This is a genomic window from Pseudogemmobacter humi (assembly GCF_900609055.1).
Classification (GTDB): domain Bacteria; phylum Pseudomonadota; class Alphaproteobacteria; order Rhodobacterales; family Rhodobacteraceae; genus Pseudogemmobacter; species Pseudogemmobacter humi.
In genome coordinates this window covers 1-111,774 of sequence record NZ_UXAW01000134.1, presented here as the reverse complement: position 1 = coordinate 111,774, position 111,774 = coordinate 1, and the positions used below count along the sequence as shown (strand labels likewise).

Annotated in this window: 111 protein-coding genes and 4 pseudogenes (1 of these 115 only partly in view); 51 read left to right on the top strand and 64 right to left on the bottom strand. The window is 61.9% G+C overall.

The window, feature by feature from the left end; genetic code table 11:
* From XINFAN_RS20840 to XINFAN_RS20830, 3 genes are all read right to left on the bottom strand, one after another.
* Positions 1-950: the beginning of a strawberry notch family protein gene (locus tag XINFAN_RS20840; protein ID WP_124088765.1), read on the bottom strand. The gene continues 3,385 nt to the left of window position 1, outside the view; the window shows 950 of its 4,335 coding nt (coding positions 1-950); its start codon is at positions 948-950; the stop codon falls past the left edge of the window.
* Between the two features lie 541 nt (positions 951-1,491).
* A complete protein-coding gene (locus XINFAN_RS20835; protein ID WP_233352451.1) occupies positions 1,492-1,896 on the bottom strand; it encodes a diacylglycerol kinase in 405 nt (134 codons plus the stop codon).
* Entirely contained in the window at positions 1,893-3,530 is a 1,638-nt protein-coding gene (locus XINFAN_RS20830; protein ID WP_124088764.1) for a phosphoethanolamine transferase, read from the bottom strand. Before XINFAN_RS20830 ends, XINFAN_RS20835 begins: the two co-directional genes overlap by 4 nt.
* Positions 3,531-3,665: 135 nt before the next feature.
* Between XINFAN_RS20830 and XINFAN_RS20825 the strand changes: the two genes are divergently transcribed.
* Both XINFAN_RS20825 and XINFAN_RS20820 read left to right on the top strand, forming a co-directional pair.
* Entirely contained in the window at positions 3,666-4,319 is a 654-nt protein-coding gene (locus XINFAN_RS20825; RefSeq protein ID WP_124088763.1) for a response regulator transcription factor, read from the top strand.
* Entirely contained in the window at positions 4,316-5,566 is a 1,251-nt protein-coding gene (locus tag XINFAN_RS20820; protein ID WP_124088762.1) for a sensor histidine kinase, read from the top strand. Before XINFAN_RS20825 ends, XINFAN_RS20820 begins: the two co-directional genes overlap by 4 nt.
* 120 nt (positions 5,567-5,686) lie before the next feature.
* Here the strand turns inward: XINFAN_RS20820 and XINFAN_RS20815 are convergent, their stop codons facing one another.
* Together XINFAN_RS20815 and XINFAN_RS20810 are read right to left on the bottom strand one after the other, a co-directional pair.
* Positions 5,687-6,010, bottom strand: a complete 324-nt coding sequence (locus tag XINFAN_RS20815) for a DUF736 domain-containing protein (protein WP_124088761.1) — start codon at positions 6,008-6,010, stop codon at positions 5,687-5,689.
* Positions 6,011-6,803: 793 nt separating this feature from the next.
* Positions 6,804-7,214: an antirestriction protein gene (locus XINFAN_RS20810; RefSeq protein WP_124088760.1), complete on the bottom strand. Its 411-nt coding sequence runs from the start codon at positions 7,212-7,214 to the stop codon at positions 6,804-6,806.
* Positions 7,215-7,378: 164 nt separating this feature from the next.
* Between XINFAN_RS20810 and XINFAN_RS20805 the strand changes: the two genes are divergently transcribed.
* Positions 7,379-7,669, top strand: coding sequence for a hypothetical protein (locus XINFAN_RS20805; protein WP_124088759.1), 291 nt, complete (start codon positions 7,379-7,381; stop codon positions 7,667-7,669).
* A 33-nt stretch (positions 7,670-7,702) separates the two neighbouring features.
* Here the strand turns inward: XINFAN_RS20805 and XINFAN_RS20800 are convergent, their stop codons facing one another.
* The 7 genes and pseudogenes from XINFAN_RS20800 to XINFAN_RS22070 all read right to left on the bottom strand — a co-directional run bounded on the left by XINFAN_RS20800 (position 7,703) and on the right by XINFAN_RS22070 (position 11,851).
* Positions 7,703-8,344: a DUF8835 domain-containing pootine gene (locus XINFAN_RS20800; protein WP_124088758.1), complete on the bottom strand. Its 642-nt coding sequence runs from the start codon at positions 8,342-8,344 to the stop codon at positions 7,703-7,705.
* Positions 8,344-8,907, bottom strand: coding sequence for a hypothetical protein (locus XINFAN_RS20795; protein WP_124088757.1), 564 nt, complete (start codon positions 8,905-8,907; stop codon positions 8,344-8,346). Before XINFAN_RS20795 ends, XINFAN_RS20800 begins: the two co-directional genes overlap by 1 nt.
* Positions 8,908-9,035: 128 nt before the next feature.
* Positions 9,036-9,893, bottom strand: a complete 858-nt coding sequence (locus XINFAN_RS20790) for a DUF7007 domain-containing protein (protein ID WP_124088756.1) — start codon at positions 9,891-9,893, stop codon at positions 9,036-9,038.
* Positions 9,890-10,327, bottom strand: a complete 438-nt coding sequence (locus XINFAN_RS20785; RefSeq protein ID WP_124088755.1) for a hypothetical protein — start codon at positions 10,325-10,327, stop codon at positions 9,890-9,892. Before XINFAN_RS20785 ends, XINFAN_RS20790 begins: the two co-directional genes overlap by 4 nt.
* Before the next feature lie 283 nt (positions 10,328-10,610).
* Positions 10,611-10,970: pseudogene (locus XINFAN_RS20780) on the bottom strand (DUF6915 family protein); the annotation flags it as partial.
* Between the two features lie 11 nt (positions 10,971-10,981).
* Positions 10,982-11,467: a DUF6878 family protein gene (locus XINFAN_RS20775; RefSeq protein WP_124088754.1), complete on the bottom strand. Its 486-nt coding sequence runs from the start codon at positions 11,465-11,467 to the stop codon at positions 10,982-10,984.
* A 219-nt stretch (positions 11,468-11,686) separates the two neighbouring features.
* Positions 11,687-11,851, bottom strand: a complete 165-nt coding sequence (locus XINFAN_RS22070) for a hypothetical protein (RefSeq protein ID WP_169742256.1) — start codon at positions 11,849-11,851, stop codon at positions 11,687-11,689.
* A 709-nt stretch (positions 11,852-12,560) separates the two neighbouring features.
* Here XINFAN_RS22070 and XINFAN_RS20770 point away from each other — a divergent pair.
* Complete coding sequence (locus tag XINFAN_RS20770; RefSeq protein ID WP_199286494.1) at positions 12,561-13,322, top strand: spermidine synthase family protein; 762 nt, start codon at positions 12,561-12,563, stop codon at positions 13,320-13,322.
* Positions 13,323-13,470: 148 nt separating this feature from the next.
* Here the strand turns inward: XINFAN_RS20770 and XINFAN_RS20765 are convergent, their stop codons facing one another.
* Complete coding sequence (locus tag XINFAN_RS20765; protein ID WP_124088753.1) at positions 13,471-13,794, bottom strand: DUF736 domain-containing protein; 324 nt, start codon at positions 13,792-13,794, stop codon at positions 13,471-13,473.
* Between the two features lie 834 nt (positions 13,795-14,628).
* On the opposite strand from XINFAN_RS20765, the gene XINFAN_RS20760 reads away from it, so the two are divergent.
* The 4 genes from XINFAN_RS20760 (at position 14,629) to XINFAN_RS20745 (ending at position 18,985) form a co-directional block, all read left to right on the top strand.
* A complete protein-coding gene (locus XINFAN_RS20760) occupies positions 14,629-15,594 on the top strand; it encodes a helix-turn-helix transcriptional regulator (RefSeq protein WP_160144687.1) in 966 nt (321 codons plus the stop codon).
* A gap of 102 nt (positions 15,595-15,696) precedes the next feature.
* Positions 15,697-17,688: a VWA domain-containing protein gene (locus XINFAN_RS20755; protein ID WP_124088751.1), complete on the top strand. Its 1,992-nt coding sequence runs from the start codon at positions 15,697-15,699 to the stop codon at positions 17,686-17,688.
* Positions 17,685-18,395 carry a hypothetical protein gene (locus XINFAN_RS20750; protein ID WP_124088750.1) on the top strand — a complete coding sequence of 237 codons (711 nt, stop codon included), beginning with the start codon at positions 17,685-17,687 and terminating at the stop codon, positions 18,393-18,395. Before XINFAN_RS20755 ends, XINFAN_RS20750 begins: the two co-directional genes overlap by 4 nt.
* 26 nt (positions 18,396-18,421) lie before the next feature.
* Positions 18,422-18,985, top strand: coding sequence for a hypothetical protein (locus XINFAN_RS20745; RefSeq protein ID WP_124088749.1), 564 nt, complete (start codon positions 18,422-18,424; stop codon positions 18,983-18,985).
* A gap of 91 nt (positions 18,986-19,076) precedes the next feature.
* Here XINFAN_RS20745 and XINFAN_RS20740 read toward each other — a convergent pair whose 3' ends face one another.
* Genes XINFAN_RS20740 through XINFAN_RS20730 form a run of 3 tightly spaced genes read right to left on the bottom strand, consistent with a single transcriptional unit; the run spans position 19,077 to position 22,178 of the window.
* Positions 19,077-19,337 carry a hypothetical protein gene (locus XINFAN_RS20740; RefSeq protein WP_124088748.1) on the bottom strand — a complete coding sequence of 87 codons (261 nt, stop codon included), beginning with the start codon at positions 19,335-19,337 and terminating at the stop codon, positions 19,077-19,079.
* Positions 19,338-19,347: 10 nt separating this feature from the next.
* Positions 19,348-20,046 (bottom strand): LuxR C-terminal-related transcriptional regulator, encoded by a 699-nt coding sequence (locus XINFAN_RS20735; protein ID WP_124088747.1) that lies wholly within the window; start codon positions 20,044-20,046, stop codon positions 19,348-19,350.
* Positions 20,043-22,178, bottom strand: a complete 2,136-nt coding sequence (locus XINFAN_RS20730; protein ID WP_199286493.1) for a sensor histidine kinase — start codon at positions 22,176-22,178, stop codon at positions 20,043-20,045. Before XINFAN_RS20730 ends, XINFAN_RS20735 begins: the two co-directional genes overlap by 4 nt.
* A gap of 131 nt (positions 22,179-22,309) precedes the next feature.
* On the opposite strand from XINFAN_RS20730, the gene XINFAN_RS20725 reads away from it, so the two are divergent.
* The gene (locus XINFAN_RS20725) at positions 22,310-24,622 is read left to right on the top strand and encodes an autotransporter domain-containing protein (RefSeq protein WP_124088746.1); all 2,313 of its coding nucleotides are present in this window, start codon (positions 22,310-22,312) and stop codon (positions 24,620-24,622) included.
* A 327-nt stretch (positions 24,623-24,949) separates the two neighbouring features.
* Here XINFAN_RS20725 and XINFAN_RS20720 read toward each other — a convergent pair whose 3' ends face one another.
* Positions 24,950-26,263, bottom strand: a complete 1,314-nt coding sequence (locus XINFAN_RS20720; RefSeq protein ID WP_199286492.1) for a DUF2254 domain-containing protein — start codon at positions 26,261-26,263, stop codon at positions 24,950-24,952.
* A gap of 180 nt (positions 26,264-26,443) precedes the next feature.
* Between XINFAN_RS20720 and XINFAN_RS20715 the strand changes: the two genes are divergently transcribed.
* Positions 26,444-26,875: a hypothetical protein gene (locus tag XINFAN_RS20715; RefSeq protein ID WP_124088744.1), complete on the top strand. Its 432-nt coding sequence runs from the start codon at positions 26,444-26,446 to the stop codon at positions 26,873-26,875.
* A gap of 224 nt (positions 26,876-27,099) precedes the next feature.
* On the opposite strand, the gene XINFAN_RS20710 is transcribed toward XINFAN_RS20715, so the two are convergent.
* The 4 genes from XINFAN_RS20710 to XINFAN_RS20695 all read right to left on the bottom strand — a co-directional run bounded on the left by XINFAN_RS20710 (position 27,100) and on the right by XINFAN_RS20695 (position 31,628).
* Positions 27,100-29,253 (bottom strand): ParB/RepB/Spo0J family partition protein, encoded by a 2,154-nt coding sequence (locus XINFAN_RS20710; RefSeq protein WP_124088743.1) that lies wholly within the window; start codon positions 29,251-29,253, stop codon positions 27,100-27,102.
* A 401-nt stretch (positions 29,254-29,654) separates the two neighbouring features.
* Positions 29,655-30,095: a JAB domain-containing protein gene (locus XINFAN_RS20705; protein WP_124088742.1), complete on the bottom strand. Its 441-nt coding sequence runs from the start codon at positions 30,093-30,095 to the stop codon at positions 29,655-29,657.
* Positions 30,088-30,288 carry a hypothetical protein gene (locus XINFAN_RS20700; RefSeq protein ID WP_124088741.1) on the bottom strand — a complete coding sequence of 67 codons (201 nt, stop codon included), beginning with the start codon at positions 30,286-30,288 and terminating at the stop codon, positions 30,088-30,090. Before XINFAN_RS20700 ends, XINFAN_RS20705 begins: the two co-directional genes overlap by 8 nt.
* Positions 30,289-30,431: 143 nt before the next feature.
* Complete coding sequence (locus XINFAN_RS20695) at positions 30,432-31,628, bottom strand: DUF932 domain-containing protein (RefSeq protein WP_124088740.1); 1,197 nt, start codon at positions 31,626-31,628, stop codon at positions 30,432-30,434.
* 194 nt (positions 31,629-31,822) lie between these two features.
* Here XINFAN_RS20695 and XINFAN_RS20690 point away from each other — a divergent pair, with 194 nt between their 5' ends.
* The 3 genes from XINFAN_RS20690 (at position 31,823) to XINFAN_RS20680 (ending at position 33,375) form a co-directional block, all read left to right on the top strand.
* Positions 31,823-32,497 (top strand): NYN domain-containing protein, encoded by a 675-nt coding sequence (locus XINFAN_RS20690; protein WP_124088739.1) that lies wholly within the window; start codon positions 31,823-31,825, stop codon positions 32,495-32,497.
* An 87-nt stretch (positions 32,498-32,584) separates the two neighbouring features.
* Positions 32,585-32,902 (top strand): H-NS histone family protein, encoded by a 318-nt coding sequence (locus tag XINFAN_RS20685; protein ID WP_124088738.1) that lies wholly within the window; start codon positions 32,585-32,587, stop codon positions 32,900-32,902.
* Positions 32,903-32,955: 53 nt separating this feature from the next.
* On the top strand, positions 32,956-33,375 hold the full coding sequence (locus tag XINFAN_RS20680) for a hypothetical protein (protein ID WP_124088737.1): 420 nt from the start codon (positions 32,956-32,958) through the stop codon (positions 33,373-33,375).
* Positions 33,376-33,579: 204 nt separating this feature from the next.
* Here XINFAN_RS20680 and XINFAN_RS20675 read toward each other — a convergent pair.
* Positions 33,580-34,361 (bottom strand): IS5-like element ISPaes1 family transposase gene (locus tag XINFAN_RS20675; protein ID WP_124088736.1). Its coding sequence is split into 2 segments (ribosomal slippage): positions 33,580-34,019 and positions 34,019-34,361, totalling 783 coding nucleotides; the frame shifts between segments, so codons are not numbered across the junction.
* 182 nt (positions 34,362-34,543) lie between these two features.
* On the opposite strand from XINFAN_RS20675, the gene XINFAN_RS20670 reads away from it, so the two are divergent.
* Positions 34,544-35,002, top strand: a complete 459-nt coding sequence (locus tag XINFAN_RS20670; RefSeq protein WP_160144686.1) for a helix-turn-helix domain-containing protein — start codon at positions 34,544-34,546, stop codon at positions 35,000-35,002.
* A gap of 103 nt (positions 35,003-35,105) precedes the next feature.
* Here the strand turns inward: XINFAN_RS20670 and XINFAN_RS20665 are convergent, their stop codons facing one another.
* Positions 35,106-35,807, bottom strand: a complete 702-nt coding sequence (locus XINFAN_RS20665; protein ID WP_020952702.1) for a VIT1/CCC1 transporter family protein — start codon at positions 35,805-35,807, stop codon at positions 35,106-35,108.
* Positions 35,808-36,100: 293 nt separating this feature from the next.
* On the opposite strand from XINFAN_RS20665, the gene XINFAN_RS20660 reads away from it, so the two are divergent.
* The 10 genes and pseudogenes from XINFAN_RS20660 to XINFAN_RS20615 all read left to right on the top strand — a co-directional run bounded on the left by XINFAN_RS20660 (position 36,101) and on the right by XINFAN_RS20615 (position 45,904).
* Positions 36,101-38,017: a heavy metal translocating P-type ATPase gene (locus XINFAN_RS20660; RefSeq protein WP_233352449.1), complete on the top strand. Its 1,917-nt coding sequence runs from the start codon at positions 36,101-36,103 to the stop codon at positions 38,015-38,017.
* Complete coding sequence (locus XINFAN_RS20655) at positions 38,010-38,462, top strand: universal stress protein (RefSeq protein ID WP_124088733.1); 453 nt, start codon at positions 38,010-38,012, stop codon at positions 38,460-38,462. The genes XINFAN_RS20660 and XINFAN_RS20655 overlap by 8 nt, the downstream gene beginning before the upstream one ends.
* A gap of 401 nt (positions 38,463-38,863) precedes the next feature.
* Positions 38,864-40,066 (top strand): annotated as a pseudogene (locus XINFAN_RS20650) (IS701 family transposase).
* A 151-nt stretch (positions 40,067-40,217) separates the two neighbouring features.
* Positions 40,218-41,048 carry an aldo/keto reductase gene (locus tag XINFAN_RS20645; protein ID WP_233352448.1) on the top strand — a complete coding sequence of 277 codons (831 nt, stop codon included), beginning with the start codon at positions 40,218-40,220 and terminating at the stop codon, positions 41,046-41,048.
* 116 nt (positions 41,049-41,164) lie between these two features.
* A complete protein-coding gene (locus XINFAN_RS20640) occupies positions 41,165-41,722 on the top strand; it encodes a DJ-1/PfpI family protein (RefSeq protein ID WP_124088732.1) in 558 nt (185 codons plus the stop codon).
* A 25-nt stretch (positions 41,723-41,747) separates the two neighbouring features.
* Positions 41,748-42,110 carry a ribbon-helix-helix domain-containing protein gene (locus XINFAN_RS20635; RefSeq protein ID WP_088239072.1) on the top strand — a complete coding sequence of 121 codons (363 nt, stop codon included), beginning with the start codon at positions 41,748-41,750 and terminating at the stop codon, positions 42,108-42,110.
* Between the two features lie 156 nt (positions 42,111-42,266).
* Positions 42,267-43,382: a protein adenylyltransferase Fic gene (gene fic / locus XINFAN_RS20630; RefSeq protein WP_198947701.1), complete on the top strand. Its 1,116-nt coding sequence runs from the start codon at positions 42,267-42,269 to the stop codon at positions 43,380-43,382.
* Positions 43,383-43,549: 167 nt separating this feature from the next.
* Complete coding sequence (locus XINFAN_RS20625; RefSeq protein WP_143413023.1) at positions 43,550-44,221, top strand: hypothetical protein; 672 nt, start codon at positions 43,550-43,552, stop codon at positions 44,219-44,221.
* A gap of 10 nt (positions 44,222-44,231) precedes the next feature.
* Positions 44,232-44,672, top strand: a complete 441-nt coding sequence (locus XINFAN_RS20620; protein ID WP_124088731.1) for a hypothetical protein — start codon at positions 44,232-44,234, stop codon at positions 44,670-44,672.
* Positions 44,673-44,857: 185 nt separating this feature from the next.
* Positions 44,858-45,904, top strand: coding sequence for a hypothetical protein (locus tag XINFAN_RS20615; protein WP_124088730.1), 1,047 nt, complete (start codon positions 44,858-44,860; stop codon positions 45,902-45,904).
* 66 nt (positions 45,905-45,970) lie between these two features.
* On the opposite strand, the gene XINFAN_RS22550 is transcribed toward XINFAN_RS20615, so the two are convergent.
* The 3 genes from XINFAN_RS22550 to XINFAN_RS20600 form a co-directional block, all read right to left on the bottom strand.
* Positions 45,971-46,513 (bottom strand): hypothetical protein, encoded by a 543-nt coding sequence (locus XINFAN_RS22550; protein WP_124088729.1) that lies wholly within the window; start codon positions 46,511-46,513, stop codon positions 45,971-45,973.
* A gap of 244 nt (positions 46,514-46,757) precedes the next feature.
* Entirely contained in the window at positions 46,758-47,054 is a 297-nt protein-coding gene (locus XINFAN_RS22545; protein WP_088239077.1) for a TehB family protein, read from the bottom strand.
* Complete coding sequence (locus XINFAN_RS20600; RefSeq protein WP_124088728.1) at positions 47,030-47,476, bottom strand: Rrf2 family transcriptional regulator; 447 nt, start codon at positions 47,474-47,476, stop codon at positions 47,030-47,032. The genes XINFAN_RS22545 and XINFAN_RS20600 overlap by 25 nt, the downstream gene beginning before the upstream one ends.
* A 92-nt stretch (positions 47,477-47,568) precedes the next feature.
* Between XINFAN_RS20600 and XINFAN_RS20595 the strand changes: the two genes are divergently transcribed.
* Positions 47,569-48,033 (top strand): group III truncated hemoglobin, encoded by a 465-nt coding sequence (locus tag XINFAN_RS20595; RefSeq protein WP_233141327.1) that lies wholly within the window; start codon positions 47,569-47,571, stop codon positions 48,031-48,033.
* Between the two features lie 41 nt (positions 48,034-48,074).
* Here XINFAN_RS20595 and XINFAN_RS20590 read toward each other — a convergent pair whose 3' ends face one another.
* The 7 genes from XINFAN_RS20590 to XINFAN_RS20560 form a co-directional block, all read right to left on the bottom strand.
* Entirely contained in the window at positions 48,075-48,389 is a 315-nt protein-coding gene (locus tag XINFAN_RS20590; protein ID WP_088239078.1) for a hypothetical protein, read from the bottom strand.
* Positions 48,390-48,491: 102 nt separating this feature from the next.
* A complete protein-coding gene (locus XINFAN_RS20585) occupies positions 48,492-50,651 on the bottom strand; it encodes a ParB N-terminal domain-containing protein (RefSeq protein ID WP_124088727.1) in 2,160 nt (719 codons plus the stop codon).
* A 110-nt stretch (positions 50,652-50,761) separates the two neighbouring features.
* Positions 50,762-51,436, bottom strand: a complete 675-nt coding sequence (locus XINFAN_RS20580) for a hypothetical protein (RefSeq protein WP_124088726.1) — start codon at positions 51,434-51,436, stop codon at positions 50,762-50,764.
* 119 nt (positions 51,437-51,555) lie between these two features.
* A complete protein-coding gene (locus tag XINFAN_RS20575; protein WP_124088725.1) occupies positions 51,556-51,996 on the bottom strand; it encodes a JAB domain-containing protein in 441 nt (146 codons plus the stop codon).
* Positions 51,989-52,198 (bottom strand): hypothetical protein, encoded by a 210-nt coding sequence (locus XINFAN_RS20570; protein ID WP_124088724.1) that lies wholly within the window; start codon positions 52,196-52,198, stop codon positions 51,989-51,991. Before XINFAN_RS20570 ends, XINFAN_RS20575 begins: the two co-directional genes overlap by 8 nt.
* A gap of 156 nt (positions 52,199-52,354) precedes the next feature.
* Positions 52,355-53,551: a DUF932 domain-containing protein gene (locus XINFAN_RS20565; protein ID WP_124088723.1), complete on the bottom strand. Its 1,197-nt coding sequence runs from the start codon at positions 53,549-53,551 to the stop codon at positions 52,355-52,357.
* A gap of 101 nt (positions 53,552-53,652) precedes the next feature.
* Positions 53,653-54,009: a thermonuclease family protein gene (locus tag XINFAN_RS20560; protein ID WP_124088722.1), complete on the bottom strand. Its 357-nt coding sequence runs from the start codon at positions 54,007-54,009 to the stop codon at positions 53,653-53,655.
* Between the two features lie 226 nt (positions 54,010-54,235).
* Here XINFAN_RS20560 and XINFAN_RS20555 point away from each other — a divergent pair, with 226 nt between their 5' ends.
* Positions 54,236-54,553, top strand: coding sequence for an H-NS histone family protein (locus XINFAN_RS20555; protein WP_124088721.1), 318 nt, complete (start codon positions 54,236-54,238; stop codon positions 54,551-54,553).
* Positions 54,554-54,600: 47 nt separating this feature from the next.
* Positions 54,601-55,020, top strand: coding sequence for a hypothetical protein (locus tag XINFAN_RS20550; protein ID WP_124088720.1), 420 nt, complete (start codon positions 54,601-54,603; stop codon positions 55,018-55,020).
* A 248-nt stretch (positions 55,021-55,268) separates the two neighbouring features.
* Here XINFAN_RS20550 and XINFAN_RS20545 read toward each other — a convergent pair whose 3' ends face one another.
* The 13 genes from XINFAN_RS20545 to XINFAN_RS20485 all read right to left on the bottom strand — a co-directional run bounded on the left by XINFAN_RS20545 (position 55,269) and on the right by XINFAN_RS20485 (position 71,539).
* A complete protein-coding gene (locus XINFAN_RS20545) occupies positions 55,269-56,600 on the bottom strand; it encodes a hypothetical protein (RefSeq protein WP_124088719.1) in 1,332 nt (443 codons plus the stop codon).
* 81 nt (positions 56,601-56,681) lie between these two features.
* Positions 56,682-56,963 carry a hypothetical protein gene (locus XINFAN_RS20540; RefSeq protein ID WP_124088718.1) on the bottom strand — a complete coding sequence of 94 codons (282 nt, stop codon included), beginning with the start codon at positions 56,961-56,963 and terminating at the stop codon, positions 56,682-56,684.
* 57 nt (positions 56,964-57,020) lie between these two features.
* Complete coding sequence (locus tag XINFAN_RS20535) at positions 57,021-58,109, bottom strand: dsDNA nuclease domain-containing protein (protein WP_160144685.1); 1,089 nt, start codon at positions 58,107-58,109, stop codon at positions 57,021-57,023.
* A gap of 372 nt (positions 58,110-58,481) precedes the next feature.
* Positions 58,482-59,552: a hypothetical protein gene (locus tag XINFAN_RS20530; RefSeq protein WP_124088716.1), complete on the bottom strand. Its 1,071-nt coding sequence runs from the start codon at positions 59,550-59,552 to the stop codon at positions 58,482-58,484.
* A gap of 352 nt (positions 59,553-59,904) precedes the next feature.
* Entirely contained in the window at positions 59,905-60,165 is a 261-nt protein-coding gene (locus tag XINFAN_RS20525; protein ID WP_124088715.1) for a WGR domain-containing protein, read from the bottom strand.
* Between the two features lie 93 nt (positions 60,166-60,258).
* Positions 60,259-63,486: an error-prone DNA polymerase gene (locus tag XINFAN_RS20520; protein WP_124088714.1), complete on the bottom strand. Its 3,228-nt coding sequence runs from the start codon at positions 63,484-63,486 to the stop codon at positions 60,259-60,261.
* A complete protein-coding gene (locus tag XINFAN_RS20515) occupies positions 63,483-64,865 on the bottom strand; it encodes a Y-family DNA polymerase (protein ID WP_435530882.1) in 1,383 nt (460 codons plus the stop codon). Before XINFAN_RS20515 ends, XINFAN_RS20520 begins: the two co-directional genes overlap by 4 nt.
* Before the next feature lie 13 nt (positions 64,866-64,878).
* On the bottom strand, positions 64,879-65,478 hold the full coding sequence (locus XINFAN_RS20510) for an ImuA family protein (RefSeq protein ID WP_233352432.1): 600 nt from the start codon (positions 65,476-65,478) through the stop codon (positions 64,879-64,881).
* The gene (locus XINFAN_RS20505; RefSeq protein WP_124088712.1) at positions 65,462-66,142 is read right to left on the bottom strand and encodes an SOS response-associated peptidase; all 681 of its coding nucleotides are present in this window, start codon (positions 66,140-66,142) and stop codon (positions 65,462-65,464) included. The genes XINFAN_RS20510 and XINFAN_RS20505 overlap by 17 nt, the downstream gene beginning before the upstream one ends.
* A gap of 103 nt (positions 66,143-66,245) precedes the next feature.
* Positions 66,246-67,454 (bottom strand): helix-turn-helix domain-containing protein, encoded by a 1,209-nt coding sequence (locus XINFAN_RS20500; protein WP_124088711.1) that lies wholly within the window; start codon positions 67,452-67,454, stop codon positions 66,246-66,248.
* Positions 67,455-67,637: 183 nt separating this feature from the next.
* Complete coding sequence (repB, locus tag XINFAN_RS20495) at positions 67,638-68,603, bottom strand: plasmid partitioning protein RepB (protein ID WP_124088710.1); 966 nt, start codon at positions 68,601-68,603, stop codon at positions 67,638-67,640.
* Positions 68,603-69,787: a plasmid partitioning protein RepA gene (gene repA / locus XINFAN_RS20490; RefSeq protein ID WP_124088709.1), complete on the bottom strand. Its 1,185-nt coding sequence runs from the start codon at positions 69,785-69,787 to the stop codon at positions 68,603-68,605. The genes repB and repA overlap by 1 nt, the downstream gene beginning before the upstream one ends.
* 693 nt (positions 69,788-70,480) lie before the next feature.
* On the bottom strand, positions 70,481-71,539 hold the full coding sequence (locus tag XINFAN_RS20485) for a site-specific integrase (protein ID WP_199286491.1): 1,059 nt from the start codon (positions 71,537-71,539) through the stop codon (positions 70,481-70,483).
* A 383-nt stretch (positions 71,540-71,922) separates the two neighbouring features.
* On the opposite strand from XINFAN_RS20485, the gene XINFAN_RS20480 reads away from it, so the two are divergent.
* Both XINFAN_RS20480 and scpB read left to right on the top strand, forming a co-directional pair.
* Entirely contained in the window at positions 71,923-72,741 is an 819-nt protein-coding gene (locus tag XINFAN_RS20480; protein WP_233352430.1) for a DUF1403 family protein, read from the top strand.
* A gap of 2 nt (positions 72,742-72,743) precedes the next feature.
* A complete protein-coding gene (gene scpB, locus XINFAN_RS20475; RefSeq protein ID WP_124088706.1) occupies positions 72,744-73,379 on the top strand; it encodes an SMC-Scp complex subunit ScpB in 636 nt (211 codons plus the stop codon).
* Between the two features lie 127 nt (positions 73,380-73,506).
* On the opposite strand, the gene tnpC is transcribed toward scpB, so the two are convergent.
* From tnpC to XINFAN_RS20450, 5 genes are all read right to left on the bottom strand, one after another.
* Positions 73,507-75,072, bottom strand: coding sequence for an IS66 family transposase (tnpC, locus tag XINFAN_RS20470; RefSeq protein ID WP_124088705.1), 1,566 nt, complete (start codon positions 75,070-75,072; stop codon positions 73,507-73,509).
* 69 nt (positions 75,073-75,141) lie between these two features.
* Positions 75,142-75,474, bottom strand: coding sequence for an IS66 family insertion sequence element accessory protein TnpB (gene tnpB / locus XINFAN_RS20465; RefSeq protein WP_199286490.1), 333 nt, complete (start codon positions 75,472-75,474; stop codon positions 75,142-75,144).
* Between the two features lie 20 nt (positions 75,475-75,494).
* Positions 75,495-75,914: an IS66-like element accessory protein TnpA gene (tnpA, locus tag XINFAN_RS20460; protein ID WP_199286489.1), complete on the bottom strand. Its 420-nt coding sequence runs from the start codon at positions 75,912-75,914 to the stop codon at positions 75,495-75,497.
* Positions 75,915-76,176: 262 nt separating this feature from the next.
* Positions 76,177-77,538 carry a hypothetical protein gene (locus XINFAN_RS20455; protein ID WP_124088702.1) on the bottom strand — a complete coding sequence of 454 codons (1,362 nt, stop codon included), beginning with the start codon at positions 77,536-77,538 and terminating at the stop codon, positions 76,177-76,179.
* Between the two features lie 281 nt (positions 77,539-77,819).
* A complete protein-coding gene (locus XINFAN_RS20450) occupies positions 77,820-78,887 on the bottom strand; it encodes a DUF8606 domain-containing protein (protein ID WP_124088701.1) in 1,068 nt (355 codons plus the stop codon).
* A 224-nt stretch (positions 78,888-79,111) separates the two neighbouring features.
* Between XINFAN_RS20450 and XINFAN_RS20445 the strand changes: the two genes are divergently transcribed.
* The gene (locus XINFAN_RS20445) at positions 79,112-79,360 is read left to right on the top strand and encodes a hypothetical protein (protein WP_124088700.1); all 249 of its coding nucleotides are present in this window, start codon (positions 79,112-79,114) and stop codon (positions 79,358-79,360) included.
* Positions 79,361-79,502: 142 nt separating this feature from the next.
* Here XINFAN_RS20445 and XINFAN_RS20440 read toward each other — a convergent pair whose 3' ends face one another.
* Positions 79,503-80,285, bottom strand: coding sequence for a hypothetical protein (locus XINFAN_RS20440; RefSeq protein ID WP_124088699.1), 783 nt, complete (start codon positions 80,283-80,285; stop codon positions 79,503-79,505).
* Between the two features lie 504 nt (positions 80,286-80,789).
* Between XINFAN_RS20440 and XINFAN_RS20435 the strand changes: the two genes are divergently transcribed.
* The 7 genes and pseudogenes from XINFAN_RS20435 to XINFAN_RS20405 all read left to right on the top strand — a co-directional run bounded on the left by XINFAN_RS20435 (position 80,790) and on the right by XINFAN_RS20405 (position 86,095).
* A complete protein-coding gene (locus tag XINFAN_RS20435; protein WP_124088698.1) occupies positions 80,790-81,323 on the top strand; it encodes a helix-turn-helix domain-containing protein in 534 nt (177 codons plus the stop codon).
* Positions 81,324-81,334: 11 nt separating this feature from the next.
* Positions 81,335-81,754, top strand: coding sequence for a hypothetical protein (locus XINFAN_RS20430; protein ID WP_124088697.1), 420 nt, complete (start codon positions 81,335-81,337; stop codon positions 81,752-81,754).
* 616 nt (positions 81,755-82,370) lie between these two features.
* Positions 82,371-82,925, top strand: a pseudogene (locus XINFAN_RS20425) (integrase core domain-containing protein); the annotation flags it as partial.
* 403 nt (positions 82,926-83,328) lie between these two features.
* Entirely contained in the window at positions 83,329-83,688 is a 360-nt protein-coding gene (locus tag XINFAN_RS20420) for a DUF488 domain-containing protein (protein ID WP_124088696.1), read from the top strand.
* Positions 83,689-83,852: 164 nt separating this feature from the next.
* Complete coding sequence (locus XINFAN_RS20415) at positions 83,853-84,086, top strand: hypothetical protein (RefSeq protein WP_124088695.1); 234 nt, start codon at positions 83,853-83,855, stop codon at positions 84,084-84,086.
* A gap of 193 nt (positions 84,087-84,279) precedes the next feature.
* Positions 84,280-85,296: a Dyp-type peroxidase gene (locus XINFAN_RS20410; RefSeq protein ID WP_124088694.1), complete on the top strand. Its 1,017-nt coding sequence runs from the start codon at positions 84,280-84,282 to the stop codon at positions 85,294-85,296.
* Position 85,297: 1 nt separating this feature from the next.
* Positions 85,298-86,095 carry a family 1 encapsulin nanocompartment shell protein gene (locus XINFAN_RS20405; protein WP_124088693.1) on the top strand — a complete coding sequence of 266 codons (798 nt, stop codon included), beginning with the start codon at positions 85,298-85,300 and terminating at the stop codon, positions 86,093-86,095.
* 13 nt (positions 86,096-86,108) lie between these two features.
* On the opposite strand, the gene XINFAN_RS20400 is transcribed toward XINFAN_RS20405, so the two are convergent.
* The 5 genes from XINFAN_RS20400 to XINFAN_RS20380 are packed head-to-tail and all read right to left on the bottom strand — an operon-like array spanning position 86,109 to position 90,061.
* Entirely contained in the window at positions 86,109-87,059 is a 951-nt protein-coding gene (locus XINFAN_RS20400; protein WP_124088692.1) for a DMT family transporter, read from the bottom strand.
* A gap of 52 nt (positions 87,060-87,111) precedes the next feature.
* Positions 87,112-87,891 (bottom strand): acetoin reductase, encoded by a 780-nt coding sequence (locus XINFAN_RS20395; protein ID WP_124088691.1) that lies wholly within the window; start codon positions 87,889-87,891, stop codon positions 87,112-87,114.
* A 14-nt stretch (positions 87,892-87,905) separates the two neighbouring features.
* A complete protein-coding gene (locus XINFAN_RS20390) occupies positions 87,906-88,961 on the bottom strand; it encodes an FUSC family protein (protein ID WP_160144683.1) in 1,056 nt (351 codons plus the stop codon).
* Positions 88,962-88,968: 7 nt separating this feature from the next.
* Positions 88,969-89,661, bottom strand: a complete 693-nt coding sequence (locus XINFAN_RS22355; RefSeq protein WP_124088689.1) for an LrgB family protein — start codon at positions 89,659-89,661, stop codon at positions 88,969-88,971.
* Positions 89,654-90,061: a CidA/LrgA family protein gene (locus XINFAN_RS20380; protein ID WP_124088688.1), complete on the bottom strand. Its 408-nt coding sequence runs from the start codon at positions 90,059-90,061 to the stop codon at positions 89,654-89,656. Before XINFAN_RS20380 ends, XINFAN_RS22355 begins: the two co-directional genes overlap by 8 nt.
* A gap of 89 nt (positions 90,062-90,150) precedes the next feature.
* Between XINFAN_RS20380 and XINFAN_RS20375 the strand changes: the two genes are divergently transcribed.
* Both XINFAN_RS20375 and XINFAN_RS20370 read left to right on the top strand, forming a co-directional pair.
* On the top strand, positions 90,151-91,056 hold the full coding sequence (locus XINFAN_RS20375) for a LysR family transcriptional regulator (protein WP_124088687.1): 906 nt from the start codon (positions 90,151-90,153) through the stop codon (positions 91,054-91,056).
* A 172-nt stretch (positions 91,057-91,228) separates the two neighbouring features.
* A pseudogene (locus XINFAN_RS20370) lies at positions 91,229-91,357 on the top strand (transposase); the annotation flags it as partial.
* A 131-nt stretch (positions 91,358-91,488) separates the two neighbouring features.
* On the opposite strand, the gene bioB reads toward XINFAN_RS20370, so the two are convergent.
* The 3 genes from bioB to XINFAN_RS20355 all read right to left on the bottom strand — a co-directional run bounded on the left by bioB (position 91,489) and on the right by XINFAN_RS20355 (position 93,794).
* Positions 91,489-92,487: a biotin synthase BioB gene (gene bioB, locus XINFAN_RS20365; protein ID WP_199286495.1), complete on the bottom strand. Its 999-nt coding sequence runs from the start codon at positions 92,485-92,487 to the stop codon at positions 91,489-91,491.
* 2 nt (positions 92,488-92,489) lie between these two features.
* Positions 92,490-93,038: a biotin transporter BioY gene (locus XINFAN_RS20360; RefSeq protein ID WP_124088685.1), complete on the bottom strand. Its 549-nt coding sequence runs from the start codon at positions 93,036-93,038 to the stop codon at positions 92,490-92,492.
* 75 nt (positions 93,039-93,113) lie between these two features.
* Entirely contained in the window at positions 93,114-93,794 is a 681-nt protein-coding gene (locus XINFAN_RS20355) for a GntR family transcriptional regulator (RefSeq protein ID WP_124088774.1), read from the bottom strand.
* A 332-nt stretch (positions 93,795-94,126) separates the two neighbouring features.
* Between XINFAN_RS20355 and XINFAN_RS20350 the strand changes: the two genes are divergently transcribed.
* The 4 genes from XINFAN_RS20350 to XINFAN_RS20335 all read left to right on the top strand — a co-directional run bounded on the left by XINFAN_RS20350 (position 94,127) and on the right by XINFAN_RS20335 (position 98,904).
* On the top strand, positions 94,127-94,636 hold the full coding sequence (locus tag XINFAN_RS20350; RefSeq protein WP_124088684.1) for a VIT1/CCC1 transporter family protein: 510 nt from the start codon (positions 94,127-94,129) through the stop codon (positions 94,634-94,636).
* A gap of 36 nt (positions 94,637-94,672) precedes the next feature.
* Entirely contained in the window at positions 94,673-95,509 is an 837-nt protein-coding gene (locus tag XINFAN_RS20345; RefSeq protein ID WP_124088683.1) for an aldo/keto reductase, read from the top strand.
* Between the two features lie 18 nt (positions 95,510-95,527).
* Positions 95,528-96,085 (top strand): NADPH-dependent FMN reductase, encoded by a 558-nt coding sequence (locus XINFAN_RS20340; protein ID WP_124088682.1) that lies wholly within the window; start codon positions 95,528-95,530, stop codon positions 96,083-96,085.
* 74 nt (positions 96,086-96,159) lie between these two features.
* Positions 96,160-98,904, top strand: a complete 2,745-nt coding sequence (locus XINFAN_RS20335) for an ATP-dependent Clp protease ATP-binding subunit (RefSeq protein WP_124088681.1) — start codon at positions 96,160-96,162, stop codon at positions 98,902-98,904.
* Positions 98,905-99,004: 100 nt separating this feature from the next.
* Here XINFAN_RS20335 and XINFAN_RS20330 read toward each other — a convergent pair whose 3' ends face one another.
* On the bottom strand, positions 99,005-99,937 hold the full coding sequence (locus XINFAN_RS20330; protein WP_124088680.1) for an IS5 family transposase: 933 nt from the start codon (positions 99,935-99,937) through the stop codon (positions 99,005-99,007).
* 302 nt (positions 99,938-100,239) lie between these two features.
* Positions 100,240-100,431, bottom strand: a complete 192-nt coding sequence (locus tag XINFAN_RS20325) for a hypothetical protein (protein ID WP_124088679.1) — start codon at positions 100,429-100,431, stop codon at positions 100,240-100,242.
* A gap of 22 nt (positions 100,432-100,453) precedes the next feature.
* Here XINFAN_RS20325 and XINFAN_RS20320 point away from each other — a divergent pair, with 22 nt between their 5' ends.
* From XINFAN_RS20320 to XINFAN_RS20290, 7 genes are all read left to right on the top strand, one after another.
* On the top strand, positions 100,454-102,244 hold the full coding sequence (locus XINFAN_RS20320; protein ID WP_124088678.1) for a sigma-54-dependent Fis family transcriptional regulator: 1,791 nt from the start codon (positions 100,454-100,456) through the stop codon (positions 102,242-102,244).
* A gap of 140 nt (positions 102,245-102,384) precedes the next feature.
* Entirely contained in the window at positions 102,385-104,538 is a 2,154-nt protein-coding gene (locus XINFAN_RS20315; RefSeq protein ID WP_233352428.1) for a hydantoinase/oxoprolinase family protein, read from the top strand.
* Between the two features lie 23 nt (positions 104,539-104,561).
* The gene (locus tag XINFAN_RS20310) at positions 104,562-106,877 is read left to right on the top strand and encodes a hydantoinase B/oxoprolinase family protein (RefSeq protein WP_124088676.1); all 2,316 of its coding nucleotides are present in this window, start codon (positions 104,562-104,564) and stop codon (positions 106,875-106,877) included.
* Positions 106,878-106,952: 75 nt separating this feature from the next.
* Positions 106,953-107,453, top strand: coding sequence for an acetone carboxylase subunit gamma (locus tag XINFAN_RS20305; protein WP_124088675.1), 501 nt, complete (start codon positions 106,953-106,955; stop codon positions 107,451-107,453).
* A 146-nt stretch (positions 107,454-107,599) separates the two neighbouring features.
* A complete protein-coding gene (locus tag XINFAN_RS20300) occupies positions 107,600-108,928 on the top strand; it encodes a zinc-dependent alcohol dehydrogenase family protein (RefSeq protein ID WP_233352426.1) in 1,329 nt (442 codons plus the stop codon).
* 112 nt (positions 108,929-109,040) lie between these two features.
* Entirely contained in the window at positions 109,041-109,760 is a 720-nt protein-coding gene (locus XINFAN_RS20295; protein WP_124088674.1) for a nucleotide-binding protein, read from the top strand.
* 7 nt (positions 109,761-109,767) lie between these two features.
* A complete protein-coding gene (locus XINFAN_RS20290) occupies positions 109,768-110,325 on the top strand; it encodes a hypothetical protein (RefSeq protein ID WP_124088673.1) in 558 nt (185 codons plus the stop codon).
* 16 nt (positions 110,326-110,341) lie between these two features.
* On the opposite strand, the gene XINFAN_RS20285 is transcribed toward XINFAN_RS20290, so the two are convergent.
* Positions 110,342-111,070 (bottom strand): helix-turn-helix transcriptional regulator, encoded by a 729-nt coding sequence (locus tag XINFAN_RS20285; RefSeq protein WP_124088672.1) that lies wholly within the window; start codon positions 111,068-111,070, stop codon positions 110,342-110,344.
* A 124-nt stretch (positions 111,071-111,194) separates the two neighbouring features.
* Between XINFAN_RS20285 and XINFAN_RS20280 the strand changes: the two genes are divergently transcribed.
* Positions 111,195-111,389, top strand: coding sequence for a hypothetical protein (locus XINFAN_RS20280; protein WP_124088671.1), 195 nt, complete (start codon positions 111,195-111,197; stop codon positions 111,387-111,389).
* 64 nt (positions 111,390-111,453) lie between these two features.
* On the opposite strand, the gene XINFAN_RS20275 is transcribed toward XINFAN_RS20280, so the two are convergent.
* On the bottom strand, positions 111,454-111,774 hold a 321-nt coding region (locus XINFAN_RS20275; protein ID WP_148087163.1), incomplete at its 5' end, for a DUF736 domain-containing protein.

Here is a 111,774-nt window from a genome sequence, read left to right as displayed (position 1 = left end):
CCAGAAGAGGCCGGGAAGGAGGAAGGATCTTCGGCCGGGATCTTGTCGATCACCATCAGCCGCGTGTCGAACGTGGTGCCATGCTTCGCATAGACCGCGCCATCCACGGCGGCGGTGAAGGCCACGCGGCCATGCTCCTGCAGCCGGATGAAGGCATCGCGCCAGGCCGGTGCTTCGGGGCCGAACCCAGCACCGGTGATGGTCACCAGCCGCCCGCCAGGGGCGAGTCGCGCCAGAGCGGAAGCGATATGGCGGAAAGCGGCATCTGCCACGCGCGTGGTGACATTGGCCAGCGCAGAGAAGGGCGGGTTCATCAAGACAACGGACGGCACGACTCCTGCATCGAGGTGGTCGTGGATCTGGGCGGCATCGAACCGGGTGACAGGCAAGGCCGGGAAGAGAGAGGAGAGAAGATCCGCGCGGGTCTCGGCCAGTTCGTTCAGCGCGAGGCTGCGGCAAGCAATACCGGCAAGGATTGCCATCAGGCCGGTGCCGGCTGAGGGCTCCAGCACCAGATCCGCGGGCGTGATCGACGCGGCGGTGACAGCTGCGAGCCCGAGCGGAAGGGGCGTGCTGAACTGCTGCAGCGCCTGGCTTTCCTCGGAACGCCTTGTATGGCTCGGCAGCAGGGCGGCGATCTTCGTCAGCGCCGCGAGACGCGCCTCGGGCGCAGCCGCTTTGCGGAGCAATGCGCTGCCGAATTTGCGCAAGAACAGAACCGTGGCGACTTCACAGGCCTCATAGGCATTTTTCCAATCCCAGAGGCCGGAAGCGTCAGATGCGCCGAATGCGGACTCCATGGCGCTGCGCAGCACCGTGCTGTCGATGCGCCGGCCGCGTTCGAAATGCGGAAGAAGCGCCTCGGCCGCAGCGAGAATGCAGCGGGCGGCCGGAACAGGAGTGGGCGCGACCGGCGCTTGCGCCGCGGCCGCGGGGGACAGATCGTTCATCGGGGAGATCCTCGGGAGAGCAGAGCACTGGACAGGCCCGGACAGCGCTCTCTCTCAACCGTCCGGAACCTGCCCGTTCCGGCCCCCTCTCGACCTCTCACGCTGAACCGGACAGACCCGTAACCTCCGCGCAGTGGCCGCGGCTCACCCCTCGGCGCCCCCCACCTCAGTCGGGCCCTGCGTCAGGGATCTATGCCCGAAAGGGGGAAGACGGCGACGCTGGCTTCCGTCCGCCAGGACCTGAGCCCGGTCCCGGCTATGCCGGGAGACGTCAAATTCAAGACCCCGATCAAGAGGAGGAACTCACTGCCCCCTCGTCGTAAAGAGCCCATCACCGACATTCATACAGGTCGCAGCATGTAGTAGCCCTTGCAGGGGCAGCGAAGCAGGCAGCCTGGACTGCCGTTCGGTCAGCGTTCGATGCAGCAAAGCAGCATTCCGCGAAACCGTTCCTGAACGTATACTGTGACAGAATCCGTGCCAGTGAGGCATTTTCCGCAGGAGACCGGGGACGTCTGCCAGTGCCTGAGTGTATCCTGGATCACAAGCCGAAAGAGGCCTTGGCCACCCAGCCACATGTTGCCATGAGCGTCAGAGCTACCGCTGCAGAACCAAGGTCCTTGGCCTGCTTTGCTTCGATGGACCATTCGGGAGAGATACGGTCAGTAAGCACCTCCAGCGCGGTGTTTAGCGCCTCGACCACCAGAACGGCGACAGAAAGACCAGCAAAGACAATCCAGTCGGTCATATCGGCGCCGCAGATACCAAACAGAAGGCATCCAAGCGCGATGCCCGCAAGCTCCAGCCGGGCGGCGGCTTCCTGCAGCAGGCGCCGCAGACCGGCCATGGAATAACCTGCAGCATCGAGGATATGGAGGAGGCCGCCGCGCGCGAGGGGCTTTTGCCTGCCCGTCGCATCGGCCAGATTTGCGCTGTCACAGCTCACATCATCTCTCCTTTGCGGCAGGTCGCGGTCAGATCCAGCGCGGGGTCGCGCACGCTGGTCTGCACATCCATCAGACCAAGCAGCGTCGGGAACAGATTGTCATGGCTGGAGGGCGCGCCTGCGATCTTCCGCAGGCAATCTGAATCTAAGCCCATGGTCTCGGAAAAGCGGTGATCAAGCCAGATCACGAAGGGCACCCGGGTTTGCTCGGCAGGGGCCATGAAGGAAGGGGCCGCGTGCAGGTAGAGACCGTTTTCGCCAAGGGATTCGCCGTGATCAGAGAGATAGACCATCGCAGGGATCACCCGATCCGAGGCGGCCAGAAGATCAATCGCCTGCGCCAGGACATGGTCCGTTTCGCGGATCGTATTGTCATAGGCATTGACGATTTCTTCCGTGCTGCAATCTGAGAATTGTGAGCTGCGGCAATCGGGCTGAAAGACGGCGCGCGTCTTCGGATAGCGCAGGTAATAGGCGGGCCCGTGGCTGCCGATCATATGCAGCACCAGCACGGTGTTGCGGTCGATGCTGGCCGCGGCCTTTTCGATCACCGGCAGGAAGGCCTCATCGGTGCATTCTCCCTCACAGGCTTCGGGGGAAATGGACTGATCAATGCGGTTCCAGCCCAGCCTTCTGGCGACGTTCTGGTCCCCGGCATTATTGTCCCACCAGTCAATCTCCAGCCCGGCATGGGCCATGATGTCCAGCAGATTTTCCCGTCCCAACGCCGCCTCGCGAGAGTAACCTGCTTTGCCCAGGCCCGAGAACATACAGGGCACAGAAACAGCGGTCGAGGTGCCGCAGGAGCTGGTATCGGTAAAGGCAATCACATCGCGCCGGGCCAACTCGGGTGTGGTATCGCGCGCATAGCCGTTCAAGCCGAAATTCTGCGCCCGCGCCGTTTCGCCGACAAAGACCACCATCAGCACCGGCTGCGGCGCAGCGGCAAGGTGGGGGCCGGTAGCCGCATCACGGCCATAGGCCACTGCTACCGGATCTCCGGTTTTCCACTGCTCCTGCGCGAAACGGGCCGCCGCAACCATCGATGCGCCGGGCTGATAGGCCCCCATGAGATCATGGCGCTCCCGCAGCATGGCCGAATAATCCTTGTAATGGGTGAACAACGCGCCGACCAACACGGCAAGGCTGAGCCCCACGCCAAGAGGCCAGCGCCAGAGCTGATGCCAGCCACCGACACGTTTCACCTGCGGCCAGAAGACAAGCAGTGCAGGCAAGACCCCGCTCAGCAGCAGCGAGGCCGCCATGCGCAAAGTGAGCAACTGGCTCGATTCCGCATAGGTCGTCTCAAAGATGTTGCGTACCATTTCCCGATCGATCAGCACCCCGAAAGTGCGCTCGTAATATCCCGCCCCGGCCGTGATCAGGATCATCACCGCCGCAACCGGCTTTTGCAGCCGCGCCGGGCCGAAAAGCTCAAGAAGCAAGACCGTCAGTGCAAAGACACCAAGCGCAAAGATCAACGAGCGGCTGTCATTCAGGGGAAACTGGCCCAGAAGCCGGGTCCAGAACCCGTGATTAAGCGCCAGCATCACATAGGCGGCCACGATAAGGGATAGTCCCGTCTGCGAAAGCTGCGGCCGCCAAAGCCGGTTCTTTTGGTTCTCTGTCTGCATAATGCCTGTCTTTTCTGAAACCCCGGCGCGGTGCCGCTGTCGGGGTTCTGCCTGCCGAGGCTTGCGCCTGGCTTACAGTCAGAGCCGGACCTGCAATTTTCTCGCCTTGCCTCATGGCGCGGGATATAAGGGCGCATGCGCCTTCTTCTGGTCGAAGACATGCCCGATCTGGCCGATGCTGTGCTGCGCTTTTTGCGCAGCGAGGGGCATGCGGTGGATCATGTGGCCGATGCCGCGGGGGCCGATGCCGCGCTGCTGACTGGCGAATATGCCTGTGTCATTCTCGATCTTGGCCTGCCTGACGGCTCTGGCCTGGCTGTCTTGCGCGCAGCCCGGGCGCGGGGCGACCGGGTGCCGGTGATCGTGGCCACGGCCTATGACCAGATCCGCGACCGTATCGCGGGGCTGGATGCGGGGGCCGATGATTACGTGGTCAAACCCTATGATCTGCAAGAGCTGGCCGCCCGCATCCGCGCCCATGCAAGGCGCGGCCAGGGGCAGCCCCAGGCCCGCATAAGCTTCGCCGGGCTGGAGGTGGACCGCAATGCCGCCCGCGTCTGGCAGGGCGGAGAGGAGATCAGGCTGACCTCCCGCGAATGGGCGCTGTTCGATGCCTTTCTTGGCGCGCGGGGCCGGGTTCTGGCCAAACCCGCGCTGGAAGAGGCGCTTTACGCCTTTGACGCACAGATCGAGGGCAATGCGGTCGAGGTCTATATCTCGCGGCTGCGCCAGAAGATCGGACAGGGTCTGATCGAGACGCGGCGCGGCTTGGGCTATGTGCTGAAATGAGACCGGCGCGCGCCCGGGGCGGGGACTGGTCGATCCGCCGTCGCCTGTCGCGGCGGGTGCTTTTGCTGGTCATGGCAAGCTGGGCGGTGACAATCGGGCTCGCGACGCTGTTTCTTGACCATGAAATCAATGAAATGCTGGACGAGGAGCTGCAGTCGCTGGCCGAAACCACAGTGCTCTACCTTGATGCGACGCCCGGCCCGGCCATTTCACGTGCAGTTGGCATTGATCCGGGGAATGGCGAAAGGGTGCTGCGCATCCTGCCCCAAGGCGCTCCGGAACCCGATGCCCCCTGGCCCGGGCTGACGGCGGATGGGTTCCATCATGTCGCCGGATGGCGCATCCTGCGCCGCACAGCCGAGGGCACGGTGATCGAGGCGGCGCATAAAGACAGCTGGCGCCGGGAAGAGATGTTCGAGGCGGCCTCGGCCTTTCTGATCCTGATCCTGCCGATGGGGGCGCTGCTGATCTGGGGGCTGGGTGTCAGCTTCCGGCGCGGCTTTGCGCCGCTTGACGCTTTAAGTGACAGCCTGCGCCAGCGCGATCCACAGGATTTGACCCCGCTGGAGCGATCTGGCCTGCCGCGTGAATTGCAGCCGCTGGCCCAGGGGCTGAACGGCTATATCACCGGGATCGGCAATCTGCGCCGCGCCGAGCGGCATTTCATCGCCAATGCCTCGCATGAATTGCGCACGCCAGTGGCCGCGATCAGGGCGCAGCTTGATCTGTCGCGCGACGAGGCGGCGCGCGCGGCCCTGCCGCTTCTCGACAGCCTGACGCGCCGGGTGGAGCGTCTGTTGCAACTGTCCCGGTCCGAGGCCGGCCTGGGACTTGGTCGGGAGGCTTCGGACCTCGTTCAGATCATCCGCCTTCTGGTGCAGGAGGCCGGATTTCGCGCGCCGCACCCCATCCGTTTCGACGATGGTGACATCGAGCAGATGAATGTGGCCGCCGATCCCGATGCCCTGGCCATCGTCCTGCGCAACCTGCTGGAAAATGCGCTGGAGCACGGCAGCGGCCCAGTGCTGATCCGGCTGCGCCCCGGTCAGCTGGTCATCCGCAATCCGGCAGAGGGCGGGGCCTTCCATGATCTTCCCTTCACAAAGCGAACGGGATCGGCGGGAATGGGTCTTGGACTGACGATCGTTGATCAGTTGACGACGGCCATGGGTATCACTGTCACGAAGGCCCATCGGGACGGCATCGCAAGTGTTACGCTCGGGCTTCCGCCCCGGGCTGATCATTAGGTTGCGAGTCGGCTGACTTTGTTGCTGCTACTGCAAAGGGCAGCTTTGTCCCGCAAAGCAGCCTACCAAGGCGAGAAATTGTGAAGGCCCCGGCCTTTCGACCGGGGCCTTGTGGGGGGATCAGTCCCCCCGGTTGCCGTTGGGGCGCGACCAGATCAGGCTGTAGCCCTCGCCGTCCTCGTCATCGAAGAGGTTGGCGTAGATCGGGTGCGAGAAGCTCGGATCGTCCAGCTTCAGGCCCAGATAGTCCCGGCCCTCGTTCGAGCGCTTCGACCAGGCGGCGCCGATCTCCGCGCGGCCCACCAGGATCCGGTGCGTCGGGGCCTTGTCGCCAGTGGCTTTCAGGTCGGGGACGATGCGCACGCCCTTGGCCTGAACGCTCAGGGTGACGATTTCGCCGGTGTATTCGTTGCCGGTCTTCTTGAAGGTGCCGATGGTCGCCATTGTCTGTCTCCATTCTCTCGTGTTCGGGCCCGCTCCATTGCGGCCTCGATGGCGATCGACAGGCCGGGGACGACGGCCGGCGCAGTCCCTCCGGGACCCTGACAGCACAGGCAGGGCTTTCTTGCCGCGCGAGGAATGGGCGAAGCCTAGAGGAAGAAAGTCCCACGACGCTGTTGCGCCGAACCGTCGAGGCGCGCTCCCGCGCGCTGGTCTTCGGCCAGATCAGCCCATCACAGAGGACGCATGCGAGCGGTCCCGTCACCCCCAGAGAGACAGGAGACAGCGGCGATCCTGAAGGAACCGGCAGGAAGACCCAACAGGCAACCACCGGCGATGACCACCCAGGCTGCAAACAGGCCAGTGCGCGCCCTTCCCCGACAAACCTGCCGCCACGGGCAAGGCAACGCACCAGATTGGATACGGCCGGGACGCCGGATCGGCACCTGCCGCCCAAGCGCTCGATCGGGACGAGGGACAGGGCAGGAAGCGCGATCAGAGCGTGCCACCGATCCACGGAACCTACGATCAAAGAGGCCGGAATGAGGGAAAACTGATCCATGCACACCCAAACGACCGGGGGAAAACGCCAACCGATGTCCAAGGTCGAAAGGCCGGGCTGACCAGAGGTCATCTTAGCGCAAGTGATCAGAACCAAATCATGACAGAGCAGACGATGCCTGAGGGTCAGCAGAAGCCTTGAGTGAGAGCGACAGGTGCCAGCCAAAGAGAAATACCCTCCGACGCAAGCGTCGAAGGGTGCATAGGGTTCATGCCCGCAATATACGGAAAGCGCTCAGTCGATGGCCTGGAAAATCTCTGCAGCCTCGGGATGATCGCCCGCAAATTCATAGAGCCGCGCGTAGCCCTCGACCAGTTGATCAGCGGCATGGTGGAATGAGAGGTGCGAGAAGGCGAACAGGGTTGCGATAATTCCCGCCGCTTCGGCCGAGACCTCACCCTGCCAGCCATTGCCGCTGCAGGCCGTGCGGTAGCGCGCTTTGGAGGTAGGGACCATGAAGAGCGGCCGCCCGCCCTGCTCATAGAAGTCCCAATGGCCTCCAGCGTAGTCTAGCGGGCTGAGGCTATCCATCATGGCATAGACCATGTTCTCGGCAACCAGCATCCGGGTCGGGCCGAACAGCTCAGGTAAAAAGGTGGGGCGGCGCTCTTCGGCCACCCGCGCAACAGACGTCAAAGTGCTCATGGGATCGAACTCCTCAGAAAGGGAAAACCTCGAGCCCTGCGGCGCTCTCTTGTCTGCCGCCCGGCTCGCTGAGTTCCCGCCCCGCTCTGCCTCTCCCCGGCGCCGGTTGATTTTGTTCGCCATATGTTCTACATTCAGACTCAACCCAGCAAGGGAGATCCACGATGGAAGCTGTCCCTGATGCCTTGGCGGTGACACCGCGCCAGATCGCCTATGCCCGCTCGCTCGCCCTCCGGAACAAGACCCTCCTGCCCTGGGAGGTCCAACAGGATCGCCGCAGTCTCAGCACCTGGATCGAGGCGCAGTCGCGGCTGAAACCTCTGGACGATGGCCAACCCACCTCCAAGCAGGTCGCCTTTGCCGAAAGGCTCGCGCGGCTTCGGCGACGGGCCATCCCGGATGAATGCTTCCGCGACCGGCAATTGCTGTCCCGGTGGATCGACAGCAATCGCTGAGCCTGAATCGCGGCTCGGCCGGAATCCGGTTGATCAGGCCCTCCGCCCGCTTTCCGTGAACGTGTAGCCATTAGCGAGCACTGCCTCATCGACGGCAGCATCGGAAGACAGATAGTCGTATTCCTGCTCGAGCTGTCGGTAGAGCCAACGGGCAAGATCGCGCAGCAGGTCGGTGACAGTGCTCTCGGCATCTTCGGTCATGTCCTGCCCAACCGGGCTTTCGCGGGTGACGTCAATGTCCATGGTGAAGGCATGATAGGTGTTGCCGCGATGGCGGACGTCCGCCTGCAACTGGTATAAGTTCCTGCGCTGGATCGCGAGGAGCGCATCTGCAATCCGATGCAGCTCCCGGTCCTTTGGCGCATAGGAGCGAATGGCTGAGGCAGAGCCTTTGCTAAAGGAATAGGTGCCCTCCCACGCTGCCCCGTCCCCCTGTGACCAGAACCCGGTGAACCAGATGCAGGGGCTTTCGCTGATCCCGCCGCCCATCAGCCGGGATGTCCGGGTCCGCAGACGGATTCCGAGGATTTCCGCAATGCGCTGGAAGTCCTCGTAGACGGCATCATACCAGTCGTGATCAAAGGCGCCCTCACGGTACCAGGCCCGGGCTTTGTCTTTCCCGGCATCCGGCAGCTCGTCAAAGCGATAGACCGTGATCTCGATGATCGTCGGCATCACGCGGCCCTCCGCTGCAGAAGCACAAGCTGCGCGGCATCGCGCCAGAACGGATCGACCAGGCGCCCCTCGGTCGCGGCCGCCTGCCTGCGCAGACGGTTGGCTTCGGCATGTCTGCCGAGATCCGCAAGATGCTGCGCTTCAGCCCGCTGGCTGCAGGCCAGGCTGACCACCGCCCGCGCTTCTGCATCGCTTCGGACGGGTTGAAGCCAGGTCACGCCACCATTTGCAACCTCGCCAGCCAGCACCAGCCCCTGATCGGCATCAACCACCGCGATCAGCTGTGGCGTGAAGCCGAGCGCGGGATCATCGCCACAGGCAATGTCGCCACTTCCAAGGCGCGTTGACACCAGCATCATCGCGTCCACGAGGCTGTCACAGGCGCCGAGGCAAACGCTGCGCTCGAACGCCCACTGCTCGAGATCCGGATCGAGATAGCGCGCCTCACCGGAACAGGTGATGGTCAGAGGAGTGCGCGGCGCCAGTCGAAGCTGCGCAAGGGTCTGGCTGATCAGCACCCGCCCGGCGGACAGGAACCCTTCAGTGGAACCTGAATAGGTCATCGCGGTGTCTCCACGACGGGCAGCGGAAGCCTCTCTCCCACCTCATGACCCGTCGCTTTGGCCCGACCCCACCTCTCCCTCTCGGCCGCGCGCCAGACACGCGCAGCCGAGATTGTCGGCATGGCTGGTCAACCAGTTCCATCGACCAGATCTTGATGCCGTGCGGGATCGACCACGAACCCGAACTGACCCGGTTCATACTCGACTGACGGAATGAGGAAGCGGCGGCACTCGACGCCCGGGCCACGCTTCGCTCCCGGCGTAGCCGTCGTTTCCACGAAACCCGGAAAACGATCCGAACTGACCGCCGAGATCACGATCCAGTCCCCGGCATGTTGACGCTCGAAGGCCTGGCGATCCCGCTCCCGGGATTCGCCGGGCTGAAGGGCGCAGCCATGAATGGCCTCCCAGGCTTCCGGCCAGTGATTGCGCAGTGTCTCATCGGACAGGCGGCGTTCATAGGCTGTACACAGTTCCGGCAAAGCCTGCGCGACCGCCGCCCATTCAGCGTCCTCCTCGTAGAACCCGGAGGAGGAACGCAGCAGCGGATGCACACGGGCATTCTGCTCTGGCGCAAGCTGGAATCCGCCATGCCCGGCGGTGGAATGGCAGAGCACACCTTCACCATAGGTCATCGCGCCCTGAGACGCGCCCCAGGGCGTATGCGCCCGGGAGGCGATTTCACGGCGCCTGAGTGCCGCGCGTTCACGCTGGTGTTCTGCGTTCTCCGTAACCAGCGCCCGGAAAGCGGCCTCGTCGGCCACATCACCGGAATGGCCATAGAAGTCATCGCGCCGCCAAGTGTCGAGCGGGCGAGAAAGCCGCCAGCCCGTCGCCAGGAAATGCCGTCCCGCCCGGGTCGGCACCATAGCAAAGGCGGTGTCGCCGACGCGCGCGACCAGCAGGTCATCGTCGCTGCGACCAAACTCGACGACGGGCAGAAACCGGGAGGGAGAGGCGGGTATGATCGGAACCGTGGTGTTCATCCTGCGACCGCCTCCACGGCGTCGATGTCCTCGCCATTCAGAGCGGCGGTCAGCCATTCATGCGTACTGATCCAGCCGAGGCTCTTGCGGGCCCCGAGATCGATGACATGCGCCCCGCCACCGAAAGCCTCGACCCTGGGGCGAGAGCAGGTGTGAGCGAAGTCGAAGCCCCAGAGGCCGGAAAGGTTCAGCTCTTCGGCGAGACGAAGCACGAAATTGATGACGCCCTCAACATCGCCCTGATCATCATCATGGATCCAAAGCTGCGCGCCGCCCGGTCCGTCCTGCTGGACGAGATCGAAGCCGTTGAATGCAGGCTCATCGGCGTCCGCCTCTTCAGCGCGCAAGCGGTGGAACAGCGCCATCGCCTTGGCGGCATTCTCAGGCGAGCCCGCATCAAGCAGGCAGGAGAAATGGGTGAAATAGTCGGCCATGACAGGCTCCTTGTCAGAAATGGAAAGCCCGGCGCGAGGCCGGGTCTGGTCGGGATTGGACTGAAGGAAAGGGTCAGGTGCCCGGGGACGTGGGAGAGCCTTGCGGCGCTGCAGTCGCATGGGCGGCCAGCATCTGGCGGTAGAACCGCCGCCGGGCGAGCCTGAGACCGGGATCCCTGCGGATAGTGGGATGGAAGGCCCGAGCCGCGGCGCGAAGTACCGTAAACCCTGAGACATCGGGGGAAAGGCCGAGAAGGGGATAAAATGGATCAGGTGTCCGGGTCGGAGCAGTCTGCAACGGCTCCACTTCGGTCTCGATCTTCTGGGTGCGGCCCATCCAGGGTTCAGGGCGGATCGCGCGCGCCCAGTCGGCGAAGCTCGGGATGTGGCCGAGATCCTCACGGACATGCTGCTCGCCCACCCAACGGGTCGGGATCACCCGGCCCGAGGAAAGAGTCAGCGTCTTGCCGAATACGGTTTCCATGAGGAAGATGCCCTCGGCATGATGGCGCAGCGCACGATGCCGGAAGTCAGCAAGGATCAGCTTCGAGGCATCGAACCAGGAGTGCAGGTCGGTGTAATCCTCGACCACGCCGCCCCATTTCTTCACCGAGGACAGGGCATGATGATAGGGATGTGCCATGTTCCCCGCCCTCAAAAGCTGTGGTTGAATTGCTCGGACGAGGTGAACCGCTCGTTGTAGTCGAGCAGGATCGTCCCGGCCGCGGCGTCGAAATGGAACTCGCCGAACGCGCCATCGCAGTTCTCCCAGCCACCATGGCTATCGGAGAGGAGATCGTAGGCCAGGGTCTCGACCGCCTCAGAGAGCGACATGCTGCTGGTCGAAATCTCGCTGATGCCCCAGCTGACCTGCGCGAGCGTGATTGCCGTGTCCGGCATTGGCACAACGGCGTCACCGCGGCGGGCGTCGATATCCTCAATCTGCCCGCTGTCGCCAGCGCCGTCGAAGGTGACGATGATCTCGGTGATCCCGGCGGCGCGCATGGCCGCAAACAGGGTGTCCTTGTTCTGTGCCATTGCAGTCGTACTGAGCGTCTGATGCGCCAGCTGCGAGGCATCGAACTGCGCCATGGTGGCGGCCAGGCTGGCTTCCGGGGATGCTGCGATATCGTGGGTCATGGGATGTCTCCTGAGAGCAAAGGACAGGCGAAGCCGACCGGCGCTCTCTCTGGGACCGGAAGGCTCACCCTTCCCGGACCCCTCCTCGGCCTCTCCCCTGCCGGGGTTCATCCCGGCACCGTTGCGCGGCGCGCGCCACAGGCGGGTGATCGCGCCCCCCGGGTGGACGGCGCGGCGCACAGCGAAAGCCGCCCAAAGGGGGTGAGGCGCTTACGCGCCTCACTGCCAGGGGTCGATCTCGAGGGCGATGAGCGTCTCATCGCCATCATATTCATCGGCGGGCATGGCGGCATGGCTGCCATCGCCGGCCTGAAACACGACGATCGAGACCATCAGCGTGGCGGCCAGGCTGGCGGCAAAAGCGGTGGCATCCTTCTTGGACATGGGACTGGCTCCTGTCTTTGGAGACGAGGGACCATCCCCCGCTCGACAGGCGCCCGAAGTGTCTGACCGGATCTGCAATCACCCTCGGGCGTTCGGGCCTTTTGCCCGAATCCCCGAGGGCGGCACGCGAAGCGTCAAGCCGACCCCTTGCGGGTTGATTTCAAAGAGACGGATCGGACCAAGGTTTGCGAATGGAAGCGGGGATGGGGCTTTGGCTCTGACAGGGGCCGTGTCCCGTGACGGGATGCCTCCGCTGCCGCTGGCCTCGGAGCAAGATGGGCACGTTCTTCGGCGTTTTGAAGCCGGTGAAAGCCGGTCCGCGAATTGAAGATGAATATTTTGGCGGAGCCGCTCACGACCTTAGGCCCCAAGCATAGAGCCATGCCGCTAACAAAGGCATCGGAGAAGGCCACGCACGGCGATCCCCGGGGGGAATACGGGCCCGAAAACAGCCAGCCGGCATTCAGCTCAGACTCGCAATTCACCCCTACCATTGCCCCAGACGGGTTGATCAGGCACAAGAGCGGTCATGAGCGATCATATTGGTAGCAAATCCAGCGCGGCGCTTTTCCCGCTGCTGATCGGGACCAAGGCACGCCATGTGTCTGGGGTTGCCCGTGCGCTGAACATGCACTGACCGCCGGGCAACCCCAGACCATTCCCCTGCAACATATCAGACCGGCACCCTGACGGGGCCGAGGGATTTGTCATGACACTCTGGACTGAACTGGCCCGCGCCTCGACCGAGGCGGGCGACGATATCCTGCTGCGCAAACGCGGCAATATCTATGAGATCCGCTTCAACGGCATCGAGTTGATGTCGAACATCATGTGGCGCTCCGAAGCGGTGCTTGCCGAGCGCAGCCTGCGGCGGGTTGGTGGCGCACCCCAACCCCGCCTGCTGATCGGCGGTCTCGGCATGGGCTTCACCCTGCGGGCTGCGCTCGATCTCTCGCCCGCCGATGCAGAGGTCACTGTCTGCGAGTTGATCCCGGCGATTGCGGAATGGAACCATGCAGTTCTGGCCCCCCTGGCCGATCATCCACTGCGCGATTCGCGGGTGGAGCTGCGGATCATGGATGTGATGGACCTGCTTGCCGAAAGCGACCCGGGCTTCGATGTGATCCTGATGGATACCGACAACGGGCCGGATTTCCTGGTCCGCGATGACAATCAGCGCCTCTACGGACAAAACGGTCTGAACGTGGTGCGGGACGCCCTGCGACCAGGCGGGATTGCGGCCTTCTGGTCCGCAGAAATCTTCGATCTTTTTGAGGACAGGCTCAACGAACTTGGCTGGGACTGGCAGCGCGAGGACGTGCAATTGCCCGGCGGGCGGGTGGATGCCTTCCATCATATCTATCTGGCGAGGAAAGCCCGCGTAGGGTCGGTCTCGTACCAATCGGCGGGTTCCAGTCGCCTACCGGACGCGCCGCAACTTGTGCGATGCGGCGCAGGCGGATTGCGGTGAGGCGCCCCGCTGACGATCTCCTGCAATGACACGAGCCCGTGCTTTACGAAGCAGGAGAAGTATCGGCTGCTGCTGGCCGAGCGTCATTGGGCATTGTGGAAGCAATGCGAAGGCCCCGGCCTTTCGACCGGGGCCCTGGTTGGGGGGACTACTCCCCCCGGCGGCTGTTGGGGCGCGACCAGATCAGGCTCGAGCCCTCGCCGTCCTCGTCGTCGAAGAGGTTGGCGTAGATCGGGTGTGCGAAGCTCGGATCGTCCAGTTTCAGACCCAGATAGTCCCGCCCCTCGTTCGAGCGCTTTGACCAGGCGGCACCGATCTCCGCGCGGCCTACCAGAATGCGGTGCGAGGGCGCATTCTCGCCGGTGGCCCGCAGGTCGGGGACGATGCGCACGCCCTTGGCCTGGACGCTCAGGGTAACGATTTCACCGGTGTATTCGTTGCCGGTCTTCTTGAAGGTGCCGATGGTCGCCATTGTCTGTCTCCATTCTCTCGTGTTCGGGCCCGCTCCATTGCGGCCTCGATGGCGATCGACAGGCCGGGGACGACGGCCGGCGCAGTCCCTCCGGGACCCTGACAGCACAGGCAGGGCTTTCTTGTCTTCCGCGAGGAATGACGGCACCGCCGTCAGGGGAAGAAAGTCCCACGACGCTGTTGCGCCGAGACGTCGAAGCGCGCTCGCGCGCTGCTCTTCGGCCAGATCAGCCCAGCACAGAGGACGCAGGCGAGCGGTCCCGTCACTCCCAGAGAGACAGGAGACAGCGGCGATCCTGAAGAAACCGCCAGGCAGATCCGACAGGCAACCACCGGCGATTATCACCCGGGCTGTGAACAGGCGAGCTTGCGCCCTTCCCCACCGCCCTGCGGGCCACGGGCAGGACGCTGCACCAGATCGGATACTGGCCAGGCCACCGGATCGGCACATGCCGCCGAAGCGCTCGAACGTAAAGAGGGACTGGGCAGGAAGCGCAATCAGAGCGTGCCGCCGATCCGCAAACCCACGATCAAAGAAGCCGGAAAGAGGGAAAGACTGATCCCTGAATGCCCGACGGCCAGCGAGAGGGACGCTTCCAGAAGTGCGCCCCGGAAAAGGTCGTAGCAACCACTCCACCGGCCAAATGCTCCAGATCACTTCGATTGGGTCACTGCGATTCAAGCAGCACCTGCAGCCTGCCAAAGCTTGAGGCGTCTTCGAAAATCTTGCGAGCGTCGGTAATCTGTGCTGGCTCCGCCCCATGGATCAATGCGATTGACAGATGGATTCGTGGTAGCAAGCTCCACCACAATCCTCATCAGCCGGTTGGCCGCAATGCCCCACGTCGAACTCGATACCGCCGCATTGGACCCGCGCCACCGGGTCGCAGAATTCGAGGCGGCCTGCGCCAACATATGCCAACTACTTATCGCGCCGGCAGGAGAGGGATTTGCTTCGCGCACCCGAATCGCGCTGATCGGTCAGGCGATCTTTGCCGATACCCGTCATTCTGCTTGCGTGACCAACCGCACGTTGGCGCAGGCGGCAGGCACCGGGGACAACATGCTGCTCCACATTCCTGTGGCTGGCGGTTTCACCATCCGCCAGCGTGGTGGCAACGAACAGGCGCTTGCTGCCGGCGCCATCTACATAGATCCCACCGAAGAGACCGGGTCCGCCAGATTTGAGGGAGAAGGCACGCATGCGTTCTACCTCTCCTTGCCGCGCGTGTTGCTCGGACCGGCGGCAGACCGGCTGCCATTGCGCAGCCAGATCGCCTTGACGCCACAATGGCGGCTGATGTTGGCCTATGCCCGCGCGATACATGCCGAGGCTGCGCAACTGCCGGCCGAGGATCTGGAACGCTGCGGGGTGCATCTTCAGGATCTGGTGTTGCTGGCGATCGGCGCGGATCGGGACAGCGAACAGGTCGCGCGCGGGCGCGGCGCCCGCGTGGCGCGGCTGCGCGCGATCCGGGCCGATATAGCGCGCAACCTGACGAACCCTGACCTTTCGCCCGACTGGATGGCCGCGCGGCATGGGATATCGCCGCGCTATATGCGTGCGCTCTTTGCCGATGAAGGAGAGTCCTTCTCCGACCATGTGTTGCGCCGCCGCCTTATCCTGGCCGAGCGGCAGTTGTCGGACCCTGCGCTTTTCGGCCTGCCCGTCAGCAGGATCGCGACCAATGCAGGCTTCGGTGATCTTTCCTGGTTCAACCAATGCTATCGGCAGGCCTATGGCCAGACACCGAGTGACAGGCGCAATGCGGCGATCCTGCACCTTCGTGACCAAAAATGACCTGGCAGTTCCGCATACCCTGTATTTGATGCCGCCGACCCCGAGACGGCATGAACAGGCCACGTCATGATCCCTCCAAAGCCGGTTTCCACGGAGATATTGATGCGCCTTCCTTATGCCCGCCTCCTCTCGGCGGTCTTTGCCATGTTTATTGCAGTTCCAGTTGCGGCACAGACCACGACGATGATCGTCATGGATGGCTCCGGCTCGATGTGGGGGCAGATCGACGGCAGGACCAAACTGGAGATCGCCCGCGAGACGGTGGCAGGCGTGCTGGAGCCCCTTCCCGAAAGCCGGGTAATCGGCCTGATGGCCTATGGCCACCGGGAACGCGGGAACTGCGCCGATATCGAATTGATAGTGCCTCCCGCAGCGGGCGCCGCCGCACAGATCCTGGACGCCGTCAATGCGATGCGCTTTCAGGGCAAAACCCCCTTGACCGAAGCCGTACGACAGGCGGCCGAGGCGCTGCGCAGCACCGAAGAACCCGCCACGGTGGTGCTGGTGACCGACGGGATCGAGACCTGCGAGGCCGACCCCTGCGCCCTTGCCGCCGAGCTCGAAGCCTCGGGGGTGGATTTCACCGCCCATGTCATCGGCTTTGGCCTGACCCGCGAGGAAGGGGCTGAGGTGGCCTGCATCGCCGAGAACACCGGGGGCCGCTATCTGCCCGCATCGGATGCAGGCGCGCTGGCCAGTGCGTTGGAGCAGGCGATCAGCGACACACCAGCGCCCGAGATCGCGCCATTGGAGATCCCCGAAACGGTGCGAGAGAGCCGCCGTTTCCCCGGCGCTGTCTGGATGCCGGGCTTTGCGCTGGCCCCCACCGGCTATGCATTTGGCCCTGACCTTCCAGAGCCCGCCGCTTTCGATTTCCCCGGTGACGGCACCCCCGAACAATGCCGCGCCATCTGCGAGGCGGATGGCAATTGCGGCTCGTGGCGCTACGAGCCTGCTGGCAGCTACTTTGTCGACCACGCCCGCTGTTTCGCTTTCCGTCCGGGCACCGAATTCCACGCCGATGTCTATCCGCCCGAAGAGGGCTTCGTCGCGGGAATGAAACCCGGCATTGTTGGACTGACCGTGCCCTATGTCGGGCTTGGTGCGCCGGCCACTGCCAGTCTGACGCTGACCGGCCCGGTGGCACCCGGTGAGGAATTCACCGTCCTATGGTCCGGCCCGGCGAATGCAGATGACTGGATCGAGATCGCCCGGCCGGGTGCCGACATCTCATCGGAGGAATTTTCCTGGGCCTATACGGCGGAAACCATCGAACCGGGTGATCGCCCCGAAGGTGCGGCCAGACTGACAGCCCCGGCCGAAGCGGGCATCTATGAGTTGCGCTACGTTCTGGGCCGCAGGCCGGACCGGCGGATGATCTTTTCCATGCCCTTGCCCGTCGGTGTCGAGGCGACCGCGCCCGTACTGTCGCCGGTGCGGATCACCACGCCCGCCGGGTTCGAGGCCGAGCGTATTTCCTGGAGCGCCACGCCTCTTGCTCCCGCCCCCGATGCACCCGAGGCTGTGGCAATGCCCGAAGCCTTCAGCGGCCCATGGCAGGCAGAGCTTTCTCCGGGGCGCTGGCGGATCGAGGGCCTGGCCGACAGCGGCATGTTCTTTGCCGCCAAGATCACCGTGGCGGCTGCACCGGGACAGGCGTTCGAGATTCCGGTGGGCCTTGAAAGCGAGGGGATGGGCGAGGAAGCGGCCATTCCGGGCCTGCCCGGCACCCCTTACACCGACCCTGAAACCGGGCTCTCGATGAGGCTCCCCGAGGGCTGGACCCTGACCGAGGCTTTCTTTGCTGAAACCGCTGCGGGTGCCCGGGCAGACCGCCCGAGCGCGGCTTTCACAGGGCCGGATGGGCGCATATTGGCGCTGAACCCGCTGCAATGGTTGGAAAGCAACGGCCGTTGTCTGGAAAGCCCGCTTGGCCCGCTTTGTCTTTTCGGCGCAGAAGATGCGGCCACCGACGCGGCGATGGCGACCCTCGCGCCCAGCCTGTCCTTCACGCCACGTTTCGGCGGCGCAGTCTTCACGCCGCAGGGTGATGACCCGATGTCGCAGCTGGTTCCCGGATGGAGCGCAGAATGAACCGTCTTGTCCTGGCCCTTGTCGCCCTGTTTGCCGCCGCTCCGGCCCTTGCGCAGGAAAAACTGACCGTTGCCGAATGCAGCGCCGGAGGCTGCCGCTGTGCGCTGTCCTCGCTGACGATGCAGGAGGCCGAGGTCGTCCTTGGCACACCCGCGCCCGCCGGGACCACCACCCTTGTCCGTTATGACGGCACCTATATCTGGAGCCCGCTCTCCCTGACCGAGATCGACCTTGCCGCCGGGGGCGATGGCGAATGCCCGCTGGAGCTGTTCGATGCGCTGGTCCCCGAAGACGGCCAGTGGATCGGCACCGTCACCGACCGCCATGTGAGCCAGTGCCCACCCGGGCTGGATGCTGCGCTGGAGCCCGTCACTGAAGCGATGGTCTTTCCGCGCGATATCGCCTGGGGCGGCAGCTTCCACCCGGACCGGATCCGCATGGAGGGCACGGCCCGCGCCATCGACTGGACGCGGCTCAGCGACACGCGCTTCACCGGGACCGGCCCGGCGGCCAGCGAAGCGGGCATGTCTTCGATGGTCCGGATCGGCGTCACCTATGAGGCCGAGCTGATCGACCCACGCCTTGTGCGGATCCTTGTACAACTGAGTGTGCGCGCCGAGGGCGCCTCGCAGGCAGTGATTGATGCCGCAGGTCTCGGGCATTGCGATGTCCGCGTGACCGTCGATCTGGCCAGGTCCGGCGGCTGAAACCCTTCCAACTCAAGGTGATGATAATGAAAAATCTATGTGCTGCTCTCCTGCTCGCGTTCTCGAGCCCGATGGCCCATGCCGATGATGTGTCGGAGGCGCTGGCCGCGGCGACCACCGCCTACGGGGCCGGCGATCTGAACGGTACGGCGGCACAAATCACTGCCGCGTCAAGGGCGGTTCTCGCGCTGCAAACCGAAAGGCTTGCAGGTTACCTGCCCGAAGCGCCGACCGGCTGGGCTCGTGAGATCGATGCCAGTGCCGCCGAGGGCATGACTCTGATGGGCATGACCGGCAATATGGTGCAGGCGCGCTACACAGATCCGCAGGGCAACAGTTTCTCACTGACGCTTACGGCCGACAGCCCGCTGGTGGCGCAGATGGCCGGCATCCTTGGCAATCCGCAGATGATGGCGATGATGGGCAAAGTGGTGAAGGTCGCGGGGCAGGATATGCTGGAGCAGGACGGTTCGCTTTCCGCGCTGGTTGGCGGGCGGGTGCTGGTGCAAGCGCAGGGCATGGAGAGCGACGCGATGCAGGGCGTGTTGGGCGCAGTCGATTTCACAAGGCTTGCGGCCTACGACTCGTGACTGTCTGCCTGCGCCGATGCGCTGAGCATATGGGCAGCACCGGGAGGGCGCTGCTTTGGCGGCAGTGCGGCGGTGCCGACATGGCAGAAGCTCACTGCAGACCCGCAAGCGCTGACAGACCCAGTAGCGCAAAGGTCAGCAGGCCGAACCGGCGCCTTTCCGTTCTGTATCGCCGATCCGTCAGGGCGCGACGAAAAGCGCGCAGCGACTGCCGCAGGCCAGGCATCGCCGCGCCGCTTGCCGCTGCCGCATCGGCACGCAGGGCGAGCAACCACCGAAATGCCAGTATCATCCAGGCCAGGAACAAGATCGCCTGAAGGACCAGCAGGGCTATCGAGAATATACCCGTCATGCGCGCCCGGTCATGTGCGATGGGGGCCGTCTGCAGAGGGCGTGCCCGTCCCGTTCTCAGACTCCGCTTTGCCGGGGGAAAGTCCGAGCATGGTCGCATACCACGACGCCTCGGCTCGCGAAGATATCCCGAGCTTGCGATAGATCGATTTGATATGCGTCGCCACGGTATTGCCCGAAAGCGCGAGTTGATCGGCCACATCGACATTCCGCATCCCGCGGCTGATCAGCGCAAGCACCTCTTTCTCGCGTTCAGTCAGGCCCTCTTCCGATGTGACAGCGGGGCCCGTCAGCTGGAAATGCTCCATGATCCGCCGCGCGATAGCCGGTGAAAGGGCGGGGATACCCTCCGCGAGTTGCGACAGCTGTCGGATGATCGTCTCCGAAGGTTGTTCCTTCAAAAGGTAGCCGTTGGCCCCGGCAGAAAGGGCAGCAACGATATGCACATCATCCCCCATCACGGTCGTGATCACGCAAAGCGTGTCTGCACTGCGCTGGCGAACGGCCCGGAGGATCTCGATCCCCGAGCCATCCGGCAATCCCAGGTCAATCAGGGCCACATCATAGAGTTGCTGGGATGCCGCCATGAGGCCCGCGCGCAGGGTTGACGCCATGGTAATCTCATGTGGCGCTGAGAAAGCAGCCTCGGCAATGCCCCGAAGCCACTTCCGGGCCTCGGCGAGGTCTTCGACGATCAGGATACTGGTCATGCCATCTCACCTGTCAAAAGGGGAAAGCGAGCAGAAACGGTCAGCCCTGGCTTTGCATCTTCAAGAGCCAGTGTGCCTTTGAGAGCCAGGAGGCGCGCCTCGATGTTGGACAGACCATTGCCGTTGCTATCAGTGTCGGCCGCAAGTCCCCGCCCATCATCGCTTGCACGGAAATCAACGATTCCGTCGCGAATTTCAAACGACAGGCGCAGCCGGCCGGCACCGGAATGGCGGATCGTATTGCTGATGATCTCCCGCAGAATCGACCGCAGGGAATGCGCCGCGTTCGGCGACAGCATACGGTTGCCATCTTCGCAGTCATCGTGCCAATCCAGACGGATATCTGCTGCCGAAAGCCGTTCCAGAGCCTCGACCTTCAGGTCAGCCAGAACCTCCTCAAGCGTCTTGCCACCGCGCGCGGCGTTGTTGACGATGTCCCGCAGATCCGAGATCGTTTCTCGGATCAGCATATCCTTGCGGTCAGGCGCAGGGCTGTAGAGCGCAGACAGAAGTTGCGCACCCAGATTGTCATGCATGTCACGCGCGATCCGCGTCCGTTCTTCGGTCGCGCCCCGCTCATGTGCGTCACGACTGGCGATGGCATGAGCAAGCATGGTGCAAATCTCGGCGGCAAGGCCGCGATCTTGCGGGCTGAACAGACGCTGGCCCGCATGGGCATAGGACATTTTGAGCGGCGGGAGGCCTGCAATGCCCGGGACATCAAGCGCAAGTCCCTCCTCTGCGATGGTGGGCTCGCGCACGACCCTGACGCTCGGGTTTATCTGCAATGGACGGAATGTGCCCTGCAAAACCCGCCGCCACTCCATTGTCCGATCAGCGGCCGGGGTCAGCGCCACATCGATGATATGTCCGAACAGGGCCTCTCTGTCGAGCTCGCGCTTGGGCATCAGCCAGCGCGCCAGCCGCTCGCGGAACGGCAGGTAGACCAGCGCGACCGTCAGCAGGGACAGGGCAAAGGCGGCGGGGCGCTCAAGCGCCACAAATGAGATCAGCACCGCATCAAGCAACACCAGCAACAGCACTGCCGAGAAATAGCCAAGGACAGAGAATGCCCAGCTTTCCAGCTCGAACAGGCGATAGCGCGCAACACCTGCCCCGACTCCGACGAACAACATGGCAAACAACACGAAAGCATACCCTTGGGACACAGCAGGCTGCAGGCCAAAGAGATTGGGCATCAGGACCACGGTGACGAAAGTACCGGCACAGAGCCCGACCGAAAGCGCGAACCAACGGACGGCCGCGCGCGCGGCTGGATCGGCCCGGCTGGCACGGTATTGCCAGATCGCCCCTGCCAGAATGCCAGCCATCAGGATGACAGTCGGCAGATGATAGCCCTCCGCTGGCCCCGGAAGCAGGATCCACCCGGTATCAAGCGCCCAGATCACAGAATAGGCGGCAGGCAGAACCCACAAAAACCACAGCGGTGCCAGGCGGCGCGGGTAAACGAGAAACAGCAATGCCATCGCCACACCAAAGGCCAGTGCGCCAAGGTGGTTGATGGCCGACAACGTACGAAACACGTCTCCCGGCAGCGCAATCTCGCGTGAGGAATAAGCTGATGCGGCAAAAGCGGCGGCCGAAATTCCGGTCCCGGCGATGAGCAGAAGCGTGGCGGACAACTCGCTCCGGCGCAGGCTCCAGACCCAGGCTCCGACCATCAGACAGGTGAACCCAGCGAGAATCTGCACCCAGAAGACCAAAGGCAGGTCTGTCAGCGGTCGGTGCCCGCCGGGCGCCAGTTCCTGTGAATTGCCGCCGGATGCGACATGTACCGTTGAGGCGGAAAGGGCGGCGTGGAGCGCATCCTGCCGTTCGAAGAACATACGAAGCGATGCGTAACTTTCGGCCACATCCGGCTCTTCGACCAGATCGCCAGCCGAAATGGTTATCCCGCCAATTGCGTCAATTGCCGTACCAATCGGCAAGGCGGCGGCGGGTCCGTCCGGTGCGACCGTCCTGATCCGCACCTGCCCCGTATCATGATCGACGGCCAGCCCTACCCCGAGCCATGGCTGACTCAAAGCGATGAACAGGCAGGCCGCCGCCGCCGCAAGTGCCGTTGTTGCCGCAAGCATGAGGATGGAGAAGGGCGCAAGTCTCAGAGCCACCGGATCAGCATTTCCTTTAAGGGACCTGCCGGAACCTACGACAGGTCAGATCATCTGCCGCTCACCTGTTCAGGTGATATCCATGCAGGATCCATTCACCCTAGGTTGTTCGCGATTGCCAGGAAAGCGCATTGAAAGGGCAGATTTACATGAGGCGACCGATCTACAAGGAGCTGTTTCAGTCGACTGCATGGGCGTCATTGTCGCTCCTGGCCGCGTTCCCGGGTCTGGCCCAGGACGCGGCCAGCATTGAAACAGGGCTGGACCCTGTCGGCTCAATTCGCGACTACTTCGGGGATAATGATCCTGCCGATGACGAATTCAGCGATGCATTGACGGACGCCGTCTCGATCGGTGGCATGACGGCGGATGGCAGCAGCTTTGTTGGCACTGTCTATCGAAGCTATGCGCAAGGGATTTACAGCGGATTTGTCTGGTCAGACGACAGCGGTGTGCGGCCTGTGGGCGAACGCGACCCCGATGCGCCGCTGAACGCCAGCCAGTATTACACGGCAAGGGACATTTCTGCCGATGGCAGTGTCATCGTCGGCAAAGCCGCGCCCGGTGTGTCGGGCGGAGATTACGGCCAGCGTGCATATCGCTGGACCGAGGCCGGAGGGTTCGAGCCACTCGGCTCGATTGAGGGAAATACCAATCCGTTTTCCGAAGCGACAGCTGTCTCCGGAGACGGCAATGTCATCGTCGGCTACGTGGGCGCAACCGGGGGCGAGGCATTCCGCTGGACTGCTGCGGGGGGCATGGAAAGCCTGGGCTGGCTTGAAGGGCGCGAGTCCTACGGCAATGACCGGGCGACGGGCGCCTCCTGGGATGGCTCGGTGATTGTCGGCTCCGCCCTGTCCGATACCAGCCAGTTCCAGTCATTTCGCTGGACCGAAGAAGGCGGCATGGTTGCGCTGCCTACATTGGCCGCCTTCACCGCAAACAGGAACACCGCCGGCGCTGCGGCCATTTCATGGGATGGAACGGTCATCGCGGGTCACTCACTGCTCGGTTATTCCAACCAGGCCGTTCGCTGGGTCGATGGCGAGATCTTCTCGCTGGGCGGGCTTAACGGTGCCACCAGTTCGCTGTCGATGGGACGGGACATTTCGGGCGACGGTCTCGTGATCGTCGGCGATGTCAGTGGTTCCGGCGGCCGCAACAGCGGCTTTCGCTGGACCGAAGATGATGGGATGTTGACGGTCGAGGACTGGCTGCGCGCCAATGGCGTGACCATCATCGGCAGCCATCCCGCCGAACCCGAACGTTCGGATCTGACCGCAAGTGCCGATGCCACAAACGAGGATGGCTCTGTCATCGTCGGAACCACAAGGGACGGCAGCGTCTATATCGCCCGTGTCACCGGCACCTCTGACCCGGGTGAGGATGACGATGATGAGGGAACCGGAGACGGGGATGGCGGTGACGATGACACCGGCGACGGCGATGGTGATACGGGCGGAGGAGATGGAGATACCGGTGAAGACGAAGACGGCGACACCGGCGGCGGCGGCCTGATCACGGTCACGGACCTTGGTGCAAGTCTCGGAACCTCTGGCGTGACGAATGCCGCAACGCTGAGCAGCCTTAGCCTGATCGTCAACGGCGCCGGATCGCGCCCGCTTGATCGCCGGGTCGATGAAGGCCGCTTTACCATGTGGTTTGGCGGAGATCTCGCAAGCGACAACCACGGCAGCCGCGATGGCCGTATCGGGCTCGGCGAGATCGGGCTCGGCTATAATTTCGGCGCGGTGCAGCTGAACACTGTGCTGGGGTATACCGGCTTTGATCAGAACACGTTCCTGGGCGGATCAACCGAGGTCCGTGCCGGATATGTCAAGCTGGAGATGTTGGGCCAGATCAGCGGTGACAGCGAGCGCGGCCTCTGGGGTGTTCTGACCGGCACCGGGCTTTGGGGCGACGCCGACATAAGCCGCAATTATCGCACCAATGGCGGCCTGATCGACAGCTCCTTCGGTCATGCCGACGTCGAAGGCTACGGTATCCGCGGGCGCCTGCAATGGGAGAACGCAGCCCCGAACATTTCGCCATATGGCGAGCTCTCCTACGCACACACCTGCCTTGGCGGCTATACCGAGACCGGCGGCGCTTTTCCTGCCTCGTTCAACCGGCTGTGCGACAACATCACCGAAGCCCGGCTCGGCGTTGACGCCTCTTACGCATTGTCTGACCGCTTCAGCCTGATCGGCACGCTGGAAGGCGTTCACCGCTTTGAGGATCGCGGATCGAATGTCACCGGGAATGTGATCGGTCTTGGCGCCTTCGATCTGGGCGCGGCAGGATACGAGCAGAACTGGGCGCGGGCGCTTGTCGGTTTCGAGGTCGATATGGGCGGCTCCACCCTGTCTGTCATGGGCAATACCACCACAAAAGGCGGATCCGCCGACAATTGGATCGCCGCCAACTGGCGGATCACCTTCTGACCTGGACCAGCGCTGGCCGGGAAAGCCCGGCCAGTGTTTTGGCAGGTCAGCTGTTCAGACTGCATGGGTGCTGTGTTGACCCGAGGCAGATGATCGAACTTAATGAGCACGGGCAGAGGGAGGCCAGCAATGGATTGGATAAGCCTGATCGTCCCGGTCATGGGTGGCGCGATCCTTATCGGAGGTGTAGTTGTGGCCTGGGTCTCGATCCGGAGCCGTGGACAAAAGCCACCGCACAAACCCGGAAAGAGGTCGCGCATCTCAAACCGGCACATCAATCCCAAGACCGGCAGCTATTGACCCGCGATCAGCCAGGCCACGGACAGATCATTTGCGTGCAGCGGCCTCCAGTCTTTCCAGATCCCGGGCAAAGACCAGCGCCTGCGCTGCGCGCGCGCTGGCCATGTCGGCCTGCCGCCGTGCGGCAGTGCGGAACGCCTCCGGCCCGATCCGTGACAGGGCGGTCAGGCATTTCAGCAGCCGCAACTGGATCTCGATAAGCCCTGCCCCGTCACGGGCCATCAACATGAACGCGTCCTCGAACAGGTCGTCATCCTTCAGCCGGTCGACATGGATGCGGGGGTGCTCGGGCTCAATCTCGTCGCGATCCCCCTGCCCCTCAGCCCAGAAGGCGAGCAGTCGGGTGTTACGCCCAATGACATCCAGCGCCGTGCCTGGATCGTTTATCGCGGATGACATCGCGCGCGAACCGATCTCGCTCATCACCGCAAGACCGAAGCGCGGATCCTGTTCGAAGCTGCGGACAGCGGCCAGACTGAAGGCCGAGCGGATTTCAGCTCCGATGCCTTCAACGTCCTGTGTTGTCCCCATCCAGGCAAGCGGCGTATCGACCGAAACGAAGGCACCGGGATTGTGCAGCACATAGATGTCCTGCTCCTGTGCATCAGCGATTTCGGTCAGCAAGAACATGTCGATATGTTGCAGATGCCCGATCTTTTCCGCGCGTACGATCATCGCGCCATCCGGAATATCGCGGTCCCCCGGCGCAAGCGGCACACCGCCGAGATAGGGCGCTTCCAGCCGTTCCTTCAGCGCCGCTTTTGTGGCGGATTCGACGCGGTCAGTGGTCTCTCCCACCCGGCCAAGGCGAGTCAAATGATCAATCCAGCGCAGGAGATTTAAGACGACCAGCGCAACGACAATCACCGTCACAATAAACAGCACAGAGCGCCCGCTTGGCCCATACGCACCCGTCTTTAACACGATGATGCCAACGATGCTGAACAGGAATGAGCCTACAAAGGTGGAAAGAACCCTTTGCGAGACCGTGTCTTCGATCAGCAGCTTCGTCGCCCGGGGCGTGACATTGGTCGTGGCCGCCGAATAGGCTGCGGTCATCGTAGAGAGCGAGAAGGTCGTAACCGCCAGCATGGAGGAAGCGATGATGTTCAAAAGGCTGTCCACAGCATCCGCGCCAACGATTTCGGGCAGCTTCCACGGCAGATAGTATTGCGCGCCGATGGCAATCAGCGCTGTAACGACGCCCAACAATGCATAAGCACTGGCCCGCAGCCAGAGCTTGCGCAGGATCTGGGACAACAACCATTGCCAGCGGGTCATGCAGCCTCTCATATGCAGGAACAGCACAGGACCAATAGCAAGTTTTGCCGCAAGGGTCATGCGGCCCGATCGAGAATTCCGGCTTGCAGTCCGGGATGAGGATACCAGAATAGCACCATGTCAGACTTGGCTCCGTCTCCCCGAATTGCAACGTTCAGGCGGCCCGATGGTCCGGCTGTGATAGTGGTCGGTGCCTTGATGATGGCAGCGGCCTGTGCAGGTGCAGTCACGGCGGTTCTGATGCTGCGGCATCCCGACCTGAAGACGATCACAATTGTCTCGCTCGGCCTGTTTGCTGTTTCCGGTCTCGGCCTGGCCTTCATCCATGCCGGGCGCTGCCCGTTGCTCGTGGTACGACCCGATGCGGTGCTCATCCCGACCCTGTGCGGAACAAGACAAATTCCCGTCCGTGCCGGTCAGAATCTGGGGGAAATGCTGGCCCACAGCGCACGCGCTGGCGGGAACCGCAGCCCGGGTGAAGGGCACAAGTTCGTCCATTTCTACTTACGCGACGCCAATGGCCAACCAATCGAACTCCTGGCGCTGCACCGTGACGCACCAGATCTGATGCCGATCCGGCGTGCCCTTGCCGAGATTGCGGGGTTAAAGTTCAGACAACTCAGACCGATCAGGCTGCATGCTCAGACTAAGCCGGATTTCTCTGACCTTTAGCGACCTAGCAAACATTGGCATTCACGCAGTCCGAAGCTCCTCAATCATCACAGAGTTTCGGGAACCATGCGGGCGACCCATGGCAAGGCGGAGCCTTGTCTGTGTAGATCTCGACGAACTATGAGAATCGGACCTTGAGCTACAAAGAAAAGGCCCGGTCTTGACGACCGGGCCGGGGAAATGACAGGGAGAGGCAGGACGACCACAGCCGTCCTGACGATTGATCATTCCGCAGCAATGCGATGCGCCGGGTCCGGATCTTCTTCCTCGAGTGCATCATCCTCATCGCCTGCGAGGAAGTCCGGCAGCGTATCCAGCTCAGTCCCTTCGGCATCGCCAGCATCTGCGGCGGCCGCGAGGTCCTCCAACCTCAGCGGCTCCGGCAACCAGCCACTGCCAGCCAGCAGCCGCTCGGCTTCGGTGGCCATCTCGCCTTTCTTCAGATGCCCGATCAACTCCACCGCCTGCTCGCCCGCACCTTCGCGCACCGCCTCGAGAATGCGGGCCTTGGTCACGCGACCGAGGTAGTTGGCGACCGTCGGCTTCCAGCCGGACTCGACCAGATCGAGACCGGTCATGCGCGCGAGGCGATCCGCCTCCTGCATACGGCGATCCAGGCCATGCTGGCTGATGCCATTGCCACTATAGGGGTTCGGACGCTCATAGAGCGCGTTGACCCCGAAGCTCAGGCAATGTGCCAACAGCGCCTGACGGCTCGCCTCGTCCAGAGCATGCAGCCAGTCCCAGAGCCGATCATCGCCGTCATCAAGCGGGATATCCGCCCGCCACGCCGCGTGCCGTTCGTCGATGGCCTGCGCCGGGATCGAGTCGCCAAGATCCGGAGCCTGCACCGACAGATGCACTTCACTGACGCGCGCCTGCAGCCCAATGCCTGAGCTGCGGATGCCGAAGCAGTCGAGCACCAGCCGGTGCAGCAGTGCCGTCATTGCGATGCGCGGATTGTTCGCCACGGCATCGCGCAGGGCCAGGGTCCGATGCGCGGTCAGTTCAATCACCAGCCGTTCCGGGAGCGGCTTGATCGCCTCGCCTTCGTCTTCATCCTCTTCGGGCGCAGCGGCCGTTTCACCCCCTAGGGTGATGATCGCGCGCTGATGGCTGGTTTCCGGCGCGGCGCGCTGCAGCACCTCGCCGGTCTCGGGATCGACGATCTCGGGCTCCGGTTCCAGCGGTGCTTCATCCTCAGCGCGGACATAGCCACGCTCGATCAGCAGCGTGCCGTCGACATCGAGGCTGACAAAGACCCCGGCCCGCGCCATCTGCGCCGGATCGTAGATCATCGGTCGCATCTCGAAGGCGCCGAGGATCTTCTCGATCTCGCCCAGCCGGGCATCGACCTCATCGGGGTATTCTTCCGTTTGCGCATACTCGGCCTCGAGCCGGTCATATTCGTCCCGCAGCGCCTCGCGGGTGGCGCGTTCGTCCTCGGTCAGATCGACCGTGGTGCCGATCAGCTGCCGCATGCCGTAAGCATGGCTGTAGGGAAAGTTGACCGCGACCTCGATCCATTTCCAGCCCTCGGCGGCGATGGTCTCCGCATCGGCCTTCAGCTTCTCGTTCACCAGCCGGTCGAGCAACACCGGATCCTGCAGCCAGCCGCCATCGTCCTGCTGGAAGAGGTCGCGCAGCACATAGCCACCCGCCGCCTCATAGGCCGCGATGCCGACAAAGGTGACGCGCTTGTCCGAGGCCCGCACCGTGGTCTCGGTCAACAGGCGACGGATCTGGTAAGGCTCCTTCGACCAGCTGTCCTTCACCGCCTCCCAGACCTGAACCTGGCGTTCGTGGTCCGAGGAGATGGTGAAGGCCATTAGTTGCTCGAGAGTCATGCCGTCCTCGGCATAGATCTCGAGCAGTGCGGGCGCGACCGAGACCAACCGCAGGCGCTGTTTCACCACCTTGGCATCGACGAAGAAGGCGGCCGCAATGGCCTCCTCGGTCATGCCCTTCTCGCGCATCGCCTGGAAGGCGCGGAACTGGTCGACGGGATGCAGCGGCGCGCGTTCGATATTCTCGGCGAGCGAGACCTCGTCGATGAGCACATCGTCGGCAGCATCGGACACGATGCAGGGGACCGGGGCGGTTTTGGCGAGGCGCTTCTGCTTCACCAACACCTCCAGCGCCCGGAAGCGGCGACCGCCGGCGGGCACCTCGAACATGCCGGTCTCGGCGCCATCCTCGCCCAGAACCGGGCGGACATGCAGGGACTGGATCAGTCCGCGGCGCGCGATCGACTCGGCCAGTTCATCGACCGAAACGCCAGCCTTGACGCGGCGGACGTTGGACTGGCTCAGCACCAGCTTGTTGAAGGGGATGTCGCGCGAGGACGACAGGGTGATCTTCTGAACGGCAGTGGCCATGTCAGGTACTCCGAGGACGGGCGCCGGGGAGACCCTCTCTCCGGCTACCAACCCGTCATGGAAAACCCCTCCCCCCTCTCCCTCTAGCCGTGTGATCTCGGGTAAGGCCTTACAACGAAGGACCCGGATCACCATTGACGGCAACAAAGGATCGTGGTCGGCAGAGGAGAGCAGGAACATGGAAGGCCTCCCGGAAAGCGAGGTGGGGCGTCGGGATGCCGTGGCAACATAGAACCAAAGTTGAATTGGCCCTGCTCGTGCCAGATATGCGCGTAAGAGCGCCCGGCAGCGGCATTCCATTGACCAGCGCCTTGCCGAGAGGGATAGCAGTACTGTTCCCCCGGCAGGTCCCTGCCGAGCATACCGCCGGGGCTTTCTTTTTACAGCCCGACGGGGCGTGCTCAGATATCCCCCCGAGCCCGCAGGCTGACTTCCCTGCCGGCACCGACGATGATGTGGTCATGCAGGGTAAGACCCAGCGTCTTGCACCCCTTCTGGATTTCCTTTGTCATCTTCAGGTCGGCGTCCGAAGGCTCGGGATCACCACTGGGGTGATTGTGGACCATGATCAGCGCCGACGCGTTCATCAGAAGCGCTCGTTTCAGCACCTCGCGCGGATAGACCGGCACATGATCGACCGTGCCGACCGAGACACGAACATCGGAAATCAGCCAGTTTTTCCGGTCCAGGTAGAGTACATGAAAGCACTCTACCTCGCCGCGCACAGCCACAGCACAATAGTCCAGCACGGCCTGCCACGAGGAAAGCATCGGGTTCTGGTTGAAATAGCGCGCCAGAATCTCGCGCGCTTCAAGGATGGCGGTTTGCTCCTGCTCAGTCATCGGCCCGGCCTCCGGGCCCGCCGGCAAGCCTTGCGCGCCCATCGTCGTCATCATCTGACACGACGAATTGGAATTCCTGGGTGATGAAGTCGTTGAGCCGGATCGCCAGCTCCATATTGGTGGCGACCGAAAGGCCGAGCGCCATGAAGGCGGCGTAAACAGCGGTATCCACTTTTTCGTCGAAGGTTTGCATCAGGGGTCTCGCGGAATGAGAAGCCCGCCGCCCGCGCCTATAAGACTGCGGGCCTTTAGGCCGGGATGGGAACGCACGCGGCAACCGAGGGCCAGGAGCCGGGCTGCCGCGAGGTGAAGGGAAGAATGAGTGCGCGAGGGGCTTCAGCCCGCGCGCTCGAGTAGCTTCTTGGCCTTGCCCTCGAGCTCAAGCCGGGTGTCCTGCTGGGTCTTGTCCCGCGCGAGACGCGTGATCCCCTGAACAAAGTCAAAGATGCTCTCGGGCGGGTGGCCCTCCTCCACCAGCACCTTATCGATGATCTTACCCGCCTCGAGCTTCGAGAAGCCGCGCTTGCGCAGGAAGGTCTCGCGGTCCTCGTCGGTCCGGGCGACGATCTGCTGACGGGCAGCCTTGATCCCGTTGATAAAGCCGGAGGGCGAGGAATTGGCGAAGCGAGTCAGCGCCGGGGCGGCCTCATGCGCGAAGCGGGAGGCAGCGTATTTCGAGTGGCGGATTGTGATCTCCTGGAATTCTTCCTGCCCCCAGATGTTCCGGTTCTGGCACACGGCGCGGAGATAGAAGCTGGCGATGCCGAGGGTCTTGGCCCCGACCTCCGAGTTCCAGCAATAGAAGCCGCGGAAGTAGAGATCCGGCGATCCATCGGGCAGCTTGCCCACCTCAATCGGGTTGTGATCGTCTACGAGGAAGAGGAACACATCGCGATCCGAGGCATAGAGCGTGGTCGTGTCGCGGGTGATGTCCACGTCCGGATTATAGACCCCGGTCGACCAGTCGAGCGTGCCCGGCACCTTCCAGCGCGTATCACCGGTGCCGTTGCCCGCAATGCGTTGCACGGCCTCGACCAGCTCATGGTCATAGATCCGGCCATAATCCGGGCCGGTCACCGCGCGCAGCTCCGTCCTGCCGTCTTCGGTCTCGAAGGTCTTGATCTGCTCGGCCCGATGGCCCGAGAGGCCATACTGCAGATTGATCCCGGCCAGAGGCGCGGGAAGCTGGCGCAGATACGACGCCGGCGCACCAACCAGGCTGGCAAGTTGACCAAAGGCCCAATGGGTCGGTGCCAGCGGTGCATCCGCCTTCGGCAGGATCAGTTGCAGCCGCTCGGCATTGTCGCGGCTGGCCTCGACATGGATCTTTGCCGTCTCGACGATGCGGGACGTGCTGCGCTCCGAGCGTGCCTTGACCGAGGCCCACAGGTCATCGAGCGAGAGATAGCGCTCATCATCCGGCCGGTTGAACCATTCGGACGACACCCGACGGTTGCGCTCACCCCGGCTGACATCCACCTTGTATCCGCCGCGCACCGGGCGCGCGGGTTCCAGAATCTGCATGTTGTTCATGACAGTCACTCCGCGACGGGCCGCCGGAGGCCTCTCCCCCAGCCCGGACCCGTCACGGGCAAACCAGCCGCGCTCTCACTCTGGATCGGGCGACACCTATGGGCTGGCATTCCTAACGGGAGGAAACCCTGCTTCCGCCGAATTCTGACCGCATTGTCCCGGCAATATCACTTGCGGAATTACTGGGAGCGGGCATGACCGGGACAGTTTGCGTCCTCGTGGATGGCGACAATATCAGCGCAAAGCATGCTGCTGCGATCTTGCAGAAAGCGAAGTCCTGCGGCGGAGCACGGATTGCGCGGGTCTATATGGATGCGCAGCGCACATCTGACTGGCACAGCGCAGAAGGGTTTAGGCTCGTACATGCTGGCACGGGCAAGAACGCGGCCGACCTTCTGCTGACCGTCGATGCCATCGAATTTCTGTTTTCACTCGACATCAAGAACTTCCTGATCGCCAGCTCAGACGGTGATTTTACGCATCTGGCCGCCCGGCTGCGCGAGCGCGGCGCAACCGTGACCGGCGCAGGTGAGGCAAAGGCCCCCCAGAGCTTCCGCGCCTCATGCTCGGAATTTCTGGAGTTCGGACAGAGCGCGCCCGCAGCCAAAGCAGGAAAGCAGCCATCCAATCCGGCACCGCTCGACCTGCAGATCCGCAGCATGATCGCGACCCATAGCAAAAAGGGCGCCGGAATGAGGATCGCCGAACTCGCCCCCAGAATGCACAGCCAGCACGGCGTGAGGATCAGCACGCTGGCGGAGCGGACATGGCGCGCCTACCTCGTCGCCCGCCCGATGCTCTATTCCCTTGATCCGCGCGGACCGGATGCAATGGTAAGATTCCGGCCTGACGGCTTTGCAGCCACATGAGCCCACGATCATCGGGATATGGACACCAAGGCAATTGCAGCAGCAGTTTCACTGTCCTATCAATGAACAGGATCAAAGAGGACGCCGATGACTGATTTCAACCTCGACGGGCTGTCGCTAAGCGAACTGAAGCAGCTGGAAAAGTCAGTCGCTAGGGCGATCACTTCCTTTGAGGAGCGCCGGAAAGCCGAAGCCCGCGCCAAGGTTGACGAGTTGGCCCGCGAACTCGGCTATTCCTTCGAAGATCTTGCCGAAGCGGCACCGAGCCGAAAGCGTTCTCCTTCGGTCGCGAAATATCGTCATCCCGAAAACCCGGAACTGACCTGGTCTGGTCGCGGACGGAAACCGGGCTGGATCGGCGACGCGCTGGCCGCCGGAAAATCGCTCGAAGATTTCGCTATCTGATCAACAGGGCGGGGAACGTCAGACCCTCGCTCGCATTGCGAGACGAGGAAGCCATGCCCAATGACCTTGAGCGTAAGATTGCGTCTGTCTTGTCCAAGGCCATGGCGCTGATCTGTGTTCGTAATACTTGTCTTGAAACCCTGCATGCAGGCCCCGGAGTGGTCAGCCTTACCGGGGACTACTCTGATGTGATTGTGACCGACGCCAACGGCCGAGAGATCCCATGGTCAGAGGTCTCCAGGATCAGCGATGACGAGATGCGTGACTTGATGCGCGAAGTCGTCAATCGGCTCTACACATTCCAGTTGCGGGTCGGCGAACAAGAGTTTCGCGACTACCTGGACCGACAGCTCACATCGACCAAAAACTGGGATGAACCCAGGCACGACTGGAACCTTGCAGGTCGAAAGCTGCGCGAGTCGATCGGGCCTGATGCGCCAGTTGCCCCCGCGACCGAATACCCTGGCGCCTGACCAGAGCGCTCTGGAACCGAGCAACGCAGCATCTTGCTCCTAACCCCCTGAAACCGATACACTGCCCTTGGGGACGCCACGCGTCGTCCCTGGGGCGTGGAAACCCCTGAACCTGTCGGTATTGGCGTCGGCCGAAACGACGCCGATTCCTTGACCATGCGGTCGGGGAGCCTGTGACGTATGTCCAGGCGCTCCGGTGCTAGGTCATGTTGACAAATGGCGGAGCCAGAGCCTGATGCAGGCGACGTCGACGAAGCCGAGGAAGCTTTCGGCGGTTTTGTCGTAGCGGGTTGCCAGGCGGCGGCTGTTTTTCAGCTTGTTGAAGCAGCGCTCGACCATGTTGCGCAGGGTATAGATGGTCATGTCGACAGCCTTGCGCACCCTTCGGTTCTTTCGCATCGGTATCATGGGCAGGGCGTTGCGGCTCTCGATGTCTTCCCGAATTTTATCAGAGTCATAGCCCCTGTCGGCGACCAGAACGGCGGGCTGTGGAAGATTGTCGGCCATCACCAGATCGTAGCCGGTGTAGTCGGACTCTTGCCCCGGCGTGATCTCGGTCCTCATCGGGAGGCCTGCGCCGTTGACGCGGAGATGGATCTTGGTCGAGAAGCCACCTCTCGAACGGCCAAGAGCCTCTTTCGGAGTCCCCCTTTTGCGCCCGCCGCATGATGATGGGCGCGGATCACAGTGCTATCAACCATCTGGAGCTTGTCTGGAGCGATCCCAGCATGGTTCAGCGCGTCCAGGATGTCCTCCCACAGCCCTGCGAGCGTCCAGCGGCGGAACTGGCGATAGACCGAGGACCACTTGCCGAACTCTTCGGGCAGATCACGCCATGGCGCACCAGTCCTTGCGATCCAGAAAATCCCATCGAGAACAAGACGATGGTTCGCAGGTTTCCGCCCGTTAGCGTGCCGGACGGCACGAATGAAGCCCTCGAAGAAGGTCCACTCATCGTCGGATATCAGGTTGCGTGCCAAGTTCATCTCCCACGTAGAGATGAGCTTGAATCATAGGACGACTGACAGAGGAATCCATTTTGTCAACACGACCTAAAGGTCATAGGGACCGGACAGGTTCGGTTTTCCAACTCCCCGATCACGGGTCAGGAAGCGATTGCGGGGGCGTACCGCAGCATTCGCTTCTGTCCGGTATAGGGTGGGCCGAGTTGGACGGCGATCTGGATGGTTTTGACAGGCAACTCGGGGACAGGCTGAAGGCGCTGCGGACAAGACGCGGCCTGTCACTGGCAGATGTCGCCTCGGAAATCGGTATCAGCTATCAACAGCTCCAGAAACACGAAGCTGGCAGAAACAGCCTCACAATTCACCGACTGCTAAGGATCGCCAATGCGCTCGAAGTAGACCCGCAAACGATCTTGGAGGTGCTAACCTCGCCCGACGGCCAAGGAGAGCTATCAAGATTTTTGCCCCTGCAACGGCTCGGCGAGCGTCATAGACTTCTTAAGGCATATTTTGCGCTGCCAGAAGAAATCAGGTCGGCATTCCTGAACCTCATCGAGGGCACAGCTGACACGGGCGGATTGGACGCAGCAGCCCATGCACGGCTTGGTTTGCTATGGTCAACGAGCCGACACAGCGGTTCGTCACAGCACTCTAATTCTTGACGTCAAGAGCCATGATGGGCGGAGAGCGGACGGTCGCTGCGCAAAGGATGGAGGTCAGCAATGCGAACAAAGCGCTAATTCGCTGCAGTTACTCCCTGCCTGCCTAAACCGCGACCCCAAATAGTTTCCCGATAGCGGCGGTCACTGCCATCGCGGCACCGCCCCAGAAGACCACACGCAGTGTTGGTCGCAACAACTTGGCTCCGCCGGCCCAAGCCCCGAGAGCCCCGAGAACAGCAAGCGCGAGCAGCGTTGTCACAGTAACCACGACGGCGACAGTTTCTGCGGGTGAGACGAGCGCAGCGACCATCGGCACAGCCCCGGCCAAAGTGAACGTGAGCCCAGAGGCAAAGGCAGCCTGTAAGGGATTGGCGCTATGCACCTCAGAAAGGCCGAGTTCATCGCGCACATGGGCCCCAAGCGCGTCAGCTTCGGTCAACTCGCGCGCGACAAGCGCTGCCGTCGCGGGCGAGAGACCTCGGCTCTCCCAGATAGAAGCCAGTTCCGCCTCCTCCTCCGCGGGTGTCTCGCGCAGAGCCTGCGCCTCACGGGCGATGTCAGCACCTTCAATATCCGATTGTGAGCTGACCGAGACATATTCCCCCGCCGCCATCGACATCGCCCCGGCGGCCAATCCCGCGGCGCCTGCGATGAACACCGCCTCTGCGGAAGGATTGGCGACCGCCACGCCCACGATGAGCGCCGAGATCGAGACGATCCCATCGTTGGCGCCGAGCACCGCGGCCCGCAACCAACCGCTGCGGTTGACGAAATGCACTTCTTCATGGGCTGACTGATAGGTCATGGCCGTCCCGCTCCAATTTCATACTGTCGATCTGACCCTGTAGATTCCAGGCCGCGCCAAAGCTTCACCGCTCATCCGCGCTCGATGGATTGAAACGCTGACGAGGCAATCGACTTCCTTAAACTTCCGGTAACAATGTAGGGTGAACCGGATCATTGCAATTGATCTGGGTCATAGCCGACGTTGGACGGAATGAATGATCGGCTCCTCATGCGCCGAACCCGCCGCATGCGTGTCAACACAGGAAGCTTCCTATGCCCAGCACCGCCCCTGTAAGTCTTGAAGAACGCCTCATGCTTCCCCTCACGCTCGCGGCGAGTTTCGGCATGGCGGCCGCCTTCTTCGGCACCTTCGTGCTGCCGGGGATCTGGCTCACGGCAGGGCTTGCACTTGTCTATCTTGCGGCCGGGCTTCCGACCGGGCTGCGCGCGCTTGGTGCACTTTTCAAGGACCACGTGCTCGACATCGACCTGTTGATGATCATCGCGGCTTTGGCCGCGCTTGCGGTAGGCGCCCCACTGGAGGGGGCGGTTCTCCTCACGCTCTTCAGCATTTCGGGCACGCTGGAGCATCGCGCTATGGGCCGCGCCCGCCGCGCGATAGAGGCGCTGATGGCGCTGCGCCCCGAGACTGCGCTGCGGCTGAGCGCCACGGGCGCGACAGAGGAAATCCCCGTCGTGGCGCTTCGCGAGGGGGATTTGCTTGTCCTGCGTCCGGGCTCGCGCGTGCCCGTGGATGGCGTGCTTGTCACCGGCGAAGGCACGGTCGACGAGGCGACGATCACCGGAGAGTCGATGCCCGTCTCGAAGGCGCCCGGCGCGAAGCTTTTCGAGGCGACGGTCAACCTCAATTCCGTGCTGACCATGCGCGCAAGCGCCACCGTCGAAAGCAGCACCGTGGCGCGGATGATCGACATGGTGACCGAGGCCCAAGCCGCCCGCGCGCCGTCCGAGACCTTCAGCGCCTGGTTCGGGCAGCGCTACACCGTGGCCGTGCTTTTGGGGGCCACGCTGGCGTTTGTTGTTCTCTGGGGGATGGGGGCTTCCGCCTCCGACGCCCTCTACCGCGCTGCGGTGCTGTTGGTGGCGGCAAGCCCTTGCGCCGTGGTGATCTCGGTGCCCGCCGCCATGCTGTCGGCGCTGGCGGCTGCGGCACGGGGCGGCGTGTTGTTCAAAGGTGGCGCGGCGCTTGAAGCCTTGGCAGAAGTGAAGAGCTTTTCCTTTGACAAAACCGGCACCCTGACCACCGGAGTTGCAGAGGTCACCGACCTCACCTCAGAGACCCCCGAGGGGCGCATGCTGGCGCTGCTCTCGGGTTTGGAGGCGCAGTCCGAGCATCCGATCGCCGCCGCGATCCGGCGCCGGGCAGAGGCCGAGGGGCTTGCCCCCGCCGCCATTCGGGATGTGGTGACCCATCCGAGTGAAGGCATCACCGGGATCGACGAAGAGGGGCCGATCTGGGCCGGAAACCAGCGGATGCTGGAGCGGATGGGGGCACGTGCCGATACCGCCGGGGCTCAGCGGCTGAAGGCCTCTGCCCAAACCGTCACCTGGATCGGCCGCGGCGCGCAGTTGATCGGTGGTGTTACGGTGGCAGACCGCCCGCGGCCAAGCTCTGCCGCCGGGCTTTCGCAACTGCGTGCGGCGGGGGTGGCGCATCTGGCCCTGATGACCGGGGATCGCCGCCCGGTCGCCGAACGGATCGGGCGGGAGCTTGGCTTTTCAGATGCGGAAATCAACGCCGAGCTCTTGCCTGAGGACAAAGTGAGGCTGGTTGCCGCGCTTGCGGAAAAAGGCCGAACGGCCTTCGTCGGCGACGGGGTGAACGATGCCGCAGCCCTTGCCCGGGCGGATGTCGGCGTCGCTATGGGGGTCGCGGGCAGCGAGGTGGCGCTGCAGGCCGCGGATGTGGCGCTTCTGTCCGAGGACATGACCCGCCTTGCCGCCGCCCGGACACTGGCCTTGCGTACCCGCCGGATCATCCGGCAGAACCTCGGCTTTGCCCTTGCGATGATGGTGCTCCTGGTGGTCTCGGCGCTATTTTTCGAGCTGCCTTTGCCGCTTGCCGTCATCGGCCATGAAGGGGGCACGGTTCTGGTGGTGCTAAACGGGTTGCGGCTGCTCGCCGATCCGATCCGCAATGATCGCGGCGCGGCGCGAAAAGCGGCCTCGCATCCCTCCTCCCAACCTCAAGAGGTTTCTCATGTATAACCACATCCTTATCACCACCGATGGCTCTGAGAACGCGGGCCTCGGCCTTGAGCATGGCATTGCACTTGCATCCAGCATCGGCGCTGCGGTGACGATCCTGACTGTGACGCCGCCCTTCCCGATTGCAGCAGCGGCGATGGGGGCCGGGGCATACACGCCAGCGGCGGTTCTCGAGGGCTATGATCAGGCGCAGCGCGAAACGGCAGAGCGGATCCTTGAGGCCGCCGCAGAGCGTGCGAGACATGCGGGCGTTTCTGCAACCGCCCTGCATGTGCCTGATGCAACGCCTGCTGATACTATCTTAGAGCGCGCCGAGGCTCTCGGTTGCGATCTCATCTGTATGGCCTCTCACGGGCGGCGCGGGCTGAAGCGGATGCTACTTGGCAGTCAGGCAACGGAGGTTGTCACCCGTTCCTCAATCCCCGTCTTGGTCGTGCGGGCCTGACACCCCTTGGCCCGCTGCGAAGCGGGCCGGGCCGAATACAGAAGGTTGAGATGACCCGAACACCTGCAGAATTCTGGCGAGAGCATTAGATTTTCCTTCCTTTCGGGGGGAAAGAGAGGTCGCATGGAGCTCTGAAGCCTGCGGAGAAGCAAATGAGCGATGCGTGGCTATCAGATGCTACGAGCCCGCATGGTGTTCGCGGTAAGGCCAAGTCAACGCCGCGAGCTCGATTGTTCGTGGTGCACATCTGCTTCTCCTGATCTGTCCGCGACCGTTGCGCCAAAAGTCTCCTTGTCGTGTTCACTGCGAACTATCGCTGCGATCGGCGGCCTATCATTACAGTTGCATTCTTCTTCCTGCTCTGAATCAATGCGCTACCATGACTAAGTTGGGGCTCATGGATGGCGGGATTGTCGGTCGAAGAGACGCTGGAGCTGTGGGCTTCCTCGCTACGTGAGGTAAAGGCCCGCCTCCGGCCGCTGTTTTCGCAGGAACGGGTTGCGGCATCGGCCGGTCAGTTTCTCGACGGCTTGTTGGGTGAGTAACGGCGCAAAACGGGTTGGATGCGGGCCGAGGCGGCCGGAGATCCGGGGCCTTGGCGTCAGCAGGCGATCTTGGGTCGAGGGCATTGGGATGCGGATGGCCTGCGCGACATTTTGCAGGACTATGCTCTGGAAACGCTCGCTGATCCCGAGGCGGTGCTGGTGATCGATGAAACCGGTTTTTTGAAGCAGGGCCACGCCTCCTGTGGGGTCGCGCGCCAATACACGGGGTCGGCAGGAAAGATCACCAATTGCCAGATCGGCGTCTTCGCCAGCTATGTCTCGCGTCACGGACATGCCTTTATCGATCGAGCCCTCTACCTGCCCAAAGCATGGGCCGAAGACCCGGTCAGACGAAGGCGGGCCCATGTGCCCGAGACGGTGGACTTCGCCACGAAACCTGCCATCGCGCGCAGCATGATCGAGCGTGCGCTCGCGGCCAAGGTTCCATTTTCCTGGGTGGCCGCCGACAGCGTCTATGGCGTTAGCGATATCGAAATAGCGCTGCGCCGCGCCGGGAAAGGCTATGTCCTGGGTGTCAGCGCCAAGCACGCCTTCAATTCCTGGGGGAAAGCCTATGCTGTCAGCGGGACGGCCGGGAGCATCGCCGAAGACTTGCCACCCGAGGCTTGGCAGCGTCTTTCTGCAGGTGCGGGCACCAAGGGTGAGAGGTTTCACGACTGGGCCTATCTGGATCTCGCCGATCTCGACGGCGGCGAATTCAATGCCGATCTCAGTGGCGCTTGGACCCGGGGCCTGCTGATCCGCCGCAATATTGCCGATGGCGATCTGGCCTTCTTCACCACCTGGTGTCCGCAGGGCACCGAGGTGGAAATGCTGGTCCGCGTCGAAGGACATCGATGGGCGATCGAGGACAGCTTCGAGACCGCGAAGAACGAACTCGGCCTCGATCACAACGAGACCCGCTCCTGGCATGGCTGGCACCGGCATGTTTCGCTGGTCATGCTGGCCTTTGCGATGATGGCCAGGATCCGCCATCATGCGAATGCCGCGCCGCCCAAAAAAACGATGCGCAAAGCGAGGGCAGAACGCCAGCACTGATCCGCTGGTCAATCCAGGAGATACGGCGCATTGCGAACCGCATGGCCCAGCGTCAGATCCAGGCAACTCAAATCATCGCCTGGTCAATCTGGAGAAAAACCCATCAAGCTGCGGCAAGGATCGCGCATATGCGACTAAAAATGCAACTGTAATGCTAGGCCAGGCGCTCCGCAATCTCGGCATCGCCCGCGACGACGTGGTGATCGCGACCAAGGTGCTCGGCCCGATGGGCGAGGGCCCGAATGCCCGGGGCGCCTCGCGCGCGCATATCATGGCGCAGGCCAAGGCCAGCCTGTCGCGCCTGCAGATGGACCATATCGATCTCTACCAGATCCACGGCTTCGACCCGGTGACGCCGATTGCCGAGACACTCGAGGCGCTCGACACGCTCGTCCGGCAGGGCCATGTCCGCTACATAGGCCTGTCGAACTGGGCGGCCTGGCAGATCGTCAACGCCATCGGCATCGCCGAGGCGCGCAAGCTCGCCCCGATCCTGTCCCTTCAGGCCTATTACACGCTGGTCGGCCGCAACCTGGAGCGCGAGATTGTGCCGATGCTGCGCGCCGAAGGCCTCGGGCTGATGGTCTGGAGCCCGCTGGCCGGCGGCTTCCTGTCGGGCAAATACAGCGGTGGAACGATGGCGAATGACGGCCGGAGGGCGAGCTTCAACTTCCCGCCCGTCGATCTGGAGCGGGGCGATGCGGCGATTTCGCTGATGCGTGAGTTCGCCTCTGCCAAGGGCGTCTGCGTGGCGCAGGTGGCCCTCGCCTGGCTGCTGCACCAGCCTGTGGTGACCAGCGTGATCGTCGGCGCCAAACGGATCGAGCAGTTGCAGGACAATATCCGTTCGACCGAGGTCTCACTGTCCGCCGAGGATCTGGCCGCCCTCGACGCGGTGACGAAACTGCCGCCCGAATATCCCGGCTGGATGTTGGAGCGCCAGTCGCAATATCGGGCACCGTTTGTGCCGCAGAAGGGCTGACATCCCTGCAGCGCCCCGCCGCATCTGTGGCGGGGCGGCTGTAGTATTCCGCTAACACCCGCGGCACCGCCCCCTGCCCTATCCTCCCAGCACCGTCAGCAAAGGGAGGATGCGAGATGGCGAAGATCCTGATGATCACCGGCGATTTTACCGAGGACTATGAGACCATGGTCCCGTTCCAGACGCTGCTGGCCTGCGGCCACAGTGTCGATGCGGTCTGCCCCGGCAAGAAGGCGGGCGATACGGTCAAGACCGCGATCCATGATTTCGAGGGCGACCAGACCTATTCCGAAAAGCCCGGGCACAATTTCGCGCTGAACGCCGATTTCGACGGTGTGGATGCCGCAAGCTATGATGCGCTGGTGGTGCCCGGTGGCCGTGCGCCAGAATATCTGCGGCTGAACCAGGAGGTTCTGGCCAAGGTACGGCATTTCTTCGAAGCGAACAAACCCGTCGCCGCGATCTGCCACGGCGCGCAGCTTCTGGCCGCTGCCGGGGTTCTCAAGGGCCGCACCTGTTCGGCCTATCCGGCCTGCGCCTATGAAGTTACCGCCTCGGGCGGCACTTTCGCGGATATCCCGGTGACAGAGGCCATCACCGATGGCAATCTGGTGACAGCGCCCGCCTGGCCCGCGCATCCCGCCTGGCTGAAACAGTTCATGGCGATCCTCTGACCTGGGCGGGAAGGGAGGCCATGCGATGTGCGAACTCTTCATCAAGGCCGATGCCGAGCAATGGCAAAGCCGCACCCATTCGCTGCGCATCGACGGGGTAGCCACCTCGATCCGGATCGAGAACCATTTCTGGGACACCCTGACCGAAATCGGGGCGCGCGACGGGATGACTGTCGCGCAACTCATCACCCGGCTCTGGCATGAAGCGATGGATGCCGATCATGACCTCGGCAATTTCACCTCTTTCCTGCGGGTTTGCTGCAACCGCTATCATGCGCTGATCGCAGCGGGAGAGATCTCGAAGGACCTTTCGGTGCCAATCGCGAGCCATCCGGCCCGTGAGATCCTCGCGCGTGAGACTGCCCGACGGAACCTGCGGGTAAACTGAGGGGCGCTTGCTCCGACAGCACCATGCGTCGATACGGCAGCGAGCGGGTATCCGGGCACAATCTCGCGACTTGCAAAATTCACGATGCGTCGATAGAAATGAAATAAATCGACACGATATCCATACCTGTCGATAGCATCGACACATCAGCTTTGTATGTCGATCAGAACTCAGGTGATCGACATGACCTTCCGTCCCGACCATCCCTTCAATGACCTCCCCGCGCTTCCACCAAAGCAGGACATCGAGACCAAAGCGGTTCTGAAAGCCTGTATCGAGGCGCGCGCGGCATTGGCGGAACTGCGGGTGTCCGGCCAGATCATCCCCAATCAGGCCGTGCTCATCAACTCGATCCCGCTGCTTGAAGCGCAGGCGAGCTCAGAAATCGAGAACATCGTCACGACCACCGACCGCCTGTTCCGCTTTGCCAATGACGTCGGCGGCCAGGCCGACCCTGCGACCAAAGAGGCGTTGCGCTATCGCACGGCCTTGCACCGGGGGTTCGGCATGCTCGAGCAGCGCCCGCTCTCGACGGCCATCGCGGTCGAGGTCTGCCGCACGATCAAGGGAGTTGCGCTCGACATCCGCAACACACCCGGCACCGCCCTGATGAACGACACCACCGGCGCCGTTATCTACACCCCGCCGGAGGGCGAAGACCTGCTGCGCGCCAAGCTCGGCAACTGGGAACGCTACATCCACGAGGCCGAAGAGATCGATCCGCTGATCCGGCTGGCCGTGATGCATTATCAGTTCGAGGCGATCCATCCCTTCATCGACGGCAACGGTCGGACCGGGCGCGTACTGAACCTGCTCTATCTGGTCGACAAGGGGCTGCTGGATATCCCGGTGCTGTACCTCAGCCGTCACATCATCCAGAACAAGGCCAGCTATTATCGATATCTCCTTGAGGTCACCACACAGGGTGCCTGGGAACAATGGCTGCTGTTCATGCTGGAAGCGGTCCGCACGACGGCGGACTGGACAACCGGCAGGATCAGGGCGATCCGTGACCTTCTGGAACAGACGGCGGCACAGCTTCGCCAGAGCCAGCCGAAGATCTATTCACGGGAACTGGTCGAGCAGATCTTCGTGAACCCCTATTGCCGGATCAGCGATCTGGTCGATTCCGGTGTCGCCAAAAGGCAGACCGCCGCCGTCTATCTCAAGGCGATGGTGTCAGAAGGACTGCTGGAAGAGGTCAAGATCGGGCGCGAGAACCTCTATATCAATCCTGCATTGCTGGCATTGCTGTCAGAGCCCCAACGATAGCCCGACCCTGGCATCTCGTTGCGGCGCCACTCGCCTCGACCCGCGATGCGGCGGAGTATCGCCACAATGGGCCTGAGGGCCTGCGTGAGGATGCCTTCTGAGCGTGGAATGTCTTACCTCTGTGCCTTGCAGACCGCATGCAGGTCAAGCACGGAAGGGATCTGATCATGCTGCCATATCGCCGCCTCGTCATCGGCTCAGGGGCCCTTGTGCTTGCTCTAGCGCTGGCACTCTTCTCGCGCAGCCCTGCGCCCTCTATGCTGGCTATCCCCGACACCGCTGCAATCACACCGCAGGTCTTCTCGCAACTGGCTACGCATCTCGAGGGACAGCGCCCGGCCGAGCGCGACAGGCTGCTCGACGCGTTGCAGGCTGCGATCGACCGCGATCCCGCTCAGATGATCGACGCGCTGGACCAGAGCGGCGGCGCAGCGCAGAAGGCCTATACAATTGCTATGGTTGCGGCAGACAGAACCGACACTCTCGGCAGACAGGCATACCTCGTGCTGAGCGGAGGCGACCCACAGGCTTCGCCCCTGACCGCCCTTGCGGTATCGGAGAGTCGGGATGGCGGGTTGTGGTATTCGCTGGCCGATGCGGCGGGGACATTCATCGGCGAAATCGGCGCGGCGATTGGGCAGGCACCCGAACGCGGGGCCGGGTTTCTGACCCTCGCCACTGCGCTGCAAACCGAGCCGCCGCATGACCAGGGCCGCCTTTATCAATGGCTGTTTGACGCTACGACAACCCATGACGGTACCCGGCTGCAATCGGGTGCGCTCCAAGCCTTTGGCCTTTCCTATGACAAAGCCACGCAAGACAGCGTGCTGATGCGCTGAGAGGAGAAACATGAAACATCTTCTGCCCCTGACCGCCTGCGCATTGATCGCATCGACCGCAACGGCACTTGCCGAAGGCAACCTGCCACTTGGCGAATGGGAGGTCACCGCCGTCCGACTGCAGGACCCTTCGCAAAGGATCACCGCGATCATCGAAAACGATCCCAGCTATATGGGGGTGGTACTGTCCATCGCCGACGAGGCCATGGCCTGGCGCCCGAACGGATCAGTGCCAGAAAGTACCGCGCTTGAGGATTGCCCCGGGCCGATCATCCTGCCCGCGACCGAGTCGCCCGACCCGATCCATATCGAGCCCGGCGCAATGGCCGTGCTGTGCGGCGATGGACAGGCCTGGGGACCGGGGGCGGTCTATCTGTCACCTGCGCCGGGCGTCATGGAACTCTGGTGGTTTGACCAGTCGCTGCTGACGCTGGAGCGGGTTTCGAAATGATCGTTCGAGCCATTCGGCACCTGTGTCTTTGGCTCTGTCTTCTCGGCAGCCCCGCCATTGCCGAGGAGATCCGGATTGACGGTGCCAGCCTGACTTTGCCTGCGGGTTGGGATCTTTCGGCCGATGGCGCAACCCGGCGATTGACCCGCAGCTTTCCCGAGGCCGCGGATGAACGCGGTTCGGGCATGGCGACCATTGTCATCCTTGGCCCGTTCAACGAGGCCGGGGCAGCTTTCGACACGAACTTCCTCACCGTGGTCCGCAGCGGCCTGCCCGATCTTGCGACCGAAGACCCCGATACCGCCGAGCAAGGCGTCACAACCTCTGGCCACAGCATCCGCATAGATGCACGCTGTTGCACGCGCCGCGATGGGGTCAGCTTTGCGCAAACGCTGGTCGGTATCCATGATGACCGGCGGCAGATGTTTCTGATGCTGGTGACGGGCGGCCTGCGCGGCGGCAACCGCGAGGCGGCCGAGGCAGATTTCTCGGGGCTGGTGCGGTCGCTTCGGCTGAACCCCGGCGAGGAGGGTTTTGCTCTGATCCCGGCGCCCGGCGATGGCGGGCTGGAGGGCGTCTATACCCATCTCAGTTCCGGTCTTCAAATCAATGTGTTGGGCGGCATGGATTTCGTGTCGGAAAGCGAGATCCTCGTCTTTGACCGCCGCGGCCGGTTCAGCACGGAACTGCCCACCGGCGGGCGCACGGTGTCGGAATACTGTGTCGATGACCCGCTGCCCTGCGGGTTCTATTCCGTGGCGGGCAATCGCATCACCCTGCGCAGCGTCGCCAATGCCTATGGTCTGCTCGAGGAAGAAGTTCTGCCTTTCGCCCCGGACGGAGATGATCTGCTGATCGACGGAGAGACCCATTTCCGCGTGCCGCCCTTTCCTGCCGGAACGACCCTGAACGGCACATGGGCCCATCTTTGGGCCGCCAGCGGCAATGGGATCGGATCCTCGACAAGTATGGCGAGCCAGCGGAGCCTGACCCTACAGCCCGACGGCACATTCAGCCGCGAAGGCTGGTTCGGCGCAACCACGTCATCCGGGACCGGCGGCGTGACCGTCTCGGGCGACCGGCCCGCTGAACGCGGTCGTTACAGGCTCGAGGACAATACCCTGACGCTTGAAGGCGATGACGGCAGCATCGAGATGCTGAGCATCTTCGCCCCCGATATCGGTTCCGACAAACTCCTGATCATCGATGGGCTGAATTTTCTGAAGGAATAGGGCGGCGATCCGATCCAGCCGCGCTAAAGGCAAAGCGGGCATAAGGCAGCGGATTGGCGATAGAGCCTACCGCGCACCTCGAGTCCGGACGAACTGAAGGAAACCATCGTGACCACCCCCGACAGCGATCTTTTGCGCCAGTTCATCGCCGACGAGACCGAGAGTTTTGCGCAAAAGCGGCAGGGCAAATTTTGGCCCTGCAACCACCATCGGCTGCGGCCGCTGTCCTCCAGGGCGGCGGCTCTGCTCGGTCCGGCAGAGTATGAGGATTTCCTCTTTCATCTGATGCGCGTCACCGGCGGCGCGCCCGCCGTTGCCCAGAAACACATCCCCGTATTGCTGGACGCCTATCGCCGCCTGATCCCGCATCTGGACATCGGCGACGTGATCCAGATGGCGCGGCGTCACGAGATGCTGTTTCTGTTCGGCTTTGACGACAGCGGCAGCTTGGCGGATGGCACCCTGGCCTCGACTCGGGACCTCAAGGCACGGCTGAAGCTGCTGGCGCAGATCGGTGCCTATACCAGCCAACCCGCGCAACGCGACAGGGCGGCGAAGTTCCTGCCCTTCGCTGGCGATGCCGGACGCATCCTGCAAACCCTGCGGCATCTGGGCTATCACCACGACCGGCGCTATGGCGAGGACCTATACGACATCACCTGCCTCGGTTTCTGGGGCATGATCTTCATAGCCCTGCTCTCGTCCGATACCCGTCCGGAACTGCTCGGGGATCCGCTGCGCCATTACCTGAGATTGGCGACTATGCTTCCGAACCTGAGCCCGCTCTCGAATAAAGTGCCATGCAGATTCCGAAGAGCCGAAGCAGGCCCATGGGATGATCAACAGTTCGAAGTCAGCGGCCGCTGTCCGCATCTGCCGCGTGACAGAACTCGACGAAGAAGCGCACCGGGCCGACCGCTTCGACTTCGTGCAATTCATCGGGGCGGATCAACGGATGAACGCCGGAATCGAGGTCAAGGACGCTGTCCCGTGCGAGATCCCGGAACCGCAGCCGTCCTTCGAGCACATGCAGACATGCCCAGGTGCCTGGCTTGGTGGCATGCGCCCGCAGCAGGCCTGCCGGAATCGTGGCCTCTGTGAATTCGGGCGTACGCTTGTAGGGGATCAGTCCCTCGGGCCAGTCGGGCATGGCATTACCTCCTCCATCGGGCGCAAGGCGATTTCGGCAAGGGTGGAACGGTCAAGTTCGGCCAGGAAGGCGGTTTCGGCGCGGCGCAGGCGGGACTTCAGACCGCAGCGCCCGTCCACCGTGCAGACAGGCCCACCCTCAGTGAGGCAATCGACCAACCCGGTGCCCCCAGCTTCCAGAAGACGCACGACCATTCCCAGCCGGATCTGGTCGGCGGGCTGTGCCAGCGTGGCACCACCCCCGCCGCCTCGTCGTGTGCTCAGGATCCCGCCCTGGACCAGACGCTGGACGATCTTGGCCAGATGGTGCCGCGACAAGCCGAATTCATCCGCCAGCTCGGCCGTCGAAAATCCGCGCCCCGGATCAGAGGCGATCCGCATCAGGGCGCGCAGCCCATAATCGGTAAAGGCAGTGAGGCGCATGGTCGCATTCAATCAGTATTTCAAATACCAATTAGCAGGATTACCCTGCGCTGCAAAGGCGGAGCGACAGCGCGCCGCAGCCGGAGCCAGACATGATCACCGCCCAGACCAATCCTGCCCTCCCACTAACCCTGCGCCCGGAGATGACCGCATCCCTGATGGCGGAAACCGGTCTGGACGGGCAGATGCTGCACGATCTTGTACACGGTTTCTACGAACGGGTGCGGAATGACACGCTGCTCGGTCCGGTATTCGCCGAGCGCATTGCAGACTGGGGGCCTCACCTCGAAAAGATGGTCGCGTTCTGGCATTCAGTTGCTCTGATGACCGGCACCTACAAGGGGGCGCCGATGCCGGCCCACGTCGCTCTGCCGGTGGAGTGGCGGCATTTCGAACGCTGGCTTGCACTATTCCGCGAGGCTGCCGCAGAGATCTGCCCCCCGGAAGGTGCGGCCCATGTAATCGAGCGAGCGGAACGGATCGCAAGATCCCTTCATATGGCCATCGAGGATCACAAGGATCTCCAACGCGATCCGGCAGCACCGCCGAGGCTCTAACCCACCTCTGGTTCGGCGATCTCGCCAGACGCTTCCAATTGTCACTTCGTGCCTGCCCACAGCCTGTCCTCGATTTCGCGGGCAATCATCGCGCGGGCGTTCCGCATCACATCATCGCCGCTGGTGTCAATATGGCCATAGAATCTGGACCGCCCGCCATCGACCAGCCAGTCGGCATAGAGGCAGTATTCCCGGCGATCGAGGCGGAAGACCCGCAGATCCACGGCCCAATAGGGCTTGGGTTCCACCACGACCGTGATGCCATCGCGGCTCTCGATCCATGGCTGACAACGCTCTGCCGGTGGATTGCTGTGGTCTTCGGCGAAGATCTCGTCGATGGTGATCGTTCCGGGCATAGGCGAAAGCTCCAAAAGAGACGCCCGGTCACTAGGACCGGGCAGATTGACGGATTGGCTGATCTGGAAACGGGGCAACCGAGGCCGCCCCGCAGCTGAAGATCATTCCGCAGCGATGCTGTGCGGCGGTTCCTGCTCTTCTTCCTCGAGTTCATCGTCGTCCTCGCCATCGCCCGAGAGGAAGTCAGGCAGCGCATCGATTTCCGAGCCGTCGCCCGCCCCCACATCGTCGGTGGCCTCAGCGCCCTCCATCCGCAGCGGTTCCGGCAGCCAACCGCTGCCGGAGAGCAGCCGTTCGGCCTCGGTCGCCATCTCGCCCTTCTTCAGATGGCCGATCAACTCCACCGCCTGCTCGCCAACCCCTTCGCGCACAGCCTCAAGGATGCGGGCCTTGGTCACCCGGCCGAGGTAATTGGCGACCGTCGGCTTCCAGCCTGCCTCGACAAGATCGAGACCGGTCATGCGCGCCAGTCGATTGGCCTCCTGCAGGCGGCGGTCGAGCCCATGCTTGCTGATGCCATTGCCGCTATAGGGGTTGGGTCGCTCATAGAGCGCGTTGACCCCGAAGCTCAGGCAATGGGCCAGAAGCGCCTGTCGGCTGGCCTCGTCCAGAGCGTGCAGCCAGCCCCAGAGCTGGTTATCCTGCTCATCGAGTGGGATGTCCGCTCTCCAGGCCGCGTGCCGTTCGTCGATAGCCTGCGCCGGCAGCGAGTCAACGAGATCCGGGGCCTGCACCAACAGATGCACATCCTGCACCCGGGCCTGCAGGGCGTGACCTGCGCTGCGGATGCCAAAGCAGTCGAGGACGAGGCGGTGCAACAGTGCCGTCATCGCGATGCGGGGATTGTTCGCCACTGCGTCCCTCAGTGCCAACGTGCGGTGCGCCGTCAACTCGATCACCAGCCGCTCGGGCAACGGCTTGATCGCGTCCGCCTCGTCTTCCTCCTCCTCCGGCGGCGTGCTGGACTCACCGCCAAGGGTGATCACCGCGCGTTGATGGCTGACCTCAGGTTCCGCCCGTTGCAGCACCTCGCCAGTCTCGGGATCGACAATCTCGGGTTCCGGCTCCAGCGGCGCTTCGTCCTCGGCCCGGACGTAGCCGCGCTCGATCAACAGCGTGCCATCGACATCAAGGCTGACGAAGACCCCGGCCCGCGCCATCTGCGCCGGGTCATAGATCATCGGTCGAATCTCGAAAGCGCCAAGGATCTTCTCGATCTCGCCCAGACGGGCATCGACCTCGTCGGGATATTCCTCGACCTGCGCGTATTCCGCCTCGAGCCGGTCGTATTCGTCGCGCAGCGCCTCGCGGGTGGCGCGCTCATCTTCGGTCAGGTCGACCGTAGTGCCGATCAGCTGCCGCATGCCACAGGCGTGGCTGTAGGGAAAGCTGACCGCGACCTCGATCCACTTCCAGCCCTCGGCAGCGATGGTCTCGGCCTCGGCCTTCAGCTTCTCGTTCACCAGCCGGTCGAGCAGCACCGGATCCTGCAGCCAGCCGCCATCATCCTGCTGGAAGAGATCGCGCAGCACATAGCCGCCCGCAGCCTCGTAGGCCTCAATGCCAACGAAGGTGACGCGCTTGTCGGAGGCCCGGATCGTGGTCTCGGTCAGCATGCGGCGGATGTTGTAGGGCTCCTTCGACCAACTGTCCTTCACCGCGTCCCAGACCTGAACCTGGCGCTCATGGTCCGAAGAGATGGTGAAGGCCATCAGCTGCTCCAAAGTCATGCCGTCCTCGGCATAGATCTCCAGCAGCGCCGGTGCGACCGAGACGAGGCGCAGGCGCTGTTTCACCACCTTGGCGTCGACGAAGAAGGCGGCGGCAATCGCCTCTTCGGTCATGCCCTTCTCGCGCATGGCATGGAAGGCGCGGAATTGGTCGACCGGATGCAGCGGCGCACGTTCGATGTTCTCTGCGAGCGACACCTCGTCGATCAGCACCTCATCGGAAGCATCCGACACGATACAGGGCACCGGTGCGGTTTTCGCAAGGCGCTTCTGTTTCACCAGCACCTCCAGCGCACGGAAGCGGCGGCCGCCAGCGGGCACCTCGAACATGCCGGTCTCGACACCATCCTCACCCAGAACCGGCCGGACATGCAGCGACTGGATCAGCCCCCGCCGCGCGATGGACTCGGCCAGTTCATCGACCGACACCCCGGCCTTGACGCGCCGGACGTTGGACTGGCTCAACACCAGCTTGTTGAAGGGGATGTCGCGCGAGGACGACAGCGTGATCTTCTGAACGGCAGTGGCCATGTCAGATACTCCAGGACGGGCGCCGGGGAGACCCTCTCTCCGGCTACCAACCCGTCATGGAAATCCCCTCCGCACTCTCCCTCTGTCCGGCTCGCCGGGAACAGGATCGGTCAGGGCAGGAAAGAAATCACCGCTGGCGCGACCTGGAACGTGCGGGCTGTCGAATCAGGGATCAGGATCGGCACGCCCGGATAGACGCGCGGCCAGTCAGAATATCCCGCAATCCAGGCCGCCGCTGAGGGCGACAGCCAGCCGGTCAACGTGGTGATCGAGGCATAGCGCTGTCCCAAGGCCATGCCGAGGATCGGTTCATAATGTGCAACCCGGTTACGCAGCACCCGCGTCTCGCGCAGTTCATGTGCAATGGGCGAACGCTGGATGCCCTTCGCAAGAAAAATCGGCCTCAGCACTTGCCAGAGGTGGTGTGATTGCCTTCCGAACAGCGAGCACCAGAATCCGAAATTGAGTTCGGCGACAATCCTGGAGGCGGTCACTGGCTTGTTGCCCTGCCGCAGCGTCTGTTCTGCCTGCCGGACGCAACTCGCCTGATAGGGCGTCGCCAGAACCTTCGGATCATTCAGCCACGCGGGTCCAAAAGCCTGCGCCAATTGCACATTGATCCTGTTGCGCATCGTGACCTCCAGCATATGCAGAGGTCCATAAAGTGCTGCCGAAAGCCGCACGTTGTAGGTGTAGAGCCGCTCTGCCAAGTCCGGAGCGCCTCCTGCCCAGGCCAGATAGGTTCCGAAGCGGTCTGAAGACAGGGCATCTGCAAGGTTGGGCATGAGCGGCAACATTCTCTTGATTTTTGCCGCAGACGACCGCATATAGGCAGCGTATCCCCCGGCTGGTCCCTGCTATGCATACCGCCGGGGTTTTGCTTTTCCAAGCAGATGCAATCCTTTCAGATAGCTCCCCTTCCCCGCAGGCTGATCTCGCGACCAGCCCCGACGATGATGTGGTCGTGCAGCATCAGGCCGAGTGCCTTGCAGCCCCTCTGGATCTCTTTCGTCATCTTCAGATCCGCCTCCGAGGGCTCGGGATCACCGCTGGGATGGTTATGGACGAGGATCAGGGCTGTCGCGTTCATCAGCAGGGCGCGTTTCAGCACCTCACGCGGGTAGACCGGCACATAATCGACAGTGCCAACCGAGACCAGAACATCGGAAATCAGCCGGTTCTTGCGGTCGAGATAGAGGACATGAAAACATTCGACCTCCCCCCTCACCGTCAAGGCACAATAGTCGAGCACCGCCTGCCAGGACGCCAGCACGGGATTCTGGTTGAAATAGCGCGCGAGGATTTCGCGGGCCTCGAGGATGACGGTCTGTTCCTGCTCAGTCATCGCCGACGCCTTCTGCCGAGGTGGGCGACCTGGAGCTGTCTGCATCGCGTTCCTCGTCGTCATCGGTGACAGCGAACTGGAATTCCCGGGTGATGAAGTCATTAAGGCGGATGGCCAGATCCATGCGCGTGTTCACCGAAAGGCCAAGGGTCATGAGGGCGGCATGGACGGCCGCATCCACCTTGTCGTCGAAAGTCTGCATTGCGGGATCCTCTGGGAGTGATCGGCCAACCCCTGCCCCGCCGAAGCGGATGCCGTCGAACGGTTGACCGGGAAGAAGGGGAAAATGCGGCAATCCGGGCGTGGAGCCGCAGATTGCCGCACGGGGAGGAAAGGCATCGGTGGGCGAAGAGCGGCCTCAGCCCACGCGGTCGAGCAGCTTCTTGGCCTTGCCCTCAAGATCGAGACGCGTGTCCTGCTGGGTCTTCGTCCGCGCCAGACGTGTGATACCTTGCACGAAATCGAAGATGCTCTCAGGCGGGTGGCCCTCTTCGACCAGCACCGTATCGATGATCTTCGCGGTGTCTGTCTTCGAGAAGCCGCGTTTGCGCAGGAAGATCTCGCGGTCCTCGTCGTCCCGGGCCACGATCTGCTGGCGCGCCGCCTTGATCCCGTTCACGAAGCCCGAGGGCGAGGAATTGGCGAAGCGGGTCAATGCCGGGGCAGCCTCCTGTGCGAAGCGGGATGCGGCATATTTGGAATGCCGGATCGTGATCTCCTGGAAATCCTCGACGCCCCACAAGTTCCGGTTCTGGCATACGGCCCGCAGATAGAAGCTCGCGATGCCAAGCGTCTTGGCCCCGACCTCAGAATTCCAGCAGTAAAATCCCCGGAAGTAGAGATCGGGCGACCCATCGGGCAACTTGCCAGCCTCGATCGGGTTGTGGTCATCGACCAAAAACAGGAACACGTCGCGATCCGAGGCATAGAGCGTGGTGGTGTCCCGGGTGATATCGACATCCGGGTTGTAGACCCCGGTCGACCAGTCGAGGGTTCCCGGCACCTTCCAGCGCGTATCTCCCGTACCATTGCCCGCGATGCGCTGCACCGCCTCGACCAGGTCATGGTCATGGATCCGGCCATAGTCCGGCCCGGTCACCGCCCGCAGTTCTGTGCGCCCCTCCTCGGTCTCAAAGGTCTTGATCTGCTCTGCACGGTGAGAGGACAGGCCGTATTGCAGGTTGATCCCTGCCAGCGGGGCGGGAAGCTGCCGCAGATAGGCGGCCGGTGCCCCGACAAGGCTGGCCAACTGGCCGAAGGCCCAGTGGGTGGGCGCCACCGGCGCATCAGCACCCGGCAGGATCAGTTGCATCCGCTCGGCATTGTCGCGGCTGGCCTCGACATGGATCCGGGCTGTTTCGACGATCCGGGTCCGGCTGCGCTCCGAGCGCCCCTTCACCGAGGCCCAAAGGTCGTCGAGCGAGAGATAACGCTCGTCATCGGGGCGGTTGAACCATTCGGACGACACCCGCCCGTTACGCTCGCCCCGTCTGACATCCACCTTGTAGCCACCGCGCATCGGGCGCGCGGGTTCCAGAACTTCCACAGTGTTCATGACAGTCACTCCGCGACGGGCCGCCGGAGGCCTCTCCCCCGGCCCGGGCCCGTCACGGGAAAACCAGCCCCGCTCTCACTCTCGGCCACGCGGCAGCCCGCTCACCAGTAGCGGCCACACAGCCCTTCCCGGATCATCCGGGCAGCAAGGTCGCTACCATCCGGCAAGGTGCAGCGTCCGATGCTGCGATCATGACTGCTGCGGCCATTCAGGGCGCAGACCAGCACCTGACCGGTGACCAGTTCACGCATGCGCGCGGCGGCAATCTGCCCCGCCCGTGTATTCCGTTCGGCACAATCCAGCGACCCGAAGCGAACCGGCACGCCGGACACTTCGATCGTATCGCCATCGCGGATGTGACTGGCCGCGCCCTCGATCATCCGTCGCGCTGTCAACTCCGGCAGGGATCCGAGATGTTCGGGAAACCGTTCAACCGCCATGAAGCCAAGGAACAGCATGCCAGACAGGACCGTCAGAGCCCGGACTACCGGGTTTCCACGCCGCTGACGCTGCCCGCGGTGAAATCTCCTCGCGCCTTCTCTGTGTCGGGCAGCTACGGATCCTGATCGTCTGCTCATCGCATCCCGTGGGCTCGAGTTGGGGCTGCGGATTGCCCCGTTTCAAAGGGCAATTGCCGTCACCATGGCTCTGTCCTATCAATGGCCAGAGTCAAAGGGGATATTGATGACCGAAATCAACCTCGACACGTTTTCGCTCGCCGAGTTGAAGCAACTGGAAAGATCAGTGACCAAGGCGATTACCTCGTTTGAGGAGCGCAGCAAGGCAGCAGCCCGCGCCAAGGTTGACGAACTCGCCCGTGAACTCGGCTATTCCTTCGAGGAACTTGCCGATGCCGCTCCGGCCCGCAAGCGCTCCCCGTCGGTCGCCAAATACCGCCATCCGGAAAATGCCGCACTGACATGGTCCGGACGCGGTCGCAAGCCGGGTTGGATCAGCCAAGCTCTGGCCGCCGGCAAATCTCTGGATGAGTTCGCGATCTGATTGGCAGGGCTGGGAAATCCTCGCCCGCTTTGCGGGAGGAGGACCATATGCCCACCGAACTTGAGCGCCAGATCGCCGCCCTCATGGCAAAAGCCATGGCGCTGGTCTGTGTGCGCAACACCCGCCTGGAAAACCTGCATGCCGGTCCAGGCGTTATCAGTCACACCGGCGACTATTCCGATGTCACAGTCACCGATGCGACCGGCCGGCGGATCCCCTGGTCAGAAGTATCCCGGATCAGCGATGACGAAATGCGCGAGTTGATGCGCGAGATCGTCAATAGGCTCTACACGTTCCAGCTCAGGGTCGGCGAAGAGGAGTTCCGTGATTATCTCGACCGGCAGCTGACCTCCACCTGGAACTGGGATCAGCCGCGGCTCGACTGGAAACTTGCAGGGCGCAAGCTGCGAAAGAGGAAAGGCACCGATGCCGCAGAACCGCCGGTCCCGGAGAGTGACGTTTCGTGACCCGATCGCAGCGGGGGCCCGAATGGTAAGTAAGGGCGGTAAGCTGCCTGTCATCTGTGCGGCATGGCAAGTGCGGCGAGGTCGTGAAAGCGGACTTCGGAGCGCGTTGCAGCAATCATCTTGCTTTATCAATAAATGACAAAACGATCGCTGACTACCAATTGTGGCGTATTAAGATTGCCGAGGCTGCTGAGAGATAGGAGGCCCCCGATATATTCGCGGATGCAATCAACTGGCGGGCAATCGAGTCACTCCATTGCCAGTATCTTTTGGAAGAATGGGTCGAAGATTGCTTTAACTTGATCAAATTCTTTATCACGAAGGATTTGGCGCTTGGCTTCGCCGTAGGTGGCGATGCTAACCCCTTCGAGATCAAGCCCTGAAGCGTCTTCGGTCGCAACGATGGTTTGCACGTCATCTGGGACGTGGTCGAAAATAAACTTCAACATCTGGGGTAAATGAACGGCGTCCTGCCCCTGCTGGTTCGGAGAATCAATCACGACCGGGAATCTGACGCTTGTTGTGAAATTGATTTTCGTATGAAGGAAAGCGTAATAGTAAGCTAGCAGCGCCCGCGGCCCCTCGCTCCCTCGTGCAACGCTGATAGCCTCAATCGACTGCCTTTCCGGGTCTTCGAGATGAACATCAAGCTTTTGCGAGTACATCGACAGTCGGGTGCGATAGAATTTTTTGATTTCAGAAGTACGCGTTTTGTCGCTGAATTCGATCATCGAAGCACGAAGAGAATCGGTGGTTTTTCTGGAGGCGTCCGCAGCAACTATCTTCTCGTTCAGCGATGCCCGTAGAAGCTTGGCCGCCTCGGTTTTGCCGGCAGCGATGAGCAAGTCGTTAAGGGACAACGACTGTCTTTGTGTTTCAAGGATATTTTCGATACGCCCCAAACTTGCAACGATCGTGTCGAGCTTGCCTCGCTCAGCCAGTTCCTTTTCGACCAGCCTTTCCAACTTAGACTGCGCCTCAATCAGTGCCTCCGACAAGACGCCTTCGTCCTCGATTAAAGCGAATCTTTCGGCGAGGGAGTTCTGGTACTCGTGACCGCAGGTGGGGCACTCGACTTGGCGTGGCAATGAGGTTGCAAGCTCGAATTCGTCACGCATTTCCCTAAGTGCGTTTTTGACGAGGTCCGCTTCTGCCCTGACAAGGTGAACCTCCTCGTGGACATCGGACAATGTCCGTCTATGTTCCGTCTGCAAAACAAGAAGCCTCTCGCTTTCCGCGACGAGATCGTCGCATTCGCTTGCGAATTCCTTCAAGTCGTAGGTCGGGGTTGTGCCATCGATCTCTTTGATCTGGATCATCGCCTGACGGAGCGTCTCGACTGCAGTTTCCAAGCTAAAAAGAACGATCTTCTCCTTTGTCAACTCGGCCTTGGCAGTATAGTAGCCGTCCGGGCGTATACCTGAGTGATAGTCCGCAAGCGTGCTCGCACTTTGCGGCAGGTAGAAGTCCTGGCGAAATGAGGCCCAAGGCTTGTCCCAACTTCCGTCTTGGTCAATGTAGAACGGCGCGAAAAGGTATGCAGGCGGCGGCGTTAACGCTTCCCCGCCCTTGTCAACCATCTCAAGTTTGAAACCGAAGAAATCGGCGAGTTTTGGCCCCCAGTCCTTTACCAGCCGCTGGCCCCAAAACTGTCTGTTCCCCTAGTCGTCGAAGAGCGAAAAGACACCGTGGGCTTTTACAGAAAACCAAGTCGCGTCCCGGAACTCGAACTCGAGGCAGCTGGATACGTTCGCATTCTTCCAACGAGCATCGATCTTATTCGGCGTCGCCCCCAGAGCTTCGTACAGGCTCTTCATTATGACCGACTTTCCAAAGCCGTTTGCGCCTTGGATCAACAGCTTTTGCTGATGTAATGGTACGTGCAACGCTCTCTTTTCGACTTGCGATAACAGGAAGAGATTTTTGAATTTTACTGCTTGCATTGCTGTTCTCACTCAGTTTTCGAAGGACGCGCCGCAGTCTCGTCGTGTCGCTGTCAGTCATAACAGGGCCTCCATCAATTCGACGATCATCGCAGACTGGAGATCAAAGAGCTCTGACTCGGGTTCGCTGAGGCCGTGGGCCCTCAGGGCTGCGACCGCCTCGAGTACGCTGCCCATCTCGCTCACAGCGGCCTTACTGATAGCATCGCGGATCGCTGCGCTTAGCTTGACTGCCGACCTACCCCCCGCTCGACGGGAGTTTACATACGCCAAGCACTTGTTCTTGATGCGCTGGATCTGCAGCGCCTTTCTTCCGTTGGCAGCGAGTTCGTCGCTCACGCTCGGCCACCATTCGACAAGATTTTTAGATCTGCTCTGAACCCGCTCAATCAAGCGGCTAATCGCCTCGCGGTCCAAGGCGACCCTCATGCGCAACTCTTGGACCGTCCCCGACTTTGTCTTGTTCCCAGTGCACTCACCCGCGCCGGCGAGGAGCGCCGTGTAGAAGGGGCTGGCGACCCCGACGAAATCCGGATGCAGTTCTTCCAGCATCGCTACGATCCTGCCAAGCACCGTGTCGCGATAACTTTCAAGATCGAACGGAACGCGCTCGAACGTCAGGAGCGCCGCATGTGACTTATCGAAGCCGTCAGGGAAGTCCGCCTCCAGCGACTTCATCAGCGCGTCCTGATCGGGTGAGCTGAGATCGGCGACTGAAAGCTCGCCATCGTGAAGGTTGGATTTGGTCGCCGTCGCCAAGGTGGCGCTCAGCGGCCGATTGGACAATATCGATGCTCGGCGAATTTCCGGCCCGAACTGCGCGATGTTATAGTAGGCTTTGCCGACGATGGATTTTGGCAGATCCCCTTGCGGACTTCGCCTCGCGAGCCTCTTTGCGGTCCAAGTGAGTTCACTGCTCGATTTCACCTGGTAAAATGATAACTCTGAGTTCTCCCCTTCTCCAACGAAAACGACAAGGTCGTCGTGATGATCGAACAGCGCGACGAATTCCTTACCTTGCCTGAAAAGGTCGAGAACCAGCGCCATTGACACGTTCACCTGAAAGTCGAAGGCCCTAAACGCTGAAGGTCCCGCGGTTTCGCGAGGCTGTTTCGACGCTACCGTATTTAACGTGGGCTTTGGCAATAGCAATCTTCCCGTGGATAATTTAATCTTCTAAAACTTGACACCGAAAATGGAATTGGAACTGAGGCCGGAGGCGTGGTTGCAGATTGGTCGGTACAACGCGACGGTCCTGGGCCACGACGTCCACGCTCGCGATGGTCGATCACTCATTTCACGAAGCATTGCTTTCGTCTATCAAAATGACCGGTTTCTTGCCGTAGTTCCAATCGAGCGGCAGCTTTGGAGAACGCGGCGAAGCGGCATGTCTCTGCGTTGACTGACCGCTTTGGGCCGGCGCTCGCCTGCCAGGGTAGTGGAGCGGCTGAGAGTGCCGGACCCATCGCTCGCTGTGACGTAGTATGTTCACTGCCCCTACAAACCGCCTCTGACCAGTTATGCGTCAGTTGCTTTGTACTTCACGAATGCTCCCACTTTTCCTGCGGCGTCTAGAGCCTCATGCAATTCCTCGTGGCGATCATAATATAAAGACGGATCATCCCATACTGTAGGCATTCTGGAATTGACGGTCTGCAGGGAGAGAAGCGTGTCGTTGAGAACTTGATGAATGGCACCTGGTAATATTGCGTTCAGATGGTTGTCTTGACGAAAGAAGCGCCGCCTTCCAGCTGCAGTCAGAATTCTGCCACCTTCATGGTCTGGAAGTAGCAAGAATCTGGACTGTACCTTAGAATTTATTGCGTGCTCGTAGACCCTGGAGAAATGATCAATAGTTCCATTATGTACAGTCTCATCACGAAGAACAGTCAAAAGCCTCAATGCATCTGTCAGATCACAAAGCGCGGTATTTTTCGCGAGTTTTATCTTTCGCCAATCTCCATAAGTCACGCTGGACGTGTTAAGTTTTCCAGTTAGTTTTTTACCGTGCATTTCCGATATTTCTGCGACGTACTTACTGAGGAAGTCAAGGAGACTTATGACTTTCTCTATACAGAAGCTCAATTTCTCCCAAATTCTAAAGCATGTTGTCGAGGACAAATTTCTGTAGTGCTCACCGCCATAAGACTGAATATCTAGTGGAGTGCTGTCGTCTAAATTATCTTGCGACAGTAATTCGTAGGCATCTCCCAAGCTAATCACAACATGGTTAAGCATGTTTTGGGCCGCATGATTATATCCTCTAACTGAATAGTAGAGTATTAACTTCTGCGCATCACTTGAGGCGGACTTGAAGAACTCGTTGAACTCATCTCGACTTGCACGCGCTTCCGGGTCTAGCCCGGCATGCATCAAATCAAAGTCGAAGGTGGCCAAGGTGTCCCAGAATATTGAGGGATCAGCAAATAATCCCTGTATAACCTTCAGGTTTATATCCTCAAGAATTGACATTAAAGCATCAATGGGCAAGCTCGGATTTACTAAGCGCCATATCCCGCCGCGCGACTTTTCGAAATGCCCCACCGATGGGCGTTCGGATGTTTTTCTTCCGTAAAAGTCGATGTACATGTTCTCTACGACCAATTGTATTGGGTAAGTAGTTTACTCACCATCACACCACCTCCACAATCATCGGCTGAGAAGTTTCTTGCGAAATCTGGCGGAGAGGCTGGCGCCTGTAACAGCTGCACCAATGCAACCGAAGCGAACGGCTGATCTCCGCCCCTGTCGGCATGCCCTGGGGCGATGGTGCGCTTCGTCGCGGCACCTGCAAACGGCAGCTCCGTCCCGCAATGCCTACGTCCCGGCTGGACATTTTCTGCGCCACTCCTCGACCGTCCGCTTCCAGGAGTGCAGCAAAGCGGCATTGGTCTTGGTCGACCGGCGGCTATGGGCCGAAACTACCGCAGGCTCCCAGATCTCACACCCCATAACCCCTGCGCTGCTTGGCACGAGCAAGTTTCATCAACGCATTGATGGCTTGCCCTTCATCAGGGTGCGGTTCGACTAGGACCTGACCGCGCCGACCGATGCGGCCCCATTCGCGGATGAGGCTGGAGCCGCCGAAAAGATCGCGCTGCACGGTCATCCTGTAGAACCGCTTCATATTGCAGGCGGGATCGATCCGCCTGAGCTGCACTTCGCGGGGAAATACTTCCAACTGGGGTTCGGCGTCGAACATCCACCGGGCTCCGAAACGGGTGAGCCAATTTCACGGATCAGACGTGTTCTGTCAATGTTCCACACGAGCCGAACAGCTCCACTGCCAAGACAATCAATGGAAATCCCTGCTCGGGAACAGCTTCTTCGCCTGCTCGCGCGGATGCCGCGCTCTGCCGGCCGTTCGCGTTGGCCGAACTGTCTCCCCTGCCCGCTCGGTTTCCGCCCCAATCCGCAACTGATGCCCGATGGTCGAGAGCCGCGCCGAGAGATCCTCGATCCGTTCCGCGATCAGATGGACCACCTGACCATCGCGCTCGATGCGGCCGGTCACACGCAGGAGTCTCCCTGCCACCACCGCTGGGCGGAAGGCCTCGTAAACCTTACGCCAGACCACCACATTCGCGGTGCCGGTCTCGTCTTCCAGCGTCAGGAACACCACGCCGGAGGCAGTGCCCGGTCGTTGCCGGGTGATCACCAGCCCGGTCAGCACCACCCGCCCTTTCGCCACGGATAGCCGCTCGGCCGGCAGGCTTTCAGGCAGGCCAGGCCGAAGGATCTCCATCGGATGTGCGCGTAAGCTGAGGCGCAGCGACAGGTAATCCTCGATCACCTCCTGACCAAGTGTCATGCGGGGCAAATCGACCACCGGCTCCGCGCCACCCTCCCCGTCCATGCCGAAGAGCGGCAGGGGTTTGGGTGCCTTCAGCGCCCTGGCCTGCCAGAGCGCGTCGCGGCGGGAGAGGCCAAGCCCGGCAAAGCCGTCGGCCTCGGCCAGCCGGTCCAGCGCGTCGGGCCAAACTCCGGCGCGGCGCCAGACGCTTTCCACGTCAGGATAACCATTGCCGCGGGCCGCGGCTATCCAGACCGCGTCCTCCTCCCGCATCCCCTTCACCTGGCGAAAGCCAAGCCTGAGTGCGAGCGATCCGTCCGCTCGCGGCTCGATGGTGCAATCCCAGACGGAGTGGTTGACCGAGACCGGCCGCACCTCCACCCCGTGATCGCGGGCATCGCGCACCAGTTGGGCCGGAGCATAGAACCCCATTGGCTGCGCATTCAGGAGCGCGCAAGTGAAGATCGCCTGATGGTGACGCTTGAGCCAGGCCGACACATAGACGAGGCGCGCAAAGCTGGCGGCGTGGCTTTCAGGGAAACCGTAGGAGCCAAACCCCTCGATCTGCGCAAAGCAGCGGGCCGCGAAATCTGCGTCATAGCCGCGTTCGAGCATGCCGCCGACAAAGCGGTCGCGAAAACCGCCGATGGTCCCCATGCGCTTGAAGGTGGCGAGTGAACGCCGAAGCCGGTCAGCCTCAGAGGGTGAGAAGCCAGCGGCCACCACCGCGATCTGCATCGCCTGCTCCTGGAAGAGCGGCACACCATAGGTGCGGCCCAGCACTTCCATCATCGCGGGGCCGAGATCCTCGACCTTTTCGCGGCCCTGCCGGCGGTTGATGAAGGGATGCACCATGCCGCCCTGAATGGGCCCGGGGCGCACAATGGCGACCTCGCAGACCAGATCGTAGAACTTGCGGGGCTGCATCCGGGGCAGGAAGTTCAGTTGCGCCCTGCTTTCGACCTGAAACACCCCGATGGCATCAGCCTTGCAGAGCATATCGTAGACCTGCCCATCCTCGGGCGGGACATTGGCGAGCGTCAGCTCCTGCTGCTGGTGATCCACGATCAGGCTGAAGGCCTTGCGGATTGCGGTCAGCATGCCGAGCGCGAGAATATCGACCTTCAAAAGCCCAAGCGCGTCGATATCGTCCTTGTCCCATTCAATGACGGTACGATCCTCCATCGCGGCATTCTCGATCGGGCAAAGCTCGTCTAGGCGGCCATGGGTGATCACGAAACCACCGACATGCTGGCTGAGGTGGCGGGGAAAACCGATGATCTCGCCGATCAGCCTGACCGCCAGCGCGACACGCCGGTCTTCGGGGTTCAGCCCGGCATCGCGCAGCCGGTCCTCGCCAGGAGCGGATGAAGACCAACCCCAGATCTGGCCCGATAGCCGCGCCACCACATCCTGCGACAACCCCATGACCTTGCCAACCTCGCGGATCGCGGCGCGGGACCGGAAATGGATCACCACAGCCGTCAGCCCGGCACGGTCGCGGGTGTAGCGCTCATAGATCCACTGGATCACCTCCTCGCGACGCTCATGCTCGAAATCCACGTCGATATCCGGTGGCTCGCCGCGTTCTCTCGAAATGAAGCGTTCGAATATCAGGGTGATGCTCTCGGGCGGCACCTCGGTGATGCCGAGCAGGTAGCAGACCACGGAATTCGCCGCCGAGCCGCGCCCCTGACACAGGATCCCGCGCGAGCGGGCGAAGCTGACAATGTCATGGACGGTCAGGAAGTAGGGGGCATATTCGACCTCGGCGATCAGAAGGAGTTCCTTCTCGACACGGCTGACGATCTTCGGTGGAGCGCCGCCCGGGTAGCGCCAGGTCAGCCCCTCACGCGCCAGCCGTGCAAGGCGGGTCTGGGCCGGTTCACCGTCCCGCGCCTCGTCAGGATATTGGTATTTCAGCTGATCCATGCGGAACACACAGCGATCGGCGATCTCGACCGTGCGGCGCAGCGCCGCCGGATAGCGGTGAAAGATCCGGGCCAGCTCGTCGCCGGATTTCAGACGATGTTCGCCATTGGCAAGCCGACGGTCTCCGATGGCGTCGATGGTGCAGCCCTCGCGGATGCAGGTCAGCACATCGGCCAGCGGCCGCCGGTTGGACCGGTGCATCAGCACGTTGCCGACCGCGACCTTCGGAAGGCCGATGGATTGCGAGAGCTCGGCCAGACGATCCAGCCGCTCTTGGTCCTGCCCGTCATAAACAGGAGCGGCACCAAGGAAGCACTGGCCGGTGAAACGCGATGCAATCCGGCGCAGATCCTCTGTGAACCCCACCCCCTCCAGCGGATCAGGCGGCAGGGCGATCAGGATCATCCCCCTGCCCCATTCTTCCAGATCGGCCAGACCGATGTAGCAACTGCCCTTCTCTGCCCGGCGTTTTCCCAGGGACAGAAGCCGGGTCAGCCGCGACCAGGCTGCAAGGTCAGTTGGCAGCGCGACCCATTCGACGGCAGAATCCGTCAGCACCAGTCGCGCGCCGGGGATCAGCCGGGACAGATCGGCCCCCTGCCCCGCATCGGCGGCCACACGGGCCAGTTCCTTCAGCGCGGAAAAAGCTCTTACCACCCCGGCCACGGAATTGCGGTCAGTGATGGCAATAGCCTTCAGCCCCAGCTCAGTGGCGCGTTTCACCAGCTCTTCTGGATGCGAGGCCCCTGTAAGGAAGGTGAAGTTCGATGTCACGCAAAGCTCGGCATAGGCGGTCACAGAAATACCCCCTGTGCATACCAGTCCCCGCTTTGCGGCGTGCGGAACAGCCAGAGCCGCGGCCCTTCCTGTGTCTCGACCCGCCAGTAATCCCGAACCCCGGAACGCCAAGCCGGATCGTCAAACCACCATTCGGGGGTGATCCGTTCCGGTCCCTGGGCGCGCAGGGTGGTCAGCGGCATCCGGCGCCAGCTGAACCGGGCGGGCGGGTTGCCCGAGACCCGCAGCAGTGGCTCCGCCGGAAAAAGGGTGATCGGGCGGCGAGGACGGCGCCGCTCCGGGAAGGGCTCAGACTTGGCATAGGCGGCCGGAACAGTGAAGAAGCTGCGCTCGGGTATGCGACTTTTCGCGGGCAGGAACCTCTGAACCGCCTCAAAACCGAGCCGGTTACCAAGCCGGGAAATCAGATCGGAAAGCTCATCGTCCTGCCGGATCTTCGCATCCCCGATCTGTTCCGGTGCCAGCGGCTCGGTCGCCACCGCACTCAGCCGCAGCCCGTCGATCCCGAAACCGGCGTCAACATCCTCCACGCCTTTCAGGAACAGAGCGGAGATGCGAGCCGGGTCGCGCATTGCGCGGGCGAGCCCGATCTCGACTATTGCCGCCGAATGATCGACGCGTCGAAGTTCCAGAGCGAGCTTCCGCGCCCCCTGCCCTTCTGCCTTCAGCTTGTCGCAAAGCCGGATCAGCAGCCGGTCGAGCAATCCCATCACATCTGCCGTAAGCCCGATCGGCTCGGGCAGCGTCATCCGCACCCCGAAATGCGGCGGATCAGGCTCGGCCGCCACCGGCTCGGCCTGTCGCCCAAGTGCCTGATCCAGGCGGCGCAAAAGATCGTGCCCGAAGCGTTTCGCCAGTGGCGCGCGGGCCATCCCGGCCAGATCCCCGATCCGGTGCAGGCCAAGGCGCGCGAGGCTCTCGGCGATATTTGCGTCAATCCGCAATGCGCTGACCGGCATCGGGCCAAGCCGTGCCAGAAGCCCACCTTCAGGGATGACACCACCGCCGCGCCGGGCCAATGCCCAGGCCCCTCCTCTCGTCTCGGCAATCGCGCCCTTGGTTGCTATCCCTGCCCGCTCCAGACGCGCCCCGACATCGGCAAGCAGTTCTTCCTCGCCGCCAAAGAGATGCGCAACGCCGGAGACATCTACGATCAGCCCGTCAGTCCCGTCCTTTGCTGCCAGTGGCCCATAGCGGCCAGCCCATCGGCGGAGGCTTTCGAGCGACCCGCCCTCGCGCACCGGATCGGCGGGACGGGTTGAAAGCACGGGGCAGATTGCCCGCGCATCGGCCAGGGCCATGCCGCGATGCAACCCGGCCTGGCTGGCGGCAAGGTTGAGACAATGCAGATGCTCGGCGTTTGACGCCCGGAGCGTCAACGCGAATGGCCCCTCAACGGGGCGGCTCCTCAGGCTGACATCGCTCGCCAGCCGGGGGAACCAGATGGAAAGCAGCCGTCGCGCCATCCCAGCTCACATCATGGAATCCAATTGTTCCCTTTTTGTTCTTATTAAGGATCCACCTGTGACGAGTCGAGTCCGCAGGTCCAGACAGTGGTTCACATTTCCAACGAGTCTCGGCGGCATTGCTTCCCCCGCCCTCCCTGATGAGCAATAATCCTATAGTTCCACCTGCCTCGGCGGCCAGTTGCAACCGTCGGCCTGCGGTCAGCGAGATCGGCTTCTCCGGCGTCGCGATGACCAGCCCGACCGGGCGGGCGCGCAGGGATTCCTCGACGGCCCATAGCAGATCCGTCTCGCTACGGGCCTCGATGAGATGCAGCCGTTCCGCAACACCGCGCGGCAGGGCACCTGGCATCGGTCGATCAGAATCATGGGCAAGAATGATCCAGATGATCGGTCCGGGAAGCCGCACCGCCTGAAACAGCGCGAACCCCGCCCTGCCCCGGCCCTCGGCCTCATGGACACGCCCGTTCAGCAGATGAAGCGGATCATCATTTTCCTTGAGGTGCCGGTCACGCAGGATCTGCACGGCTGCCCTCGGCGACAATCTTCAGCAGGCCGTTCGGCAGAGGGCGTTGAAGCTTCAATGCCGCAGAAATGTCCGCGGTCAGCCATGCACGCCACTCCTCGGGCGTGGTCAGGATCACCGGCATCGCTTTTGGATGCACCGGAGCCACCTCGGCGTTCGGCGCGCAGGTCAGAAACCCGAACAACTCGGTCGTGACTTCGCCTTCCTTCAACTTCCGGACCGAGGTCCATTCGGTGCGGATTCCTGCGAAGAACGCCAGCGGCCGATCCTGCCCAAGCGCGAACCAGACTGGGCTGTTGCGCGGCGCACCGGGGCGGCTGTCAATCTCGGAAAAGCTGGTGAACGGAACCAGGCAGCGGTGCTCCACACCAAGCCAGCGTCGCCAATGTGGCGACCCGAGGTTGCGGATATTGGTGACGCCGGGATCCGTGCGCTTGCCAGTCAGATAGACGGGCGGGGTCGGCATGCCCCAGCGGGCCGTGGTCAGGGACCAGTTGCGCCCATCGCCGCGCCGGATGATCGGTGCCGCGGAGTCCGGGAAAATGGCGGGCGCAGGGGCAAGGTTGCCCGCGGTATCGAAAAGCTCTTCATCCTCTTGCAGCGCATCGCGAAACACCTGACGCATCGCGTCCTGGCTTTTGGTCTGGGAATAAAGATTGCACATGACGGCACCTCGGAACGCATGAGCGTGAGAACAATGAAGGAACTTACATGGTTGTGTCTGGTTGGTCTACGGATTGGATGGAGAGAGGCAGTGTGGCCCTTCTTCAGCCTCGGAGCACAGAACGCAGGTAGGCATCGGGGTTCAGGATCTCATTGGCTTGCCGTGCGATCCGGTCTTCGAGCATGAGAAGCGCCCAAAGCCCAAGTTTACTTGTGGCACTGGCCAAGAGATCCTGACTTATTCTCAGCATCTTCCCAAACTCAAAGGCGATGACCTTGGCCTCTTGGGCGTTGGCAGGTTCAGCGTAGAAGGCGCTGACCTCGGTCAGATCGCCCCAGCATGGGAGTGTCGAACTTTCTCTGATTCTTTTTTTTGAATCTGACTCTTGCTCTATGTGGCGGACATTCTGTCCGTCAGAGGCGGGCGTTTGGTCGGATTGGGATGTGGCCGTTGGTGTGCTTTGAGGCTGGATCGGGATCGTCGTTGCTGCGTCGTGGTCGAAGAGGTTATGGCCAGAACCGGCTTCCTGAGCAGGACTGTCATCGGAAATGACCGCTGGCTCATCAGAGACTGTCTTTGGTGCTTTGATTTGGGGTTGGGCCGGTTCTGTCCGCGGAGAGACAACCGCGGTCAATTGGGCAAGCGCGGCGCGAGCTTCGGTCAGCGTCAGCGATACTCTGCGGATGAGATTGCGAAGGCCATCGACGAAGGCGGAAGCAGCGGCATCGAGTGTCAGGTTGAGGCAGGCAGCACGGAGCCGCAGGATCTGAGCCCGCAGGCCGCGCAGTTCTTCGGCTTCTTCGCGACGGCAAAGGGCCAGCGCCAGAAGTTCGTCTGCCCGGGCGAAGAGCGGCGAAAGATCGAGTCCGAAGGCGCCAATTGCTTTACCTTGGCGCATCACCGGGAAGCGCTTGCCATTGGCGCTGTCGCGGCGCTGGATGAGCCCGGTGGTCTCAAGTGCCTCTAAATGGCGGCGGAGTTGTCGGTCGGTCATGCCCTTGGCGCGGAAGCACAGGGTTTCGTTGCTGGCATAGACCGTGAGCAGGGTGGTCGGTGATACCGGCACCTCGCGCCCGTCTGAACTCTGGGAGGGCAGGCAACTCAGCAGGGCGTCGAGCACGACAAGCGTCGCGGGACGAAGCCCGAGGTCTCGGCCACAGGTGTTGACCGCTGCCATGACTTCGCGCCGAGTGACGGGGCGAAACGCTGGCTGCAGGGTGATCGAACCCATGCCGGGGAGCGAATGCTCCGCAGCTTTGACACAGATTTCCTGTGCCCCGGCCGCAAGGACCGTGGATGTGATGTGTTTCATACTGATCAGCGAGCAAAACTATCCCGTTCGCTCTGAAGCGTTGCTCTTGATTCGTGATTCGGGGGCTGCTAGATTCAGGGTGTCTAATCGAGAATGCGCTTCGGCGCGGCAGCCTCCGGAGCTTCACAGCTTCGGGGGTTTTGTTTTGTTAGCCTTTCCTCCTTTCTGCTCTGCCTCGGTTGGTTATTCGTCGTCCTGTGGGGATCTTGATCTGAACTCCGCATAGGATTGCTTGATGAGGTTCTGAAGCCGGGTGTCCAGCCAGGAAGCGAACTCGGCATTTGCTCCGCTTCGCTTTACGGTAAGCGTCAATGAGCTACGGCCAGAGCGGATCGTGACGCCGTCGACGGGGGTACTTTCGGCGATTTCGTCATGCCGTGCGCCGCGCTTTGTTGCCTCGCGAATGAGGTGGTCCAGGCGTTCGTCGGAAGTCAGGCGCTCGTTTGCGGATCTCAGAATCCCGTCAGCTGTATTCTCGGTCAGCTTCCCAGCGATGAAAAGTTCTGCCAGAGCAGTCCATTTTGGTCGTCCAGATTTCTGGGCGGCACCGATGAGCGAGCCGACATCTGCAGGTATGGCCTGGGTGATCTTCGTCAGGTGGGAAAGACCCGCTGCGGAGAGATTAAGCACCGCCTTCGCAGTAGCTGGTGGATGGCCGGCATCGATAATCGCTTGGGCGAACCGAGCTCGCTCATAGAAGGACAGGTTTCTTCGTGCAGCGTTCTCGAGGCCTTTAGCTATAAGGGCTGTTGCGTCATCCAGGTCCTGGACATTGGCCCGGACTTTGATGCCCAGGTCACGACAGGCGGCGAGGCGCCGCCGTCCGTAGATGACCTCGTAGCGGCCTTCGGCTTTCGCCTTGCGGACCAGGATTGGCACCTGCTGTCCCTGATCCCGGATGCTGTTCGTCAGGCTCTCGAGGCCGTCATCCGCTTCTTCATCGTTTACAGCTGTAAATGGTGTAAGCCGGTCGACGGGGCCCCAGTCGTCGATCAAGCCAGGTTCAATTTCGCGAATTGCCGCGAGGGATCCTTGCAAGGCCCCGAGCGCGGGCGCGGTGATCCTGGTCGACCGCTCGGACTGCGAGGTGGTGGAGCGCGCGATCGTACTTGCGATGCCCGTCATTCCGCTGAGCGATTTGCGAGCCATTACTTACGCCCCCAGGTTTGCCGGACCATTGCTTCGATCTCGCGGCCGATAGCGTCCATTGAGCCGCGGGCCCTGTCGTATGTTGCTCTGGTCATATCGGAGCGAACCACTTCATAGAGCGATTGCTTGAGCATGGTCGCGTCACTGATTGCCGTGCTCTTGAGGGCCGTGGCTGACATGACGCGATCCTGAAACAAGGCCCGCATGAACGAAGTGATCTGCTGAGAAGGGATGTCCGTGGGTTCATCACGAGTGATGAGAAGCTTAAAGTGATCGTAGTCGAGCGCCGCGCCGGCATCTTCGATGACGCCCATGTAAGCACCCGCGAGTTCAAGGAACTGCGCAGTAGACGATACATCCAGCATCGATGGGGTCATCGGGACAATAATTGAGGTCGCGGCGGCCATCCCGGAAATCGTCAGGAAGCCAAGCTGCGGAGGGCTGTCCATCAGGACCAGGTCGTAGTCAGCCTCGACCTGCGCCAGTGCATCGCGGATCCGGAAGTAGAATGGCCTTTCTGGGTTCGAGTGAACCGCCGATTCCGTCTCGAACTCGGACAGGACGAGCCGGGAAGGGGCGATCGCGAGCCCGGGAAAATAGGTTTGCACGATCACGTCGGCCATCGGTGATGGATCTTCATACTTGATGGCATCATAAATAGTGAGCCCATCGAACTCGATCTCGGGGCTGATACCACACATGGATGTCAGCGAGCCCTGGGGATCGAGGTCGACTACTAGCACCCGATAGCCTTGCAATGCGAAGTAATGGGCAAGGTGGATCGTCGTCGTGCTTTTGCTGGATCCGCCCTTGAAGTTCATCAGTTGCCAGACTTGAAGCTTTTCGCCCTCCATCCTGCGTGGCAGGTAATGTCCCTTCTTCCGGGAGGTTCGTTCAAGGATCTCGCGTGCCTGCAATATCTCCTGACCGGAGTAGTAGCGGCGCCCTCCACGGTTGATTGCGGGTTCCGCTAGAACGCCGTCCGCATGAACTTTCCGCATGAACTGACCCGAGACATCGAGCAGTTCGGCGACCTCTGGCGCAGAGAACTCGCGAAGGGTTTTGGTGTTGTCCGGAGCAAACGCGGCAAGGAGATGCTCCCTGATCGCGGCGTTCAGTCGCTCAGAAATGTCAGTTGCGAGTGCTGACGGGCGATCCGCAGATAGCGGTGTCACGGGAATCATCTGGTTGCCTCAAATCCGAAAATGTAGCATTTTTCACGCCACTTGCTGACAAGGGCGGTGATTCACTGGCTTATGTCAAGAGTTTCCTGCATATAGTGTTTACGCTGTCGCGTCGTGACTACATGCATGGCGAGGCTGCCCGAACATTTTACAGTTGTAAACGGCTGTCGCACATTGCTGAGCTTCCAAGCTTGCCCTTCGAACTGCCGGGGTCTGATCGAAAGGCAAGCAGGAGTGAGCGAAACTCCTAAACGGCTCCGTCTTGGCCTCTGGACGTATCTCGCCGCTGCGGACGCTCTCTGGATCGAACCTAAACGCTCCGTCGGCCTTTTGGAGCAAGTTGTTCCGATCTCGCAAGTCCCTGCCAACCCAGATCAGCCAAGAAAGAGTTTTGACACCGAAGCGTCGGCTCAGCTGGTTGAATCAATTCAAGGCAAAAGGAGGTGATCCAGTCGCTGGTTGTAAGACCGCAAGGTCATACTGATGACTACCGGATTGTTGCAGGGGGGGCACTGTTGGCTTGTGGCACAATTATTGATCGCCACGTGTATGCCTGTTGGCATCTCCATGTCGCGTGATGGACGGCAAGGAAACTCGTCACAAGCTTTGGCAGCGCTGCTGATGTTGGGCGACTTTGCGAATGGCTAGAGCGTGCAGGGGCTCTCGATCCGTAGCAATGCCCCGGACGTTTAGTTACAAGCCAGCAGCTTTGGTCAGATTGACCCTGAACCTGTCACGCCTGCGCTGGTAGCGGCGTGTCATCTCGGCGCTGGCATGGCCGAGTTGCTTCTGGACATGGCGTTCGTCGACTTGGGCAGATGAGGCCAGGCCTGCACGGAGCGAGTGTCCGGAGAAGAGGGCAGGGCGGTCCTTTTCGGGCAGGTCGCCGCGGAGCCCGGCGGCCTGGGCCGCCCGTTTGACCAATCGGGCGACCTCTCGGTCGTTCAGGCGCATCGGACCGGGTTCTTTGCCTTTGCCAGTGATGCGGCGGAACAGTGGGCCCTGGCTGATCCGCGCAAGTTTTAGCCATAGCTCCAACGCCTCGACGGGACAGGTGGCGGCTGAAGATCCACGCCCTACTTCGACCTCGCGCCAGCCAGTCTTACCGCGGAGTGTGACCAGCAGCCCGCCGGGTAGTGCCTCAATCCAGCCGCGCCCGTCCTCTGTCTGGTCCCGGCCAGCGTCCAGCCCGGTGATCTCGGAGCGCCGCAGCCCGCCGGCAAAGCCGATCAGCAGCATGGCCCGGTCGCGCAACCCCCGCAGTGTGCCGCGATCACAGGTCTCCAGCATCGCCAACAGATCCTCGGGCAGGATCGCTTCTTTCTGGCGGGGCGGCGCAGCGTGGCTGTTGCGGATGCCCGCCAGCACCGTGGCGATGTGACGATCTCGCCGGTCAAGTGCCAGCCCGCGCTGCATATAGGCCCAGACCAGTGCTGACAGTCGCCGTTCGATGGTCGAGACCGCGTTCTTCCGACCGCCGACCGACTTCGCACCAGAGGCGCAGGCGGTGATGTAAAGGCCAACGCACTGCGGGTCAGGCGCGGCTGCATCCAATCCTTCACGCCGGCACCAGCCGGCAAAATGCTTCCAGTCGGCTGCATAGGCCTTGCGGGTATTGGCCGAACTTGCCGCCTCGGCATAGCCGCGCGCCCGCTCTGCCAGATCGCGCAGCGCCGGGGGTTGATGGTCGGACAGGGCAGGGGAGGGGGCTGCCAGTTCGGCACTCTCCTGGTAGATCACATCATCGGCCATCCGGTTCCCTCCGGTTTTGTAGCGCCGACGGCGCGGTTTCTTCGGTAGGCGGTCGTGGTTGCGCGAGAGCCGAAAGATCAGCGAAATCCCGTGCATTGCGGCGCCTTGCTGAGCTGTTCCGGGCGCGAATTCCGGCTGTTTTGGCGGTCAGAGCGGTCATCTCTGTATAGAAGACAAAGTAGTCCGATAATGCAACCTTATTGGACATTATATAGGAGTGACAGGCGCGGCGGATAAACGGAACATATCTGGCATAAAACGCCGATACTTGCTACCGTTCTGCCATGTCCCGTACCCCGAACCCGCTTCCGATGCCCCCAAATCCTCCGGTCCCGCCGCGCTGGATCCGGCAGGGAGTGGGTCGCGATGATATTGAAACGGCAATGTTTTCTACCGGTGCGGCCCTTGCCGCGCTCGACCCGATGGCCCGGTCTGAGGATCCGGTCGGCATCCTCTGGCGCAAGCGCTTGGCGCTCGCCGCCGCCGCGGCGGTTTCGCAGCTGGAGGGCCGCCGGGAGGGCGAAGTGCAGCTGCGTGATACCTTCGCGCTGCGCAAACCGGCTGATGATCCCGGCCCTGCAGGGCGGATGCTGATCGGCTGGCGCGCCTTGGGCGAGGCGCGGGCGCTGCGTGCGGTTGACTGGCCCGCGCGACTACCCGGCTTCTTCGATCTGCCACCCGAACCGGGCGCCGAGATCTTGCGCGACCTTGGCGCGCGCTTTGTTGGCCGCACCCCGCCCTTGCGCTTCGCAGCCGAAGCCGCGCGGGAGGTTCTCGCCCTCGGCCCGACCTGGCGCGGCCTGGCGCTCTGGTTAGCTGATGCTCATCTGGCCCGGGCGCTCGGCCACGACCGCCCGGTGCCGCTGCTCGCCGCGCATCTGCCGCGGGCAGCCTTCCGGCTGGAGGGCGAGGCATGGCTTGCGGCCTGTGCTGCGGCCTGGGGCAGGGGCGCGGTGGCTGCCTTCGATCTTCACATCGATCTGATCCGCCGCGCCACTGCTCTGCGCGCGGCAAACCTGCGGCGGCCGGGAAAGGACACCGCTGCCATCCTCACTGCCCTTCTGACCGAGGACGCGCTGGCGGCACAGGCCGGAGCCGAGGCCAGTGATCGCGCGGCGCGGCGGCTGTTTGATCGTCTGACGTCCCTCGGGCTGGTGCGGGAACTGACCGGGCGGGCGACCTTCCGGCTTTACGGGTTGTGACGATGGCCCAGAAATCTGCCGAGCCGCTGGACATTGAACTCGCCGATCTGCCGCAGGCCTTGCGCTGGCGGGAATGGATGGCGCGGGTCGAGGCGGTACTCTTTGCATCCTCCGAACCGGTGGGCCGGGATGTCCTCGCCCGAGTGGTCGGTCGGGACTGCGCCCTCGATCTGCTGATCGAGGATATCTCCGCTGAACTCGCGGGCCGTCCCTACGAGATCGCACGTATCTCAGGGGGCTGGCAGTTCCGCACCCGGCCGCAGCACGCAGGCGCGATCCGCATGGCGCGCGGTGAGGGTGATGCCACTCGCGATCTGACCCAGAATGAAGCCCTCGTCCTGACCATCATCGCCTATATGCAGCCGGTCACCCGGGGCGCGATCTCGCGCCTGACGGGCCGTGAGGTCAGCCGCGATCTGATCGCCCGCCTGCACCGCCAGGCCCTGATCGCCCGCGGCCCGCGCAGCCCCGAACCCGGCGCGCCCTATACCTATGTCACCACGCCGGGGTTTCTGGTGCAGTTCGGGCTGGAATCCCTGCGCGACCTTCCGGACCTCGAGGCGCTGGAAGATGCCGGGCTGCTCAAGCTAGCCGCTGACATCGCGCTGGATCTGCCGATCACAAGTGAGGACGAATGACGCCACCTGCCCAGTTCTAATGCTGCTCGAATTGCTCAGGGCCGACCGGAGATCGGCGCGGCAACCTGCTGAGTACTATCCGGTCAGGCCGCTGCGTCCGGCCGTCAGTAAGCGCGATGACGCGGCCCTATGCGGCGAGGCTTGACGGCTGGGCGTGCCGCCAAGGCATGAGGTCCTCGATGCGGGATCTGGGGTGGCCGTCGAGGATGGCGCGGAGGGTGTCGGCGAGATAGTCGACGGGGTTCACGCCGGCCATCTTGCAGGTGGCGACGAGCGAGGCGAGCATGGCCCAGTTCTCGGCGCCGAGTTCATTACCGGCGAACAGGGCGTTCTTCCTCGTCAGCGCGATCGGGCGGATCTGGTTCTCGACCGGGTTGGTGTCGAGCTCGAGGGTGCCGTCGTCAAGGAAGCGGATCAGGCCGGGCCAGTGAGCGAGAGTGTAGCGGATATCTTCGGCCAGCAGGGATTTCTGCGGGATGCGCGAGAGCTGGGTCTCCAGCCACGGCTTGAGCGCGGCGATGATCGGGGCGGCCTGCTCGCGCCGGGCGGCGAGGCGGTCGGCAGGAGCCTGACCGCGCACGGTCTTCTCGATCTGATACAGCAACGTGATCTGGCGCAGCATCTCCTCGGCGATGGGCGAGCCCTCGCTCTCGAAGCGTTTGACGAAGCGGCGGCGGACATGGGTCCAGCAATAGACCAACTGCCACGGGCCCTCATCACGCGTGATCTCGGTCAGCGCATTGTAGGACTGGTAGGCGTCGCATTGTAAAAACCGGCCACGGTATCCGTCCAGGAACCTCAGCGGATGCTGCTTCCCCCGGCCGGGGGCGTAGTGGAACAGCACGATTGGCGGGCCGGCACCGCCATGGCCACGATCGTCGGACACGACGGCCCAGAAGTAGCCGCTCCTGGTGGCCTTGCGGCCCGGATCGAGCACCGGCGCGCGGGTCTCGTCGACGAAGATCCTGTCGGCGGCGCGCAGATGGGCGCGCATGTGGTCGATGACGGGCATCAGGTGGAAGCAGGCGCGCCCCGTCCAGTTGCCGAGCGTGCCGCGGTCGAGATGCAACCCCTGCCGCTCGAAGATCCCCGCCTGTCGGTAAAACGGCAGGTGGTCGCCGAACTTCGAGACGATGATCCACGCGATCAGCCGCTCGGTCGGCAGCCCGCCAGGCACGACATGCTCGGGGGCATGGGCTTGCACCACGGCCTGCGAGCAGCGGCGACAGGCGTATCTCGGGCGCCGCGTCACCAGCACCTGGAACTGCGCCGGGATCACATCGAGCCGCTCGGATATATCTTCCCCGATCCGTGCCATCTCCCCACAGCCGCAGGGGCAAAGGGTGCTGTCGGGCTCGATCACGCGCTCGACCCGGGGCAGGTCCGGTGGCAGATGCCCGCGGTTGCGCGCGGGCTTGCGAGGTTCTTCCCCGCGCGCCCGGGCAAGCGCGGCCTCTGCCTTCTCCTGTGCGGCCGCGAGAACGCCCTGGGCCAGTTCGGCATCCTCGAGCGGCAGATTGAACTGGTCCGGCGACAGCTTCTCGGAACTCTTGCCGAACCGTTCGCGCTGCGAGGCGCGCAAGATGCCCTCCAGCCGCCGGTTGGCCTCCTGCACCTCGAGCGGGGCCGCCTCGACCTCGGTGAGGCGTGCCTTCAGATGAGCATTCTCGCGGCTGAGGGCATCGGCATCCATGCCTCGGAGTGAATCACGCTGACGCGGTTCTGGCCAGCAAAAACAGGCGCTTCCTGTGCGTCCGCCCGCTCATCCTGCGACCAGCGGCCGCCGCGCCCGTTCCGGTCGCACCAGCCGCCAGTCCAGCCCTTCAAACAGCGCCGCCAGCTGCGCCGAGGACATCCGCATCACCCCGTCCCGCACCTGGGGGCAGACGAACTTGCTGCCCTCGAGCCGCTTGTGAACCAGCACCATCCCGGTCTGGTCCCACACCAGCAACTTGATCCTGTCCGCCCGTTTCGAGCGGAAGACGAAGACCGCCCCACAGAACGGATCGAGCCCGAACATCTCCTGCACCGCCAGCGCGAGGCCGTCGATCCCCTTGCGGAAGTCCACCGGGCGCGTCGCCACGTAGACCTTCACCGGCCCTCCCTGACCGAGCATCACGTTGCCGCCGCCCGCACCGCCCGGATCGACCGCGTCAGCAGGGCCTCATCCGCGTCGGCCCCGACGCGGATCACGACATCGCCGACAACGATCTCCACGCCGGTGGTGACCTCCGTCTCTGCCGGCATCTCCGCTGCGGCGCCCTCGACGACCAGCTCGCCGAACATCGGCAGGGCCGCCACGCTCTCGGGCACGACAAGCTGACCCGTCCGCAGCTTCTTCCGCCAGTCATAGACCTGCCAGCGCGTCGTCCCGTGCCGCCGCGCGACACCCGTCACGGAAGCCCCCGGCACCAGGCTCTCCGCCGCGATCCGCGCCCGCTCCGCCTTCGTGCGCCGCCGTCGCCCGGTCGGCCCCTCGATCACCTCCAGCCGTGAAACCTCACCACCCGAGGAGCCGTCCAAATGGACGCCCACTTTGCCGCCTCGTTCCAACCCAACACCTCCGATGCTCATGCGCCCGGAGAATGGCCCGGTCAGATCAGAAGCGGCAGGAGGGGATCAGCGTCGCGCTTACGGCCGTCACCAGTCGAAGGTCAAGCGAGGGCCTTCGTGATCCTTGTGCAGGTTCCGCGCGATCCGGCTCTTAGTTTCCGGATCGCTTCGATGTCATGGAAAAGTCTGGAGCGGGCCTATGATAGTGAGTGTGCTTGGCCGCATAGGTCAGATTCTTCTTCGGCTACCGACCCAACGTTTGCATGAGCTCTTTGTCCATGGGGTCGGCGCCATGCATGATCGCCTCGACTTGCTTGAGATGATGTGTTGCCCTGCGCCGGTTTCGTGGAATTAGGGCTTCAGCCTCCACTTCCGAGATGGCTTCAACCAACTTGAAGCCATCTCGTGCAGCCCAGCCATTGAACCCGGCTTCAAGCCGTGCTCGCAGCGCGGGCTCCAGCCTCAAAATTTCGGGCCGCCTTCCGGACTTTACCCGCAGCACTCGCCAGTCTTTGTGAAAGCCGCCGCGCCAACCAGCGCGCTCAACAACACCCTGCTTAAGCCGCTTAGGTTCGGAGGTGACAGCCGCGTGCAGGACGATGTCGGGGTCATCGATATTGATCAACGTCAGTGCCAGATCCAGCGCCTCCCCGAGCTTTGAATGACCATGGATCCGGACATCGAATATTCTGTCACTGTCTCTGACCCATCCTTCGGCTCCAGGCAGAAGAAAGACAGGGCGGTCATCCAGATTGGCTGGGATCTCAAAGTCCGTGGGCGCCCAGATATCCGTTAGGGGTTGAGTCAGCCTGAACTGGATTTGCTTGTTTGCTGGGAACTGCTTCAGCGAAAGATGGGGCGTTGCTACGGAAGCAAGACGCAGAAGAACATCCAGATCCGCAGCTCCGGGCGGCGCCTCTTCGTCAAAGAGCACGCGCAAGCCCAAATGTTCGGCGCTTCCGCCGTTACTGTAGGGCTCTGGAAATGCTCCGATAGACTGACAGGGACCGAGTATGATGCGAAGATCATTGTTCCCGGCCTGCGTCAGAACCGGGTAGAGTTCGGTCAGTTCGATTTCTTGAATTGCGCCGAAGATGAGGGCGACCGTCTCAGCGTCCATATCGTGTGCAAAAACCGGAACGGAACGAGTTCTTCCCTCGTGAAGCAGGATCAGGCGGCTATAGATCGAGGCGGATATGAAGCCGTTCCCGTCGGTCAGCGTAAGGTCAAGTCCAATGATTGGGTCGTTCCGATGAGACATCGAAAACAGTGGACGCAGACTTTCGGTCAGTTCAAGGAGTGTGTGGCCATCTTCGTCATGCGCGACCGGAGTGAGGCGCGCCGGCATCCTCACGGAAGAAGTCGCGGGGTAAGGGATCAGCTCCGCATTTGATTGTGCCACTGTCGGGGCCGGCGCTGCTTTCAGTGCCTTCAAGGCACCCCAGTTTGACCCTGGACGGATGGCTTCGGCCAGATCGTTAAGCAGAGTAAGCTTGGACGGTCGTTCGCCCGTGGGCCAGCGAACCAGAATCTTGTCGATACCTTTTGAAAGCTGATCAAAACCGACGCTGAGATGGGAGGTCTGATTTGGATTGAATTTGGTCATGGCTCTTTCCTTACAGGCACAGAGCGGATCCGATTTAAGCCTTGGGCCCTTTAGCTGGATCCGGTGTGCGCGCAGGATGAGGCAGAGGCCATTGATCATGCAGGCAGGTGAAGCAAACCAGGATCCATTGGGCCCGGATCAGGTTCGCAGGGTTGGCTCTCACCTGCCGCGCCGACCTGCATACACAGCGCGCCAGCCCCTATATCTTGCTACTATATCGGGGCTGTCCGCATCGCTCAAGCCTCATCGCACATGATGCGAGAGGCATACCGAGGCTGTTGCTAGGTTACACCGAACAATTGCTTCAAGCGATCAACTGTAGAGCGCCATTTCGGCGTGACCGGTTTGCAAACGGTATTCTGGTTCCCAAACATGCCGACTTCCTGGACCGCCTTGGTCGGTGGCAGCGTGTGCATCCATTCGACAGGCACGAAGTACTCTGCCTTCTCCGGATCGGTGGAGAGCGCGCGGTGATAGTCTCCTTCGAGGACATCAAGAGCAGGTTGGCCGTCAATCTCGAAGTCTGCGGCTGCAACTCGAGGTCCGGTGACACGCCCGACTCCAACGAAGCCCTCACCGGGAATCTTGACCCAGATGCGATCACCGGGCGCTAACATGCGAAGGGAGTTACTGTACCATGCTCCGCCGCCACCCGAGATGAACCCGTAACGGACAGCTTCGTCCCAAATACGCGAATGACTTGCGCCGAAGCTGACATAGAACTCGCCATTCCATGGTTCCTGTTCACCGCGAGCGGAGGCATTCGCGGCATGGACCTGTACCTCGCCCGGGTCGATTAGCCAGGCGCGGCTGAGCAACTGCTGGTCGCCATGGTTGAAAACCTGGAAGAAGAGCACGTTGATCGCCAGGCCGCGATCATTGAGGTAGTTCACGATGCGCTCACTGCTTGCGTCGAGGGTTGCTGCCACGATGACGATCTGATGGCTTTCGTTCAGCACCTCCTCGTCTAGGGGCTGACCGTATCGCGCTCGGAAATCTGTGGTCAGATTTCCACCGGGTCGGAACCTCTCATAGATCGTGTTGATGTCCGTCGCCTGAAGCTTTTCTAGCCAGGATGCGTAATCCAGGGCCTGCGCCACCACCTCGCGGGGCGTTCTGTCCCGCTTCAGCTCTACCAGCACGAGAGAGCCATCGGGAGCGATGGCCAAGAGATCGAGGCGTCCGCCATGGCCGGTTTCGACCTGTCGGCCGATCAGCATCCATTCTGATGACAGAATCCGTGGCTGGGTGATGATCATTTCCTCAAGGAGCTGCTCAGAAGGCAGTGTGCCGGGCGGCACTTCTCTAGGATCGGGTCCGATCGTCCAGACGACGTGCGAAATGGGCATGGATTTTCTCTTGGAGCAATATTTGCGAAAGGCTGCGTCGTGGGGTTTCCGTCGTCAACCCAGAATTCGACTTGCTCGTGCCCAAGCGCTTGGGGGTTGATTGGAGTAGATGCCATCGTTGCCGCTACTTGGCGAAATATTCGTTTCCTGAACTTGTGGTCGTTTCGCTCCATCCCCAGATTTGGCTGGTTGAAAGGAATCGCATACTACATAGGGAGGTTCTCATGGCGATTAATCGTAAGGGCACATCGAGCAAGGTCGCTTCGCTGGCGGCAGATACCCTGTTCAAACCGGGCTCCTCGCAGATTGCGCGCAAACTAGCTGGTTCGGCGCTGTCTCAGTCCCGCACCAACCGTCAAACCGGCGCGGAAATGGAGGATCTGGCCTCAAAGGTTCTGCGTAGCGACCGATACTCTGACAGGACGAAAGCGCTTGCGGGGTCGGTCCTGTCTCAATCGAACAAGAAGCGCTGACATCTGTCACGGCGAGCAGGGCGCAGACGCTACGTGTTGATTTCCAAGGGTTGAATGGTGAGCGCGAAGCGCTCACCATTCAATATTGCAGGCGCTGATCACAGGGATCACCCCTTCCCGAGCCGATTAGTGTATCGTCGGCTTACGCTGCGTCTTCGTAGCGGACGGAGTATGGCTTCATCGAGTGGACCGACTTCATGGAATAGTTGAACCGTGGGTGGAGCCTTTCCTCCATCCGGTGCCGACCATTCATCTGGAAGCCGAGATGCAGCATGGCGATGATCATATCCGTGTTTGATACGTAGTTGTGCCCGATCGCCACGTCACCGAAGAGCCGGAAGGGCGTTTCTTCGGCGCGATGCTTCAGGAAGTAGGCGCCTTTTTCTTGCGTGGTCTTGATCTTCTCGAGTCGGGACGCATAGGCCAGCGCGTGAAGGAGGCTGTCACGTTTCACAATGTCCGTCACCTTGGCGCGAGACTCGCTGATCCGCTTGCGCCAGATTGCTGACCGGACATTGCCCTGCATGTGCACAGGCACGCCAGCCAGCTCATTGCGGATGTGTCGGTTTTCCGGCCAGAGATACCTGTTGCCATAACCCATGTCATTGATCTCCGGATCTCGTGATGCTTCCTTCACCATCACGGTTGTCGCGAGGATATCGTAGACGCTTCGTGCCGGCACCGTGAGATCCCGAGAGCTGGCGAAGTCTGCCGCCGCTGGGAAAGAGAGACTGATCTCATGCTCGCGATCTGGAGCCGCTTGCAGCTTCTCCCTGAAACCAGTGGCGGTTTGAAAGCCAAATGCACGCGCAACGAACTCCGGGCGGAGGCTGGGCGCAATACCTGGCAGATGGAGTGCCTCTGCCTTTTTCAAGGTAGGCAAGTCGGCTGCGGACAGGTGAAATGGAATGGTGGCGTCGATCATGCTCATCTCCAAGGCCGTGATCGCCGGTTAGACACGACCATCGAGTGAGAGATCGAGGTCAGGTGCAGTATCAGGAGATGAAGGTTTCAGCCGGCGACAGCTACGGGGTTCACCCTTGGAATTTGAAGGTAGTGGTCAGCCGTAATTATTGCAACATCATCTTCGATGAGCTTGTAGGCCCGTGCTTTCGACGAACCTGCGCAGGCTACTCGGTGTGGCGCCTGCCGAGAAGAGGCGCTATTCAAGTGAGAGAATCCGGATAGTTTCGGGATTCATGGTCATTTCGCGATGGCAAATATTTGCCCCCACGGGTAGGTGTAGATTTCGGTCCACCTGGCCCAAGAAGCTGAACAGCTAAGTACCATGATCCAGTCAACGGGTTATCCCAGTCAGCGGGATACCGGGATATAGGTGGGCCAGAAACTGCACACCGCCAATCCCTCGGCGCGCCTTGTTCCGAGGAAGTGTGGCTCGTAGATCCAATGCCGAAAGGAGGCGCGAGCCATGTCCCAGAAGAAGACACCGCCACAAAAGGCAGAAGCCGCCCCGGCGAAGCGTCAGAAGTCCTCAACCGAAAGGATCTTCGGCCCTGCCGTGATGAGCCACGGATTTACCGGGGTTCCGAACATCCTCGTTCGGGGCCAGAAGCGCCTTGGGTTGAACACGGCCCAGTTCAACATTCTGGTTCAGCTGCTGAGCTACTGGATGGATCCGGCAAAGCCACCCTTCCCGTCGAAGCGGAAGCTGCTGGAGCGTCTGGAGATGTCTGAGACGACCTTGCAGAAGCACATTCGTGACTTGGAGGCGCAAGGGTTTCTGAGGCGTGAGCAGCAGACGACAGCGGCGGGGGATTTTGGGTCCAATATCTATCATCTCGACGGCTTGGTCAGGAAGTTGAAGAAGCTTGCCCCGGATTTCGACGATGAGCGGGCTGAACGTGAGGCCGCGCGTCAGAAGACCGAGCGTCCAAATGCCCGCGCAAACGCCCGGGCAGTGGCAGCCAGGCAGCGTACCTCAGCTGCAAAGACCGAGGGCTGACACCCATGTCAATGACCCCGATCCTGCACCCTTCGGGTGCCCTCGCTTTCGGACGGCTGCTTGAGATGCGTGCGCCGGGCATCATCCTGCCGGCCGGTGAGATCCGCCTCTTTCATGGTCGCCACAATGGCCCCAATCGTGGTTTCGGTGCCGAGCACATCTGGGCTGAGCACGAGCGCGAAATGGTCGCCGCCGGATTTCTCGATTTTGATGGGGTGGCGGGCTATGTTGCGACGATCATCCGCGAAGGCACGCCCGTGTTCTTCGGTGATCACAGCTGGCGGTCTCTTCGGGTGATGGCGGTCCGCTCGCGGACGGGGACAGCCATTGTTGAACACCGTGCGCCGCGCGGCGAGGACGCGCACTGGTCAGTGATAACAGCCTTCTCCGGAACGAAAACGCACGGTACCCGTGTGGGAACCGTGCGTTGATCGATGTGCTCGCAGTAGCAGCGCGTCCTTAGCTCAAGGGGTCGGACGCCACCTTAACGTGTCCTGCAAATGGTCCTCTTGGCAGAACCATCATCCAAATGGGCGGGGCAATATCCAAGCTGACCCGGCCCAAGATGCTCTTTATGGCACAGCACAAAGATAGTGGTTGGGCGCAGAGAGTCAAGGATCGCGGTGCGTACGGAGGTTTAAGGCAGGTTTCGTAGCCACATGCCTGACCACTCCACTACTCTGGCTGCCACGCCCGATCTGCCCAGTGCTTCTCATGACGTCGCACGAACTCGGTCATCGCCGCAACATTTGCCTCAGGGCTCAGGCATGCGCGAGGGCAGGTTGCGACAACTTCCTGATAGAATGGTCGGGTGACCGAGAGGGGGCCGACAAAGTTGAGGATCAGGTCATCAAGACGATCTGCTATCCGATCGCCACGGGGAACCATGACTATGCTAGGCGGCGTCCCAAAAGTATTGATCAGGATATATCGCCAGCTCGGATCGGCAGCGCCGGTAATAGGGAGCAGTTCCCAGGGATTTGCATCTCCGCCACCAGAAATCTCGGTATAAAGGTCCTCAAGCGCCTGCGGTTTCCGCGCGATCAGCACGTATGGTTCGCCTGCGGGCGGCGCTTCCGGGTGCTGAACGTGGTGGACGATGTCACGCGGGAATGCCTTGCCGCGATCCCTGACACTTCAATCTCGGGCCGCCGCGTGGCGCGCGAACTGACGGTCCTAATCGAGCGCCGCGGCAGGCCCGGGATGATTGTCTCGGACAATGGCACGGAGCTGACCTCGAACGCGATCCTGAGATGGTGCGTCGAGCAGAAGATCGAATGGCATTACATCGCGCCGGGAAAGCCAATGCAGAATGGCTTCGTGGAAAGCTTCAATGGTCGAATGCGGGACGAGTTCCTGAATGAGACGCTGTTTCGCAACATCGCCCACGCGCGCGATCTGATCGCCGAATGGGTCACCGACTACAACACCGAACGGCCGCACTCGGCCCTCGGATACCAAACCCCAGCAGGTTTTGCCCTGCATCTGGCAACCGCAATCACCCGTCCCGCTGCGCAGCATGATAGCTCCGCGCGCCGAGTAATTGCTCAACACACGCCGAAGGGCGTAAATGACCAGCGGACTCCGGTCGCGGCTGGATGAAAGTTCAGTGGCAGGTCACTGTGAAATGCTTCATGCATCGCGCCGCGGCGATTGTCTGGCTTTCCGTCAGTTGGGCATGTGTCACGCAAAGCCACTTCGGTGTGACTAGAGATGTTCAACTCCTTCCTTACTCATACTTCGATCATTCAACATGAATATCTTCTGGTCGAGCGGTGAATGGTCGGGCCTGTGGAAGGAGCGACAAATGCGAAGGCGAGTGGTAGGAAGGAAAGATGTTCATTCTGAATACAGAGTATCACAGGTGGTTCAGAATTGTGTACTTTGGTATGCTGTCGAGAGAGGCGCGGGCATCGCGCAGCGCCCGTTGAACTGCATCCGGCACCGCGCCGGGGCAGGCATATCTTGGCCGATGCCCTGAGATTCGATATCGGAGGAATCAGGAATGGCCGATTTTGAAATTTTCCTCGCACGGGTCTACGATCCGCCAGAGGCAATGACCGGCGCGCGTCTCCTGGTGGACAGGCTCTGGCCGAGAGGCGTTTCCAAGGCGCATCTTCAGCTCGACGACTGGCCCAAAGATGTGACCCCGAGTACGACGCTGCGCCAATGGTTCCATGCCGACCCCTCTCGCTGGACGGAGTTCCGCGATCGTTATGAGACGGAACTGGCGGCAAACTCCGGAGCTGTGGAGCATTGTCTGAGCTGGTGCCGAAGGAGCCCGGTCACGCTTCTGACCGCTGCCCATGATCGCGACCACAACCACGCCGTCGTGCTGCGCGACTGGCTGCAAGCCAGGCTATAGGGCCGAGTTCTCCGATAGAGTGTTTCCATTCAGCTGGATTTTGCCGAACCGAAGTCTTTGAAGTGTGGTCAGCTTGCTCCTTTCTGGAATTTCTCTTGGGAGGTCGGCTTCAGGGCCTTAATGTTGTTCTACGTCGTTTTTGCCCTGAATTGACAGGTGAAGGCATGCCCGCGACCGAAGAGTTGAGAGCCCGTATTGCTGATCTTGAAAGAGCACTGACCGAATACATCATACGTTACGGTATGACCGACGCAGCACGCCGGGTGATGATGAGCGCTGAGAGTTCAGACTTCCTCCCTGATCCGCCGCCGTCTGGCCGCCGTTCCGAAAACCGGTGCGGAGAGGGTGGTCTGGCGTTTGGTAGCCGGCGCTCCGACTGGTACAGTGACGAGGATTGAGGATAATTGATGACCCTTGCACCTGCCATTTCGCATCGGACCGGAGATTTATCGGTGGAGTGGGGATTGCGCTATCCGACCCGGGGCCAACTTCCGCTGATCCGCCTGCCTTTTCGGGTTCCTCAGGCTCAACCGGGCTTTGTTTCTCTGAAAGATGAAATTATATCCTGACCTCAGAGTCATAGGAGTTGCGATGCAGCCCGCAATAAGCCAGCCCGTCGATGGCCCGCTGACACGAAGCGCGATTTTCGTCACCCTGACGCTGGCGGAGGGCGATGATGCTTTGGCAAGTTTGCGCGGACTGCTTGGTGATCTGCCCTCGCTGGTCAAGGCGGTGGGCTTTCGCAGTTCGGAAGCCGGGCTGACCTGTGTCGTGGGAATCGGCGCAAACCTGTGGTCCCGGATGGCGCCGGGGGCGGTTCCGCAGGGGCTCCATCCCTTCCGGGAGATTGCCGGCATCCACCATGCGCCCGCGACGGCGGGGGATTTGTTGTTTCATATCCGCGCCGCCAGGTCCGATTTTTGCTTTGAGCTGGTTTCCCGCATCATGCGAAGGCTCGCCGCTGTGACCTCGGTCGAGGATGAGACGCAGGGCTTCAAGTATTTCGATAACCGTGACCTTCTGGGATTTGTCGACGGCACCGAGAACCCGCTTGGCCGCGATCTGACAGAGGCGGTGATGATCGGCGACGAGGATCCGGTCTTTGCTGGCGGCAGCTATGTCATCACCCAGAAATACATTCACGATATGGCGCAGTGGGAAGCGATGCCCGTGGAGCAGCAGGAACGCGTCATTGGTCGCCAGAAACTGTCCGATGTTGAACTCGCCGATGGCGAAAAGGCAAGCTACGCTCATAATGTCTTGACCAATATCGAAGACGAATCCGGACGACAGCTGGAAATCCTGCGCGACAACATGCCGTTCGGCAGCCCCGCGAAGGGTGAATTCGGCACATTCTTCATCGGTTATGCGCGCGAACCCGGACGCATGGAAACCATGCTCCGCAACATGTTCATCGGCAAGCCTCCGGGCAATTACGACCGTATCCTCGATGTCAGCGCTGCCGTGACGGGATGCCTGTTCTTCGTCCCATCTGCGGATATGCTGGATGTGATCGCGCGGGGCGGAAAACTGGTCCTACCCGAAGCTGCACCTGAGCCGGAGCCGGACCGCTCGCTTGGCCTTGGGTCATTGAAACAGGGGAACTGATATGGACAATCTTCATCGCGAACTGGCCCCGATCAGCAATGCTGCCTGGGTGCAGATCGAAGAAGAGGCGAAGCGCACGCTGAAACGGTATCTGGGCGCGCGCCATGTGGTCGATCTGCATGGCCCGAAGGGCTTCGATCTCTCCGCAGTTGGCACCGGACATCTCAGCCCGACCCCTTCGCCTGTCGAGGGCGTCCAGTTTGCGCGGCGCGAAGTGACGCCGCTGATCGAATTGCGGGTGCCGTTCGAGCTGACGCGTGCGGCGATTGACGATGTGACGCGCGGGTCGAACGATTCCGACTGGCAGCCCCTGAAGGATGCCGCCCGCAAGATAGCGCTTGCCGAGGACCGGCTGGTGTTTCTCGGCTATGCCGAGGCGGGCATAGAGGGGATCCTGCCCTCTTCGAGCAATCCGGCCATCGCGCTGCCCAAAGATGTCGCGGACTATCCCGAAGCGGTGGCAAGCGCCGTCACCTCGCTGCGCCTTGCGGGCGTGAACGGTCCCTATGCGTTGGTTCTGGGAACAACCCCTTTCACCGAAGCCACCGGTGGTGCCGAGGACGGATACCCGGTTGTGCGCCACCTGGAGAAGCTGCTCGACGCCCCTGTGGTCTGGAGCGAGGCGCTGGAAGGCGGCGTAATCGTGACCACCCGCGGCGGCGATTTCGACCTCTGGCTGGGGCAGGACATTTCCATCGGCTACCTCGCGCATACCGCCGATACGGTAACCCTTTACCTGCAGGAAAGCCTGACCTTCCAGATGCAGACATCGGAAGCTGCGGTTGCGCTTATGGGTTGAGCAGACCGGGCTTTCAGGAATTGTGAGGCGGCTTCGTTTCTCCTGCGCGATGCGCCAGAATGGCGGCGGCAGGCTTTTCGCCGCCGAGCGGTGCGGCCCACGGACGGCGGTGATGCCGTTCCCGGATGATCGTCAGCGCGCCAGAGGCAAGGATGAACAGGCTGCCCACCAGCATCGTCCTGTCCGGTCGCAGGTTGAACAACAGATCATCGAGCAGGATCGCCCAGATCATCTGGCCGTATTGCGTGGCGCCGACGAGTGTTGCAGGGGCCATCACCGAAGCTTTCGTCGTCAGAACATTGGCAAGCGCCGCAAGCAGGCCGTAGCCGGCCAGCAGGGCAAGCTGCCGCAGATCCGGTATCACGAAGTCGCGGATGCTCAGGACACCACAGATGAGGACCGCTCCCAGCAGGCCCGCTCCGACCTGTGACACCTTCTTCTCCCGGTCGCCGAGCGCGCGGAACACCACGATCGAGGTCGCCCCGCCGAGCCCGGCGAAGATCGCGCCGAGATGGCCGATGGACAATTCGCGAAATCCGGGCCGAAGCACGATCAACACGCCCGCAAAGCCGATCAGGATCGCGAGCCACCGTTGCAAGCCGACCTTTTCCTTCAGAAAGAAGATCGACATCAGGGTGACGAAAGCCGGTTGCAGGAACATCAGAACCATGGCCTCGGACATCGAAAGATGCGTGAAGGCCGTGACCGAGCCGATCACCCCTGCCGGATAGGCGAGGAAGCGCACCAGCCAGAGAGGCCGGTTCACGCTGCGAACCATATCCGTCACCCGGTCACCCGGATGGAGCAGAAACGGCAGGATCAGGAGCCCGAACAGCGCGCCGATAAAGGCCGACTGGATGGGCGGGATCACCCCGGCGATCAGTTTCACACTCGCATCGCTGAGCGAGAACAGCGCGAAGGCGGCGAAGCCGAGCGCCACGCCCTGTATGGTTCTGTCCGGCATGGTGGTTCCTTGTAGATTGTCCGGCGCGACATCGCGCGCCGGACGGGAGCGCTCAGCGATAGACGATACCGCCATCGGTCAGGATGGCCTGTCCGGTGATGTAGTCGGAATCGTCAGAAGACAGGAAGGCGACCAGCGCCGCGACGTCGTCGGGGGTCTGGGCGCGGCCCAAGGCGATACCGTCCACATATTTCTTGTAGGTCTCGCCCTTCGGTGTGCCGGTCAGCTCCGAGAACCGCTCGTCAATCTCGACCCACATGTCGGTGCCGACGATGCCGGGGCAATAGGCGTTCACCGTGATCTGATGCGAGGCATATTCCTTGGCCGCCGCCTGGGTCAGGGCGCGCACGGCGAATTTGGTTGCCGAATAGACGCCCAGCAGCGCGAAACCGTCATGGCCCGCGATGGACGAGGCGTTGATGATCTTACCCTTGTGGCCGCGCGCTCTGAACTTCGACGCCGCCGCCTGGATGCCCCAGACCACGCCGTCGATATTGATGCGGTAGATCCGCTCCAGATCCTCGGGGCGGACATCATCCAGAGGCTTGACCTGTGCGATGCCGGCATTGTTGATGATGACATCGAAGCCGCCCAGTTCCCGTTCGGCGTGATCGACGGCGGCGAATACCTGATCGCGGTTGCTGACATCGGCGGTGAAGGTGGTGGCCTTGACGCCGAGCGCTTCGACCTCGGCCTTTACGGCCTCAAGCTTGTCTGCCTTGATATCGACAAGCGCAAGATTGGCGCCGTCTTTGGCGAGGCGCAGCGCGACACCTCGACCGATGCCCTGGCTCGCGCCGGTGACCAGTATGGCTTTGTCTTTGACGGACATGGTTTATCCTTTCGTCATGAGGGGTCAGGTGAGGATACAGAGGGGCGCGAACGGTTCTGTGACGCCCCGGAACCGGCACGCGCTGGCAGGATTGCGCTCAGGATACGCAGAGGCGAAATCACCGACAGCCATTCCGCGTCGACGGGTCCGGACAGCGGCTGATCTTCGCCGGATGGCGGAAGGTCCGCTTTCCCGGAGGCATGTGCCGCGAGCGCCCTGATACGGTCTTCCAATCCTTCCGGCGGTGTATGACCACGCAAAAGCGCCTCATGGAGCGCGTCGACCAGCAAAAGGGCGGCGGCGCAGGCGCGGATCGCGTCATGCTCGCTCTGATCCGCAGCTCCGGTGACCGGCCCGGCGGCAAGGCGTCCGCGCAGCGACCAGCGCGCCGAGTAGCGCGCTGCATCGGCCCCTGCGCGCAGTAGCGCAAGGTCCTCCTGAGTTCGCAGCATCAGATTCAGCGCGGCATTGGCCCGGCGCGGATCAGAGAGCCGCAGTGCTTCGGCGGCCGCGTCGAGGCCGGTGCCGATCCGCAGCAACAGATTTTGCATGGTGCTGTCGATCTGGCGCAGGGGATCCGGCGTCAGCAGGACCTGACTGAACACAAGGCCGACGCCCGTGCCCACAAGAACATCCTGCATCCGGTGCCAGCCCGCGTTCTCGGGTCCCATCGCCAGAACCAGCACCGCCGAGACACCGGCCTGGATCGGCACGACGGCGGGCAGGCCGAAAGCGGAGGCGATCAGGATCGAGCACAGCACCGCGCCAGACATACGCAGCAACGCCAACGTTCCGGCCGCCATCAGGTGATCGGGCACCAGAAGCGCAAGTTCGCCGGTCAGAATGCCGATGGCCACGCCGAGCATCAACCCAATAGCCTGACGCCCGTGATTGGGGAGGCCCGGTGCAAGACAGACGATGGCCGTGACGATAGCGAAAACCGGATGCGTATGGCCAAAGAGCCATCCCGCCAGCAGCCAGGCAAGTGCGCCCGCGATGGCTGTGGCAAGCGCGTCCCGCCAGGCCGCGACAATACGATCAAAGGGCAGACGAAGGAGATTTGTGTTCATCCCCGGCTCATCCCGGCAATAGTGCGACCAGCGGGGCCGCCAGCACATTCAGGAGCCCGACCAGCACCATGACCAACCCGGCCACAGCGCCCTCGGTTGCGCCGATCTGATGGGCTCGGGCGGTGCCGGCGCCATGGGCCCCCAAGCCGAACAATGACCCACGCGCCAGCGCCGTGGCAATGCGGAACCGCGCCAAGATCAGATCGCCCAGCACTGCCCCTGCGATGCCGGTGATCACGACGAAAACCGCCGTCAGGTCGGGAATGCCACCGATCTCTCCCGAGACCTCCATCGCGAAAGGGGTGCTGACCGAGCGTGGCAGAAGACTGAGCCGGATTGCTCCATCCAGCCCGACCAGAGCCGCAAGCCCCCAACTCGACAGGATGGAGACTACGCTGCCCACCAGCATGCCGACCAGCAGCACCGGCCAGTGACGCCGGATCAGGCCGCGCTGTTCGTAGATCGGGATGGCGAAAGCCACGGTCGCCGGGCCAAGCAACAGGACCAGCCAATGAGTGCCGTCGATATAGTCGCGATAGCTTTCGTGAAACGAGACAACCACCATCATCAGCAGAAGCGGCGTCACCGCAAGCGGCATCAGCCACCAGCGCGGCCAGCGGCGATAGATCCGTTTCGACAGCCAGTAAAAACCGATGGTCAGGCTGGACCAGAGCAGAATATGGATCAGGGACTCAGGCATGACCCGATGCCTCTCTGTGGCCAAGGTATTTCCAGCACCGATCCACAGTGAACGCGGTGGCAAGCATCACCAGCGCAGTGCTGGTCAGGATCACGAAAAGGATCTTCAGCCCGGTCAGACCGAAAAGCTCGGGGTGATCCAGCACCGCTAGCACGGCCGGAACAAAAAAGAGCAGCATGTCCGACAGAAACCAGCCGGCGCCGCGCCGTATACTTAGGCTGCTGATGCGCCGCATGATCAGGAGGAAAAGCAGCAGGCCTAGCCCGATGATCCCGCCCGGCAGTGGAATGCCGCCGAGCCGGGTCACTGCCTCCCCCAGAAGCCAGAAAGCGAAGACGGTCAACACCTGCGCAGCGGGGTGATGATGCAGAAAGCGGGCGGTCCGATGGCGAGCGGTCATGGCGAAATCCTTTGAACCCAACATAGGGCAGGGCTTGTCATTCTAAAAATGAATTGATTGAATTGAGTGTATTCCAAAGGAGACTTGTTATGGATTTCCGCCCGTTGCGTGCTTTCGTCGAGGTCGTGCGACAAGGTGGCTTTTCCAATGCGGCCAAGACCGTCTTTGCCACCCAGTCCACCGTCAGTAAGGCGGTGAAGCAGCTGGAGGACGAGATCGGCCTGCCGCTTTTGGACCGGATCGGACATCGCAGCGTGATGACGCCTGCCGGTGAGGTGGTCTATCGCCGGGGATTGAAACTGCTGGCTGATCGGGATGACCTTCTGGCCGAGCTTGACGAGATCAGGGGCGTACGGCGGGGCACGTTGCGCCTCGGCCTGCCGCCGGTGGGTAGCAGCACGGTGTTCGCGCCGCTCTTTGCCATCTACCGTCAGCGCTATCCGGGCATCGAGGTGCGGTTGACCGAATATGGCAGTGACCAGTTGGGTGCGGTTTTGCGCGCGGGCGAGATCGATTTTGCCGGTGCTTTGCTGCCGGTCTCCGGGGAGTTCGCGTACCAGCCGGTACGCCGTGAACCGATCGTCGCCCTGCTGCCGCCGGATCATCCGCTGGCAGAGGCGCAGTCAGTTTCGATGCTGGATCTGAAGGAGACGCCCTTCATCCTGTTTGATAGTGGTTTTGCATTGCACCGTATGGTGCTCGATGCCTGCAAACGCTCAGGGTTCGAGCCGGATGTGGTGGCCCGAAGTGGCCAGACGGACTTCATGGTCGAACTGGTCAGCGCGGGACTGGGAGTCGCCTTCCTGCCCCGGATGATTGCCGCCCAGCATCGGATGCGGAGTTTGAATGCGGTCCCCGTGAATGAACCCGATGCGGAATGGAACATGGCAATGGTCTGGCGTGAGGGTGCCTGGCTCTCACCAGCTGCCCAGGCCTGGTTGGATCTGGTCCGCGAGATACACGGGGAGCCGGAAACTCCCAGAAAGCCTGTATGAACCAGGTCCTTTGGCTTGAGGGAGCTTACAGGGTCCCACCAATCAGATGCCATGCAATTCAATACGTGGCCTCGTCGGGAACCAGTAAGTCAGGGTGATCTGCTGCCGGTTTCGTGGACACGAAGATAAGATCGTGACCAATGAACTGGAGTGCAGATATGACTAGGCGGAGTTCAGCCGCGAGTTCAAAGTTGAGGCCGTGAGGCTGGTGACGGACCGGGGCGTTGCAGTAGCGCAGGCGGCCCGAGACCTCGAAGTTGCGAAGAGCGTGCTGCGTCTCTGGATGCGGCGACTGAACGCCCCCATCGTCTCAGCCGCTGCGGTCGGGACGGCAGGGCGCGAACTCTTTACACTTGGCTTTGTGGTCGAGCTTGGTCTCGCGCGCCTGCCCCATTTCGTCACCGTTTTTGGGCTCATCCCAGGCACGATTGGTTAAGCTGTTCGCCGTGACGGAACCGCAGGCTCAATGGTCTGGACAGACCCCTTTGCCGGTGCAAAGCGCATCCCGAGCCGAGCCATCATATCCTGATCCTTCCAGGCTGCGGGATTCTCCGTGGTCAGGAGAACATCGCCGATAAAGATGGAGTTTGCCCCGGCAAGGAAGCACAGAACCTGCAGTTCGTCGCTCATTCCGGTGCGACCTGCAGAGAGTCGTACCACGCTTGCCGGCATCAGGAGGCGGGCCAGGGCCACGGTGCGCACCAGAGCGAACGGATCCACCGGCTTCGCACGGCTTTGAACAGGGGTGTTCGCAATCTCGTTCCAGAGGTTGACGGGGACGGAATCCGGATGTGCGGGAAGAGTGGCCAGGGTGACGAGCATGGCGATTCGATCGGTGGCTTCTTCGCCCATCCCAAGGATCCCGCCTGAACAGACCCTGATACCGCCCTTGCGGACATGGCCGATGGTTTCTAGGCGATCCTCCATCGTCCTCGTGGTGGTTATGGTGGCATAGTATTCCGGCGAGGTGTCGATATTGTGGTTGTAGAAATCCAGCCCCGCTGCCTTCAAGCGGACGACTTGATCAGGTGTCAGCATCCCGAGGGTCATGCAGGTTTCAAGACCCAGTTCAGTGACGCCGCGCACCATCGCGCAGAGTTTGTCCATGTCCCGCTCTTTGGGGCTGCGCCACGCCGCTCCCATACAAAAGCGCTGTGCTCCGGAGGCGGCGGCGCGGCGCGCGGCGGTAAGAACCTCTTCGACCTCCATCAGCCTGGTGGCTTTGACCCCTGTCTTGTGATGCGCGCTTTGCGAGCAATAGCCACAGTCCTCGGGGCATCCGCCGGTCTTGATGGACAGAAGGCTGGCGGTCTCGACCACAGTCGGATCGAAGTGTTCCCGATGGGCCGTCTGGGCGCGATACATCAGATCCGGCAGGGGCAGATCGTAGAAGTGCTGCGCCTCGGCCATTGTCCAGTCGTGACGTACCATCATTACGCTCTCATGCGGCGAAAGCCCGTCACGAGCATTAGGGCCAGCGCTATCTTGACGAGATCGCCGATTATGAAGGGCAGGAAGCCAGCCGCCAAAAGCTGGGATGCCGGCAAAAAGGCAGCGAGCCATGCCAGCCCGGCCACATAGACGACCAGCAACCCCGCAAGCATTGCGCCGAACGTCCCGACAATCCCTTGTTTGGCCGCGAGCCAGCCTGTGAGACCTGCCGCAAGCAAGTAGCCCAGAAGATAGCCACCGGTCGGTCCAAGAGCATAAGCAAGGCCGATGCCGCGCTCGGGTGAGCCGGAAAAGACTGGAAAGCCCAGGAGGCCCGCTGCGAGATAAGTTGCCATGGCCGCAAAGCCGAGACGTGGGCCCAGTATCACCGAAATCGCGAGGACCGCGAGCGTGTGAAGGGTCATGGGCACCGGCCAGAAGGGAATCTGGACCTTGGCGGCGACGGCGATCAGAACCGCCGCTCCGAGGACAAGTGATGGTGCTTGCAGGGCGGATTGGGACAGGTTTGGAGCCTGAGGCTCGGAATGCATGAAGATACCCCTTTCATTAACTATCTATAATGAAGGGCAGATTCTTCCTGTTGGGCAATACAAAGTATAGATAATTTATACCTTCTTCTTCCATCCGATTGATAATTCTGGATTTGTTCTGGCTGCAGGGGTGCGACCGATCCACCCCACATGCCGTGCCAGAACCTGGCAGGCCAGATCCGTCCGACCTTGCCTCAGGGCCGAGAGGATGGCCCGGTGATCATGGTCGGTTCGCGCCTCCCAGTCCGAGCGCCATGCGGCAAACAGAAAGCGCGCACTGGCGGCGTGCAAATCGTCGATGCTGGCCATCAGGCGGGGCATCCCGCAGGGAGCAAGCAACATGCGATGGAAGGCGCGGTTCGCCTCCTCCCAATCCCTTACATGCCCTGCGCTTTCGGCGGCACTTGTGGCTTTGCCGGCCGCAGCCAGCAGGTCAGGAGTGAGATGAGCCGCCGCATGACGCAACGCGAGACTTTCCAGCGCGGCGCGCATCTCCGCGACCTCACGCAGTTCGGCGACGTCGAATGATGTCACGCGGAAGCCGCGTCGCGGCTCACTGATCGCGAGGCCCTGTGCTTCCAGCTGCCGAAAGGCTTCGCGAACCGGGACATGGCTGGCGCCAAATTCTTCAGCGATATGATCCTGTCGCAACCGGGTGTCGGGCCGGATGGTTCCTGCAATGATGCGCTCCGACAGCGCGGTTGCGATACGGTTGGCGATGGTCTCGCGCGGAGGGTGTGGTGGTCGGTGGGTCATAATTATAGATAAAACGCACGATCCGACTTGTGTCAAATCAGAGATAGCTGCTGGAGGTGAGATGCGCTGACGCGTTCGATCAAGTCAGCCGGAACCCTTCAGAACTTCCATTCTCATTTCGACTTATTTGAAGTCATTCAATTCATTTTCCAACTTATCTCTCGTGAGCTAGCATATCCCCGACTCAAGAAGAGAAATGATTGGGCTGGCGCAAACCGGGAAAGCAAATCGCTTTCCGGGATCCGGAAGGGCTTTCTTTGCGTTAGACCCATTAGCCTCTTTTCGAACTTCGAAATGGGCTCCTGCTCATGCGCCCCAGGGAGACATGTCAGATGACCGGAACGCCAGTCGATGTTCCATCCGCCACCGAACGCAAACGTGTGCTCCAGGAGATTCAGCCCGGCCTTCTGGGACTGATGGACGGTTCGGTATCGACCCTCGCGCCGATTTTTGCCGCGGCGGGGGTCACTGGAAAGCCATTCAACGCCTTCCTCGTGGGGCTTGCGGCCTCGTTGGGCGCGGCGATCAGCATGGGCCTCGCGGAAGCCCTGTCAGATGACGGCTCGATCACTGGTCGCGGCGGACCGGTTCGTCGCGGCATGATCACAGGCCTTTCGACCGGACTCGGCGGGATGCTGCATACGCTTCCCTTCCTGATCCCGGATATGACCACTGCCCTGCGGCTGGCTTACGTCGTCGTGGTGGTCGAACTGCTTGTGATTGCCTGGATCCGCTATCGTTTCATGGGGGGCAAGCTGATCAGGACCATCATTCAGGTGGTGATTGGCGGTGCCATCGTCTTCGGCATTGGGGTCGCGCTCGGCGATGTCGGGGCCGGGTGATCCGTATGACGGATCGGGAAAATCAAGGAGCATGAGATGGCAAATATCCCCGAACTGCGTCTGACAGACGGTGTAGCCCTGCCTGCCGTGGGTTTCGGCGCATGGAGTCTGAACGGCACGCAAGGCGTCGAGGCAATCACTTCGGCGTTGCATAGTGGCTACCGGCTGATTGATTCCGCTTTCAACTACGAAAACGAGGGTGCCGTGGGCGAGGCGATCCGCCGTTCCGGCTTGCCGCGCGAGAGCCTGCGCATCACCTCGAAACTGCCTGGCCGGCACCATCGCTATGACGAGGCGCTGGCGACCATCGAAGAGTCCATCTGGCGCGCAGGACTCGACTACTACGATCTCTACCTGATCCACTGGCCGAACCCGAAACAGGGGCTCTATGTCGAGGCCTGGCGCGCCCTGATCGAGGCGCGCAAGCGGGGGCTGGTCCGTGCCATCGGGGTCAGTAACTTCCTGCCCGCGCATCTGGAGCGGATCATGAGCGAGACCGGCATCGCCCCGGTCGTCAACCAGGTCGAGATGCATCCCCGTTTTCCGCAGGTCGAACAGCGCGCCTTCGACAAGGCGCATGGCATCGTGACCGAGGCCTGGAGCCCCCTTGGCCGCGGCGAGTTGCTGAAGGATCCCGTCCTGACCGCCATTGCCGAGCGGCTGGGGCGTTCGGTTGGCCAGGTCGTGCTGCGCTGGCATCATCAATTGGGCTCGCTGCCGCTGCCCCGTTCGGCCTCGCCCGCGCGGCAGGCCGAGAACCTCGCGATCTTCGATTTCGCGCTCTCGCCCGAGGATATGGCGCAGATCGCCACGCTCGCCCGCCCGGATGGTCGCCTGCGCGACCAGGACCCGGCCCGTTACGAAGAATTCTGATCAAACCGGAGACGCACCATGACCACGTTCAATGTCGCTATCCTTGTCGGGAGCCTGCGCAAGGGCTCATTCAGCCGTCAGATCGCCAGGGCTCTTGCCGACCTCGCGCCCGCTACCCTCAAGGCGGAGATCGTCGAAATCGCCGATCTGCCGCTTTATAATCCTGATCTCGAAGAAGGGACGCCGCCCGCGGCGTGGACAACGTTCCGCGACCGGATCCGCCCTGCCGACGCGGTGCTGTTCGTGACGCCGGAATACAACCGCTCCGTCCCCGCCGCGCTGAAAAACGCGCTCGATGTCGGTTCGCGGCCTTACGGGCAAAGCGTCTGGGCCGGGAAGCCCGGTGCGGTGGTCAGTTGTTCGCCGGGCGGGCTGTCGGCATTCGGGGCGAACCATCACTTGCGGCAATCGCTGGTGTTCCTTGACGTGCCGACGCTGCAGCAGCCCGAGGCCTATCTGGGGCATGTCGACAAGATGCTCGATGCCGATGGCGGGATCGCAAATGCCGATTCCGAGAAATTCCTGAGCGGCTTCATGCTGAAATTCGCCGGCTGGATTGATCGAAATCACAGCTGATCCGGCAGTTTGCGGCAATCTGCGAAGACAGCAGATCACTACCGCGATCCCCACTTTTCCAGAGGAGACCTGAGATGGCTCAACTCATGTGCGATATTTGCGGCCAGCGCCCGGCATCGGTGCGCGTCGCCGTGGTTCAGGACGGCCAACGCCGCCAGCTGAATGTTTGCGACTATCACTATCAGCAGCTCTCGCGCCATCAGCGCGCATTGTCGCCCCTGGAATCCCTGTTCCGGGGCGGGCTCTTCGACGATTTCTTCGCAGGCGCAGAGGCTCCTCTGGGTCGGCCTGAGCAGGATCGCGAAACCGTCAATCTGGAACAGCATTTCAGCGAACAGGCGCGCGAGATCCTGCAACGCGCCGCCGAACGCGCGGTCCAGTCAGGCAAACGCGAGGTCGACAGCGAGCATCTGCTCTATGAACTGACCCAGAGCGATGTGGTGCAGGCGATCCTCAAGCAGTTCAAGATCTCGGTCGACGATCTGCGGGCCGAGATCGACGCGAATTTCCCGACCACCGGCGGCGACAGTTCCGACGGCAAGCAGATCGGCGTGTCGCCCCGGGTAAAAGGCGCGCTGGACCGCGCCTTCATCGCCTCGCGCGAGCTGGGCCATTCCTATGTCGGGCCGGAACACATCCTGCTCGGCCTTGCCGAGGTGCGCGAAAGCTATGCGGGCGATCTGCTGGCGAAATATGGCCTCTCGCCCAATGCCATGCGTCAGCAGACGGTCAAGGTCGTCGGCAAAGGCGCCGAGGAAGGCGAGGTGGCGACGCCCACCAACACGCCGAACCTCGACAAATACAGCCGCGACCTGTCGAAAATGGCGCGTGAGGGCAAGCTCGACCCGGTGATCGGTCGATCCAAAGAGATCGAGCAGACCATCGAGGTTCTGGCCCGGCGCAAGAAGAACAACCCCGTTCTGATCGGCGAACCTGGCGTCGGCAAGACCGCGATCATCGAGGGCTTGGCGCAGCGCATCGTCAACGGCGAGGTGCCAGAGGTCCTGCGCGACAAGCGGCTGGTGGAACTGAACGTCAATTCTCTGGTCGCCGGTGCCAAGTATCGCGGCGAGTTCGAAGAGCGCGTCAAACAGGTGATGGATGAGATCACCGCGAACAATGAGGGCCTGCTGCTGTTCATCGATGAGGTGCATACCATCGTCGGCGCCGGGCAGGGTGGCGGCGAGGGCGGGCTCGACATCGCCAATACCTTCAAGCCCGCAATGGCGCGCGGCGAGATGAACCTGATCGGTGCGACCACGCTGAAGGAATATCAGAAATACATCGAGAAGGATGCCGCACTGGAGCGCCGCTTCCAGCCGGTCTTCGTGGCCGAGCCCACGGTCGAGCAGACGATCAACATCCTGCGCGGGCTGCGCGACCGGCTGGAGGCACACCACAAGGTCAACATCCTCGATGAGGCCTTCGTGGCGGCGGCGGAGCTCTCGGACCGCTATGTGACGGGCCGCTTCCTGCCCGACAAGGCCATCGACCTGATCGACCAAGCGGCGGCACGGGTGCGGCTGTCTTCGACCTCGCGCCCGGCGGATATCCAGGAACTGGAGGCCGAAATCGCGCAGCTGAAGCGCGAGCAAAGCTATGCAGCCTCGCGCAAACAGTTCGACCGCGCCAAGACCATCGAGGAAAAGATCACCACCAAAGACGAGGCGCTGAAGACCGCGACCGAGGCCTGGAAGAAGAAGATCGGGTCCTCGACCGCCGAGGTCTCGCCAGATCATGTGGCCGAAATCGTCTCGAACCTCACCGGCATTCCGGTCAATGATTTGACCGAAGAGGAAAAGGCAAAGCTCCTGAAAATGGAGGAACGCCTGCATGAGCGGGTGATCGGTCAGGACGAGGCGATCCGTGCGGTCTCCGACGCGGTGCGTCTGTCACGCGCCGGCCTGCAACAGGGCAAACGGCCGATCGCGACCTTCCTCTTCCTCGGGCCGACCGGCGTCGGCAAAACCGAGCTTGCCAAGGCGCTGGCCGAGGTGGTCTTCGGCGATGAGGACGCCATCGTGCGCATCGACATGAGCGAATACATGGAGCGCCATGCGGTGGCACGGCTGATCGGTGCGCCTCCGGGCTATGTCGGCTATGACGAGGGCGGGCAGCTGACCGAGCGCGTGCGCCGCAGGCCCTATTCGGTGATTCTGCTCGACGAGATCGAAAAGGCGCACCCCGATGTCTACAATGTGCTCTTGCAGGTCTTCGACGACGGACGGCTGACGGACGGCAAAGGCAGGGTTGTGGATTTCACCAACACGCTGATCATCGCAACCTCTAACCTCGCCTCCGACGTCATCATGGGCGGCAAGCACAAACCCGGCTATGTCCTGAGCGGCAGCGAACAGGCCAAGCAGCGAGAAGGCGTGATGAGCGTGCTGCGCAGCCATTTCCGGCCCGAGTTCCTGAACCGGATCGACGAGATCATCATCTTCCAGTCGCTGGATCAGGCGCAGATCTCCTTGATCGTCCGGCTTCAGCTGGACCGGGTGGCGCGGCTCGCGCAGTCGCAGGATATCGAACTGGTCTTCGATGAGAGCCTGATCGATCACCTGTCGAAGGAAGGCTACCAGCCCGAATTCGGAGCGCGCGAGCTGCGCCGGCAGATCCGCCAGTTGCTCGAGACGAAGCTCGCCAAAGCGATGCTCGGCGGCGAGATCATCGAGGGCAGCCGGGTGGTCTGCGCCTGGGTCGATGGCGAAGTCACCTTCGCTGTCGAGGCCGCCGCCACCCCTGGTGTCGCCGACGAGGCCCCAACTGCCGTACCGGAGGATGGCGGGGCAGCAAAGGCCGGGACGGAAAAGGCATAACCCCTGTTCCGCGCCCCGATCGGTCGGGGCGCGGGATGTCACGAACGACTCTGTTGCACAAATTGTCTGAAGGCGTGACGTCTCCCTTCCCCGGACAGACTTATCCCGCGACCTCTGTGATAGGCGTTCCGAGTGCCGTGAAGCCGTTCAGGATGGCGACACGGACCTGGAACTCCGCAACCTGACGATCGAAGTCCCGGGCTGTCAGACGCGTGCCCAGTAATTTTACACAGTGCATCTTTGTCTCGACGCGGCTTCGGCGATGGTAGCCGCTCCATCGTCGCCAGATGGTCCGGCCGACGCACTTTGATGTGCGCAGGATCTCGTTGCGCGCGATTGCGCCGACGGTATCAGGTTTCCAGAACCTGGCGTTCTTACGGGGCGGGATGATGGCTGCTGCCCCACGGGCGGCGATCGCGTCATGGCACTTGCGGGTGTCGAAGGCACCGTCGGCGGTGACGCTGCCGATCTCTTGCTCGGGCGGGATCTGATCGAGCAGTTCGGGCAGCATCGGCGCATCGCCCACGTCGCTGGTGGTGAACTCTGCCGCGCGTATTTCCAAGGTTTTCTCATCGATCCCGATGTGGATCTTGCGCCAAACCCGGCGTTTGGCGCCGCCATGCTTGCGGGCGTTCCACTCGCCTTCACCCTCAACCTTGATGCCTGTGCTGTCGATCAGCAGGTGCAGGGGGCCGTCCGAGCCACGATAGGGGATGTTCACCTTCAGGGTCTTTTGGCGTCGCGACAGCGTGCTGAAGTCCGGCACCGCCCAATCCAGGCCGATCAGTTGCAACAGGCTCTCAACGACGCCAGTCGTCTGGCGGAGGGCCATTCCGAACAGCACTTTCATTGTCAGGCAGGTCTGGATTGCTGCGTCACCGTAGGCAGGCTGCCTACCGCGCTTACCGGTCGGCTTGGCCTCCCAAGTCATGGCGGGATCAAACCAGATCGTCAGAGAGCCTCGGCGCTTCAGCGCCTTGTTGTAGGCGGGCCAGTTCCTGGTCTTGTAGGTAGGAGATGTCGGTCTGCTCATGACCTCCAGCTACCACGCTGGATTCTCACGATGAATCCCTCACGTGATTTGTGCAACAGAGTTACCCCGGTTTCAACGGGCAATTGCATACGCTGGTATCGCACGGTCGAATGTGCCCGTGCATCAGGGTTTTTGTCGGAGCGCTAGTATCTGCACAGGCGGGCACCTGTCCTCTTGTCCGCAGCCTTCTAAAAACCCAAAATCGGTTGGAAATAGGTACGGTGGGCTTACCTGTGAATGAACAGGGCATGCTCCTGTTCGGAGATGCGATGTCCTGTGCCGGCTCAGCTATGGTGCAGTTCTCACATTACTTGATCGTAAGAGGGGCGGTCGGGAGCATGGGCTTCAGCTAATTTGGCGGCGTTGCCGCGCGAGAAGCGGGCCGGGTCAGAGGACAGCTGTCGACCGAACTGACTGTGTTGCCAGATAGCTGACCAGATCATCGCTTTGGCTTTTTTCTTGACATGTAGATAGCCACCGATCCTAGAATTCATTCACCCCACCCGGGAGACGAAAATGGCGGAAAGCATCCAGAAGGAGGACTGGGAGCGATTCCGTGCTTTGGGGAAGGTTCCCCCGAGCATACGGGAGGTCGTTCTGCGATCGTGGGTCAGGTCCAGGGACAACAGGGATATCGTCTCTCTCACCTGCGCTCCTAGTGTTGCCAAGGAAGAACTGAATGGCTACCGCAAGCGTAGTTCGCGATTGCGCACAGCCGCACATGGAGCATTCCAGCGTGCGGGTTACATGCTCGGCGAAGCGGGAGCGATGCTGTTGCTGAGCGACAGCAGGGGCATCATCCTTGATGCGGTAGGGGATCCGCGCATCCTTTCACGCGGTGAAGAAAACCATCTGCACCCAGGCGGGCGATGGGATGAACGCGCTATTGGAACCAACGCCATAGGTACCGCCCTGCATACAGGCCGAGCAGTGACGATCGCCGGCACGGAGCATTTCTGCGAGGCTATTCAACGCTGGTCCTGCGCGGCTGCTCCAGTCCATGACCCGGCTACCGGCCAACTCCTGGGGGCAATAGACATCTCAGCACCGACCGGACTGGCGTTCGCGCAAGTCGCAGCCTTTTCTGTATCTCTCTCAATGCAAATCGAGGAGGCGTTGCGAAGCGCTGCTCTGCATGAGCGTGAGGTCCTGCTGCAGCACCTTCTGTCATCATCAGCGCGGCACGACGATAATCTGGCGATTTTTGACCGCAATGGGCAACAGATCTGGGCGAGCGGTCGTGCTTCGGGTGTCGTGTCAAGCTCTGGTCTCGAAGACCTGAACGATACCGCAGGCAGAGATGTACGGCAATTGGCCGAACACTTCTCTGTCGCGCTCCCTGGTGCCGGGGTGGACCTGGTCGTTGATCGGGGCGAGGCTGTTGGTTTGATTCTGCGGTTACCCTCAGGGAACGCGCGCTCTGTGAATGCCGGGACCAGCCTTGCGGCGATAGCTGCGACCGGTGCGTCAATGGCTATGATTACCCATCAGGCCCTGGAAATGTACAGGGGCGGGTTGCCGTTGTTGATCAAAGGGCCTGCGGGCAGCGGCAAGGAAACGCTTGCACGGGCGCTGCATGAAGCCGGCAAACCTCTACCAATTGAACTCGTTGATTGCAGTCTGCTGGATGCCGCTTCCTTGCGTGGAGATGCAAGTGGTGGTTGGATGTCACACCTCCTGGCCAAGGGGGGGACGCTGATTCTTGATGAACCGGTTGAGACAGCGCCAGCCACACAGGCATCATTGTCACAGGCGTTGGCTCATCTTCAGCGCCGTGCGCAGGCACCGATCCGGCTGATCAGCGTGTCGTCAGAGCCGCTGTCGGAACGGCTGGCATCAGGGCATTTGCGGGCGGATCTGTACTTTCGCCTCTCCGGGGCAATCTTGCACATCCCAGCACTGTCCGAACGACGTAATGAGGTGCCGGATCTGGTCCGCCTTTTTTCGGAGCGATATTCCGACCGGCGAAAAGGCAGTCCGCTACGCTTTACCCGAGCAGCCATGATAAGGTTGCAAGCCTATGCCTGGCCTGGCAACCTCAGGGAGTTGCGCAACCTGATTGAAACGCTTTCCGTTACTTCGTTTAGTCGGCTGATTGATGTTGCGGACCTTCCAACTGGCATCGCCGAGAATCGGCGTCCTCGACGAGAGGAAACACTGCGTGATCACGAGCGGACAGAGATTCTGGACGCCGTGGCGATGTGCAACGGCAATATGACCGAGACGGCACGCCGCCTCGGCATTTCCCGATCAACGCTTTATCTCAAGCTTGAGCAGTATGGCGTGCCACGCGGACGCAGGCACTAGACATACTTTGTGCTGGTGCGGCAGAGCGTCCGCAGCATGTCCGATGATATGTCCGAAAAACGGACAACACATCCACCCGCACGGGTTGCATCCTTCTTCTTGCGTCACGGGGAGGTGGCGCAATGGGAGGAGGAAAACCCGTGCCATTGGACAAACAATCGCACCGTAAGGTGCAGGTGCTTGGCATTGATGCCGGCGGCACCATGACCGATACATTTTTCGTCGACAGCGAGGGTGACTTCGTCGTCGGCAAGGCGCAATCGACGCCGCAAAACGAGGCGCTCGGCCTGATTGCCTCTTCGAAGGAGGGGCTGGAACGCTGGGGGCTAACGCTGGAGGAAGCTCTGGGCGAGATCCAGACCGGCGTCTATTCCGGTACCGCCATGCTCAATCGCGTGGTGCAGCGTAAGGGGCTCCGCGTTGGGCTGATCGTGAATGCCGGGATGGAGGATTTCCATCGCATGGGCCGCGCGATCCAGGCCTATCTGGGCTTCGCCTACGAGGACCGCATCCACCTCAACACCCACTACTACGATGAACCGCTGGTGCCGAGGCAGCTGACGCGCGGCGTGATGGAGCGGGTGGACATGTCCGGCACGGTGGTGATCCCGCTGCGCGAGGAAACCGCCCTGACTTCCGCGAAAGACCTGATCGATCTGGACGTAGAGGGGATCGTGATTTCCCTTCTGCACAGCTATCGCAATCCCGCGCATGAACGCCGCGTACGCGACATCGTGCTGGAGGAGGTCCGCAAGTCTGGCAAAAAAATCCCGGTCTTCGCCTCCACCGATTATTACCCGGTACGCAAGGAAACCCACCGTACCAACACCACAATCCTGGAGGCCTATGCTGCGGAACCCTCCCGCCAGACGCTGAACAGGATCTCCACCTCCTTCAAGGAGAACGGATCGAAATTCGACTTTCGGGTGATGGCGACCCATGGCGGCACGATCAGCTGGAAGGCCAAGGAACTGGCACGCACCATCGTGTCGGGCCCCATCGGCGGCGTGATCGGCGCGAAATACCTGGGCGAGGTGCTGGGTTATTCCAACATCGCCTGTTCGGATATCGGGGGTACGTCCTTCGACGTGGCGCTCATCACTCAGAACGAACTGACCATCCGCAACGACCCGGACATGGCGCGGCTCGTGTTGTCGCTGCCACTGGTCGCCATGGATTCGGTCGGCGCAGGGGCCGGGTCTTTCATCCGGCTCGATCCTTACACCAAGGCGATCAAGCTGGGTCCGGACAGCGCCGGCTACCGGGTCGGCGTCTGCTGGGAGGAATCGGGGATCGAGACGGTCACGATCTCCGACTGCCACGTGATCCTCGGTTACCTGAACCCCGACAACTTCCTCGGCGGCCAGGTGAAGCTGGACCGCGAACGCGCCTGGAACGCGATGAAGGAACAGATCGCCGATCCACTGGGGCTGTCGGTCGAAGACGCGGCTGCGGGCGTCATCGAACTGCTGGACAGCGACCTGCGCGACTACCTGCGTTCCATGATCTCGGGCAAGGGGTCTACGCCGGGGAACTTCGTCTGCTTCTCCTACGGCGGTGCGGGGCCGGTCCATACCTACGGCTATACCGAGGGGCTGGGGTTCGAGGATGTCATCGTGCCGGCCTGGGCGGCGGGGTTCAGTGCCTTTGGCTGCGCGGCGGCGGATTTCGAATACCGCTATGACAAATCGCTGGACATCAACATCGCCACTGATGCCGGGGACGATCTGAAGACCGCTCAGGCAAAGATCCTGCAGGAAGCCTGGGAGGAACTGAAGGAACGCGTCCTCGAAGAGTTCGAGATCAACGGCTACACCCCTGACAAGGTGAGGTTGCAACCGGGCTTCCGCATGCAGTATCGCGGGCAACTGAACGACCTGGAGATTGAAAGTCCGATCACTGAAGCCCATACGTCCGAGGACTGGGACAAGCTGGTCGACGCTTTCAACGACACTTACGGCCGTGTCTATGCCGCCTCGGCGCGCTCTCCGGAACTTGGCTATTCGGTCACCGGAGCGATCATGCGTGGCACGGTGCCGATCCCGAAACCCAAAATCCCCAAGGAAGAATTGCAAGGCGAGACTCCGCCGGAGGAGGCGAGGCTCGGGACCCGCAAGTTCTACCGCCACAAGAAATGGGTGGATGCTCAGCTTTATCAGATGGAGACGCTTCGCCCGGGCAACCGCATCACCGGCCCCGCCATCATCGAATCTGACGCGACGACCTTCGTCGTGCCCGGCGGGTTCGAGACGTTCCTGGACGGGCACCGGCTCTTCCATCTCAAAGAAGTCTGACGGTCTCAGGGAGGAGATAGGTCATGAACATGCAATCGACGGTCCAAACCCGCGGCATCGTGCGCGGAGGCGAGACCCTGAAGGAACACCGCGACCGGCTGATGGAGGCTACGAAGCGGACCAAGCACTACGCCGGGCTCCAGACGATGGAGCTGCGCGACAGCGACCCGATCAAGTATAACAAGCTGTTCTCGCGCCTGCGGGCTGGGGTGGTGGACGCCCGCGAAACCGCCAAGAAGATCGCGGCCTCGCCCATCGTGGAGCAGGAGGGGGAACTCTGCTTCACCCTCTACAACGCGGCGGGCGACAGCATCCTGACCTCCACGGGGATCATCATCCACGTGGGCACCATGGGCGCGGCGATCAAATACATGATCGAGAACGGCTGGGAACATAACCCCGGCATCAAGGATAAGGACATCTTCTGCAACAACGACAGCCTGATCGGCAACGTCCACCCCTGCGACATCCACACGATCGTGCCGATCTTCCATGAAGGCGAGCTGATCGGTTGGGTCGGCGGCGTGACCCACGTGATCGACACCGGATCGGTCGGGCCGGGTTCCATGTCCACGGGGCAGGTGCAGCGCTTCGGCGACGGCTATTCCATCACCTGCCGCAAGATCGGTGAGAACGACGAGCTGAAGCGCGACTGGCTGCATGAATCGCAGCGCATGGTGCGCACCACTCGCTACTGGATGCTGGACGAGCGCACCCGCGTCGCAGGCTGCCACATGATCCGCAAGCTGGTGGAGGAGGTGATCGCCGACGAAGGCATCGACTCCTACTGGAAATTCGCCTATGAGGCGGTCGAACACGGCCGCGTGGGTCTTCAGGCCCGCATTAAGGCGATGACCATCCCCGGCAAATACCGCCAGGTGGGTTTCGTCGACGTGCCCTATGCGCATGAGGACGTGCGCGTGCCGTCCGATTTCGCCAAGGTCGACACGATCATGCACACGCCGTCCGAGATCACCATCCGGGGCGACGGCACCTGGCGGCTGGACTTCGAGGGGGCGTCCCGCTGGGGCTGGCACACCTACAACGCCCATCAGGTGTCCTTCACCTCCGGCATCTGGGTGATGATGACGCAAAGCCTCATCCCGACCGAGATGATCAACGACGGCGCCGCCTACGGCACCGAGTTCCGCTTGCCGAAGGGCACCTGGATGAATCCGGACGACCGGCGGGTGGCGTTCAGCTATTCGTGGCACTTCCTGGTGAGTTCGTGGACGGCGCTGTGGCGGGGCCTGTCGCGCAGCTACTTCGGCCGCGGCTATCTGGAGGAGGTGAATGCCGGTAACGCCAACACCTCCAACTGGCTCCAGGGCGGGGGGTTCAACCAGTACGACGAGATCCACGCGGTGAACTCCTTCGAATGCGCCGCGAACGGGGTGGGGGCCACCGCCCATATGGATGGGATCAGCCATGCCGCTGCCGTCTGGAACCCGGAGGGCGACATGGGCGACATGGAGATCTGGGAACTGGCGGAGCCGCTGGTCTACCTTGGCCGGCAGATCAAGGCGTCCTCGGGAGGCGCAGGCAAGTATCGCGGCGGCTGCGGATTCGAAAGCCTGCGCATGGTCTGGAACGCCAAGGACTGGACGATGTTCTTCATGGGCAACGGGCACATCAGCTCCGACTGGGGTCTGATGGGGGGCTATCCCGCAGCCTCCGGTTACCGGTTCGAGGCGCACGACACCCGCCTGAAGGAGATCATCGCCGAAGGCGGCGCCATCCCGCATGGTGGCGATACCGATCCGCAAAGCCCGGTCTGGGAGGGGATGCTGCCCGACGCGCGCATCAAGCGCGACAAGCAGGCCATCACCACGGAGGCGATGTTCAAGGACTATGACCTCTACCTGAACTACATGCGCGGTGGTCCGGGCTTTGGCGATCCGCTGGAACGCGAACCTCAGAAGGTCGCCGATGACGTCAACGGGGGCTATCTCTTGCCGCGCTTTGCCGAGAGCGTCTATGGCGTCGTCCTCACCAAAGCCGGTGACGGCATGCAGGGAGTGGATCAAGCCGCGACAGACGCGAAGCGCCGAGCGATCCGTAAGGCAAGACTTGAGGAATCGGTTCCGACCGCTGAATGGATGGCCGCCGAGCGAGAGAAGATCCTCGCCAAGGATGCCGGCACCCATGTGCAGCAGATGTTCGCCGCCTCCTTCAAGCTCGGCCCGCGGTTCGAGCAGGATTTCCGCGAATTCTGGGACCTGCCCGCCGACTGGAAACTGCTGGAAGCGGATCTGCCGATTCCGTCCTACGGGCGCGAATATTCTATGGATATCTCGGAACTTCCGGATGTGAAGACCGTCCAGTTCGTCGAGGAATAATCGCTGCCTCGCCCGCGCTACCACTTCCCCCGTAGCGCGGGCTCTTCTTTCAAGGCCGATCCAAGGGAGGACAAAATGGCCTATACCAAAGCCAAAATCAAAGATCTCGTCGAAGGTAAGATTGATCGAGACACGCTGCACACCATGCTCTCGACGCCCAAAGACAAGGAGCGGTTCCAGATCTATATCGAGATCCTGCAGGAGCAAGTCGAGTGGAAGGATCCGATCATCCTGCCCTTGGGACCCAAACTCTACATCGTGCAACGCCAGTCCGATAAGAAATGGATGATCCGCAGCCATGCCGGATACGATTTCTGTGAATGGGATCAGAACTGGAAGCTGCACGCTCGTATCCGTGTCCGCAACACCGCCCCGCAGATGGAGGAGCTTTATCCCCGGCTCATGGCGCCATCGCCTGAGTGGCAAGTGATCCGCGAATATTTCTGTCCGGTTTCAGGCGACCTTTTGGATGTCGAGGCTCCGACGCCCTGGTACCCGGTGATCCATGACTTTGAGCCGGATATCGACACCTTTTACAAGGACTGGCTTGGGCTTCCGGTCCCCGAACGGGCCTGAGCCAGAGACCAGTACAACGGGCGTCCTTCGGGGCGCCCGCTTTGCTTTGGTCACTACTCTCGGCTGATTGTCCGAAAATCGGACACGCGCCATAGAGGGCAAGGCAATACAAATGTTGCAGGTTCGTGCATTGAAGGGAGAGAGCAATGAAAGCGCTTGTTTATCAGGGGCCGGGGCAAAAGGACTGGATCGAAAAAGAACGGCCGGTCATCGCCAAGCCCACTGATGTGATTGTTCGCATGACCAAGACGACTATCTGTGGCACGGACCTGCACATCCTTAAGGGTGATGTGCCCGCAGTGACGCCGGGCCGGACCCTGGGGCATGAGGGTGTCGGAGTAGTCGCAGAGGTCGGGTCGGCGGTGCGGAACTTCAAGGAGGGTGATGCGGTACTTATCTCCTGCGTCACCTCCTGTGGTTCCTGTCCCAACTGCAAGCGGCAGCTATACGCGCATTGTTCGGATGGAGGCTGGATCCTTGGCCACAAGATAGACGGCACACAGGCCGAATATGTCCGGATCCCCCATGCGGACAATTCTCTGTATCCGATCCCCGCCGGGGCGGACGAAGAGGCGCTGGTCATGCTTTCGGACATCATGCCGACCGGCCTGGAGATTGGTGTACAGGCCGGTCACGTCAAACCGGGCGACACCATCGCCATCATCGGCGCCGGACCGGTGGGCATGTCGGTGCTTCTTACCTCCCAATTCTACTCACCCGGCCGAATCGTGATGATAGATATGGATCCAGCACGGCTGGAGCTCGCCGTCCAGTTCGGCGCTACGGACACGATTCAGGTCGGCGCAGAAGACCCCGTTGCTCGCATCATGGAGTTGACAGAAAATCTCGGCGTTGATGTTGCGATTGAAGCAGTCGGAGTCCCTGCTACCTTCGACATCTGCCAGAAAATCGTTTCAGCGGGCGGAAATATCGCTAACGTCGGCGTTCACGGCAAACCCGTCGAACTCCATATTGAAGAACTATGGATCAAGAACATCAACATCGCCATGGGTCTGGTCTGTACCAACACCACGCCGATGCTGCTGAAAACCCTGCAATCGGGCAAGGTCGATCCGGGTAAGCTCGTCACGCACCGCTTTAAGCTGGATGAGATCATGGATGCCTATGAAGTGTTCGGCAATGCCGCGCGCGAAAAGGCTATGAAAGTCATCCTTGCCAAGATCGTACAAGCCCGCCGACTCCCAGCACAAGCGGAGTCGGGCCTACGGTCTTGTACTCATTATGAAAAACCGCCCCCAAAGGGCGGTTTCCTGTTGTCTGCGGAATGCATCACGCCCCCTGCGATATGCATTCCGCTCAATGCGAAATGCCTCCCGTTATCTGCGCTCTGGAGCATGTCTTCTGGCATCTGCATCGCGCTCTTTGCGTCCTGCATCCTGCGGAGTGGGAAGTGCCGGAAGGGGAATGGGATCTGCATCACGTTGCCTGCGCCACGTCCTCTGGAAGCCGCATAATGCGTGCCGCTTCCTGCGATCTGCGCCTTGCGTCCCGCTTGACGCATCCCGGTCAGCGCCCTACGACAATAAAGCTCTTGTGTTTACGAGTAACCATTATTGCAGGTGTGCCATGCCAAATGACTCCTTGCGCGTAATCGCCGCGATGGCCCGCAAAGGCGGGTCGGGCAAAACCACGCTGAGCCGCGCCCTGATCAGCGCCGCTATCGCCGCCGGTCGCCGGGTCACCCTCATGGACACCGACGGGACCGATGCACTCGGTGCCTGGTATGAACGGGCCGAGGGTGCCGGGTACAGTTCACCCCTGCTGACCCGCACCAGGGCGCTCAGCATTGTCGCCATCGAGCAGGAGATCGACCGGGTCTATGCCGAGGATCTTGCGGATCTGATCTTCATCGACACAGCCGGTGTCGGCGCGGACTGGTCGGACAGCGTCGCGGTGCTGGCTGATCACATCGTGACCCCGGTGATGCTCTCGACGACCGACTTCAAGGTCGGCATCCAGACCGCAGACTGGTTCGCCCATCTGCGGACCCGTGTGGACGACCCGAGCGCCCTTCCCCAGCATCATGTGGTTCTGAACATGGTCCCCGCGAAACCCACCAAGGCCGATGCGGAACTGATCGCACAGGCGGTCAACTGTTTCCCGGTCATCGAGACCGTGATGATGCACCGCAACGCCTTCAAGGAGATGGATCGGCTCGGCCTTCTTCACGCCATTGCGTTCGCGCGACAGAACGACCCCAACCCACTGATGAAGCCCCATGTTCGGCCCCTCGTCGAGGCGCTGGAAGAAGCTACCGACATCCTGAACGCAATCATCAGCGGCTGAGAGTGACATGGTCCGAAAGCGCATCCCCCTCGTGACACGGCCGGATCAGGCCTATGCGTTCAGTCTGCCCCAACAAAACACGACGAACCCGGCACAGACGGGAGACAGAGACGAACCGCCCAGAGTTGCCGAGGCCCGTGCGCCAGCGCAGCTGAGCGCAAGCGCCGCATCTGAAGGTCATGCGGTAAGAGATGACTCCAAAGCCTCGATCCAGATCGACGTGCGCGTGAACGCGTTGAAGCGCCAGGAACAAGGGCTGGTTGCCTGCGGCATTGCCCCCCGACAGGTGATCCGGGCCGCCCTGCGGAAGGCCGTCAAGAAGTGGGGGCTCTCAGCAACATATGCCATCCCCTCCAGTGACAGGCGGGCAAGTCAGGCAAGCTGGACCGTCAGAACCAGCGTCGCAGTGCCCGCCGCCATCTTTGATCGGCTGCTTGCCGATCAGGACCCTCTGGGGGTCGACAGCCGGTGGTCATTGGTGCGGGGTCAGCTGGAGCCGCTGGTCTGGGCGGAAATCGATGCTCTCCTCGCATCGCTCAGTGACGACTCCGACGATGTCCGCTGACCCACGCTGGCACGGGCTATTCAGGCCCTGACGCTGGCTGGTTCAGGATCAGACCGCGCTTGGTAGCGATTGCCACTGCCTGTACCGAGTTCCGCGCCCCGAGCAGGTCCCTTATCCGCTCCAGGCGCTTCTTTATGGTCTCGGTGCTGACGCCCTGCCGATGCGCGACTTCCTTATAGGGCAAACCGTTCGCCAGATCAGAAAGGATAGCACGCTCCATCTCTGAAAGCGGTCTTGCCGCCTCGATAGAGGCGAGCAGCTGTTTGAATATGCCCTCAACCTCGTCCAGCTCACCGTCGGTCAGTTCCCGATCCTCGCGGGCGCAAAACAGGCAGCTGAGCGTGCCATATTCTTCAATGCGACTGCGAGAAACGCCGCAACCATAGTTGAGGCCATACTCGCGCGCGTGATCCATGATCAGAGTTCCAGCAGGCGAGAGCTTTTCGACCGGCACTTCACTCCATCTGATGCGACCTGAATGCGTCCTGGCCCAGAGATTGACCGGATCAAACATCGCATATTGCCGCTCAGTGTAAATCTCGACCCAACGCTCCGGATAGGTGGAGACATAATGCTCTGGCGTCAAACTGCGCACATGGATGACGAGTGAATAGCCCATCGGTGCAATTGCCCGCAGCCGGGCATCCAAATGGGCCATTTCCGGAACAATAGTCCAAACCATTACCCCTCCCGCACGAGAAAATGTGCAGTCCTCAAACAGCGATACCAAAAAGGGTAACGGCATGGCCGCTCCCCCACCGTTGTGTCAGGTTGTGATGAAAGCGCGCACAAATCAACCGTGAAGCGACCTTGCGTAAAGGGTTCAGATCGCCAGCCAGCGAAGTTCTAAGACAGTCGGGACGAGTACCATGAACGTGCAGACCTGTGACCATCGCGGCAGTTCAAGCCGCAACAACCGTATCGAGGCCCGGCCAATCGCCCGGCTGCGCAACAAGGACGATGGCAGGGTCATTGGTCTGGTCTATGAATGGAACACGGGCGAGACGCAGACGGCCTGGTTCGGCAAGGCCGAGCGCAGCTTCGTGACAGAAGAGTTGCGCTGAGAGCCATTGCTCGCTGGCAAGATGAAAGGCCCCGGCCTTTCGACCGGGGCCCTGGTTGGGGGGATTACTCCCCTCGGCGGCTGTTGGGGCGCGACCAGATCAGGCTCGAGCCCTCACCGTCCTCGTCGTCGAAGAGGCTGGCATAGATCGGGTGCGCAAAGCTCGGATCGTCCAGCTTCAGGCCCAGATAGTCCCGCCCCTCGTTCGAGCGCTTCGACCAGGCGGCGCCGATCTCCGCGCGGCCTACCAGGATCCGGTGCGAGGGCGCATTCTCGCCGGTGGCCCGCAGGTCGGGGACGATGCGCACGCCCTTGGCCTGAACGCTCAGGGTGACGATTTCGCCGGTGTATTCGTTGCCGGTCTTCTTGAAGGTGCCGATGGTCGC

What these genes read in the sequence shown, in the direction of transcription:
- XINFAN_RS20830 (WP_124088764.1), bottom strand. Translation starts at nt 3,530, where the DNA reads ATGCAGACAGAGAACCAAAAGAACCGGCTTTGGCGGCCGCAGCTTTCG.
- XINFAN_RS20825 (WP_124088763.1), top strand. Translation starts at nt 3,666, where the DNA reads ATGCGCCTTCTTCTGGTCGAAGACATGCCCGATCTGGCCGATGCTGTG.
- XINFAN_RS20820 (WP_124088762.1), top strand. Translation starts at nt 4,316, where the DNA reads ATGAGACCGGCGCGCGCCCGGGGCGGGGACTGGTCGATCCGCCGTCGC.
- XINFAN_RS20815 (WP_124088761.1), bottom strand. Translation starts at nt 6,010, where the DNA reads ATGGCGACCATCGGCACCTTCAAGAAGACCGGCAACGAATACACCGGC.
- XINFAN_RS20810 (WP_124088760.1), bottom strand. Translation starts at nt 7,214, where the DNA reads ATGAGCACTTTGACGTCTGTTGCGCGGGTGGCCGAAGAGCGCCGCCCC.
- XINFAN_RS20805 (WP_124088759.1), top strand. Translation starts at nt 7,379, where the DNA reads ATGGAAGCTGTCCCTGATGCCTTGGCGGTGACACCGCGCCAGATCGCC.
- XINFAN_RS20800 (WP_124088758.1), bottom strand. Translation starts at nt 8,344, where the DNA reads ATGCCGACGATCATCGAGATCACGGTCTATCGCTTTGACGAGCTGCCG.
- XINFAN_RS20795 (WP_124088757.1), bottom strand. Translation starts at nt 8,907, where the DNA reads ATGACCTATTCAGGTTCCACTGAAGGGTTCCTGTCCGCCGGGCGGGTG.
- XINFAN_RS20790 (WP_124088756.1), bottom strand. Translation starts at nt 9,893, where the DNA reads ATGAACACCACGGTTCCGATCATACCCGCCTCTCCCTCCCGGTTTCTG.
- XINFAN_RS20785 (WP_124088755.1), bottom strand. Translation starts at nt 10,327, where the DNA reads ATGGCCGACTATTTCACCCATTTCTCCTGCCTGCTTGATGCGGGCTCG.
- XINFAN_RS20775 (WP_124088754.1), bottom strand. Translation starts at nt 11,467, where the DNA reads ATGACCCACGATATCGCAGCATCCCCGGAAGCCAGCCTGGCCGCCACC.
- XINFAN_RS22070 (WP_169742256.1), bottom strand. Translation starts at nt 11,851, where the DNA reads ATGTCCAAGAAGGATGCCACCGCTTTTGCCGCCAGCCTGGCCGCCACG.
- XINFAN_RS20770 (WP_199286494.1), top strand. Translation starts at nt 12,561, where the DNA reads ATGACACTCTGGACTGAACTGGCCCGCGCCTCGACCGAGGCGGGCGAC.
- XINFAN_RS20765 (WP_124088753.1), bottom strand. Translation starts at nt 13,794, where the DNA reads ATGGCGACCATCGGCACCTTCAAGAAGACCGGCAACGAATACACCGGT.
- XINFAN_RS20760 (WP_160144687.1), top strand. Translation starts at nt 14,629, where the DNA reads ATGCCCCACGTCGAACTCGATACCGCCGCATTGGACCCGCGCCACCGG.
- XINFAN_RS20755 (WP_124088751.1), top strand. Translation starts at nt 15,697, where the DNA reads ATGCGCCTTCCTTATGCCCGCCTCCTCTCGGCGGTCTTTGCCATGTTT.
- XINFAN_RS20750 (WP_124088750.1), top strand. Translation starts at nt 17,685, where the DNA reads ATGAACCGTCTTGTCCTGGCCCTTGTCGCCCTGTTTGCCGCCGCTCCG.
- XINFAN_RS20745 (WP_124088749.1), top strand. Translation starts at nt 18,422, where the DNA reads ATGAAAAATCTATGTGCTGCTCTCCTGCTCGCGTTCTCGAGCCCGATG.
- XINFAN_RS20740 (WP_124088748.1), bottom strand. Translation starts at nt 19,337, where the DNA reads ATGACGGGTATATTCTCGATAGCCCTGCTGGTCCTTCAGGCGATCTTG.
- XINFAN_RS20735 (WP_124088747.1), bottom strand. Translation starts at nt 20,046, where the DNA reads ATGACCAGTATCCTGATCGTCGAAGACCTCGCCGAGGCCCGGAAGTGG.
- XINFAN_RS20720 (WP_199286492.1), bottom strand. Translation starts at nt 26,263, where the DNA reads ATGACCCTTGCGGCAAAACTTGCTATTGGTCCTGTGCTGTTCCTGCAT.
- XINFAN_RS20715 (WP_124088744.1), top strand. Translation starts at nt 26,444, where the DNA reads ATGCTGCGGCATCCCGACCTGAAGACGATCACAATTGTCTCGCTCGGC.
- XINFAN_RS20710 (WP_124088743.1), bottom strand. Translation starts at nt 29,253, where the DNA reads ATGGCCACTGCCGTTCAGAAGATCACCCTGTCGTCCTCGCGCGACATC.
- XINFAN_RS20705 (WP_124088742.1), bottom strand. Translation starts at nt 30,095, where the DNA reads ATGACTGAGCAGGAGCAAACCGCCATCCTTGAAGCGCGCGAGATTCTG.
- XINFAN_RS20700 (WP_124088741.1), bottom strand. Translation starts at nt 30,288, where the DNA reads ATGCAAACCTTCGACGAAAAAGTGGATACCGCTGTTTACGCCGCCTTC.
- XINFAN_RS20695 (WP_124088740.1), bottom strand. Translation starts at nt 31,628, where the DNA reads ATGAACAACATGCAGATTCTGGAACCCGCGCGCCCGGTGCGCGGCGGA.
- XINFAN_RS20690 (WP_124088739.1), top strand. Translation starts at nt 31,823, where the DNA reads ATGACCGGGACAGTTTGCGTCCTCGTGGATGGCGACAATATCAGCGCA.
- XINFAN_RS20685 (WP_124088738.1), top strand. Translation starts at nt 32,585, where the DNA reads ATGACTGATTTCAACCTCGACGGGCTGTCGCTAAGCGAACTGAAGCAG.
- XINFAN_RS20680 (WP_124088737.1), top strand. Translation starts at nt 32,956, where the DNA reads ATGCCCAATGACCTTGAGCGTAAGATTGCGTCTGTCTTGTCCAAGGCC.
- XINFAN_RS20665 (WP_020952702.1), bottom strand. Translation starts at nt 35,807, where the DNA reads ATGACCTATCAGTCAGCCCATGAAGAAGTGCATTTCGTCAACCGCAGC.
- XINFAN_RS20660 (WP_233352449.1), top strand. Translation starts at nt 36,101, where the DNA reads ATGCTTCCCCTCACGCTCGCGGCGAGTTTCGGCATGGCGGCCGCCTTC.
- XINFAN_RS20655 (WP_124088733.1), top strand. Translation starts at nt 38,010, where the DNA reads ATGTATAACCACATCCTTATCACCACCGATGGCTCTGAGAACGCGGGC.
- XINFAN_RS20645 (WP_233352448.1), top strand. Translation starts at nt 40,218, where the DNA reads ATGCTAGGCCAGGCGCTCCGCAATCTCGGCATCGCCCGCGACGACGTG.
- XINFAN_RS20640 (WP_124088732.1), top strand. Translation starts at nt 41,165, where the DNA reads ATGGCGAAGATCCTGATGATCACCGGCGATTTTACCGAGGACTATGAG.
- XINFAN_RS20635 (WP_088239072.1), top strand. Translation starts at nt 41,748, where the DNA reads ATGTGCGAACTCTTCATCAAGGCCGATGCCGAGCAATGGCAAAGCCGC.
- fic (WP_198947701.1), top strand. Translation starts at nt 42,267, where the DNA reads ATGTCGATCAGAACTCAGGTGATCGACATGACCTTCCGTCCCGACCAT.
- XINFAN_RS20625 (WP_143413023.1), top strand. Translation starts at nt 43,550, where the DNA reads ATGCTGCCATATCGCCGCCTCGTCATCGGCTCAGGGGCCCTTGTGCTT.
- XINFAN_RS20620 (WP_124088731.1), top strand. Translation starts at nt 44,232, where the DNA reads ATGAAACATCTTCTGCCCCTGACCGCCTGCGCATTGATCGCATCGACC.
- XINFAN_RS20615 (WP_124088730.1), top strand. Translation starts at nt 44,858, where the DNA reads ATGGCGACCATTGTCATCCTTGGCCCGTTCAACGAGGCCGGGGCAGCT.
- XINFAN_RS22550 (WP_124088729.1), bottom strand. Translation starts at nt 46,513, where the DNA reads ATGCCGCAGGGTTTGCAGGATGCGTCCGGCATCGCCAGCGAAGGGCAG.
- XINFAN_RS22545 (WP_088239077.1), bottom strand. Translation starts at nt 47,054, where the DNA reads ATGCCCGACTGGCCCGAGGGACTGATCCCCTACAAGCGTACGCCCGAA.
- XINFAN_RS20600 (WP_124088728.1), bottom strand. Translation starts at nt 47,476, where the DNA reads ATGCGCCTCACTGCCTTTACCGATTATGGGCTGCGCGCCCTGATGCGG.
- XINFAN_RS20595 (WP_233141327.1), top strand. Translation starts at nt 47,569, where the DNA reads ATGATCACCGCCCAGACCAATCCTGCCCTCCCACTAACCCTGCGCCCG.
- XINFAN_RS20590 (WP_088239078.1), bottom strand. Translation starts at nt 48,389, where the DNA reads ATGCCCGGAACGATCACCATCGACGAGATCTTCGCCGAAGACCACAGC.
- XINFAN_RS20585 (WP_124088727.1), bottom strand. Translation starts at nt 50,651, where the DNA reads ATGGCCACTGCCGTTCAGAAGATCACGCTGTCGTCCTCGCGCGACATC.
- XINFAN_RS20580 (WP_124088726.1), bottom strand. Translation starts at nt 51,436, where the DNA reads ATGCCCAACCTTGCAGATGCCCTGTCTTCAGACCGCTTCGGAACCTAT.
- XINFAN_RS20575 (WP_124088725.1), bottom strand. Translation starts at nt 51,996, where the DNA reads ATGACTGAGCAGGAACAGACCGTCATCCTCGAGGCCCGCGAAATCCTC.
- XINFAN_RS20570 (WP_124088724.1), bottom strand. Translation starts at nt 52,198, where the DNA reads ATGCAGACTTTCGACGACAAGGTGGATGCGGCCGTCCATGCCGCCCTC.
- XINFAN_RS20565 (WP_124088723.1), bottom strand. Translation starts at nt 53,551, where the DNA reads ATGAACACTGTGGAAGTTCTGGAACCCGCGCGCCCGATGCGCGGTGGC.
- XINFAN_RS20560 (WP_124088722.1), bottom strand. Translation starts at nt 54,009, where the DNA reads ATGCTGTTCCTTGGCTTCATGGCGGTTGAACGGTTTCCCGAACATCTC.
- XINFAN_RS20555 (WP_124088721.1), top strand. Translation starts at nt 54,236, where the DNA reads ATGACCGAAATCAACCTCGACACGTTTTCGCTCGCCGAGTTGAAGCAA.
- XINFAN_RS20550 (WP_124088720.1), top strand. Translation starts at nt 54,601, where the DNA reads ATGCCCACCGAACTTGAGCGCCAGATCGCCGCCCTCATGGCAAAAGCC.
- XINFAN_RS20545 (WP_124088719.1), bottom strand. Translation starts at nt 56,600, where the DNA reads ATGGTTGACAAGGGCGGGGAAGCGTTAACGCCGCCGCCTGCATACCTT.
- XINFAN_RS20540 (WP_124088718.1), bottom strand. Translation starts at nt 56,963, where the DNA reads ATGCAAGCAGTAAAATTCAAAAATCTCTTCCTGTTATCGCAAGTCGAA.
- XINFAN_RS20530 (WP_124088716.1), bottom strand. Translation starts at nt 59,552, where the DNA reads ATGTACATCGACTTTTACGGAAGAAAAACATCCGAACGCCCATCGGTG.
- XINFAN_RS20525 (WP_124088715.1), bottom strand. Translation starts at nt 60,165, where the DNA reads ATGTTCGACGCCGAACCCCAGTTGGAAGTATTTCCCCGCGAAGTGCAG.
- XINFAN_RS20505 (WP_124088712.1), bottom strand. Translation starts at nt 66,142, where the DNA reads ATGTGCAATCTTTATTCCCAGACCAAAAGCCAGGACGCGATGCGTCAG.
- XINFAN_RS20500 (WP_124088711.1), bottom strand. Translation starts at nt 67,454, where the DNA reads ATGAAACACATCACATCCACGGTCCTTGCGGCCGGGGCACAGGAAATC.
- repB (WP_124088710.1), bottom strand. Translation starts at nt 68,603, where the DNA reads ATGGCTCGCAAATCGCTCAGCGGAATGACGGGCATCGCAAGTACGATC.
- repA (WP_124088709.1), bottom strand. Translation starts at nt 69,787, where the DNA reads ATGATTCCCGTGACACCGCTATCTGCGGATCGCCCGTCAGCACTCGCA.
- XINFAN_RS20485 (WP_199286491.1), bottom strand. Translation starts at nt 71,539, where the DNA reads ATGGCCGATGATGTGATCTACCAGGAGAGTGCCGAACTGGCAGCCCCC.
- XINFAN_RS20480 (WP_233352430.1), top strand. Translation starts at nt 71,923, where the DNA reads ATGTTTTCTACCGGTGCGGCCCTTGCCGCGCTCGACCCGATGGCCCGG.
- scpB (WP_124088706.1), top strand. Translation starts at nt 72,744, where the DNA reads ATGGCCCAGAAATCTGCCGAGCCGCTGGACATTGAACTCGCCGATCTG.
- tnpC (WP_124088705.1), bottom strand. Translation starts at nt 75,072, where the DNA reads ATGGATGCCGATGCCCTCAGCCGCGAGAATGCTCATCTGAAGGCACGC.
- XINFAN_RS20455 (WP_124088702.1), bottom strand. Translation starts at nt 77,538, where the DNA reads ATGACCAAATTCAATCCAAATCAGACCTCCCATCTCAGCGTCGGTTTT.
- XINFAN_RS20450 (WP_124088701.1), bottom strand. Translation starts at nt 78,887, where the DNA reads ATGCCCATTTCGCACGTCGTCTGGACGATCGGACCCGATCCTAGAGAA.
- XINFAN_RS20445 (WP_124088700.1), top strand. Translation starts at nt 79,112, where the DNA reads ATGGCGATTAATCGTAAGGGCACATCGAGCAAGGTCGCTTCGCTGGCG.
- XINFAN_RS20440 (WP_124088699.1), bottom strand. Translation starts at nt 80,285, where the DNA reads ATGATCGACGCCACCATTCCATTTCACCTGTCCGCAGCCGACTTGCCT.
- XINFAN_RS20435 (WP_124088698.1), top strand. Translation starts at nt 80,790, where the DNA reads ATGTCCCAGAAGAAGACACCGCCACAAAAGGCAGAAGCCGCCCCGGCG.
- XINFAN_RS20430 (WP_124088697.1), top strand. Translation starts at nt 81,335, where the DNA reads ATGACCCCGATCCTGCACCCTTCGGGTGCCCTCGCTTTCGGACGGCTG.
- XINFAN_RS20420 (WP_124088696.1), top strand. Translation starts at nt 83,329, where the DNA reads ATGGCCGATTTTGAAATTTTCCTCGCACGGGTCTACGATCCGCCAGAG.
- XINFAN_RS20415 (WP_124088695.1), top strand. Translation starts at nt 83,853, where the DNA reads ATGCCCGCGACCGAAGAGTTGAGAGCCCGTATTGCTGATCTTGAAAGA.
- XINFAN_RS20410 (WP_124088694.1), top strand. Translation starts at nt 84,280, where the DNA reads ATGCAGCCCGCAATAAGCCAGCCCGTCGATGGCCCGCTGACACGAAGC.
- XINFAN_RS20405 (WP_124088693.1), top strand. Translation starts at nt 85,298, where the DNA reads ATGGACAATCTTCATCGCGAACTGGCCCCGATCAGCAATGCTGCCTGG.
- XINFAN_RS20400 (WP_124088692.1), bottom strand. Translation starts at nt 87,059, where the DNA reads ATGCCGGACAGAACCATACAGGGCGTGGCGCTCGGCTTCGCCGCCTTC.
- XINFAN_RS20395 (WP_124088691.1), bottom strand. Translation starts at nt 87,891, where the DNA reads ATGTCCGTCAAAGACAAAGCCATACTGGTCACCGGCGCGAGCCAGGGC.
- XINFAN_RS20390 (WP_160144683.1), bottom strand. Translation starts at nt 88,961, where the DNA reads ATGAACACAAATCTCCTTCGTCTGCCCTTTGATCGTATTGTCGCGGCC.
- XINFAN_RS22355 (WP_124088689.1), bottom strand. Translation starts at nt 89,661, where the DNA reads ATGCCTGAGTCCCTGATCCATATTCTGCTCTGGTCCAGCCTGACCATC.
- XINFAN_RS20380 (WP_124088688.1), bottom strand. Translation starts at nt 90,061, where the DNA reads ATGACCGCTCGCCATCGGACCGCCCGCTTTCTGCATCATCACCCCGCT.
- XINFAN_RS20375 (WP_124088687.1), top strand. Translation starts at nt 90,151, where the DNA reads ATGGATTTCCGCCCGTTGCGTGCTTTCGTCGAGGTCGTGCGACAAGGT.
- bioB (WP_199286495.1), bottom strand. Translation starts at nt 92,487, where the DNA reads ATGGTACGTCACGACTGGACAATGGCCGAGGCGCAGCACTTCTACGAT.
- XINFAN_RS20360 (WP_124088685.1), bottom strand. Translation starts at nt 93,038, where the DNA reads ATGCATTCCGAGCCTCAGGCTCCAAACCTGTCCCAATCCGCCCTGCAA.
- XINFAN_RS20355 (WP_124088774.1), bottom strand. Translation starts at nt 93,794, where the DNA reads ATGACCCACCGACCACCACACCCTCCGCGCGAGACCATCGCCAACCGT.
- XINFAN_RS20350 (WP_124088684.1), top strand. Translation starts at nt 94,127, where the DNA reads ATGACCGGAACGCCAGTCGATGTTCCATCCGCCACCGAACGCAAACGT.
- XINFAN_RS20345 (WP_124088683.1), top strand. Translation starts at nt 94,673, where the DNA reads ATGGCAAATATCCCCGAACTGCGTCTGACAGACGGTGTAGCCCTGCCT.
- XINFAN_RS20340 (WP_124088682.1), top strand. Translation starts at nt 95,528, where the DNA reads ATGACCACGTTCAATGTCGCTATCCTTGTCGGGAGCCTGCGCAAGGGC.
- XINFAN_RS20335 (WP_124088681.1), top strand. Translation starts at nt 96,160, where the DNA reads ATGGCTCAACTCATGTGCGATATTTGCGGCCAGCGCCCGGCATCGGTG.
- XINFAN_RS20330 (WP_124088680.1), bottom strand. Translation starts at nt 99,937, where the DNA reads ATGAGCAGACCGACATCTCCTACCTACAAGACCAGGAACTGGCCCGCC.
- XINFAN_RS20325 (WP_124088679.1), bottom strand. Translation starts at nt 100,431, where the DNA reads ATGAATTCTAGGATCGGTGGCTATCTACATGTCAAGAAAAAAGCCAAA.
- XINFAN_RS20320 (WP_124088678.1), top strand. Translation starts at nt 100,454, where the DNA reads ATGGCGGAAAGCATCCAGAAGGAGGACTGGGAGCGATTCCGTGCTTTG.
- XINFAN_RS20310 (WP_124088676.1), top strand. Translation starts at nt 104,562, where the DNA reads ATGAACATGCAATCGACGGTCCAAACCCGCGGCATCGTGCGCGGAGGC.
- XINFAN_RS20305 (WP_124088675.1), top strand. Translation starts at nt 106,953, where the DNA reads ATGGCCTATACCAAAGCCAAAATCAAAGATCTCGTCGAAGGTAAGATT.
- XINFAN_RS20300 (WP_233352426.1), top strand. Translation starts at nt 107,600, where the DNA reads ATGAAAGCGCTTGTTTATCAGGGGCCGGGGCAAAAGGACTGGATCGAA.
- XINFAN_RS20295 (WP_124088674.1), top strand. Translation starts at nt 109,041, where the DNA reads ATGCCAAATGACTCCTTGCGCGTAATCGCCGCGATGGCCCGCAAAGGC.
- XINFAN_RS20290 (WP_124088673.1), top strand. Translation starts at nt 109,768, where the DNA reads ATGGTCCGAAAGCGCATCCCCCTCGTGACACGGCCGGATCAGGCCTAT.
- XINFAN_RS20285 (WP_124088672.1), bottom strand. Translation starts at nt 111,070, where the DNA reads ATGCCGTTACCCTTTTTGGTATCGCTGTTTGAGGACTGCACATTTTCT.
- XINFAN_RS20280 (WP_124088671.1), top strand. Translation starts at nt 111,195, where the DNA reads ATGAACGTGCAGACCTGTGACCATCGCGGCAGTTCAAGCCGCAACAAC.